The sequence below is a fragment of the Nonomuraea sp. NPDC049141 genome (assembly GCF_040648415.1).
Classification (GTDB): Bacteria; Actinomycetota; Actinomycetes; order Streptosporangiales; family Streptosporangiaceae; genus Nonomuraea.
Genome location: NZ_JBEZDR010000028.1, coordinates 111283 through 201400, shown reverse-complemented (window position 1 = coordinate 201400; position 90118 = coordinate 111283). Strand labels below are relative to the sequence as shown.

The following is a 90118-nucleotide window of genomic DNA, read 5'->3' as shown; positions in this document are numbered from 1 at the left end:
CGTCTACCAGGAGCTTCTTTACGTTACCGACCGAACACCGGCATCGCGATCACGCTGTGACCAGGGCGCTCGCCGGGGAGCCTGAAATGGGTTCAGTGTCTCGATTTCAGTGGGACCGTTGACTATCTGACCCTCGACTGCGGTTTCCAAATAGACTATGTCGGGCGATCCTCTGAAGCTCGCGATCACGAATGCCCCGGTTAGACCGGCATGCGCGCGCACTTCAAGCGGGATGACTTGAATGGTGATTCGGGGCCGCTGAACCAATTCGCGAAGCTGCTCCAGCTGCTTGCGCATGACTTGCGGGCCGCCGATGGGACGGATCAACACGGCTTCGTCCAGGGTTGCCAAGAACATGGGCGGGTCCGGCTTGGTGAGAACCAGACAGGGTAGATGTCCCTGCCGATCAAAGGCCATAGACGGACGAGAGCGCCATCCGTCTCCAATGCGTCATCACACTTCTCCGCGAACTCCCTTGTCGGCGCACGCTTGGCCGTCTCGATGAGACCGACAAGAGATGTGGAATAGGAGATCCTTCTCGCGAGCTCCTTCTGACTCCATTGCGCCGCTTCCCGGTATTTACGGAGTTCGGAACCCCAGTAAGCAAGAACGCTCGCGTTCGCGTCCAGCTCGCTCGGAGAGGGCCTCACTACTCCTGTCCTACAGGGACTACACGAATCGTTGTGTGTCCTACCAAAGACGCAACTGAATCTGCGGGTTCACCGCTGGAGGCATCCAACTACCGAACGTAGCCACTTCGCTACACATTTGGAAGGGCAATCCGACTGCAAACATAAACCGCGCCGAGAGGAGACGGACAACGATGATCGCTCCCGCTCTGCTGACCCGGACGCCTGCCGTCCACGCCGCCGGCCAGCTCAGTAACGCACTGAAACAGCACGGGATCTTCGCTGACGTTCATGATGGCTACGGCGTCGCTCTGGTGTCGGTCTGGTTTGACCTTCTGGTCTGGACGGACGGCTTCGTCTACCGCTGGTGGACGGGGCAGATCTCGGGGCGGACGGGCCGACGGCTCTACACGGTCTACAACGTGGAAAACCCGGCTACCGTCGCCCGTTGTGTCGCGAGTCGGTACGTCCAACTACATCAAAGCCGCTCGTTGTTGGAGCCGGTCCACGGGGACGCATCGTGATGTCGCTGGAGGAGTGCCTGAGCCCGCATGTGGCCATGACTCAGCGCGATCACACTCGGTTGAAGTGGAGCAAGCCGTACCGGACCTCTGATCGCATAAGGCCGGTGGACTGGACCTGCGCTTGCCGCGCCACGGTCTACGAACTGTGCGAGGGCCGCGGGCAGGCGTTCATCCGGCGAATCGTTCAGTTTGACCGCAAGCAGGAGATCCACGAGACCAGCCGATGGTCTCTCGCCGAAGCTCGGGTGATCTGGGCGGCGTTGCTGTCCGGTAGCGCCTGGTAGACGGCGTGGCGGCGTGGGATCTGGAGGGACGGCGTCGCCACGCCTATCAGGGCGTCGAGAAGCACGAGTTGTCAGGCCGTAACACGCGGCGGATCAGGCAGGAACGGCTGTGGGCGGCTCGACGCGAGACCTCCGGCGATAGACCGCCAAGGCGCCCATGCACAGGACGGCCAGCAGGAGCGTGGTCGGCAGGCCGGTGAAGGGCCCGGCCAGAGCCGCCTCTCCGGCCAGTGGGCTGGCCTTCGGCTGGCTCAGCAGGAGCACGGCCATGTCCGGCGGGCGCTGGCCCGGCCCGGCCACCACGAAGACCTGGCTGGCCAGCCAGAGCGACGTTGCGTGGAAGGCCATGGCCGCCCAGAGACCGCGCCCGGTCAGCGTGAGCAGCGCCGCCAGCACCGACCAGAGCACCAGGTTGGTCGCGAGCACCCAGTGGAAGGTGTGCAGCGGCGCGATCAGCATCAGGGGGCCGAAGAAATGGAAGAGCGCGAACGCCGCGGACGACAGGGCGATGCCCGCGGGCACGCCCCACCGCGCCCCGGCGCTCTGCAGGATCCAGCCCCGGTAGAGGATCTCCTCGATGGCGATCATCATGATCCTGGACAGGTAGGACACGGGCAGCAGGTAGATCAGGGCGGAGTCCCACAGCGAGCCGACGACGCGCAGGTTGCCCGTGGCGTACTGCAACACAAGCCAGCCCGCGATGAAGGCCGCGCCCAGGCCGAAGCCGATCAGGTGCTGCCGCCAGGCGTCCCTGCCCCAGGTGAGGCCGAGCGAGGCGAACGGCCGCTTCTCGTAGAAGCGCGTCCAGAGCCACAACAGCACGAAGATCGGTGCGTGCTGGATCACGGTCGTCAGCAGCAGCAGGATCGCGAGGAGCGGGCCCGACTGCCTGCCGGGGAAGAGCATGCCGAGAGGCAGCAAGAGCGCCATTCCGATGACGACCCCCGCGGCGTAGATCAATTGCGCCAGCAGGACCGCCACCAGCGGATGGGTGCTGCGTGTCGCGGCATTGACGAAATCGTGGTTCATATGCCTGAACGTAGAGATCGGCGTAGCCGGGCGAATCCTGCGCGAGACCGATCCCGGCCTGTCCTTCCATATGTCGCAGGTCATGTTCGGCCGCTCAGCCCGAGGGCTCCGCCGTCCCCGCTGTTAGCGTGGAAGCGTGGCTGATCGTTGGACACATGGCACCGATGAGCGCGCCCCCTACATTCTCAGCGCCCTTTTCTACTGTTCGGATCTGATGCTGCTCTGGGCCCTGCTCATGGCGGCGGGCGCGGGCCGTGTGCCGTGGGCGTACTGCGTACCGCCCGTGGTGATGCTGGCCGGCTGGCGGCTCCTGCGATGGAATCGCGCGGCGAGGCCTGGCCGCAAGGCGCTGAGCCTGCTTTTCGTACTGGCCTCACTGGGCGGGATGGCCGTCGGAGGCGCGATCACCACCATCCCGTTGGTGGTGGTGACCATCGTGCACGTCGTCTGCGTGTTCGGGCTCGGCGGCGGCACCGGCTTCAGTGTGGCCGCGACGCTCCTTTCCCTGATCGGCAATCTGATGGCGGGGCGCGGTTCCTCGGCGCTGGGCGAGGCGACCGTGATGGCCGTGTTCACCGTGTGGGCGCTGATCACCGCCCGCGTCCTGCTGGGCGCCAGGCAGCGCGCCGGCGACAACGAGCGGCTGCTGGCCGAGCTGACCGGCGCCCACGCGGAGCTGCGCCGCTACGCCGCCAGGGTGCGCGAGCTCACGGTGGCCGAGGAGCGGGCCCGGATGTCGCGCGAGATGCACGACTCCGTCGGCCACTACCTCACGGTGATCAACCTTGGTCTGGAGAACGCCCAGCGCTACCGCGAGGCCCGCCCCGGCGAGGCGTGGGCCGAGGTGCGCCAGGCCCAGCAGCTCACGGTCGAGGCCCTGGCCGACACCAGGCGCTGGGTGCGGGCGCTCAAGCCGCTGGCGCTGGAGGGCAAGGCGGGCGCCGCGGCCCTGGCCGAGCTGGCCAGGTCGTTCGAGGGCACCGGGCTGGACGTCGTGTTCCGTGCGGAGGGTACGGAACCGGCCTTGGCGGAACAGGCCGAGCTGGTGATGTACCGGGCGCTGCAGGAGGGGCTGACGAACGCGGTGCGCCATTCGGGAGCGCGGCACGTGGAGGTCGTGCTCGGCACCGCGGACGACCGCGTCGAACTGGCCGTCACCGACGACGGGCACGGCGCGACGGACGAGGAGCTCGGCGCCGGGCACGGCCTGACCGGGCTGCGCCAGCGGGTCGGCGCCCTCGGCGGCTCGCTCCACGCCGGAAGCCTCACGGGCGGCGGGTTCGCGTTACGGGTCAGCCTGCCCGCCGGAGTGGGGGTGGGTGTGTGACCGTACAGGTGCTGATCGTCGGAGTGGGGGTGGGTGTGTGACCGTACGGGTGCTGATCGTGGACGATCAGGTGCTGATGCGCCAGGGCCTGCGCAAGCTCCTGGAGCTGGAGGAAGGCATCGAGGTCGTCGGCGAGGCCGCGGACGGGCTGGCCGCGCTCGACCTGATCCCCTCGGCCCGGCCCGATGTGGCGCTGGTCGACGCCCGGATGCCGAGAATGGACGGGATCGAGCTGATCGGCCGGCTCGACATCCCCGCGATCATCCTGACCACGTTCGACGACGACGACTACATCTTCGGCGGCCTGCGTGCCGGCGCCCGCGGCTACCTGCTCAAGGACACCCCGCCCGACGAGCTGGTGGCGGCCATCCGCAAGGCGGCCAGGGGCGAGACCGTGCTGGGCGGGGTCGCCGCCGAGCGGGTGGTCGCCGAGCTGCGCAGCGCCCCCGCCCCGCCGCACCTCGCCGACCAGCTCTCCGAACGCGAACACGAGGTGGCCGTCCTGGTCGGCGATGGCGCGACCAACCGGGAGATCGCCAGGCGGCTGTTCATCACCGAGGGCACGGTGAAGAACCACATCTCCAGCATCCTGCGCAAGCTGCGGCTACGCGACCGCACCCAGCTGGCCATTCACATCGCCAGGTCAAGCTAAGCCGTGGCGTACGGCGTACAGGGCGGCCTGGGTGCGGTCCTGGACGCCGAGCTTCATCAGCACGTTGGACACGTGGGTCTTGACCGTCTTCTCGGCGACGGACAGGCTCCTGGCGATCTCCCGGTTGGACTGGCCGGCCGCGATCAGTGCCAGCACCTCGCGCTCCCGTTCCGTCAGCGACACCGGACCCATCGATGTCGTCGGCGAGCCGTTCGCGCCGGTCAGCATCGCCTCCGCCGCCTCGGGGGCGAGCAGCACCTGCCCCCCGTGTACGGCCCGCACCGCCTGCACGAGCGCGTTCGGATCGACGTCCTTGTACAGGAACCCGGCGGCGCCCGCCCGCATCGCCGGAGCCACGTCGGACCGGTCGCTCACCGAGGTCAGCACGATCACCCTGGGCAGCGCCCCCGAGAGCCGGGCCAGCGCGCCGAGCCCATCCAGCACCGGCATCTTCAGATCGAGCAGCAGCACGTCGGGGACGAGCTCGCCGGCCAGCGCGACGGCCTCGGCCCCGTCGGCCGCCTCGCCGACGACCGTGATGTCCTCCTGGAGGTCGAGGAAGGTCCGCAGGCCCTGCCGCACCACTGGATGATCGTCGGCGATCAGCACCCGGATCAAACGCCTACCTCCACTCGGACCGTCGTGCCCTCGTCGCGGGGCGAGGCCACGGTCATGACGCCGCCGACGGACTCCGCCCGGTCCCTCATCGACACCAGGCCCAGGCCGCGCGACTCGGCCTGTTCGAAGCCCTTGCCGTCGTCTCGTATGGTCAGCACCAGCTTGCCGCCCTCGTCGCCCAGGCGTACCTCTACGAGGCCGGCGTCGGAGTGCCTGAGGGCGTTGTGCAGCGCCTCCTGCGCGACCCGTAGCACCGCCACCTCGATCGCCGAGTCGAGCGGCGGCAGCTCGTCGCCCTCGAACGTGACGCGCGCGGGGTGGAGCCGGTCGAGCAGGCGCACGTGCTTGCGCAGCGTCTCCGCCAGGCCGTGCCGGTCGAGTTCGGCCGGGCGCAGCTCGACGATCACCGCCCGGAGCTCGGCCAGGGCCTCGCCCGCCAGACGCTGCACGCGTTCGAGCTCGGCGGCGGCCTCGTCCGGGGCGCTGCGCAGCAGGACGGCGGCGGACTGCGCGGTCAGCCGGAGCGAGAACAGCTTCTGGGTGACGGCGTCGTGCAGCTCGCGGGCCATCCGGTTGCGCTCTTCGAGCATGGCCAGCTCGCGGCCCCGCTCGTACAGCCGCGCGTTGGTCAGCGCGATCGCGGCGTGCGCGGCGAACAGCGTGAGCAGGTCCTGGTCCGCCGGGGTGAAGCCGTCGGGGGCGCGCTTGTTGGCCAGGAAGATGATGCCGAGCACTTCGTCGCCGTCGCGGATCGGGACGCCGAGGAAGTCCTTCATCACCGGATGCGCCTTGGGCCACCACTCGAACCTGGGGTCCTCGCGCAGGTCGGGCAGCCGCACCGGAGCCCCGTCGCGGAGCATCGCGCCGAGCATGCCATGCTGCCTGGGCAGCGGGCCGATCGCGTCCCACTGCTTGTCGGTGAGCCCCTCGGCGACGAACTCGGCGAACGAGCCGTCCTCGTCGGGCACGCCGAGCGCGGCATAGCGGGCGTCGAGCAGCCGCTGAGCCGAGCGGACGATGACCTGCAGCACCTCGCGCACCGAGAGGTGCCGGGTGACCGCGAGCACGGCGGTGCTCACCGCCTGCATGATCTCGTCTCTGTCGGAGGCTCTGTCGGAGGCCACGGGATCCACTCTATGGGCCTGGGCCTCCACGCCCACGCCCCATTGGTCCTAGGTCCATCTGCCCAGGACGAGGCGAGCCCTCAGCCCGATGTCCGGCCGCCACCGCACTCCTAACGTCGAGACATGACGAACACCGCACTGATCACCGGCGCCTCCCGCGGCCTGGGTCTGGCTCTGGCGACGACACTCGCCGCCGCCGGGTGGGAGCTCCTGCTCACCGCCCGTGGCGCGGCGGACCTGGAGCGGGTCGCGGCCGAGCTGGGCGCCACCGCCATCCCCGGCGACGTGACCGACCCGGCGCACGTCGAGCGGCTCGCGCGGGCCGTACCCGAGCTGGATCTGCTGGTCAACAACGCGAGCGGGCTGGGCGTGACTCCGCTGCCGCCGCTGGCGGTGTACCCGCGGGAGGAGTTCGGGGCGCTGCTGGAGACCAACGTGATCGCTCCCCTGGCCCTCATCCAGGCGACGCTGCCCGCGCTGCGCGCCACGCGCGGCGCCATCGTGAACATCACCTCCGACGCCGCCACCGGCGCCTACGAGGGCTGGGGCGCCTACGGCGCCACCAAGGCCGCCCTGGAGCAGCTCTCCAACGTGCTGGCGGCCGAAGAGCCCGATCTGGCCGTCTGGTGGACCGATCCCGGCGAGATGAACACCCGCATGCTGGCCGACGCCGTCGGCGCCGAGGAGGCGGCCGGCGCCACGGATCCCGCCAAGGTGGCCGCGGCGCTGTACGACCTGGTCAGGTCCCGCCCGGCGAGCGGCCGGGTGAGCCTGCAATGACCGCCGCGCTCGACTTCGCGCTGCCGGACACGCTGTCGGCGCACGAGCCGCCCGAGGCGCGCGGGCTGACCCGCGACTCGGTGCGCCTGCTGGTCTCGCGCGGCTCGCTCCCGCCGGAGCACCACCGGTTCACCGACCTGCCGGGATTGCTCGACCCCGGTGACCTGATCGTGGTCAACAATTCGGCGACCTTGCCCGCCGCCATCAGGCTCGACCGGCTCGCCGTGCACTTCTCCACCGCGCGCGAGGACGGCACCTGGCTGGTCGAGCTGCGCCGCCGTACCTCCAAGGCCTCCGAGCCGTACGGCGGCGGCGAGCCGGGCGAGTGGCTGCCGCTGCCGGGACGGGCGACGCTGCGGCTCATCGAACGCGAGACACCGCGCCTGTGGCGGGCCGTGCTCGACCGTGACGTTGAGGCGTACCTGCGCGATCACGGGGTGCCGATCCGCTACTCCTACGTGTCCCGAGACTGGCCGCTCGACTCCTACCAGACCGTCTTCGCCACCGTGCCGGGCAGCGCCGAGATGCCGAGCGCGGCCCGGCCGTTCACCGCCGAACTTGTCACGGCTCTGGTGGCGCGCGGCGTCGGGATCGCGCCGATCACCCTGCACACCGGCGTCGCCTCGCCGGAGAAGGACGAGCCGCCCTACGCCGAGCGCTACGAGGTGCCCGCGGCCACGGCGCGCTTGGTCAACCTGACCGCGGCGAACGGCGGGCGGGTGGTGGCGGCCGGGACCACCGTGGTGCGCGCGCTGGAGACGGCCGTCGGCGGCGACGGGCAGGTGGCCGCCTCGGCGGGCTGGACCCGGCACATCGTGACGCCCGCCATCGGGGTGAAAGCCGTGAACGGGCTGATCACCGGGCTGCACGAGCCCAGGTCGAGCCACCTGATGATGCTCAGCGCGATCGCCGAACGGGAGCCGCTCACCCTCGCCTATGAGGCGGCGCTGCGGGAGGGATACCTGTGGCACGAGTTCGGTGACACCCACCTGCTGCTGAGCCGATAGTGGCCCCTCGTGCTCATGCGGCGGAACGTGCGCAGTAGCCTGGCTCAATGTGGACCAGCGCACCCTCCTGATTACCTTGACCGGCCCAGACCGGCCGGGCGTCACTTCTCGGCTTTTCTCGGTTCTCTCGGGCTTCCCGGTGACCGTGGCCGACATCGAGCAGGTCGTCATCCGCGGCCGGCTCACCCTGGGCGTGCTCGTCGCGTACGCGGGCGGTCCGTCGACCGGCACGGGCAGCACCCTCGGCGCCATGTGGACCGCCGTCGAGCGGGTGGCTGAGGACCTCGGCCTGGAGCTGGAGCTCTCCACCGGCTCGCAGACCAAGGAGCAGCGCCGGCGTGGCCGCCTGTCGGTCAGCGTGCTGGGCGCGACGCTCCAGCCCGCCGCGATCGCCGGGATCGCCGGGCGCATCGCCGCCGCCGGCGCGAACATCGACCGCATCGAACGCCTCGCCCAGTGGCCGGTCACCTGCATCGAGCTGTCGGTCTCCGGCGCCGACCCGAGCGCGCTCCGCGTCGAGCTGGCCGCCGAGGCCGCCGCCCTGCACGTCGACGTGGCCGTGCAGCGCACCGGCCTGTCCCGGCGGGCCAAGCGGCTGGTCGTCATGGACGTCGACTCCACGCTCATCCAGGGCGAGGTCATCGAGCTGCTGGCCGGGCACGCGGGCTGTCTCGAAGAGGTCGCCCGGGTCACCGAGGAGGCCATGCGCGGCGAGCTCGACTTCGCCGAATCACTGCGCCGCCGGGTCGCACTGCTGGAGGGGTTGCCGGCGGAGGTGTTCGAGCAGGTACGCCAGCAGGTCGTGCTCACCCCCGGCGCCCGTACGCTGGTCCGCACGCTCAAGAGGCTCGACTACCGCTTCGCCATCGTCAGCGGCGGCTTCACCCAGATCACCGACTCCCTGGTCGACGACCTCGGCATCGACTACTCGGCGGCGAACGTCCTGGAGGTCGTCGACGGCAAGCTCACCGGCCGGGTCGTCGGCGAGATCGTCGACCGGCCGGGCAAGGCCCGCGCGCTGGAGCGCTTCGCCCGCGAGGCGGGGCTGCCGATCAGCCAGACGGTGGCCATCGGCGACGGGGCCAACGACCTCGACATGATCGCGGCGGCCGGGCTCGGCATCGCGTTCAACGCCAAGCCGGTCGTCCGGGAGGCGGCGGACACGGCGGTCAACACGCCTTACCTCGACTCGATCCTCTACCTGCTCGGGATCTCCAGGGACGAGGTGGAGGCGGCGGACGCCGAGGACGGCGTACTCAGCCGGTGACCTCGCCCTTGGGGTCCCAGCGCGTGACCAGCTCGGCCTGGCCCGGCCACAGGTCCACCCAGTCGGATTCGGTACGGATGACCGCGAACGAGCCCGGCCGGAACCCGTAGTCGCCCCCGGCCAGCGAGATCGCCAGCTCGTGCACGCCCGGGTTGTGACCGCACAGCACCACCGTCCCGAGCTCCGGATCGGTCAGCTTGACCAGCGCGAGCAGCTCCTCGGGGTAGGCCTGGTAGACGTCACGCTCGTAGCTGACGGCCACCTCGGGGAAGGCCAGCTCGGCGGTGCGCCGCGTACGCAGGGACGGGGAGCACAGCACCAGGTCGGGAGCCAGCCCGAGGGCCCGCACCTCGTCCCCGGCCCGCTTCGCGTCGCGCTCGCCCCTGTGCGTCAGCGGGCGCTCGCTGTCCTCCAGCCCGGGAATCTGCGCGGCCTTGGCGTGGCGGAGCACGATCAACGTACGCACGTGCTTCATCATCCTCTCGTCGCCCACACGCCCAGCGCGACGATCACGGCGAGGATGGCCAGCATCGCCAGCAGGATGTAGGCCAGCGTCTTGCCGCCGCTGGGCGGCTTGTCGTTCATCCGCCCAGTTTCCCACCGGGGTGCCGCGGGTGCCGCACCTGACCCTCCGTTTCTCGCACGTGAAACGCCCGCTCCCCCAGACCTCGGAGGAGCGGGCGTCCGGACGGGGTCGCTACGAAGCCACCGGCTCGTGCTCCCTGTTGTTGTCGTTGCTGGTCGATTCGCTGGAGACCGAACGGCGCTTGGAGACGAGGATCGCGCCGACCACCACGCCCACCGCCACGACCGTGATCCCGATGCGCAGCGCCGGGTTGCCCGCGTACAGGACCACCGCCGGCGCCACCAGGAGCGCCACCAGGTTCATCACCTTGATCAGCGGGTTGATGGCCGGACCTGCCGTGTCCTTGAACGGGTCGCCGACCGTGTCACCGATGATCGTGGCTTCGTGGGCCGCCGACCCCTTGCCACCGTGGTGTCCGTCCTCGACCAGTTTCTTGGCGTTGTCCCAGGCACCGCCCGAGTTGGACAGGAAGACCGCCATGAGCGTGCCGCACGCGATGGCCCCGGCCAGGAACGCGCCCAGCGGCGCGTAACCGAAGGCGAAGCCGACCGCGATGGGCGTCATGACCGCCAGCAGGCCGGGCGTGGCCAGCTCGCGCAGCGAGTCACGGGTGCAGATGTCGACGACGCGGCCGTACTCGGGCTTCTCCGTGCCGTCCATGATGCCCGGGTGGTTGCGGAACTGGTCGCGTACCTCGAAGACCACGCGCATCGCGGCCCGTCCGACCGCGCTGATCGCCAGGCCGGAGAAGAGGAACACGACCGCCGCGCCGATGACCAGACCGACGAGCACGTTGGGCTGGTCGATACTCAGGCTGAACGTGGAGAACGCGCCGAGCGCCTCCTTGACCGACTGAGTCGCATCGGTGAGCTGCGTCTCCACGGCCGTGCGGAAGGCGCCGAACAGCGCGGTCGCCGCGAGCACCGCCGTGGCGATCGCGATGCCCTTGGTGATGGCCTTCGTCGTGTTGCCGACGGCGTCGAGGCTGGTGAGCACGCGTGCGCCCTCACCCTCGACGTCGCCGGACATCTCGGCGATGCCCTGCGCGTTGTCGGAGACCGGGCCGAAGGTGTCCATCGAGACGATGACCCCGACCGTGGTCAGCAGGCCGGTGCCGGCCAGCGCCACCGCGAACAGCGCGATCGTCACGTTCCCGAAGCCCAGCAGGAACGCGCCGTAGACCGCGCCCGCGATGATCAGCGCCGAGTAGACGGCCGATTCGAGGCCAACGCTGATGCCCGCCAGGATGACGGTCGCGGGGCCGGTGGCCGAGCTCTCGCCGATCTCGCGGACGGGACGCCTGGTCGTCTCGGTGAAGTAGCCGGTCAGCAGCTGGATGGCGCTGGCCAGGACCAGACCGATGATCACCGCGCCGATGGCGATGAGCCTCGGGTTGGCGGTGGACTGCACTGCTGAGCCGGTCAGCTCGGCGAAGGTGTCGGGCAGGTACCAGAACGCCGCCGCCGCGACCAGCACCGCGGAGATCGCGGCCGAGATGAAGAAGCTGCGGTTGATGGCGGCCATACCACTGCGGTCGCCGTCGCGCATCCGGGTGACGAAGATGCCGATGATCGCGGTGAGCACACCGATCATGGGCACGATCAGCGGGAAGATCAGTCCCTGCTCGCCGAAGGCCACCTTGCCCAGGATGAGGCTGGCGACCAGCATGACCGCGTACGACTCGAACAGGTCGGCGGCCATACCCGCGCAGTCGCCGACGTTGTCGCCCACGTTGTCGGCGATCGTCGCCGCGTTACGCGGATCGTCCTCCGGGATGCCCTGTTCGACCTTGCCGACCAGGTCGGCGCCCACGTCGGCGGCCTTGGTGAAGATGCCGCCGCCGACTCGCATGAACATCGCCAGCAGTGCCGCCCCGAAGCCGAAGCCTTCGAGGACACCCGGCGCGTCACCTTGATAGACGAAGACGACAATGGCCGCGCCGAACAGGCCGAGGCCCACGGTGAACATGCCGGCCACGCCGCCTGTACGGAAGGCGATGCGCATGGCGCGCTTCTCGCCCGAATCACGGGCGGCCGCCGCGACGCGTACGTTTCCGCGTACGGCCAGCCACATGCCCATGAAGCCGGTCAGCGCGGAGAATACCGCCCCGACCACGAAGAAGATCGAGCGGCCGATGCGCACATCGGTCTCACCCGGTAGTAGGAGCAGCAGGAAGGGGATCACGACGACGAAGACCGCCAACGTGCGGAACTGCCGCGCGAGATACGCGGCGGCCCCTTCCTGTACGGCACGGGCGATGTCCTGCATGCGCTCCGTGCCCGCGTCGGCGGACAGCACTTCGCGCACCAGGCCGCCGGCGACGGCTAGGGCGATCAGTGCGACCGCGGCGACCACGATCACGATAGTGAGATTGTTACCGCTCAGGGCCAGATTGGACGCTGGCTCTGCGGCCAGCAGTTGCCTAAACATCGTTCTCCTCGGCAAGACCGGTCGTCCTGCCCGGGCGGTGCTGCAAAGATCGGCGGGCTGGTGCGGCACCATCCGGGTTGTGGGTGCCGCTTCCGGATGAGTCCGCAGTTTCGCCGGATCACCTTGGCCGGTGCCGGGAGTCTACGCACGGGCTGCGCGGATATGAAGGCTCTGCCGGTCGCTATTTGGCCACGCGTCCAGTAATCCCCTGCCAGCACGGCGATTTGCCATCTGACAACCGATATTTCCGCCGGTTTACGGCCATGACAAGGTGCCCGAAACGACACGCCCGAAACCTGGGATTCGGTCGCGCCGGAGCTCTGGACTGGCTGTAGCTCTGGACGGGCTGGAGCTCTGGACATGCCGAAGCCGAGCCGTGGGCACCACGACTCGGCCTTGTAGGGAGGCCCTATGGCTGTCGGCTGGCGGAAGCCATGGGTGCCGGGCCTCGTATCGGCGCCCGGCCCCGTATCACCAGAGGACCGTCCCCCTGGACAGGGCCCAGCCACGGTCGGCGGTTGGGGCCCACCGTGCTGTGCCGTAAAGAAAAAATTATGCTTGCGTCGGTACGTGACCGTTGCGCGCGGCGGGCCAGCTCATGCGGATGCGCATCCCCTTGGGACTGGGGAACACTTCCACGTCATCGGCCAGCCCCGCGATCACCGCGATGCCGAACCCTGACATGAACGAGTCGGACAGCATGCCCAGATCGAGAGGTTGCTCCTGCTTGATCTCGTCGCTGGGAGCCTGATCGCTGACCGTTACCTCGAACCGCCCCGAATCGTCTTTCAGCTCGATGCGGATGGGCTCTCCCGGGCAGTGTGCGCGATGCGCCTCAACCGCCCGGGAGCAGGCCTCACCGACGGCGAGCCTGACCTCGTCCAGCAGTGACTCCTCCACGCCTGTGCGCCGGGCGATCGCCGTCGCGACCAGCCGGGCGGTCCGCACATGCGCGGGGAGGGCGCTGAACGTGAGCTCGACGGTAGCCATCACTACTTGTCTTTGCCGTGAGCTTCCTTGGCCTCGTCGACCGAAGCGTAGATCCCGAAGACCTTGGTCAGCCCGGTGATCCGGAAGATCTTGAGGATGCGCTCCTGCGTGCACACCAGCTCGAGCGAACCGTCGTGCGCCCGAACCCGCTTGAGCCCCCCGACCAGGACACCGAGGCCCGTCGAGTCGAGGAAGTCGACCTTCTCCATGTTGACGAGAAGGTGGAAGTTGCCCTTGTTCACCAGGTCTATGAGGAGCTCACGCAATCTCGGCGCCGTGTAGACATCGATCTCACCCTCGACCTCGACGATGGTGAGTCGGTCCTCGTTGTGGTGATCCAACTTCAGATCCACAGATCCTCCAGCGCCTCGCCTGCGAAAGTACCCTTGCGGGCCTGGCAGTCTGGAACGGGGCTCCAGACCGTCTGACCCCGACGCGCGGCATTCAACCACGCGTCTGGCTTGTGTCTATACGAAATCACGATTCCCGGCGACTTTGCCCACGGATGCAGACTGGAAACAGTGACTTCCTCCGCTTCCTCCCCACACCGGCCAGGTCCACTCCTCCGGCACCTGCTCGGAGTTCCCGCACGTCATGAGCGTGTCACCCATGTGGAGCATGTTCCAGCACGTCAGGCTGGTCAAGCGGGATGGCCGAATTGGGCGCCGGAACTCTTGGTTACGCGCTTGGCGAACCGCGGCATCTCGGGATTGTGGCCACACCAGTACGAAGCCGCCGACCTAGCCCATCGTGGCCGAAACGTGATCATTTCTACCGGAACGGCGTCCGGGAAGTCGCTGGCGTACCTCACTCCGGCCGTAGCCTCCTGCCTCGACGGCGGCACCGTCCTCTACCTCACACCCACCAAGGCCCTGGCCGCCGACCAACTCCGCAGCCTCCGCGAACTCCGCATCACACAGCTCCGCGCGGCCTGCTTCGACGGCGACACCCCGTTCGAGGAACGTACCTGGATCCGGCAGCACGCCAACTACGTACTGACAAATCCCGACATGCTGCATCGAAGCATCCTGCCGCGGCATGCCCAGTGGTCATCGTTCTTCCGGCGGTTGCGCATGGTCGTGGTGGACGAGTGCCACGGGTACCGCGGGGTGTTCGGCTCGCACGTGGCGCAGATCCTGCGCCGCCTGCGCCGGATCTGCGCCCGATACAACTCTCAGCCCGTTTTCCTGCTGGCCTCAGCGACCGCCAGCGAACCCGGGGCGTTCGCGATGCGCCTGACGGGGCTTGAGATGGCCGAGGTGACGTCGGACGGGTCTCCGAAGGGTGCGACGACCATCGCGCTCTGGGAGCCGCCCCTGACCGAACTACGGGGCGAGAGAGGCGCTCCAGTGCGCCGCACCGCCACGGCCGAGGCCGCGGACCTCCTCACGGACCTCGTCCTGGCGAACGTCCGCACCCTCGCTTTCGTCCGCTCACGCCGCGGCGCCGAAACGGTCGCCCTCGCTGCCCGCGCCAAACTCGCCGACGTCGCTTTTTCCCTAGGTGGTACGCCTGGGGCGCCCACGGGCGGCTCAGGCACGCAATCGGGTACGAGCGCCCCTACGGCCGGTGCTTTCGGCACGCCACCACTTCCCACAGTCCAGGACCTCCCCACAGCGGCCCCTGACCAGGGAGCCGCAGCACCCACCGACCGCAACGCCCTCTCTCGGCCCGCAGACCACGACGCCCCCTCAGCACCCACCCACCGCGGCACCCCCTCGCAGTCCCCAGACCAGGGTGCCGCCTCGCAGTCCCCAGACCGCGAAGCGCCCACTCTGGACCACGACGGACCCTCTCAGCCGCCGGGCCGCAGCATCACCCCGCCGTTCCTCGACCACGGCGGGGACGTCCCCTCGGCGTCCGCTGATCGCGAGGCGCCCTCGCCGCCCCCAGACCAGGGCGCACTGTCCTGGGCGTTGCCCGATTCCGCCGACTGGGCCGACCTCCCGGACCGAATCGCCGCCTACCGGGCCGGGTACCTCGCCGAAGACCGCAGACTGCTCGAAAAGGCCCTCCGCTCGGGCTCCATCATGGGCCTGGCCACCACGAACGCCCTCGAACTCGGCGTAGACGTCTCCGGCCTGGACGCCGTCCTCATCGCCGGCTGGCCGGGCACCCGAGCCTCTCTCTGGCAACAGGCGGGCCGAGCAGGCCGCGACGGCCAGGAAGCTCTCGCCGTACTCATCGCCAGGGACGACCCCCTAGATACCTACCTCGTACACCACCCCCAAGCCCTTTTCGGCCAGCCCGTAGAGGCGATCGTGCTCGACCCGGACAACCCGTACGTCCTCGGCCCCCATCTCTGCGCCGCCGCCGCGGAGATCCCGCTGACCGACGCCGACCTGCCCGTCTTCGGCCCCACTGCCCCGAACGTCCTCGCCGACCTCGTCACGCAGGGCCTGCTCAGAAAGCGTCCCGCAGGCTGGTTCTGGACCCGGCGCGAACGCGCCACCGACCTGGCCGACATCAGGGGCGGCGGAGGCGCGCCCATCCAGGTGGTGGAGTCCGCGACCGGCCGCCTCCTGGGCAGCGTGGACGAGCCGTCCGCCCACACCACCGTGCACACCGGCGCCGTCTACCTGCACCAGGGCGAGACGTACCTCGTAGAGCTCCTCGACCTGGAAGCCGGGGTCGCCCTCGTAGGCAGTTCGCAGCCCGACTACACGACGTTCGCGCGCGACATCACGGACATCTCCGTCCTCGCCTCCCTGCGTTCGCACGACCTCGGCCCCGGCAGCCTCCACTTCGGCGAGGTGGAGGTGACCCGTCAGGTGGTCTCGTACCTCAAGCGCCGCCTCCAGTCCGGCGAGATGCTCGGCGACGAGCCTCTGGACCTCCCGCCGCGTACCCTCCGCACCCGCGCGGTCTGGTGGACCCTCCCCGCCTCAGAGGTGGCCGCCCTGGCCGAGGAGGGCTTCGACCTGGGCGGTGCCGCCCACGCCGCCGAACACGCCGCCATCGGCCTCCTCCCCCTCTTCGCCACCTGCGACCGCTGGGACATCGGCGGCGTCTCCACGGAACTTCACGCGGACACGGGCCTGCTGACGGTGTTCGTGTACGACGGTCATGAGGGAGGCGCCGGCTTCGCCGAACGCGGCTACGCCCGTGCGACCGACTGGCTCACGGCCACCCGCGAGGCCATCGCCTCCTGCGAGTGCGAACGCGGCTGCCCATCCTGCATCCAGTCCCCGAAATGCGGGAACGGCAACGAGCCGCTGGACAAACGCGGCGCCATCCACCTTCTGGACACCCTGCTCCGCTCCACTCCCACCTCGGTCTAGCCGAACACTCAACCACCCGAAGCCTGGATGTATCCAAGCGAAACCACCCTCGGCCGATTCCTCCGGCATACAGGGCGGAGTCGATGAGATCGCAGGCCGGGGACCGGGGCCGGGAACCCGGACTGCAGACCGGGACCGGGACCCGGACCGAGGACCCGGACCGAGATCGGAGACCGGAAGACGGGTCGGGTTGGCCGTGAGTTAGCTGTCGCCGCCGCGATGGCGGTGACCGGCGAACGCGCTCTCATCCTCGTCAGCCGCCCAAAAGTCACCCGCCCCGGGCTGCGGGCGCTCCCAGAAGCCGCTGTCCTCCATGGCTCTGGGCGACGGCGGCAGGTAGTCGTCCCAGCGCTGTTCGATGCGTACGTCGGGCGGGGTGACGGCGGCGGCCGACTCAGGCACCACGATCACGGCCGAACTGGGCAATGCGATCCGAATAGGCTCCTGGCGGACCTCCCGACCGTCCAGATCAGCCCGCATCCGACCGCCCTGGTCAACGCCCTCTCGGTCAGCTCCCGTCCGGCCACCCTGATCGACAGGCGCCCCGACCTCCTGCTCGATAGACACCCAGTCATCCTGATCGGCACCCATGTCCGCGTCGCTGAGGTGCAGCGGGAGAGCAGCACGCACCTCCGCTCGAGCCAACCCCTGCCCCGGCCCCTGAGCCCGACCGACACTCGGCCCCTGTTCAGAACGCCAGGCTGCGGCGGATGGCGTGGCGGGTAGATCCGAGGCCGCCGCCAGATTGAAGCGATCGGACGCAGCAGCCACACCGAACTGCCCAGACACTCCCAGACCAGGCCGATCGTGCGCCCCCATACCGGACCGATCAGGAACCCCCGCACCCAACCGATCAGACGTCGCCAGACCGGATTGATCCGACACGCCCACACCCGATCGATCGGGACCCCCCGCACCGAGCTGGTCAGACACTCCCAAACCGAGCCGGTCGGACGCCGCTGAGCCAGGGTGTTCCAAAGCCTGCATGCGAGACCGTACGGGCGCCTGCGCGCCTGACCGTTCCGGCGTACGCGGGGCCCCCGAAGCCTGAGGCTGAGGGCGCCCACCAAGCCGCTCTGACGCGCGAGAAAGCTCCGCCCTCCGGACGACGCCAGACCGCTCCGGCGCACCGGACTGTTCGGGCATTTGCGTACGAGAATGCTCACTGGCCGAACGGACCTTGGCAACGGCCAGGACCACCGCCGGACGCCGGGGCACCGAGGTAGTGGCGGACGGAACGCTGACCGTACTGAGCTGCGGCGAAATGCCCGGACTGGGCGAAGCGGCAGCCGCGTGCGACGTCGACCCCCCAGCTGTTGCAGCAGCTCCAGCGAGAGACCGGCGACGCGCCCACGCGCCTCCATGCGCGGCCAACAGCAGCAAGACGAGCCCACCTGCGACGTACAGGCCGTACTGGCCGATACTTCCGGTCGGCGACTCCGATGACTGAGCCTTCACCTTGGAGTCGACAGGAGCGGATTCCGCATCGCCTTTGGTGTCGTCGGGAGTGAGTCCGTCGGTCTTGCCCGAGTCTCCGGTCGTGTCAGCGGTCGGAATCGGGAGGTTGCCCTTGGGGTCGGTGTCGGGCATGGCGGGGAGCTTGTCGGTGCTCTTCGTCGTGGTCGTCTTGCGCGTGGGCACGGCCGTGGGCTGCGTGTGCTTCTTGCCGGGCAGCGTCGGCAGGGTGTCGACGCCCTTCTTGGTGGTCGGCGTTTCCTGTTTCGTAGCGGTCTTCTTGGGCTTGGCGGCTGGGGGAGCGGGAACGGTCACGTACGCGGCGCCGGAATTGCCCGACCCGATCGACCCCCCGTCACCGTCGCCCCTGAACGCCTTCACGGTGAAGCCCACCCGCTGCCCAGCCGCCTTGGACGGTACGGCGAGCACGGCCTTGCATGATGATCCGGAACAGGCGCTGTCGGCGGGCAGCCTGCCCACGATGCCGGACTGGCTGGTCGCGACCTCGTACGACTGGAGATCGGGCTCCGAACCCTTGCTCCATGTCACCACGATCTTCTCGGTGCCCTCCAGGGCCGCGGCGACGTTGTCCGGCGCAGCGGCGGGCCGCCTCAGCTTGAAGGTGCTCGTCGCGTAAGTGGTGCCGGTGATCTCGCCCTTGAGAATAACGTTGAAGGTCCCGTTGGGGACGCTGCCGGCGTCGAACGTACCGGAAAGCGTCTGGTTGGCCCCTCCGCCGGCGACCTTCTGCTTGGCGGTCGAGGGCCCCTCCACGTACACGCCCATGTTGAGCTGCATCACACCGGTACGCGCTGAGATCGGCACGGATCCGCTCGTGACCACCTGACCGTCGGACGGAGACGTGATCTCCCCAGGGCTCGCGCCTTGCCGCATCACCACGGCCGCCTGAGCGGACCCACCGAGCACGATGGATCCCGCCACGACCGCCGTCGCGACTATCGCTCTGCCAACCACCGTCACGGCGCTTCCCTCCATAGAGAGCCTCGCGCCGCCTGACCACCCTGGGGCGTTCACGCGACGACCGGAAGTGCAGTCCGCTCGGCCGACATAGATCATCGACCGCCCCTGAATCCGCACCCTAATGGCTCAGATCCGGGCTATCCCAGACTCCGGTCCCAGACGGCATGGACTCACGGGTAAGCGGCACCTTATGTGAGCTATCTAACTCTTGGACACTCTGTCTAAGAAGTCGTAATTCGATTGCGACCTAGCCCCGACAGCCCCAGAAGCCACATTGTTCTGCGAAGCGAAAATCGCCTCTGCTTTCACGAACATTGCGCTAAATACCGGCCCCGCCCGGCCCCAACCCCCAGCGCGAACAAGGCCCGACCCTCTCAAAAGGGCAGACTCCGCACGGTGACCCCGCAGCACGGTAGCCGGGAGGTGGGAGGCGGGAGGGGCATGGAGCCAGGACCCGGGCTATAGGACAGGACGATGCAGCCACAAACGGGTCGCCGTCACACTCTCAGTTCCACACGTTCAGCCTCGGCGGCAACGTCGTCAGACCGGCTGATCGATCTACGCTTCCCCTCATGACTGCTACACCCCAGCGTGGTGGTTCTTTCTACGACTCGCCTACGACCTCTCAGAGGTATCTCGACCATCGTCACAGCGGGGTGACGAGCCCCAATCACGTCATGGAGGAGCCCGCGCTACTGGACGTGATGGGCAAGGTCACCGGCTTGCGGGTTTTGGATCTCGGTTGCGGGGACGCGGCCATCGGGCGGACTCTGCTGAACGCTGGCTGTAGTAGCTACCTGGGTCTGGACGGCTCTGCGGTCATGGTCGAGGCAGCCAGCGAAACCCTTCAGGGCACCTGTGGGCGTGCTGAGCAGGTGGATATGGAGGACTTCGCCGCCCCGCCGTCCTCGTTCGACCTGATCGTTTCTCGTCTCGCACTGCACTACGTCGAGGACTTTGCGGCGGTGTTGATGGCGTGCCATGCATGTCTTTCTCCTGGTGGGCGGATTGTTTTTTCGGTTGTTCATCCCGTTCTCAGCTCCTATGACGCCGGGACAGGAGAGCCGCGCACGAACTGGATCGTCGATGACTACTTCCTCAAGGGGCCACGGCAGCGCAGCTGGTTGGGCGGCAGCGTCACCTGGTTTCATCGAACGGTTGAGGACTACGTAGATGCGCTGGTGAACGCCGGGTTTGCGCTGTCAGCTCTACGTGAGTGCGCTCCTCGGGAAGAGCGGTTCGACGGCGACTTGGCCGAGATGGCGCGTCGCCGCCGCGTTCCGCTCTTCCTGTTACTCGGTGGCACGCGGATCTGACCAGTCCAGGAGAACCGCCGGATAGGGTCTTTCACCTGCGGTCTTGTGTACTCGCCCGAATCACCGTGGTGGTCTGCCGCGCCGAGCGGGGCCGGATGTCCACGCCCTGGCTGAGCAACGTCCAGGTCACCCACTTGCCCGCCCTCGTTCACCAGGTCCATCGGTCTTGGGTTGCTTGTGCGCGCCCTTCCGTGTCCACCTCACAGGCTGGCGCGTTCTGCCAGCAATCAGGTCCGCGTCACTACTCGTACTCGACCCTGTGCATGCTTATGCGGTTCGCGTTCCTGCTCCGGTCGTGCTCCCCTGCTCGGCGTCCCTGCTCCGGTCCATGGGTGCCGGTCCATGGGTGCCGCGCTTGGTCTGTGTATTCGCTTGGGCCGGCGCGGGCTCTGCCGGTCAGGGTTCGTGTCCCTATGGCGGGCAGGGTGATGGTCAGCGAGGTTCGGACGTCTGCGATTTCACCTGTGAGTGTGCATTGGAGGAGTTGAACGGCGTTTTTCGCGGCTATGATCTTCGCCCTGTCGCAGGCGGCTTGAGGATCGACGATCGCGAGCCTGGCTGCGGCAAGAGCGCTCAGGTCGGCTGCGTCCTGTACATGATGACGTGCTACGCGTACGGAACCCACCGTGACGAAGGCCATGGCAACCGTCATGAGCAGGCCCATGAGCGCGACGCCCCACAATGACGCGGAGCCACGGTCTGCTTGCTTGGCGAACGTTGACTCTCGATGCTTCTTCGCGCATGTGTGCCAGTACGTCATGATTCCGTGTCAGCGGTCGCGGAGGCGGCTACTCGTACGGCGGGCAGAGACGCTCCCCATGCTGGTCGTACCTCCACCGAGACCTCTACTTTTGTGCTCTCTGGATTGCGGCTGATGTCCACCCGTGCGTTGGGCCGGGTGGCGGATTGAACGAGTTCGCGAACTTGGTCCAGCGGCTCGCCTCTGGCGGCGGCCCTCGCTGCGGCGCGCGCCGCGTCTACGCACGCCAACTGAACCCCGACTGCTTGGATCGCCCACAGCGCGGCGGCCAAGACGACCATGAGTGCGGGTAGGACCATGGCGGTCTCAGCTGTCACAGAGCCGCGCGATGCCGGGCGCTTCCTGTCCGATGACGGGCGTTTCACGTGCGATGTTGGCCGCTTCAGACGTGGGGTTGAACGTTTCACGCGTTTGGGGGTCGCAGCTTGGGGCGGGGTCATCCAGCTGCGTTGAGTGCCTGGTCGATGAGCTTCGAGAGCATCACTTGCACCTTTGGGCTGCTGACCACCTTGAACAGCACCGCTGCGAAGGCGCATGCGGCGATCGTGCCCACTGCGTATTCGGCTGTGGACATGCCGCGATCGCTGAGCGGTCCCGAACAGCGGATCCACCTGTCGGCGAGCCAGTTGTGGAGGTGGGCGGCTGGGTTGGCCGCTTTGGCGAGCTGTCGGTCTTCTGGGGGTGTGGCGGCAGCGTTCGGGGGAGTTGCCGCATCGTGCATGGTGCCTCCAGGTGATCGGGGCCGGGCGTTGTCCGGCGTGGGTCCAACGGTGCCTGAAGGCTGGATGCGGCGGACGGCCCGAACGGGGTTCTGGGGATAAGTGGAGGCGTCGGAGCGGCCTGTTGATAGGTGGTAGGGCACCTGTGGATGAGCGATAGGGCAAGGCATACTGCCTGCGCCTGGGTCGGCTCGGAAGTCCACGCTGATTCGAGGCCAGGCCGACCGGCTCGAAGGCGTGGCGCCCGTGTCGGCCAGACGCATCAGGTAGTCGAGATCGTTGGTGTCGCCCGCGTGCCCGACGACGATCTTCGTCAGGTCCACGCCCTCCTTGGCGAAGAAGTCGAGCGCTATCAGCCTGCTCTGCGGACGGGTGCTGCTGAGCACAGGCAGGTTTCAGTTCGAGGGCGCAGGCCGACTGCAGAGCTCAGACGGGTTCGGGAACTCAGGCCCGCCCCGGAGCCCAGGCAGGCAGGTTCCTGGGCACGGGCGGGTCCTCAAGCGCAGCCCGATCCTGGAGCAGAGCAGTCCGGGGTGGGCAGGTCCTGGGCAGGTCCTGGGGAGGAAGGCCAGTCCCGGGACTGGCCCCTGGATGCAAGCTGGCCCCGAAGCACGGGCTGGTCTCTGGGTAGGTGCTACGGGAAGGTGATGGCGGTTGCGAGGCCGGCGACGATGGGGATGATGCCGAGCAGGACGAAGGCCGGTAGGAAGCACAGGCCGAGAGGTGCTACTGCCTTGACGCCCACGCTCCTGGCTGCGGCCACGGAGGTGGCTCGGGTGGATTCGCGAGCGTCGTTGGCCAGGCGGGTCAGGACGTCTGCCACTGGGGCGCCGGTCTGAGCGGCTCTGCTCATTGCTCGTGACAGTTGTGCCGTAGCCGGTTCTCTGGCGAGAAAGGCCCAGGTGGGGTCTGGGTCGGCGCCCAGCCGGAGTTGGCGGCTAACCCATGACAGGCGCTGGCCGAGTGGGCCGGCCAGTGTTTCTGCTGCTATCTCGGTGGCCGCGCTGACCGGCTGCCCGGCGAGTAGGCAAGCTGCCATCAGGTCGGCGGCGAACGGCAGGTCTGTGGTGATCTGTTTGGTGTCTTGGCGGGCTTCTGGGTCGTCTCGTCTGTGTAGGGCCACACCGACGATCGGGGCGATGAGCAGGGCCGCTATCAGTCCGGCTACTCCGCCGATGAGTAGAGCGGTGATGAGGGCGGCGCTGAGGGCTCCGACGATCGTGCGGCGGGTGATCGGTTGGGGTGAAGTTGCGGGGTGATCGAGCCAGGTTGGCGGGGAGAGAGTGTCGGTATCCGGGCGTATGGGGGACGTGTCGGCATTTGGCCCTGCGGAAGAGGGTGCGCGTGTGGGTCGCTGGGGTCCGGGGCGGTTTTGGGCGGCCGCTCCTGGCGGTAGCAGGCGGGTCAGGCGTTCGGCCGGGGTTGTCGGTGAGATCCACAGCCAGGTTGCTGCGCAGGCACAGGCTGCGGAGAGCAGTTCGAGCATCGTCGGGGATCCGTTCCGGTCAGTTGCGCGGCGCGATCGCTTGAGGAAGGAGATAGCAGCCAAGGAGCCGGTCGCTGCCGTTGAAGTGGACGGGCTGAAACGGGCGCCGCTGAGTGGCCGTAGTAGCCAAGGCTGAGGTGGCCAAGGCTGAGGTGGCCAAGGCTGAGGTGGCCAAGGCGGAGGTCTGGGCGGGTTGGGGCGGAGGTCTGGGCGGGTTGTGGTTACGAGTTTTCAGCGTGGGTCGCCATCTGGTGGGTCCACCACAGGCCGCAGGCGTCGAGAGCGATACCGGCCGTGAGGCAGGCGAGGCCGGGGAGGTTGCCGAAGAGGAAGTCGAGTGGGTGCATTCCCAGTGCGCTTCCCATGAGGAGGCCTAGGGCGGGGAGTGCGGCCAGCATTCTCGCGGTGGTGCGAGGGCCGGCCAGTTGTGCCGTGACGTCCTGGCGGTGGGCTTGGGCTGAACGTAGCGTGCTGCCGACGCGTTCTACGAGGGCAGCTAGTCCTGCGCCTACGGTGACGCTGACGCTCCAGCAGGCCGCCAGGCTGCGTAGTCCCTCGCCGCCCTGCTGTGGGGCCACGGAGACGAGAGCCGTGGACACGTCGCCGCCATCCCTTGCCGCCGCCATCACCGGGCGTAGGGCTTCCGGGTCTGGGAAGTCCACTGCGTTGATCGCTCTGGTGAGAGCTTCGCCTGGAGTACGGCCTGCGGTCAGTTCGGCTGAGAGGGCTTGGCAGAGCTCGATCGATGCTCGGCGCCAGGCGTCGGCGCGACGGGCTGGGCTGGGGCGGGTGATCAGGTGTTTTATGGATCGCTGCTGGAATGGCTCGCGGATGGAGGTCATCCTGTCGAGGCGGGCTGTGGCAGTGCTTGGGCCGGTCCACAGCCATATGGCGGCTGCTGTGGACAATGCGGCCATGAGGGCTGCGATCACAGGATTTACGCTCCCTTCGCTCGTCGTGGTCCGGTCGGGTGAGCTTGGTCGGTGGCAGTGCAGGGCCGGTGGCAGTGCAGGGCCGGTGACGGTGCAGGGTCGGCTCGGCGCGGTTCGGTGGCTCGGTGACGATACGTGGTCGGGTGAATGTCGCCGGGGCGAGGTACGGATCGAGTGATGCTTGCCGGGGAGGTGCGGGTCAGTGGAGGTACGGGTTGGGTGTACGCAGCGCCGATGCTCGCTACGGCTGGGTGGAGGTACCGGTCGGGAATCTTCGGTCATGGTCCGGGGCGTACGACACGTCGCCGAACGTACGAGGCGGGGGACGTACGAGAGGAACTCTCAGTAATGGTCTGGGCGTAGGACGACGTCATCGGGTGCGGTATGGATCGGCGAGCTCACTGGGCACGTGACGCGTGACTTGGATTCGGTCGTGGGCTGCATCGCTCGCTTGCCGTTCGGCCTGGTCGCGATGCCTCTTTACGGCTGCGGTGCAGCGTGGAGGCGACGTCCGTAGGTCTTTGCCACGCGCCGCGAATTCGGGCGGCTGCGACAGGCTCGTCACGTCGTGAGGTTGGTCATGGACGAGTCCGCTCTGTCAGGGCGTCGTGTCCTGGGCCGGTGCGCGGGTGGCCTTTTGTGTCGAAGGTCAGGGCGGTTACGGATTCGACGAAGCCTGTCGAAGATCTCGACAGGAGGCAGATTTCCGCTACGCGGCGGCGTCCGTCGGAGCGGTTGCGGGTCAGGTGGATGACCACGTCCAACGCGGCGGCGAGTTGGCTGTGAACGGCTTCTCTGCTCAAGCCTGCCGCGCATCCCAGCGCCTCCAGCCGAGGCGGTACGTCGGCGGCCGCGTTGGCGTGCAACGTGCCGCAGCCGCCCTCGTGGCCGGTGTTCAGGGCGGCCAGCAAATCCACTACTTCGGCGCCCCTGACCTCTCCGACCACTACTCGGTCGGGGCGCATGCGGAGGGCCTGGCGTACCAGGTCTCGTAGGCCGACGCCGCCGGCGCCTTCGAGGTTTGGTGGACGGGACTCCAGGCGTACGACGTGGGGGTGGAGCGGGCGGAGTTCGGCTGAGTCTTCTACGAGAAGCAGGCGTTCACCTGGGTCGGCCAGCGACAGCAGGGCTGACAGGAGAGTTGTCTTGCCTGTGCCGGTGCCGCCGGTCACCAGGAATGCCAGCCTGGCTGTCACGATGGCCGTCAGTAGTGGTACTGCCGACGGTGGGATCGTGCCTGCCGTCACCAGGTCGGGCAAGGTGTACGTCCGTCTTGGTGGCAGACGGAGCGACACGCAGGTGCCGCCTGAGGCGATCGGCGGGAGCACGGCGTGGAGGCGTACTCCTCCGGCCAGTCTTGCGTCCACATACGGCGAGGCGTCGTCCAGGCGCCTGCCGGCGGCGGCTGCCAGACGTTGGGCCAGCCTGCGGACGGCGCTGTCGTCGGTGAACGTCACCGAGGTCCTGCGCAGGCCGTGGCCGTCGTCGACCCATACCTCGCGAGAGCCGTTGACCAGGACGTCCGTGACGTCGGGCTCTGCCAGGAGGGGCTCCAGTGGGCCTGCTCCTATGAGGTCGGCGCAGAGGGAACGGGCTACGGCGAGGATCTCGGCGTCGCCGTATACGGATTTTTCGGCTCGTAGGGCTACTGCTACCTGGGCGGCGCTTGGTTCGACGCCGGTTCGGGCCAGCCGTACGCGCACTGCCTCGATCAGCTCGGGTGAGACGCCCGGGTTCATGTGCTCATTTCCCTGTGCTCTGTGCTCTGTGTTGGTTCTGGCCTGTGCTCGCTGCTGGGCCGACATGCGCTGATCCCTGTGCGGACTGGGTGACAGCGCGTCCGCTGTGGATGGTGCTTTCCGGCACGAGGCTGCCCGCCCTGCCCGGGAGCCTCACGGGCACGGCAACGGGCACAGACGCGGGCGAGCGTTAGGGCGTGTGGGTGGGAGCTACGGCTGTCTGGTCACGGTGGGAGTAGGTCGCGTAGGAGGGACGTGCAGAGGGCGCCGAGGACGGTGCGGGGGCCGAGCTTGGGGAGTTCGCCGCGGTTCAAGGTGGTGGGGAGGCGGGGCTGGTCGGGTAGGTGGCCGGCGGAGGGGATGCCGAGGGAGCTCGCCACCACGTCGTCGTCGAGGACGCCGGGGCGGATGACCGCGCGGATGTCTGAGGTGTGCCGGTTGACCTCCGTGAGGACCTGGGCGGCGGCCAGGACGCCGCGTACGTCGGCCGTGGCCACGAGCAGGGTGCCGCTCGCCCTTACCAGTGCCTCGATGGCGGCGGGGTCGAGGTGGCGCGGGAGATCGACGACCACCACGTCGAAGCCGCGGTGTCCGGCTTCCAGCACCGAGCGCATGGCCTGGGCGGGGATCGCCCGTACCTCGCCGCGGTGGAAGGACAGGACCGTCAGGTCGCCGAACGCAGGCAGCGCGGCCTGCAGGGCCGCCGAGCCGACCCGGCCCTCGCGGGCCACCAGGTCTCCCCAGCGCGCGCCGGTGGCCTCCTCCTGTCCCAGCAACGCGTCGATGCCGCCGCCCAGCGGGTCGGCGTCGATCAGCAGCGTGCGCAGGCGGTCGCCGGAGGCCCGCAAGGCCAGGCAGGCCGACAGGACGCTCGCGCCGGCCCCGCCCCGGCCGCCGATGACGCAGAGCACGACACCGGAGCGGGGATCCGGCTCCATGGCGTCGGCGAACTCCTCCACAAGGCGCCGCTCGCCGCCGGGCAGGTCGATGACGGCCTGAGCGCCTACGGCCACACATCGGCGCCAGCTGTCGGGGTCTTCCGGGTCGCGGGTGACCAGGAGCACGCCGTCTCGGGCGGGTGGTGCGGTGGCGGCCATCGCGTCGGCCAGGTCGCCGCCTATCACCACCAGGGGTGCGAGGTTCCAGAAAGGGCGCGCGTGGGCGGGGGCGTGGGCCACGTCGAGCTGGGCTCCGGCTGCGGCGGCAACGCGGACGAGGTCGTCGAGTAGGTCACGGTCTTCGGTGATGACCAGTGGACGGTGCATGAGGGTCTCCCTGATCTGGTGGTCGGGAGGTACACCATGCGTCGGGAGGGTGGGGTGGCGGGGCGCCGAACGTGGTTCTGTGGACGACGGGGCTGGAGGAGAGAGGTCCTGTGGACGACGGGAGGGGAGGAGGGGGATTCGTCCCTGTGGACGAAGGCCCTGGGGCCGAGGGGGCCAGGGGCCGAAGGGGCCAGGGGCCGAAGGGGCCAGGGGCCGAAGGGGCCAGGGGCCGAAGGGGCCAGGGGCCGAAGGGGCCAGGGGAACCCAAGTCGCATAGAAAAGGGGCGACCCCCGCCGGGGGGGAGAGCGGGGGTCGCCTGATCGGTCCGGCTCCGGGGGGGTAGAGCCGGTCCCGTTTCAGAAGAAAGCTTTCATCACTTGACCAGAGCATGGCAAGAGACTGGCAATGCAAACCCGTGCACAGTCGCCCCAGTTTCAAGAGATACCCCCGTATGCTGCCCGATCAACTTGAGTTTCGTCGAGGAGCAATCTCGCATTTTCGCCAAGTTTTTTCGCCCCCTCATAACGATCACATAAAGCAGCTCACTCAGAGTGATCGTCACAGGTTGATAACCACAGCAAAACCCCCGGTCGCGCGAAATCTCCGCCCCCGCAGGCCCTCGTCCGGGTAAAGGTCTTGCTCCCAGGGGTTCCCATCAGGGCGGATCCGTCGTACAAAGGTGACACGGACCACTTGTCCGGGTGCGTCAACCAGGCACCCACGCGCGACCAGCCGCGGGAGGCGCGTCGTGACGGGCTTGTCCCGCTCCGACGAATAGAGGTGCACGCTTGGTAACCCGGTGTGACGTATCGGCCGACGGCGTCTCATGACTGAGACGCCGTCAGCTATGTCAGCCGGAGTTATGTCAGCCCCGTTGCAGCGCCTCGCAGATCGCGGTCGTCTCGCGTACGCCAAGAGTCACCGCGGCGGCACAGTGTCGTACCCAGGCCGCCACCCCGTCGGGTGATCCGCTCAGGTAGGCCCGCAGGCCATCGGCATAGGGCAGCTCCAGATGCCCCACTTCGACGGCCACCAGCGACTTCGGATCCAGCCCGTACTCGACCAGTGTGAGCCGTTCGGCCGAGCGCGCGACGACGCCATCGGCCGTACCGAACGGACGCAGCACGGCCAGCTCCGCGTGGACGACGGCGGCCAGCACGAGCGCGGGCGCCTTCGTGGGGGCTTCGAGCAGCCCGAACAGGCTCTCCAGACGCGCGGCCAGCTCCTCGTCCGGGGTACGCGGCCGGCCGAGTGAGTCCGTGAGACCCGCCGCGGCGACCGTGTGCAGGCGGGCGAGCACCTGACGGGGGGCCTTGCGCCAGGTGGAGCCCAACCGGCCCAGCTCGGCTGACGCGCGCAGGGCGCCCTGGACGACGGGATCCTCTACCGAGCCCTGTCGCAGCTCGTCCAAGGGCACGTCGACGCCCTCGATGGCCGCCGACGCCCGCGCTCCGCGCAGTGACGACTCGGCCGACACGGTCGGGCTCGCGCGACGCAGGACGCGATGGCGATACAGCCCGTCTACGGCCTGCCTGGCCTCCTCCACCGCCTCGGGAACGCCGGGAAGTGCCGCGATGACAGCCAGTGGATCACTCACGGCATTCAACACTAGCGGGGGACCCAATAAACCCACCCATTGGCCCGTTCCATATTGGTTCGGTGCCAAGATGACAACAGTTCAATAGCACGTGTAAGACCACTTGATAACCGGATCGGCCGCGCGTCGCCACATGTACAGACCTGTCTAGACCTCTTGTGTGCGGAGCAGGTGAGCTGGTGGAGTGGGACACGACCCGTCAGATCTGGCCATAGAAGGAGTACGAGGTGGCCCCGGAAACCCCTGGCAACGAGCCCCAGGCGCTGTCGAACCTGCTGCAGGAGAACCGCCGGTTCGCACCGCCGGCCAACCTGGCGGCGGCGGCGAATGTGACCTCCGCCGCGTACACCGAGGCGGCGGCCGACCGGCTCGCGTTCTGGGAGAGTGCGGCTGACCGGCTGACCTGGGCCAAGCGGTGGGAGACCACGCTTGAGTGGAACGCGCCGTTCGCCAAGTGGTTCGTCGGCGGCGAGCTGAACGTCGCCTACAACTGCGTCGACCGCCACGTCGAAGAGGGCCGCGGCGACAAGGTCGCCTACCACTGGGAGGGCGAGCCCGAGGGCGATACGCGTACCCTCACCTACAACGACCTGAAGTCCGAGGTCAGCAAGGCCGCCAACGCCCTGCTGGAGCTGGGCGTGCGCAAGGGCGACCGCGTCGCCGTCTATATGCCGATGATCCCCGAGTTGCCGATCGCGATGCTGGCCTGCGCCAGGATCGGCGCGGTCCACTCGGTGGTGTTCGGCGGGTTCTCGGCGACCGCGCTGAAGAGCCGCATCGACGACGCCGACGCCAAGCTGGTCATCACGGCCGACGGCGGCTACCGCCGCGGCGCCCCCTCGGCGCTCAAGCCGACCGTGGACGAGGCCGTCGCCGAGTGCCCGCAGGTCGAGCACGTCCTGGTCGTCCGCCGCACCGGCCAGGACGTGGCGACGAGCGACAAGGACGTGTGGTGGCACGACGTGGTCGAGCGGCAGAGCGACCAGCACACCGCCGAGCCGCACGACGCCGAGGACCCGCTGTACATCCTGTACACCAGCGGCACCACCGGCCGGCCGAAGGGCATCCTGCACACCACCGGCGGATACCTGACCCAGACGGCCTGGACGCACCACGCGGTCTTCGACCTCAAGCCGGAGACCGACATCTACTGGTGCACGGCCGACATCGGCTGGGTGACCGGACACTCCTACATCGTGTACGGCCCGCTCGCCAACGGCGCGACGAGCGTCATCTATGAGGGGACTCCCGACACCCCGCACCGGGGCCGGTTCTGGGAGATCGTGCAGAAGTACAAGATCACGATCCTCTACACCGCCCCCACGGCGATCCGGACGTTCATGAAGTGGGGCGACGACATCCCCGCCAAGTACGACATGTCCAGCCTGCGCATCCTCGGCTCGGTCGGCGAGCCCATCAACCCCGAGGCGTACGTCTGGTACCGCGAGCACATCGGCCACGAACGCTGCCCGGTCGTCGACACCTGGTGGCAGACCGAGACCGGCGCCATCATGATCAGCCCGCTGCCGGGCGTCACCAGCGGCAAGCCGGGCGCCGCGATGCGCCCGCTGCCGGGCATCAACGCGGACGTGGTCGACGACCAGGGCAACAGCGTGCCCGACGGGGGCGGCGGCTTCCTGGTGATCCGTGAGCCGTGGCCGTCGATGCTCCGCACGATCTGGGGCGACGACCAGCGCTACATCGACACGTACTGGAGCCGGTTCGAGGGCATGTACTTCCCCGGCGACGGCGCCAAGAAGGACTCGGACGGCGACCTGTGGCTGCTCGGCCGCGTCGACGACGTCATGCTCGTCTCGGGCCACAACATCTCCACGACAGAGGTGGAGAGCGCGCTGGTGAGCCACCCGAAGGTCGCCGAGGCGGCCGTCGTGGGCGCGACCGACCCGGTGACCGGGCAGGCCATCGTGTCGTTCGTGATCCTGCGCGGCACCGCGGAGGAGGGCGCCGACATCGCCTCCGAGCTGCGCAACCACGTGGCCAAGGCGCTCGGTCCCATCGCCAAGCCGCGGCAGATCCTGGTGGTGCCCGAGCTGCCCAAGACCCGCTCGGGGAAGATCATGCGGCGCCTGCTCCGCGACGTCGCGGAGAACCGCAGCGTGGGCGACGTCACCACACTGGCCGACAGCACCGTGATGGACCTCATCTCGGAGAAGCTCCCGTCCGCCAAGAGCGAAGACTGATCCTTTACGGCACGGCCAACCTGGCGCCACCCGCCGCACGTGGCGGGTGGCCTCCAGGGGAACGGCCGCTGACCCCGCACGGGGCCGGCCGCCGTGACGTGCGCTTTCTGGGCCGGTTACCGGGTTTTCTGGGCCGGTTACCGGGTTAGGGTGAAAGTGGTGTGCCGGGAAGTCGGGTCGGCGTCACGGGGAAGCGATCCCCGCGACACCCGCCAGAGGAGACCCCGTGCGCAGAACCATCGAGATGTGGCCCTTCCCACCCACCGTCCGCTACGCACGCACCGTGGCCGAGGCGCTGCGCGCCGAGACGATCGGCGGCATCGTCATGCTGACCGCCACCGTCGCCGCGCTGGTCTGGGCGAACGTCGCGCACGGCGGCTACGCCGCGCTCCAGCACGCCGCGCTCGGCCCCATGGAGCTCTATGAGTGGGCGCAGCACGGCCTGCTGACGGTCTTCTTCTTCGTGGCCGGGCTGGAGGTCAAGGAGGAGTTCGTCCACGGGGAACTGGCCAACCTGCGCAAGGCCGCGCTGCCCATCGTCGCCTCTCTGTCCGGCATGGCCGTGCCCGCCCTCGTGTACCTCGCGGTGAGCTGGGGGGCGCCGGGCGCGGCGCGCGGCTGGGCGATTCCCACCGCCACCGACATCGCCTTCGCGCTCGCCGTGCTGGCCGTGACCGCCAGCTCGATGCCCCCGGCCCTGCGGGCGTTCCTGCTGACCAGCGCGGTCGTCGACGATCTCGGCGCCATCACCGTCATCGCCGCCTTCTACACCGACCACCTGAACCTGCTCATGCTGGCGGCCGGCGCCGCCCTGATCGCCGTCTACGGGATCCTGCAGCGCTCGGGCGCCGGGAGGCTGTGGATGTACCTGCCGCTGGCCGTGGGCGCCTGGTACGCCGTGGAGGCCAGCGGTGTCCACGCGACCGTGGCGGGAGTGGCGCTCGGTCTGCTCACCCGCGTCACGACGCGAGAGCACGAGACCAGCTCCCCCGCGGAGGCCGCCGATCACTACCTGCGGCCCATCTCCGCGGGCTTCGCGGTGCCGGTCTTCGCGTTCCTGTCGGCGGGGGTGAAACTCGACGGGTCCAGCCTCGGCGGTATCTTCTCCGATCGGGTAGTTCTGGGAGTGGTAGCGGGGCTCGTGATCGGGAAGTTCCTGGGTGTGTTCGGCGGTGCCTGGCTGTCCGTACGGCTGGGCCTGACGAAACTATCCAAAGAGCTCCAATGGCGGGACATGGCGGCGGTGTCGCTGCTGGCCGGGATCGGGTTCACGGTGTCGCTACTGATCGGCGACCTGGCTTTCGGCGCCGACCGGGAGCGGGCCGACGCCGTGACGACCGGGATCCTCGCGGCCAGCCTCACCGCCTCCGTCCTGGCGGCGGTGCTGCTCCACGTACGGGTGCGCAAGCGCCGCATCGCGCTGGATGATGTTTGACAGGGCCACCAGGCCTCGATAGGAGACGTTCATGCCGCAGACTCCCGAGGAAGAATCCCTGGGCTCACTGGTCGCCCAGGCGAGCGATCACATCTCGACCCTGGTCCGCTCGGAGATCGAGCTGGCCAAGGCCGAGCTCAGGTTCGACGCCAAGCGGGTCGGCACGGCCGGCGGCCTGTTCGCCGCCGCCGCCTTCATGGCGCACCTGTGCCTGATTCTCGCCTCGTTCACGATCGCGTTCGTGCTCGCCCAGTGGCTGCCCAACTGGGCGGCCTTCCTCATCGTGACCGTCTTCTACCTGGTGGTCGCCGCGCTGCTGGTGTTCATCGGCACGCGTAGGCTGAAAGGGCTCGCCGGAATGAAGCGTACGACCAGGTCGATCAAGGGCCTCAAGGAGATCGCCACTCCGGAGAAGGAGATAGAGCCGGTGACCAGTGATGGCGCCTGACGAGTCGGTCGTCCAGATCGAGGGCCCGTGGAAGCACCGCGCGGTGCACGCCGGCGGCACCCGCTTCCACGTCGTGGAGGCCGGTGAGGGGCCGCTGGTCCTGCTGCTGCACGGGTTCCCGCAGTTCTGGTGGACCTGGCGCAACCAGCTGCGGACGCTGCCCGCCGCCGGGTTCCGCGCGGCCGCGGTGGACCTGCGCGGCTACGGCGGCAGCGACAAGCCGCCGCGCGGCTACGACCTGCCCACACTGGCCGGTGACGCGAGCGGCCTGATCCGCGCGCTCGGCGAGAGCGGGGCCATCGTGGTCGGCCACGACTGGGGCGGCCTGCTCGCCTGGACGATGGCGGTGCTCGACCCGAAGTGCGTGCGCCGGCTGGTCACCGTGTCCGCGCCGCACCCGCTGCGCATGCGCAGGTCGCTGCTGACCGACCCGTTCGGCCAGTTGCGGGCGACCCGCCCGTCGATCGGCTACCAGCTCCCGCTGCTGCCCGAGCGCCGGCTCACCCGTAACGACGGCTCGCTGGTCGGCAAGATGCTCGACGCGTGGTCGGGCCCGGGCTGGCCGGACGCGCAGACCGCGCGCGTCTACCGCGAGGCGTTCCGCATCCCGACCGTCGCCCACTGCGCGCTGGAGTATCACCGCTGGTTCGGCCGCTCCCAGTTCCGTCCCGACGGCCTGCGTTTCGCCAGGACCATGAAGGCCGAGATCGAGGCCCCCACCCTGCAACTGCACGGCGCGCTCGACCGCCGGGTGCTGCCGCGCACCGCCCAGGGATCGGGCGGCTACGTGACCGCTCCCTACCGATGGCGACTGATCGAGGGCGCCGGCCACTTCCCCCACGAGGAGACCCCCGACGTGTTCGATGCCGAGCTGATCGGCTGGCTGTCCGACCCGGAGCCTGACCGATGAGAGACCGCGACCCCGAGGGCAAGCCGCGCAACGCCCGGCCACGCGACGCCTACGGCCGGCCGCTGCCCTACGGCTCGACCGGCGTGGATCGAGTGCCCGACGACTACGCGCCCTCCACACCGCAGGCCCTGGCCGACGGGCGCCGGTTCCTGAGCGAGGGCCTGCCGTTCAACGCGCACGAGGTGTTCGAGGGCCGCTGGAAGTGCGCGCCCGATGACGAGCGCGAGCTGTGGCAGGGGCTGGCGCAGATCTGCGTCGGGCTGACGCATCTCCAACGCGGCAACGGGCGCGGGGCACTGACCCTCTTCGGCCGGGGCGCCGCCCGCGTGCAGTCGTACGGCGAGCCCTATGACTCGGTGGGCCGGGCGGCGTCGGGCCTGAGCCCCGACAGCGACCCGGGGCAGGCCATCGCGCTGATCCTGAGCGAGCTGCCCGGCTAGTCGCACTCCTGCGTGCCGGCCGGCGTGGTGTCGGTCCTGCCCTGGTCGGCGTCGGGCCTGACCTCGTTGGCCGTCAGCACGTAGCCGGTGTCCTCCTGGCTGACCGCGGCGGCGAAGACGACGCCGAACACCTGGCCGCTCACGGTCAGGAGCGGGCCGCCGGAGTTGCCGGGCAGCACCTTGCCGCGGATCGCGTAGACCTTCCGGGTGACGTTCCTGCTGTGGTAGATGTCGGGGCCCTCGGCGTCGAGCTGGCTGCGGATGCGGGCCGGCTCCGCCGTGAAGCCCTGGCCCTTGGGGAAACCGGCGACGATGGCGTTGTCGCCCTTCTCCGCGGTGCCGTCGAAGGAGAGCTGCGGCAGGTCCAGCCCGGGGACGTACAGGATGGCGATGTCCCGCTGCGGGTTGTAGCGGACGACCGTGGCCGGGTGGCGCTTGTTGTCGTAGGCGAGGACGTTCAGGTCACGTGTCACGCCGGCGACCACGTGCGCGTTGGTCATGATCCGGTCCTTGGCGTAGACGAACCCGGTGCCCTCGATGAGCTTGTTGCAGCTCTCGGCGTTGCCCTGCACCTTGACGATGGCCCGCTGCGCCCGGCCGAGCTTGGCGCCCTGCAGGATGCTGCGCGCCGGCGGCGGCACGTCGACGAGCTGGCCCGCGCCGATGGCGTCGAACACCGGCGGGAACTCCGACCGGTCGACGAACTTCTTGAACGGCTGCTGCCAGTTGCGCGCGGTCTGCGGGATCGAGTCGTCGACCGTGGTGAGCAGCATGGAGTTCTTCACCTGGTCGACGAGCGGGGTGAACGCCGTCGACACGATCAGCGACCCGATCAGCCAGGCGATCACCAGCACCGACAGCGCGCTGGCGAACGTGCCGCCGACCGCGTCGGCGACCTTGGCCGGCTCCCAGGTGACATGGCTGCGCACCACGGCGCCGATCGTCGAGGAGGCGAACTGGCCGATGGTCGCGGCCAGGAAGACGATCACGATCGCGAGCAACGCCTGCGGCGTGTCACCGCTGACGACGGCCTTGGCGATGGGAGGCGCGATGAAGACCCCGAGCACGGCCCCGCCGACGAAGCCGACGAAGCTCATGACACCGATGATGAAGCCCTGCCGGTAACCCGAGATGCCGAAGGCGATCACGAGGCCGATCAATATGAGGTCAAGCAGATCACCGCGCACGTTTCAAAGGTAACCAGCGATCCGGTCAAGTGTGCACGTCTTCCCAAGGACGTCGTCACCGGCTGGTTACCGTTGGCGCCATGCCGCCGACCGACGAATCAGTGCGCGGCCTCATCGAAGCGGCTCTTGACGACGACGATCCCGACGGGGCGGTGCGCTGGCATGTGATCTCCGTACTACGGCAGCGTGACGATCTGGAGTCCTTCATCGAGGCGCGGCGGCTCTGCGCGGCGGACGACGTCACCCAGCGCCTGCTCGGAGTGGACATCATGGGCATGCTGAAGGCGTTCGCGGACCGGACGCTGCCCGTCCTGCGCTACCTGGCGGCCAGCGAGGACGACGTCATGGTGCTCTACTCCGTGCTCATCGCCTTCGGCCACCTGGCCGACCCCCGGTCGCTGCCGTCCGTGCTGGACCTGGCCGTGCACGACGACCCACGCGTCAGGTACGGGGCCGCGTACGCGCTCCAGCACGTGCTGGGCGACCCGCCGGACCGCGCCGGGCTGAACGCGCTGCGGGCACTGGCCGCCGACAGCGACCCCGACGTGGCCGGCTGGGCCGCGCTCGGCGTCGCGCTGACCACGGGCGACTCGGACCGCCTGGGCCCGGTGGTCTGAAGCTCTGTTCAGCCCCGTGACGCCAGGTCCAGGACGTCGGGCGGCATCTCCTCCACCTGCTCGGGGTCCCACGGCCGCTCCAGGCCGCCTTCGCGCAGCACCGCGTCGAGCACCATCGCGGTGAACCCCCACACCAGCATGCCGCGCACCCGAAAGGCCGGCCCGGCGAAGCCGCGCGGATGCCGCAGCGTGAACCGGTTGCCCGGATCGACCAGCTCGGCGATCGGCACCCGCTCCACGGACTCGACCTCGGCGGGCGAGGCCGCGTGCACCGCCGACGGTGTATGCCACCAGCCCACGACCGGTGTGACCCGGTTGTCGCTGCGCCAGACGAAGAGCTCGGGCATCGTGCCGAGCACGGTCACACCGCCCGGGTCGAGGCCGGTCTCCTCCTCCGCCTCACGCAGCGCCGCCCCGACGGGCCCGCCGTCCTCCGGATCCACGCCGCCGCCCGGGAACGCCGGCTGGCCCGCGTGCCTGCGCCCGCGCGAGCTGCGCTGAATGAGCAGCACGTCGGGGCCGAGCGGCCCCTCGCCAAACAGCAGCAGGACCGCCGCGGGCCGGCCACCCTCGGCGGGCGGCCGCAGCCCGGAGGGGACCGAAGTCCGTACGGCCCGCGCCGCGAGCCGGTCGAGCCAGTCAGGCACCTGATTCACGCAAACTCCAACACGCCGGGGGTTCGGGGGCTTCCCCGCTTACGAGAAGGGACCTGATCTGACGAGCTTCTGGGCTTTGGCGGTGTCCGTGGGGCCGGTGCCGTACGAGGGGCAGAGGGCGGCCAGGGGACAGACGCCGCAGGCCGGCGTACGAGCGTGGCAGATGCGGCGGCCGTGCCAGATCACCCGGTGCGAGAAGATCGTCCACTCGCGCTTGGGGATCAGCTCCCCCACCACGTGCTCGATCTTGACCGGGTCGGTCTCGTCGGTCCAGCCGAAGCGGCGGACCAGCCGCTGGAAGTGCGTGTCGACGGTGAGCCCCGGCACGTCGAAGGCGTTGCCGAGCACCACGTTGGCCGTCTTGCGGCCCACGCCGGGCAGCTTGACCAGGTCCTTCAGCTTGCCGGGCACCACCCCGCCGTGGTGTTCGCACACGGCCTGGGCCATGCCGATGATGCTGTTGGTCTTGGCGCGGAAGAACCCCGTCGAGCGGATGATCTCTTCCATTTCGGCTCGGTCGGCGGCCGCATAGTCATCCACTGTCGGGTACTTGGCGAAGAGGATCGGAGTAACCATGTTGACCCTCTTGTCCGTACACTGCGCCGAGAGGATCGTCGCGACCAGCAGTTCGAGCGGGGTACCGAAGTCGAGCTCGCAATGGGCGTCGGGGTAGGTTTCCGCCAGGATGCGATTCATCCGGCGTGCGCGACGCACGAGGGCGAGCCTGGACTCAGTGGGCATTCCCATAGCCTACGTGTGCCGCCTGGAGTGGGGTGCGTCACAATGGCAGCAGAGGAGGCAGAGTGAACACCGAAGATGTGCTGGGCAAGGCCCCCCTGTTCGCCGCGCTTGACCGTGAGAGCGCCGCGGCGCTGCGGACGAGCATCACCGAAGTCCAGCTGTCCAAAGGGCAGACGCTCTTCCACGAGAACGAGACAGGCGACCGGCTCTACGTCGTGCTCGAAGGCAAGATCAAGCTGTCGCGCACCTCGCCCGACGGCCGCGAGAACCTACTCAGCGTGCTGGGCCCGAGCGAGATGTTCGGCGAGTTGTCGCTGTTCGACCCGCGCCCCCGCACGGCCTCCGCGACCGCGCTGACCGACGTGCGCCTGGCCGGGCTGGGCCACGACGACCTGCGGCCCTGGCTCACCGGCCGTCCCGAGGTGGCGCTCCACCTGCTGCGGGCGCTGGCCCAGCGGCTGCGCCGCACCAACGACGTGCTGGCCGACCTGGTCTTCACCGATGTGCCCGGCCGGGTGGCCAAGCAGCTGCTCGACCTGGCCGAGCGGTTCGGCACCAAGACCGACGACGGGCTGCGCGTCCACCACGACCTCACCCAGGAGGAGCTGGCCCAGCTCGTCGGCGCCTCACGCGAGACGGTCAACAAGGCGCTCGCCGACTTCGCGCAGCGCGGCTGGCTGCGCATCGAGGCCAAGGCCGTGGTCATCCTCGACATGGACCGCCTCTACAACCGCTCCAGGTAGTCGAGCTGGGCCCGCACCGACATCTCGGCCGCGGGCCACAGCGACGTGTCGACGTCGCTGTAGACGATCTCCACGATCTGGCGGGGCGTCTTGGCGCCCTGGCGCAGCGCCGCCCTGATCTGGTCGAGGCGCTGCCGCCGGTGCGCGAGATAGCCGTCGAGCACGCCTATCGGGTCGGCCAGCACCGGGCCGTGGCCCGGCAGCAGCGCCGCCACGCCGAGCTCCTCGGCCATGGCCCTGAGCCGGTCGAGGCTGCGCAGGTAGTCGGCCAGGTCGCCGTCGTGGGCGATCACCGTGGTGCCGCGGCCGAGCACCGTGTCGCCGGTCAGCATGGCCTTGTCCTGGGGCAGCCAGAAGCAGAGCGAGTCGAACGAGTGCCCCGGCGTGCCGTACACGCGCACCTCGACGTCGCCGGCGCGCACCACGTCGCCGTCGCCGAGCCCCTCGTCACCGAGCCGGTGCCTGGGGTCGCGCGCCCGCACGGGCGCGCCGACCAGCTCGGCGAAGCGCCTGGCGCCGCCGCTGTGGTCGTGGTGGCCGTGGGTGAGCAGGATCTCGCTCACCCGGCGCCCGGCCAGGTGGTCGGCGACCCGGCGCAGGTGCCGCTCGTCGTCGGGGCCCGGGTCTATGACGATGGTGTCCTGGTCGCCGATGATCCAGGTGTTCGTGCCGTCGAGGGTCATCGGTGACGGGTTGGGGGCGAGCAGGTTCTCGGCGTGGGTCGTACGGGATCCGTCGGGTGAGCCGGCCGGGATGTGCAGGCCGCTCATGCCGTCACCAACTGGAACTCACCGTCGACCTCCACGACCCTGGGCAGGATCGTGACGATCTCGCGCCGCGCGGCCAGGACGGCCGCCACCGAGTCGCAGGCGGCCAGCTCGTTCAGGGTGCGGTAGGTGGGCGGCATCAGGAAGATCTTTCCCTCGTGCGCCAGCTCGACGGCGTCGGCCGGGCGTTTCCAGGCGACCTGGTCGGCCTCGCCGCCGACGTCGCGGGTGCGCTGCCCCTCGGGGAGCACGGCGGCGAAGAAGCGGGTGTCGAAGCGCCGGGTCTCGATCTCCGGCGTGATCCAGTGCGCCCAGGGCTTGAGCAGGTCCGAGCGGAGCACCAGGCCGCGCTTGGCGAGGAAGTCGGCGAAGGCCAGGCTCCGGTCGATCAGCGCGAGCCGGTCGGCCTCCCAGTCGTCTCCCGTGGTGTCGTCGACGACCGAATCGGGCCCCGACCCCGCGAGCAGCACCCCCGACTCCTCGAAGGTCTCCCGTACGGCCGCGCAGACCAGGCCGCGCGCGACCGCCTCGTCCGCGCCGAAAACCTCGCCCCAGTCCGCCGGAGACGGCCCGGCCCAGGCGACGGCGTGGTCGGTGTCACGGGGATCGACCGAGCCGCCCGGGAAGACGTAGGCGCCCGCCGCGAAGGCCATCGTGGCCTTGCGCCGGAGCAGATAGACCTCTGGCCCCTCGCGCAGGATCACCACCGTGGCGGCGTCCCGCGCGGGGACCGGCTGGACACGTCCGGCGAGGATGTCCCTGGCTCGCTCGGCGAGCTCGTCCGGGAGTCGAAGACCAGTCACATGACCTCCTTCTAGAACATCACTCGGGTCATGGTGACATATCCGGACTCTAGGCGACCTCGGCGATCAGCTCCACCTCGACCGGAGCGTCGAGCGGCAGCGCGGCGACGCCCACGGCGCTGCGGGCGTGCTTGCCCGCCTCGCCCAGCACCTCCGCGAGCAGCTCGCTCGCGCCGTTGGCGACCTGGGGCTGCTGTGTGAAGGCGGGGTCACTGGCCACGAACGCCACGACCTTGACGATCCGCACGACCTTGCCCAGGTCGCCGATCTCGGCCTTCAGCGCGGCCAGCGCGTTGAGCGCGCAGATCCTGGCCAGCTCGCGGGCGTCGTCGAGGCCGACCTCGGCGCCGACCTTGCCGGTCTGGGCCATCTTGCCGTCGACCAAGGGCACCTGGCCCGAGGTGTAGACGAGGTCACCGGTCCGTACGGCCGGCACATAGGCGGCCAGCGGCGCGACCACTTCGGGCAGCGTCAGCCCCAGCTCGGCGATCTTCTCTTCGGGCGTCACTGCTTCTCCCTCTTGAAGTAGGCGACGAGCTGCTCGGGCGTCGCACCCTGCAGGATCTGGACCAGCTCCCAGCCGTCGGCTCCGAAGTTGTCCAGGATCATCTTGGTGTTGTGGATCAGCACCGGAGCCGTCAGGTACTCCCATTTCTTCATGAGGGCCAGCGTAGGTGCTGGAGCCAGCAACCTGTGGCGCACCGCTGAACGCGGCACGCCATAGGCGCTGTAACCAGCAGCCTGTGATGCACCGCTGAGCGCGATGTGAGCAATCTCAAAGGGTGGTCGTCGGCATCTGGTAAATAACCGTTCGGTAGCCTCGAAACGTGGACTCTCGGGACACCGATTGGGACGGCGTGCGACTGCACGTGGTCACCGGCAAGGGCGGCACAGGCAAGACCACGGTCGCCGCGGCCCTCGCCCTGGCACTGGCCTCGGGCGGGCGCAAGGTGCTGCTCGTCGAGGTGGAGGGCAGGCAGGGCATCGCGCAGATCTTCGACCTGCCACCGCTGCCGTACGAGGAGCGCCGGATCGCCGTGGCCCCGTCGGGCGGCGACGTCTACGCGCTGGCCATAGACCCCGAGGAGGCCATGCTCGAATACATGGAGATGTTCTACGGCATGCGCAGGGCGGGGCGGGCGCTGACCAAGATGGGCATCGTCGACTTCGCGACCACGGTCGCACCCGGCTTCCGCGACGTCCTGGTGACCGGCAAGACCACCGAGGCCGTGCGCCGTCGCGGCAAGAACGGCAAGCGGGTCTACGACGCCGTCGTGCTCGACGCGCCGCCGACCGGCCGCATCTCGCGCTTCCTGAACGTCACCCAGGAGGTCGCCGGACTGGCCAGAGTCGGTCCGATCAAGAATCACTCCGATCTGGTGAGCAAGGTCGTGAAATCTCCGGAAACAGCGGTGCACTTCATCACCCTGCTGGAGGAGATGCCGGTTCAGGAGACGCTGGACGGCATCGCCGAACTGCGTTCGGCGGGGCTGCCGCCCGGTGGGATCTTCATCAACATGGTGCGTGAATCACTTCTCCCGCAGGCCGCACTTGACAGTGCTGTCAAGGGCCGATTCGACGTGGCCGAGCTCACACTCGGGCTCAAGGCGGCCGGTCTCGCCGACGGCGCCTCCTCGACGGCGGAGGCTCTGGCGGAAGAGGTCGCCGAGCATGCCCGCCGTACCGACCTGGAACGCGCCGAGCGCGCCTCGCTGGCGCAGGAGACACTGCCGTCCTACGAGTTGCCGCTGCTGGCCGACGGCGTCGACCTGGCCGGCCTGTACGAGCTGGCCGAGGCCATCCGCACCCAGGGAGCAGCGTGAAGAAGCCCGCCGTACTCGACGTCGACGCCATCCTCGACGACCCGGGCACCCGGATCATCGTCTGCTGCGGCGCCGGCGGCGTGGGCAAGACCACCACGGCCGCCGCGCTTGGGCTGCGGGCCGCCGAGCGCGGCAGGTGCGCGGTCGTGCTGACCGTCGACCCCGCGCGGCGGCTGGCGCAGTCGATGGGGCTCTCCGAGCTCGACAACACGCCACGGCTGATCAGCTCGCCCGAGGGCGGCGGTCAGTTGTTCGCGATGATGCTGGACATGAAGCGTACGTTCGACGAGATCATCGAGGCGCACGCCGACCCCGAGCGGGCCCGCCAGATCCTGTCGAACCCCTTCTACCAGTCGCTGTCCTCCAGCTTCGCCGGCACCCAGGAGTACATGGCGATGGAGAAGCTGGGCCAGCTGCGCCGCTCGGACGAGTGGGACCTGATCATCGTCGACACACCGCCCTCGCGGTCCGCGCTCGACTTCCTCGACGCTCCCGAGCGGCTCGGCCGCTTCCTCGACGGGCGGTTCATCCGGCTGCTGACCGCGCCCGCCAAGGCGGGAGGGCGCAGCGCGTTCCGGCTGCTCAACGCCGGGTTCGGGCTCATGGCGGGCGCGATGACCAAGCTGCTGGGCGCGCAGGTCATCAAGGACCTGCAGACGTTCGTGTCGGCGCTCGACGCCGTCTTCGGCGGGTTCAGGCAGCGCGCGGAGATGACCTACCGGCTGCTCCAGGCGCCCGGTACGGCCTTCGTGGTGGTGGCCACGCCCGAGCGCGACGCGATGCGTGAGGCGTCCTACTTCGTCGAGCGCCTCGCTGAGGAGCGCATGCCCCTGGCCGGACTGGTGGTCAACCGGGTGCACGAACCCACCGCTGCGGCGCTCTCAGCCGCGCGTAGCGCCGCCGCGGCGGAAGACCTGGAGTCGCGGGGCGAACATGAGCTGACCGCCGCCGTACTGCGGCTGCACACCGGCAGGATGCAGCTCGCCGCCCGCGAGCACCGGGAGCGGGACCATTTCAGCTCGGCCCACCCCACAGTGCCGGTCGTCCAGGTAAGTGCGATGTCGGAGGATGTCCACGATCTAGCGGGTCTACACCGGATCGGGGAACTCCTCGCGAGCACATGAGAGTACGGCCGGTGCCGGCACCGGCCGTACTCCCGAGGCTTGGGTCAGCCTGCGATCAACTCGTTAGTCCGTTCGTACTCTTCCTTGGCGGACTCGAGCAGCTCTCGCCACGAATCCACGTCAGGACGCCGCCGAAGCAGAGCCCGCCGTTCCCGTTCCGTCATACCGCCCCACACGCCAAACTCGATGCGGTTGTCCAGCGCATCGGCGAGGCATTCGGTACGGACCGGGCATCCTCGGCAGATCAGCTTTGCCCTGTTCTGTGCGGCGCCCTGGACGAACAGCGCGTCCGGGTCCGCTCCTCGACAGGCGGCACGGGAGGTCCAATCCGTGATCCACATTTCGACCCCACTCCCCTTAGGTGGTCAGTCGTCATTTGGGGCCGACGGGCGCGGGCGCCGAGCCTCCGTATTCAGTTGCCGCAGAGGAGAACGTACGCAACTAGACGTTCGGGCCGACAGACCCCAGAGGACCAATTTCTCGCTGCAGTCTTGACCGGGAATGACTAGTCACCCCCGTCAGTCAAGGCGAAATGGTGCCGAGTTACCGATAAGGTCACCCATTCGACGTACTCTTGGACTTGTGCAAGCTCAGGGCAAAGATCGTTCCTCGCCGTTCCTGAACATCACGCGGTTGATCGCCGCCGGTGCGGCCGCGGGCGTTCTCACGGCTGCCATAGCCCTTCCGGCCGTCGGCGGGGCGGGGATGTCCGCCAAATCCGCGATGACGGGGATCAACCTAAAACCCGAGGACCTGGACGAACCCCCGCTGCCCGAGCGCACGGTCCTGCAGGACGCCGACGGCAAGCAGATAGCCCAGTTCTACTACGAGAACCGCCAGTCCGTGAGCTTGGACCAGGTCGCCCCCATCATGCGCACCGCGCTGATCTCGATCGAGGACTTCCGTTTCTATCAGCACGGCCCGATCGACGTGGAGGGAACGGCCCGAGCTCTGGTCAAGAACCTCACCACGGGCGGCGTGACCCAGGGCGGCTCGTCGATCACGCAGCAGTACGTCAAGCAGGTGCTGCTCAACTCGGCCGAGACCAAAGAGGAACAGGCCGCGGCCATCGAGGCCACCGTCGGGCGCAAGCTCAACGAACTGCGCTATGCCATGGCGATCGAGAAGAAGTACACCAAGGATCAGATCCTTGAAAAGTATCTGAACATCGCATACTTCGGCGCCGGCGCGCACGGCATCCAGGCCGCTTCCAAGCGCTTCTTCGGCAAGCCGGCCTCCGCGCTCAATCTCGTCGAGGCGGCCACGCTCGCGGGCGCGGTCCAGAACCCCAACCGGACCGACCCGAACGTCAGCAAAGCGTCCAGGGAACTGCTGAAGGCCCGGCGCAACGTCGTCCTCGACCGAATGGCCGAACTCGGCAAGATCACACCGCAGGAGGCCGCCGAGGCCAAGGCCAAGAAGCTGGTCTTCAAGGACACCAAGGTCTCCGGCGGCTGCGAGGAGAGCAAGTACCCGTACTTCTGCCTCTACGTTCAGAACGAGATCCTCAACAACGAGGATTTCGGTAAGACCCCCAAGGAACGCCTCAAACTGCTCCAGCGTGGCGGTCTCACCATCAAGACCACCATCGACAAGAAGATGCAGAAAGCCTCCGAGAAGGCCATCAAGGAGTACGTCAGCACCAAGGACAAGCCCGTGGCCTCGCAGGCGATGGTCGTGCCGGGCACCGGCGAGATCAAGGCGATGGCGGCCTCGCGCAAGTTCGGCGGCAGCAAGAAGAAGAATGAAATGAGCTACAACGTCGTCGCCGACGCCAAGCACGGCGGTGGCGGCGGCTTCCAGCAGGGCTCGACGGCGAAGGCCTACACGCTCGCCACAGCGCTCGAGGAGGGCCTGAAGTACGGCGACGGCTACCCGGCGCCCGCCGGCTTCACCGCGTCCGGCTACGGCGCGTTCAAGGACTGCGACGGCAAGCGGGTGGGCGACCCCACGCACGAGGTACGCAACTCCAGCGAGGGCGGCGGCGGCTTCAAGACGCTGCAGACCGGCACCTGGGGCTCGGTCAACACGTTCTTCATGCGGCTTGAGGAGCGCGTCACGCTCTGCAAGGTCGTCAAGCTGGCCAAGCGGATCGGGCTCAAGCGGGCCGATGGCACGAAGCTCCGCGAGTTCGAGACCTTCACGCTCGGCATCAACGAGGTCGACCCGGTCACGGTGGCCAGCACCTACGCGGTCTTCGCCTCACGCGGCCAGTACTGCAAGCCGCTGGCGATCACCGAGATCAAGGACCGCTACGGCAAGGCCACGCAGTACAAACCCAAGTGCTCCAAGGTCATGGAGGAGGAGGTCGCCGACGCCGTCAGCGGCATCCTGTCGGGCGTGTTCACCAAGGGCACGATGCGGGAGGTCGGCGGCATCGGCCGGGACGCGGCGGGCAAGACGGGCACCACCGACGGCTACACGGCCGCCTGGTTCGCCGGTTACACCCCGAACCTCGCCTCCGCCGTCAGCCTCGGCGACCCGCGCGGCGCCTTCACGCACAACCTGATCGGCGTCACCATCGGCGGCCGCTACTACAGCTACGTGTACGGCGCGTCGATCTCGGGCCGCATCTGGAAGCAGGCGATGCTCGGGGCGCTCAAGGGCGTCGAGCCCACCAAGTTCACGCCGGTGGATCAGGAGCGGTTCGGCGGCTGCGGCGACAACTGCGCGCCCAAGCCCAAGAAGGAGAAGAAGGACGATCAGGGCGGCCCGCCGGACGACTTCTTCGACCAGTTCAACCGCGACGACAACGGCGACGACAACCGGGGGCGGGGCCGGGGACGCGGCGGCGAATCGCCCATCACTCCGGCGAACGTCGCTCCGTTGAACTGACCTGAGCTCGCTTGGAGCCCTGGGTGCCCGCTTTGGGGCGGGCACCCTCTTGGCTAGGCGGACAGTCGCGCGCGTACGGCGGCGGCGACCCGTCCCCCCTCCGCGCGACCGGCGACTTTCGGGTTGACGGCCTTCATGACCTGACCCATCGCCTGCGGCCCGGCGGCACCGGTCTCGGCGACGGCCTCGTCGACGAGGCGGCCGAGCTCCTCGTCGGAGAGCTGCGCCGGCAGGTATTCCTCCAGCACCGCCTGCTCGTCCAGCTCCGCCTGGGCCTGCGCCGCGCGACCGGCGTTGCCGAACGCCTCCGCCGCCTCCCGGCGCTTCTTGGCCTCCTTGGTCAGCACCTTGATGATCTCGTCGTCGGAGAGCTCCCTGGCCGCCTTGCCGGCGACCTCCTCGACGTTGACCGCGGCCAGTGCCATCCGAATCGTCCGGAGACGTAGCTCGTCCCGGCTCTTCATGGAGGCCGTGAGGTCGGCCTTCAGCTTGTCCTTCAATGCGCTCATGCGGTCCATCTTGCCGCGTGTACGGACGGCTACGCGCTCGCGCGCCCCATCACACAGCCCAGCACCCGGCCCTTTCGCGGCCTTTGTACGGCCTGCTGGCGCCCTTCTTACCGCCTTCTCGCAGACTCGGGACGGCCCGGGCCGGATGTCGGGCATCATGAATGGGTGAGGAAAGCCGCCGCTGTACCACTGTCCATGCTCGGTCTCGGCCTGGCCGGGTTGGGTTACGCCTCCGTCGTCGAACGCAACTGGTTCCGGCTGCGCCGCTTCGACGTGCCCGTACTCGAGCGCGGGCAGCGACCCGTACGCATCCTCCACCTGTCCGACCTGCACCTGACGCCGGGCCGCAAGAAGCTGATCAACTGGGTCCGCTCGCTCGGCTCGCTGGAGCCCGACCTGGTCGTCAACACGGGCGACTCGATCGCCCACCCGGAGGCCGTGCCCGCGCTCCTGCACGCCCTGGAGCCTCTGCTGGCCCGTCCCGGGATGTTCGTGTACGGCTCGAACGACCTCTACGCCCCCAAGCCCAAAAACCCGGCCCGCTACCTCTGGCGCACCTCCAAGAAGGACCGTCGCCAGCACGTCCCGTCCCTCCCCTGGGAGGAGCTCGGCGCCGGCATGACCGCCGAGGGCTGGCTCGACATGAACAACACCACGGCCCGCGTCAAGATCGGCGACCTCGACGTGGCGGTGGCGGGCATCCACGACTCCCACATCGACCGCGACCGCTACGACCTGGTCGCCGGCCCCGCCCCGGCCGACGCGGACCTCCGCCTCGGCGTCATGCACTCCCCCGAGCCCCGCAACATGACCCGCTTCGCCGCCGACGGCTACCAGCTCCTCCTGGCCGGCCACACGCACGGCGGCCAGCTCTGCATCCCCTTCTACGGCGCCCTGGTCACCAACTGCGGCATCGACCGGGCCCGCGTCAAGGGCCTCAACCGCCACGACGACGCCTGGCTGCACGTCTCGGCCGGCCTCGGCACCTCGCCGTACGCCCCGGTCCGCTTCGCCTGCTTCCCGGAGGCCTCGTTGCTGACCCTGCTTCCGCGCCGGTAAAGGCGGTCACAAGCACCCGCGAAGTCAGCTAGACTTTCTCAAGCACGCTGCAGAGGGCGTGCAGCGGGGTGTAGCGCAGCTTGGCAGCGCGCTTCGTTCGGGACGAAGAGGCCGTGGGTTCAAATCCCGCCACCCCGACAGGGTTCCCGAGGTAAGGGCCTGGTTCTCAAGATCGAGAGCCGGGCCCTTGTTCATTTGACCGCCACACTCGTTCGAATGACAGGATCACAGTGTCCGCCTCGATGGCAGCCGCAAACGAGCGTGACAGTGAGAGGTCCACCCTGCGCCGTTAAGTGCGAGAGGGCATACGAGCACGCCGACCAGGCCGGGCGCGATGAGCTGTGCGGCCTGTTCGAAGACTTAGCGCAGCTCGGCGAACCAGCGGCGGGCCTCCGGCCAGCAGTCGGTCACGTCGAAGCTGCCCAGCCGGGCTGTGCGCCTGATGTCGTCGGCGGAGACCACCGCCCAGGCGAACCAGTCGCCCACGACATCGTCGCGGCGCAGCCGTACCCGGTTGACACGGCTGCTCACCCCCGGCGGGTCGACCTCGACGATGGCCCGGCCGCCCGGACGTACCAGCTCTCTGACTCTGCGCAGCAGGACGCCGGGATGGCCGCCGATCCCGATGTTGCCGTCAGCGAGCAGGGCCGTCTCCCAGCGGCCGCTTCCGGGCAGTTCGTCGAAGACGCTGCGGCGCAGCGCGAAGCCGCCCGCTCGGCGGGTCAGGTGTACGGCGTGCGGGGTGATGTCGATGCCGAGGGCCGGGATGCCGCGGCGGTTGAGCGCGACGGTGAGCCGGCCTGGGCCCGAGCCGATGTCCAGGGTGGGCCCGGCGCATCGCCGCAGCATGGTCTCGTCGCCATCGATGGGCTCGAACCAGCGAGTGGTCTCCAGGAGAGTGCGGGTGCCGTCGACGTACTCGAGCTCGGCGGAGGCTCCGGCCAGCGCGTCGGCGTAGATCTCGCCCATCATCGCAGTGCGACCGCCGCCAGCTCGTGGAGCGCCAGGGCGAAGCGTGAGGCCGGGGCGTCGGAGGCGACCTGGGCGGCGTCGGCCGCGGTGTCCACGTCGGTCAATTCGGGCAGGTGCCGTACGCTCAGCCCCGCCCCGCTGAGGCGTTCGAGTTGCGCCCGTCCGGTGTGGGGCTGCGACATGGGCACGCCGAGCAGCAGATCGGGATCGGGACGACGCAGCCCCAGCAGCCAGAAGCCGCCGTCCGCGGCGGGTCCGAAGACGGCATCGTCTTCGCTCAGTCCCTGTATGGCCGCGTGCAGCAGCTCGGGGGTCACTTGGGGGGTGTCCATACCGATCAGCACCATCGGCTCCGGCCAGAGCCGGTAGGCGTCGGCGAACGCCGCGGCGAGGCGCTCGTCCAGACCGGACCCGCGCTGGGGGATCACCTCGAAGCCTGCGGGCAGCCAGCCGCCGGGCAGGCCGTCCAGGACCAGCACCCGCTGGGTGGCGGGTGTCACCGCGACGGTACGCAGGGTGTCCTCGAGCGCGGCCTCGGCCAGGCGAGCCGCCTGGGCCGGGCTGTAGGGCGGTGTCAGGCGGGTCTTCACCCGGCCCGGCACCGGCTCCTTGGCAATGATCACGATCTGCGTCATGCCCTGAAGATAAGGGCTGTGACCTGCGTCATCTCTTACAAGGTCGTTACGGCACGGACTTCTTACGGAGTGCGAACGATACGGGCCACGTGTTCGGCTCGCGGGTGGCGGGCCGGGTCGCCCTACACGCTGATGGCGACCTTGCCCCGGGCGTGATGGCCCAGCATGTACGGTGCTCGCCGCGCGCGATGTCATCCTCCGTCACATGTGGGCGCCCCGCACAGTGGAGGCCCGGACCACACCCGGACCCGCCGTGCCGCGGTACGCCAACGCGGTGATCGGCATCTTCCGCGAAGGCGGCTTCTCCGTCGCGCTGGCACACCACGCCCTGCACATCCTCGGCAGCCGGATGCTGGGTTCTCGCAAGATCTTTTCGATGATTCCCCGATCTCGACCGGCTCAGGAACGGCTGATCGGCTCCGGCCTGTCTCCGGCCGGCGTGGGCCTGGCTGCGGAGCGTGCCGCCACTTCGCGCGAGCGGATTCTCAGCTCCGCGCCCGCCGTCCCGCTGCCGGCGGTAGTGATGCAGACTTTCGCGCGGCGTTCATGACGCGCCGCATGTCGGCGACCGCCCGCATGGTGCCGCGGACGGTGCCGGTGACCTTGGAACGGCCGCTGCGCGGCAAGTAGTCCACCTCGACCTCGGCGATCCGCCAACCGGCATGCGCGGCGCGCAACACCATCTCCAAGGGGTAGCCGAACCGGCGATCGGTCAGGCCGAGCGCGATCAGCTCCGCTCGTGAGCAGGCGCGCATCGGCCCCAGGTCGTGCAAGGGCGCACCGGTGCGGCGGCGCAGCTTCCTGGCCAGTACGGCGTTGCCGAGGCGGGCGTGGGCCGGCCATGCCGCGCCGGCCCGCGGAATCCTCCTCCCGAGCACCAGGTCGGCCTCACCCGCCAGCACGGAGGCGACCACCTCGGGCAACTGCTGAGGATCGAGCGAGGCGTCCGCGTCCATGAAGCAGACGATGTCCGCCGTCGCGGCCAGCACTCCCGCGTGGCAGGCGGCGCCGAACCCGCGGCGGGGCTCGCTGACCACGCGCGCGCCGAACTCCGCCGCCACCTTGGCCGAGCCGTCAGTGGAGCCGTTGTCGGCCACGATCGCCGTGTAGCCGGGCGGCATCCGGTCAAGGATCCACGGCAGCGCGGCCTCTTCGTTCAGACAGGGCAGCACGACGTCGACGGTCATGACATCCCCAGCGGAGCGGTGGCGAACTCTTTCATTCCATCCGCGAACGTGACCCCGGCACGGAATCCGAGCTCGACTCTGGCCCGGTCGGGCGCGGCGACGATATGCCGGACATCGCCCAGCCGGTACTCGCCTGTGACGACCGGTTCGGGTCCGCCGTGCTCGGCCGCCAGGGCGGCGGCCATCTCTCCGACGGTGTGCGGGGTGCCGCTGGCGATGTTGTAGGCGGTCAAGCTACCTGGCACCGGTGTGGCCGCGGCCAGGTTCGCCTGGGCGACATCGCGCACGTGCACGAAGTCGCGCATCTGCCTGCCGTCCTCGAACACCCTCGGCACGCGGCCCGCCTCCAACGCCGACTTGAAGATCGCCGCCACTCCCGCATAGGGGGTGTCGCGCGGCATCCGCGGACCGTAGACGTTGTGATACCTGAGCGCCACCGCCGTTCCCGCCGTCTCCCGCGCCCAGTTCGCCGCCAGGTGCTCCTGAGCGAGTTTGGTCGTGGCGTAGGCGTTGCGCGGGTCGAGCGGAGCGTCTTCTCCGATGACCGCGCGGTGCAGCGTGGCGCGGCACTCCGGGCAGGTCGGCTCGAAGAGGCCACGCCGGAGGTCCTCGGCGGAGCGCGGGCCTGGGCGTACCCGGCCGTGCTCGGGACAGTCGTAGGCGCCCTCCCCGTAAACCACCATCGACGAGGCCAGGACCAGCCGCTCAATGCCGTGTCTGGCCATCGCCGCCAGCAGGACCGCGGTGCCGTACACGTTGACCGCCGCGTAGTCGGGCAGATCAGCTACATCCACGCCCAGACCCACCTTGGCAGCCTGGTGCACCACCAGGCCCACGCCCGGCAGAGCCCGGTCCAGGACTGCCTCGTCCCGCACGTCGGGACCGTCCTTCAGATCGAGTCGCACCACCCCGTGCCCGGCCGCTTCGAAGGCCTCGACGACATGACTACCGATGAATCCGGACGAGCCGGTGACCATGACCTTCACCTGGCTGACGTTAACTGTGGAGACCGCGCGTTGTCAGAGCCGCCGCGGCCGCGTTCGCAAGCCGTAAGAACTGCGGTGTACCGCAAGGGTCCGGAGGCTCATCGCGCCGCTCCCACCTCTTGCGCCGCTCCCCTCTCGACGACCGTGCGGGAGCGGCGGGCCCGGCGTACGGCCCAGCCCGCGAGCACGGTCAGGGCCGCCAGTGTGTAGGCGAGCGTCGCAGGGCCGAACAGGTAGCCGACCGCTCCCGCCAAGGCCACGCCCAGCCACTCCCACCGGCCGTCCATGGCGACCAGCGCGACCACCAGCAGGGCGTACCAGGAGTACTCGGGCGTGAACAGCAGCAGGACGGACCCGCTGACCAGCAACGCGCCGCCCCAGGGCCGCTCGGGATCTCCGTAGCGCAGGACGTACAGCACCACCAGCGCCAGCAGCAGGATCGCGGCGAACGGAGCCCACGAATCCGGCATCACCAGCCGCAACACCGCGTACCGCCCCCTCGCTGAGGGCGCCTCGTAGCCTTCCTCCTGGACGTACCCGAACAGGTAGCCCGCCACGGAGCCCCGCGAGATGAGCACATAGGGCAGGTAGGTCAGCACGATCACCAGGACGGCGGGCACGACGACGGCGGCGATGCGCCGCCAGGCCACCCCGCCCTTGAGCACCCCCGACAGCGCGCCGGGCAACGCGGTCGCGGGGATCAGCTTGGCCGCGATGGCCGCGCCGAGCAGGGCTCCCCGGCCGCGGACCACGCAGAAGGCGAGCACCACGAGCAGCACGCCCAGCATGTCGATGTGCGCGTTGTTCACCGCCTCGGCGGGCACGGCCGGGCACCACGCCCAACAGGCGGCCCGGCCCGCGCCCGCCCATCGCCACAACGCCAGCAGCACCGCGATCGCCATCAGCGCGCCGCCGGCCTGCAATCCCTTGTGCCGCGAACCCTCCGGCGTCAGCCAGTGCACCAGCAGGAAGTACCCCTCCGCCAGCGGCGGGTAGATCGTGTGCACCAAGGGTCGGTTGATCCGGGTGCACACCCCTTGCGAGACCCGGGCGCGATCGGGCGCGTCACAGTCATCCGGGAACAGCCAGCCGTCACGCAACGGGCTCAGCGCCGGATCGGCGGGAGGATGGTCATAGGGCGAGATGCCCGCCGCCTGAACCCGGCCGTCCCACGCGTACCGGTAGGAATCAGTGCTGGTGCTCGGCGGTGCGACCAGGCCGGTGGCGGTCACGATGACGCCGCCCGCGACGACCAGCACCGCGCGCTGCCGCGCCGGCATCGACCTGGCCAGCCACAGCGCCACCACGTACAGCCCCCACGCGACCAGGTACCACGGCAGCAGGTCAGGACGCCCGAACGCCATCCTGACCAGGACGGCGACGAGCGCCAGGAGTGTCGCGCCGACGTACATCGTGTGCCTGCTCACGCTCCGCAGCTTCGCATCGGCCACCCCTCATGAGGCTGCCGCAGCGCGGTTCGTCCGTACTCCGTAAGAAATCGCCGCGGCAACGCCCCGGGAGAGTCACCTGCGAAGCGGACTCGTCCTGGCGAGCGCGGCGGCGAAGGCGGAGCGCGGACTGAGAGCCGCCACCGCGAACACGTCGGCCGCGGTGTCCACGTCGGTCAGGCACGGCATCGAGGCGACGCTCAAGCCGGCCTGGGTGAGCCTGCGCAGCAGGACCTCACCCGTGGTCGGCTCCGACATCGGGACGCCGAGCAGCAACGCCGGGTCGGGGACATGCAGGCCGAGCAGCCAGAACCCGCCGTCCGCCGCCGGGCCGAACACCGCCTCGTGGTCGCCGAGAAGGGACAGGGCGGTGGTCAGCAGGCCCGGGGTGACCTGCGGCGTGTCCATGCCGATGAGCACGATGGGTGCGGGCAGGAGCCGGTGGGCGTCGTCGAAGGCCGCCGCGAGCCGCTGGTCCAGCCCGCGGCCGCGCTGCGGCAGCACCGTGAAGCTCTCGGGGAGCCAGGCTCCCGGGGTCCCGTCGAGGGCGAGCACGTGGCGGGCGTCCGGCACGCGGGCGACCGTCCGCAGCGTGTCCTCCAACGCGGCGGCGGCGAGTGCCGCGGCTTCGCGCGGGGTGAAGGGCGGGATCAGCCGGGTCTTGACCTTCCCGGGCACCGGCTCCTTGGCGATCACTACGACCTGGGCATGGATCGGATGCTCGCCGTACCGCCCGCTCATGTCCTACCCTCGCGGCCGGCCAGGACCCGGCGCATGTCTCCGACGGCCCGCAGCGTGCCGCGCACCGTACCGGTCACCTTCGACCGGCCCGCCCGGGGCAGATAGTCCACGTCGGTTTCGCCTATCCGCCAGCCTGCGGACGCCGCGCGCAGGACCATCTCCAGGGGATAGCCGCAGCGCCGGTCGGTCAGCCGCAGTGCCAGCAGGTCGGCGCGCCGACATGCCCGCATCGGCCCGAGATCGTGCAGGAGGGCGCCGGTCCGGCGGCGCAGCCTCCTGGCCAGTACGGCGTTGCCGAGCCGGGCATGCATCGGCCACGACGCGCCGGGACGCAGGACGCGCCGTCCGAGGACCAGCTCCGCCTCGCCGTTCAGGACGGGCCCGGCCACCAACGGCAGCTGTCCGGGATCCAGGGACGCGTCGGCGTCCATGAAGCAGATCACGTCCGTGGTCGCGGCCATCAGTCCGGCATGACAGGCGGCGCCGAACCCACGCCGGAGCTCGGTCACCACCGTCGCGCCGAGCGCGGCGGCGACCCGTGCGGATCCGTCGGCCGAGCCGTTGTCGACCACGATCGGATGGAAGCCGTCCGGCATACGCCCGAGCACCCACGGCAGGGCCGCCTCCTCATCCAGGCAGGGCAGCACCACATCGAGCTTCATATGTCGACGCTAGAGCCGCAGGCCGTACCCGATCCTCACGGGAGGGTCACGTGCCTTCAGAGAAATCGCCAGTTCCCAGCGGCGCCACGGCGAACTCCCGCATCCCTTCGGCGAAGCCGATCTCCGCGCGGAAGCCGAGCTCGCGGGTGGCGCGGCCGGCGGCGGCGACGATGTGCCGCACGTCGCCCAGGCGATACTCGCCCGTCGTGACCGGCTCGGGACCACCGTGCGCGGCCGCGAGCGCGGTGGCCATCTCCCCGATCGTGTGCGGCTCGCCGCTGGCCACGTTGCAGACCGTCAGCACTCCGGGTGGAGTGCTGGAGCCGAGGGCCGCGAGGTTGGCGTGGGCGACGTCCCGGACGTGCACGAAGTCACGTCGCTGGCGGCCGTCCTCGAACACCCGAGGTGCCCTGCCTGCCTCCAGAGCCGACCGGAAGATCGCCGCGACCCCCGAATAGGGCGTGTCCCTGGGCATCCTCGGACCGTAGACGTTGTGGTAGCGCAGCGCGATCGGCGTACCGCCGGTCTCCCGCGCCCAGTTGGCGGCCAGGTGCTCCTGAGCGAGCTTGGTGGTCGCGTAGACGTTGCGGGGATCTGGGGGCGCATCCTCGTCGATCGCGGCGGGTGCCAACTCCGCCCCGCAATACGGGCAGCGGGGTTCGAACGCGCCGCGGGCGAGATCCTCCCGGGCACGAGGACCCGGCCGGACCCGGCCGTGCCGGGGGCAGTCGTAGGCGCCCTCGCCGTACACGACCATCGACGAGGCCAGGACCAGGCGGCCCACACCGTGCTCCGCCATGCCGGCGAGCAGCACGGCGGTGCCGTGTACGTTGACCGAGGTGTAGTCAGGCAGATCGGATACACCAGCCCCGATCCCTACCTTCGCGGCCTGGTGGACCACCGCGTCGACGCCCGGCAGCCGACGTGCGAGCACCTCCGCGTCACGAACGTCACCGACCACATGACCGGCCCCCGGCCGGCGGTCGAGGCCGGTGACCTCGTGGCCGGCCACCCGCAGCGCCTCGGCCACATGACTTCCGATGAAGCCGGCCGCGCCGGTGACCAGTATCTTCACCGCACCAACGCTATTGCCCGAACTCCAGCGAGCCCAGAACGCGGGTCGTCAGGCATGGTCACGAGTGACCCTTGACCGTGTCGAGACCGCTTCATGCGGCGGCGTCGACCCGGCCGCCGGGACTTCGCCGTTAACGTGACCGGTGTGGCCGCGGACGTCTTCCCGGCTCTCCGGACGATGCCGGAATCCGTCCGTGAGTAGTCGCGGGTTTCGAGAATGGCTCAGCCCGGCGGCTGTGGCACGGCTTCCGATCTTGCTCGCCGCGGCCGCGGGACTCGTCGCGATGGCCGTGTACGTCGGCATCGCCGTGAGCCGGCTGGGTTATCCGTACGCCCTGGAGTGGCTGGAAGGCAACTCCCTGGTCGAGGTGGAACGGTTGCTCACCGGCCGCCCGTTGTACTCCGCTCCCACGGTCGACTACGTGCCCGACGCCTATCCCCCGCTGTACTTCGCCACCTCCGCGGCCCTCGCGAGCGTGCTGGGGGTCTCCTATCTCCCGCTCCGACTGGTCTCGCTGGTCGCCTCGCTCGGCTGCTTCGTCCTCCTCACCCGGCTGGTCCAGCGCGAGACCGGAGATCTGGCCGCCGGGGTGGCCGCGGCAGGGCTCTACGCCGCGACCTACTTCGCCGTCGACTCCTGGTTGGACTTCGCCCGGGTGGACTCGCTCTTCCTTCTCCTCAGTCTCGCCGGGCTGTACCTGGCCCGGTGGATGCGCCGGCCGGGCGGTGCGGTGGCCGCCGGACTGCTGCTCGCGGCGGCCTTCCTCACCAAGCAGAGCGCGCTCGCCGAGGCGGTGGCGATCACCGCTGCGCTGCTGTGCGGTCCCCGGCGCCGTCTGGGAGGGTGGCTGGCGGTGACGTTCGCGGCGGTGATGGGCCTGACCACGCTCGTATGGGGCCTGAGCAGCCACGGCTGGTACGTGTTCTATGTCTTCGAGCTGCTCGCCCAGCACCGGCTTCACCACGCCGCGTTCACCGAGTTCTGGACCCGGTACCTGTTGCCCGCCCTCGGCTTCGCGCTGGGCGCGGTCCTGCTCGCGGTGCGGCGGACTCCGCTGCTCATCGGCCTGGGCTGCCTCGCCCTGGTCGTGGAAGGTTACGCCGGCCTCGTGCACGCGGGCGGTGCGGTGAACAACATGCTTCCGGTCTATGTCGCCGTGGCGTTTCTCGCGGGTATCGGGATGGGCGGCTCGACGCCGAGCCCGCGCGGGGCCGTGGCCGGTCTGCTGGTCCTGGCGCAGATCGCTGTCCTGGCCGTGAGCACCCTCGATGCCGACCGGGTGGTCCCGGGCCCCGCTGACCGACGTGTGGGTGACCGGCTCCGCACGTGGCTGGGGGAGTTCGACGGGCCGGTGGCGGTTTTCTCCGATCCGGGACTGAACGTGGTGGCCGGGCTCCCGCCCGTGGCCCACCGAGCCGCCGCCGCCGACATCCTGCGCGGCACCGACCGCTCCGCACAGGCGGAGCTCGAACGCAGCATCGCCCGCGCGGTGACCGAACGGCGTTTCGCCGCGATCGTGGTCGGGCGCCCGACCGATCTCCGGGGATTTCCCCCCGATCTGACACGGTACTACCGCCGCTGCCCTGAGAAGCTGCTGGCGGATGTCCCGAAAGGGGTGTTCCGGCCGATCGTCGGGGGATCTCCGCCGCCTTCGGTCTTGTGGCTCCCCTTGGGGCGGGGTTCCTGCGCGGAGATCACGCGACGGCTCGGGTGACCGCCGCGGCCCACGCCGGCCGCCCCAGTTATGCGATCCCAAATAGGGGTATTTCCGGCAGAACACTTGTTTCGGGGTGATTCGGTGTCAGATCGGAAAAACGTCACCGCTTGGCTGCGAGAACATCCTCCGCCTGGCCCGTTCCGGCCGGGGTTCTGGCGCAGTCCGCTGCGTGGCCCGTGGCTGACCTCGGTTTTCGGTCTCGTCCTGCTGTTCGGGATCCCGATCATCGCGATCACCGGACTGGTGTCCTACGCCGCCTATGACCCGCAGTTGCCCATCAACGACACGACCCCCGAAAAGGGATGGCTGGGCTTCTACCTGTTCGACTGGCCAACCCACCCGGCCTGGCTGTACCGGGTCACGCAGGGAGTGCACGTCGTCCTCGGACTGACGTTGACCTCGGTGCTGCTGGCCAAGCTGTGGTCGGTGATCCCGAAGCTGTTCACCTGGCCACCGGCGCGCTCCCCCGCCGAAGCCGTGGAGCGCGCCAGTCTGCTGCTCCTGGTCGGCGGCGCGGTGTTCGAGTTCGTCACCGGCATCCTGAACATCCAGCTCTTCTACGTCTTCCCGTTCTCCTTCTACCCGGCCCACCTGTACGGGGCGTGGATCTTCCTCGCGGCCTTCGTGGTCCACGTCGCCTTCAAGCTGCCGAAGATGGTCCGATCGCTGCGGTCGCGGAGCTTCCTTCGTGAGCTGCGTACCAGGCTGGAAGAGACCCGTCCTGAGCCACCCGATCCCGATGGCCTGGTTCCCCCGTCTCCGGCGGAGCCCACCATGTCCCGGCGGGGCGTGCTCGCCTTCGTGGGCGGCGCCTCACTGATCACGCTCGGTCTGTCCGCCGGCCAGACCCTGGACGGACCGCTGCGCCGCACCGCGCTCCTGGCCCCGCACGGGCGGGACTACGGCCCCGGCCCCAACGACTTCCAGGTGAACAAGTCCGCCACCGCCATGGGCGTCCATCTGGCGGACACCGGCCCGGCATGGAGGCTGGAACTGGCCGGACCACGTCCGGCCGGCCTGAGCCGCGCCGAACTGCTGGCGATGCCGCTGCACACCTACGCGCTGCCCATCGCGTGCGTGGAGGGATGGTCCACAGAGCAGTTGTGGACGGGCGTACGGCTGGCCGATCTGGCGCGGCTGGCGGGGATGACGCCCGGCATGGCGGAGGTGCTCGTCGAATCCCTGCAACGCGGCGGCTCCTTCCGCCGGGCATCGCTGAGCACGGGCCAGGTGGCCGACCCCCGCTCCCTGCTCGCCTTGCGGGTCAACGGCGCCGATCTGTCCCTCGACCACGGCTATCCCGCCAGGATCATCGTCCCGAACGCCCCCGGCGTGCACAACACGAAGTGGGTCCGCAGACTCGGCTTCCATCCGACGGCGAAATGAGGGACGACATGCCTTCCCGGATCCGCAGGAGGATGGCCGGCCGCTATGGGGCCGACCCGTTGCACCTGCTGGCGCTGCTCGCCTGCTTCGCCCTGGCCGGATACGCCGCCGGCCGCGTCGTCGCCGCGGGCATCTGGATCGGCTTCCTGGTGTGGTTCGTCGGCGCCGCGGTCATCCACGACCTCCTGCTGTACCCGCTGTACTCCCTCGCCGACGTCACCGCGCAGCGGCGGCCATGGCATCGCCGCCGGCCACCGTCCGGCACCTCCACCTGGCCACCGTCGATCAACTACCTGCGCGTGCCGGCCGCGCTGTCCGGCCTGCTGCTCCTCATCTGGTTCCCCCTCATCCTCCGGCTGGCCGAGGGCAATTACCACAGGTCAACAGGGCTGGACACGAGCCCATATCTCGGTCGGTGGCTGCTGGTCACCGGCGTGCTCTTCGCCGGATCCGCGCTCGCGTACGCCATCCGGCTGCGCCACCACAAGACCCCGGCCGAGCCGCCACCTCCCCTCCCAGCGCCGCAAGCCCGGCGATCATCGCCATGAGGCTCCCTTGAGCACCAGGCCGATCAGCGACCACGCCCTGCTGGGGGACTGCCGATCCGCGGCCCTGGTCACCTCCGACGGTTCGGTGGACTGGCTCTGCATGCCACGCTTCGACAGTCCGTCGATCTTCGCCCGGCTGCTCGACGAGAACGCCGGATACTGGTCCATCCGGCCCACCCGGCCCGCGGAGATCACCCGCAGGTATCTGGACGACAGCCTGGTGCTGGAGACCACCTTCCGTGGTCCGGACGGAACCGTGGTACTCGTGGACGCCCTCGCACTGGGCCACGGAGAACGCGGCCACTCGATGGGCGCGTCCTCACCCGGCGTTCTCCTGCGCCAGGTGACCTGCGTCGAAGGACGCGTGCCCGTAGAGGTGGTGTACGCGCCGAGGCCCGAGTTCGGGCTCGTCAAGCCACTGATAGAACCGGTCCGCGGCGGCCTGATCGCGCACGGCGGCGCCCACGTCCTCACCATGTCGACACCCATCGACCTGCGAGTGAGCGGTGCGGTCGCCGACACCACCCACACGCTGCGAGCGGGAGAACGCCTAGGGCTGGCCCTGCGGGCCGGTTGGGCATGGGGTCCCGAACAACCGTGTCTGAACCCCCGGCACATCCGCCGCCGCCTCAGGGACACCGTCACCGGCTGGCGCTCCTGGTCCCGGTTGCACGCGCGCTACCAAGGCCCGTGGCAAGATCAAGTCGGCCAGAGCGGCCGGGTGCTGCGAGCGCTGACGTTCGCCCCCACCGGGGCCATCGTCGCCGCGGCCACCACCTCCCTGCCCGAGAGCATCGGCGGAGAACGGAACTGGGACTACCGCTACACCTGGATCCGCGACACCAGCTTCACCCTGCAGGCACTGGCCACGGCGGCGTGCGAGATGGAGGAGACCGCGTTCTTCGCCTTCCTCGCCCGCGCCGCGGCCACCCAACTCGACCACGACGTCGACCTGCAGATCATGTACGGCGTCGGCGGCGAGCGGGACCTGAGCGAACGCTCCCTGACCCACCTGAGCGGCTGGCGGGGCAGCGCCCCGGTACGCGTCGGCAACGACGCCTGGCAGCAGCGACAGATCGACATCTACGGGGAACTGCTCGACGCGGCCCACCAGATCTACCATGACGCGGACCCGCCCGACACGCTCACCCGCTCCTTCCTGATCGGCGTGGCCGACGCGGCCGCCCGGCACTGGCGCGAGCCGGACCAGGGCCTCTGGGAAATACGCGGCCCCAGCCGGCACTTCCTCCACTCGAAGCTCATGTGCTGGGTGGGTCTGGACCGGGCGATCACCCTGGCACCCCTGCTGGGAGCCACCAGCCGCGTCCCCGGCTGGACACGCGAGCGCGAGCGGATCCGCGCCGCGATCCTGACCCACGGATGGAACCAGCAGGTGGGGGCCTTCACCCAGACATTCGCCGCCGCCGATCTGGACGCGTCCGTGCTGATGATGCCCATGGTCGGATTCCTGCCCAGCGACGACCCCCGCGTCCGGGCCACCGTGAACGCCGTGGCCGCGCACCTGACCGACGCCCGCGGTCTGGTACACCGCTACCGCGCGGCGGACGGACTCCCGGGAGAAGAGGGCACGTTTCTGCTGTGCACCTTCTGGCTCGCCCACGCCCTGGCACTCACCGGCGAAAGCGCCCCGGCCAAGCAGGTGTTCCGCACCGCCGCCTCGTACGCCAACGACGTCGGCCTGCTGGCCGAAGAGGTCGACTCCGCCACAGGCGAACCCATCGGGAACTTCCCGCAAGCCTTCAGCCATATCGGCCTGATCAACGCCGCCCGCGCCATCCGCGACACGGACACAGCAGCCGACCTTGTCATAGCCCCTGGGTAACGTGGTCCTCATCCACATCCCACAACTCTCGGAGGAGATCATGTCCTCACGGCTCAACCCCTACCTGGTGTTCAACGGCAACGCCCGTCAGGCGATGGAGTTCTACGCGAACGTGTTCGGCGGCAATCTCGCCCTCAACAGCTTCGCCGAGTTCGGCGTCACGGACTCACCGGATGCCGACCGGATCATGCACGCGATGCTGGAGACGGACGCCGGTTACACGATCATGGCCAGCGACGTCATCGGCGACATGCAATTCCAGCCCATGGCGGGCGCTTCGGTGAGTCTCAGCGGCGACGACGCCGACCTCCTGCGCGGCTACTGGGAAAGACTGTCCGCAGACGGGTCCGTCACGATGCCCATGCAGAAGCAGGCCTGGGGCGACGAGTTCGGCATGTGCGTCGACAGGTTCGGTGTGCCGTGGATGGTCAACATCAGCGAGCCGCAGACGGGCAGGTGACGGTGCGCAGCCTTCGCGTTGCTGGGCGATCAGGTGACCGCCAACCGCCTACCTGCGGGAGTTCGCCAACTTCGAGGTCCGCACCACGACCGGTGGCGGGATGACCTGGAAGGGCCGCTATCTCAAGGGCCGCGAGACCTACGTCGAGCTGTTCAGCGAGGGCGACCTGCCCGGTCAGGACGCCCTCTACGGCTCCGCCGGACTGGGCGTCTCGACCGAGCGCAGCGGCGACCTGGCCAAGGTGACCGCGAACCTGGCCGACCTGGGCATCAGCGACCCGGCCAAGTACCGCCAGACGCGCGACTTCGGCGACGGCGTTCCCGTGCCGTGGTTCGACACCATCCGCACCACCTCCGAGCAGTACGAGCACTTCGACCCGTGGGCGATGGAGTACTTCGCGGAGTACTTCGCCGACCCGCGCAGCCAGACCGAGCCGGAGAGCTACCCCGGTGACGTCAGCCGTGAGCGCTACCTGCCCGACGCCTACGCCGACCATCAGATGCGGGACGTGACCAGCATCCGCATGGGCGTCACCGCGCGCGATCTTGCCAACACGGTCCCCCTGCTCAAGGCGGGCGGATTCGAGGTCACGAAGGTCGGCGGCGGTGTGATCGCGATGGGCGGCGGCACCACGATCCAGCTCGACTCCGTCGAGCGTGCGCAGGCGGGCCTGAAGCAGCTCACGTTCTCGCTCAACCAGGCCGCGGCGACCAAGCATGAGGAGCGCATCGGACGTTCGACGCTGACCGTGGGCCCCGGCGCCCAGGCCGTCTGGAACTTCGACGCCCCGCAGTAACCCTCTCCCCACCAGCTCCTACGCGCCCGGCCCGCGACGTCATCGTCGCCGGCCGGGCGCCGTCGTCCGCATTGACGGCGGTCATTTGACCTGCGGGTGCTGGTTCAGCGGCGGCCGCGGCGGGCGGTGCCGAAGATGGATCTGACGATCTCCCGGCCGAGGGCGGACGCCGCCGACCGCGCCAGGGAGCGGAACTCCTTCGAGTCCAGCATGGAATGCCGAGGTTCGGGTTCCGGCTCGCGCGGGGCTTCGGGAGTGGGCTTGGCGGGCTGTGCGGCCAGTTTCGTGGCCAGGATCTCGTAGGCCGACTCGCGGTCGACCGCCGTGCCGTACTTCTGCTGAAGTGGTGAAGCGGTGATGGCGCCCTGGATCACGTCGGGGCTCGACGGCGCCATGAGCGTCTGGGGGGCACGCAGCCGCGTCCAGGCCACCGGGGTCGGCGAGCCCGTCTCCGACAGGACCGTGACGACGGCCTCGCCGATGCCGAGCTCGGTGAGCAGGCGCTTCAGGTCGTAGGAGGACTCGGGGAAGGTCGACACGGTGGCCTTGAGCGCCTTGGCGTCCTGGGGGGTGAAGGCGCGCAGGGCGTGCTGCACGCGCGCGCCGAGCTGGGCCAGTACGTCGGCCGGCACGTCCTTCGGGGTCTGGGTGACGAAGAACACGCCCAAGCCCTTCGACCGGATCAGCCGCACGGTCTGGGTGATCGACTGCAGGAACGCCTTGGACGCGTCGTTGAACAGCAGATGCGCCTCGTCGAAGAAGAACACGAGCTTCGGCTTGTCGACATCGCCCACTTCGGGAAGCACGTTGAACAGATCGGCGAGGAGCCACATCAGGAAGGTGGAGAAGAGCTGCGGCCGGTCCTGCACGGCGGGCAGCTCGAGAACGGAGATCATCCCACGGCCGTCCTGCGTCACCCGGATGAGGTCGCGCACGTCGAACTCCGGCTCGCCGAAGAACGCCCCCGCCCCCTGCGCCTCGAAGTTGGTCAACGCGCGGAGGATGACCCCCGCCGTCGCCGCCGACAGCCCGCCGATCCCGTTCAGCGCCTCCGGAGTGGTCGTCAGATACCGGATGACCGCGATCAGGTCCTTGAGGTCCAGCAGGGGCATTCCCTGCTTGTCGGCGAAATAGAAGATCAGCCCGAGCGACGACTCCTGCGTCTCGTTGAGCCCGAGGACCTTGGAGAGCAAGGTGGGCCCGAAGGCGGTCATGGTTGCGCGGATCGGGACGCCTGACCCCAGACCGCCCAGGGAGAGGAATTCCACCGGATAGGCCGTGGGTTGCCACGTCTGCCCCACCTCGGCGGCACGCTGGGTGACGCGCTCGGAGGCGGTGCCCGGTGAGGCGAGCCCTGACAGGTCGCCCTTGATGTCGGCGAGGAAGATCGGCACGCCTTGGGCGGCGAGCTGCTCCGCCATGAGCTGGAGGGTCTTGGTCTTCCCGGTTCCGGTGGCGCCGGCCACCAGTCCGTGCCGGTTCAGCATGCTCAGGGGGATGCGGATCCGCTCTACCGGGCCGGCGGTGTCGTTCTCACGCACCAGGGCCCCGAGTTCCAGGGCAGGTCCCTCGAAGTCGTACCCCTTCATCGTCATCACCCCCGCATTGTTACTACCCACGGTGACGCATCGGTCGCAAAGGATGACTAAAGAGGCGGAGGGGACCTTGCGTGGGGTCCATGACGCGTTGCGGCCCGGTGGGCGGCTCGTGTTCGAGACCCGCGATCCGGCGAAACGGGCCTGGCGGGAGTGGAATCGCGCGGCGGCCAGAGGAGTCGTGGCTATGAGCCTTTGGGGTCGAAGAGGCTCCTGCACAGCCGCGCCCTGAAACCCTCGAATCGCAGGCACGGCGATCGGTGTCTGGCGCTCTTCAGGCGATGTTTCGACACGGCCGCTGGACGGGAAGCGGGCTTGGCCGCTGGGGCCACGGCGGCCGGCGACGGGAGTGACGGAGCGGCCGGTGCGGCGCCCAGCGTGGTCGTGGCCGCCATGGCCGCCACACGTTCCTGGACCGGCGGCTGAGAGTCCTGCGCGGTCCGCCCCATCGAGTAGCCGAACCCCCCACCGAGGCTCACGGCTCCGGCGAGCGCGAGCGCCGTCCACGTCGCTCTGCCCCTCCGTCGCGGTGCGGACGGTGTTCTGCGGATGAACGCCGACGGCGGAAGCATGTTCGTCGTCACCGCTTCAAGATTTCCGCTCAGCTCCCGGATCAACCCTCCAACCAGGGGCGAAGGGCCGGCTCCGCGGTGCGGGGCCGGCCCAGAACTCATGCGGAGGAGGTGATCACCCCAGGCCGCTCTTCATCGCGGTGATCAACTCACCGTTGGTGGTGTCACCGCTGAGCTCCCAGAAGAAGGCGCCGCCCAGCCCCTGACCCTTCGAGTAACTCATCTTGCCGCCGATGGTGCCGGGCGTGTCGTAGCTCCACCACTGGCCGCCGCAGTAGCCGTAGGCGGTCCCGGCGACGGTGCCGGTGGCCGGGCAGCGGGTCTTGAGCACCTTGTAGTCCTCGATGCCCTGCTCGTACGTGCCGGGCGCCGCTCCCGTCGCCGTGCCACCGGGGGCGGACTGTGTGACCCCGGTCCAGCCGCGGCCGTAGAACCCGATGCCGAGCAGCAGCTTGCTCGACGGGATGCCCTTGCTCTTGAGCTTCTGGATGGCGTTGTCGGAGTAGAAGCCCGCCGTCGGGATGCCCGAGTAGGAGGTGAGCGGCGAGTGCGGGGCCGTGGGACCCTGCGCCGCCCAGGCGCCGAAGTAGTCGTACGTCATGACGTTGTACCAGTCGACGTACTGCGCGGCACCGCCGTAGTCGGCCGCGTCGATCTTGCCACCGCTGGTGCCGTCGGCGGTGATGGCCGCGGTGACGAGGTTGCCGGAGCCGAAGCGGGAGCGCAGGGCCGACATGACGTTCTTGAACGCGGCGGCGCCACTGGCGTCGCAGGTGAGGCCGCAGGCGTTCGGGTACTCCCAGTCGATGTCGATGCCGTCGAACACGTCCGCCCAGCGCGGGTCCTCGACCAGGTTGTAGCAGGAGTTGGCGAAGGCCGTCGGGTTCTGCGCGGCCTGGGTGAAGCCGCCGGACCAGGTCCAGCCGCCGAAGGAGAAGAGCACCTTCAGGTTCGGGTACTTCTTCTTGAGCTTGCGGAGCTGGTTGAAGCTGCCGCGCAGCGCGCCCGTGTCCCAGGTGTCGGCGACGCCGTCCACGCTCTCGCCCGCCTGGTAGAAGCGGTCGTAGTCGGCGTAGCTGTCGCCGATGGCGCACTGCCCGTTCTGCACGTTGCCGAAGGCGTAGTTGATGTGGGTCAGCTTGGCCGCCGAGCCGCTGGTGTCGATGTTCTTGACGTGGTAGCCGCGCTGGTAGACGCCCCACTGGACGAAGTACCCGAGCACCTTGTTGCCGCCGCCGGTGCATCCGGTGGTGGCGCCGGTGGCCTGGGCGCTGGCCGCGGACTCGCCGACCGAGTTGTACGCCTTGACGGTGTACGTGTGCGACGTACAGGCGCTCAGCGACCCGATGGTGGCCGACGTGCCGGTCACCGTGGCCTTGACCGTGGTCCCCTCGTAGACGCGGTAACCGGTGACGGTGCCGGAAGAGGCGCCCCACGACAGCGTGATCGAGCTGCTGGTCGTGCCGGTGACGTTGGGCGTGCCCGGCTGGCCGGGAGCGCCGGTGCCGCCCGAGGTGGAGGCGGTGACCGCGGCGCTGGCGGCCGAGACGTTCCCGGCCGCGTCGCGGGCGCGGACCGTGTACGTGTAGCTGGTGGCGGCGGCCAGGCCCGTGTCGGTGTAGGTGGTGCCGGTGGCCGTGGTCACCTGCGTCGAGCCTCGGTAGACGTCATAGCCGGTGACGCCGACGTTGTCGGTGGCGGCGTCCCAGGCCAGCGAGAGGCTGCTGGCGGTGGCGCCCGTCGAGCGCAGGTTGGCGGGCACGGACGGCGCGGTGGTGTCGGTGCCGCCGCCGGTGACCGGTTTCCACAGCGCGGGCACGTTGGGCGGCTCCCAGCCGGGCTGGGAGGTGTGGCTCTGGATGCACTCGTAGTCGACGCCGTTGTAGGTGACGCGGGTCCCCGCCGTGTACGCGGTCCATGGGGCCCAGGCGGCGGCGAAGACGACCGAGGTGGCGCCGTACGCGCCGGTGGGGACGGCGACCGTCGCGGTCAGCGGCAGGAGGAGTGCCGCCAGGACCGCGAGGCCCTTGCTCAGGATGGTGTGTCTCATAGGTGTTCCGACCTCCGGCGGGTTGGGGGGTGGATGGGAGGTCCGACGGGAAACTTATAGTAAAGTTTCCTGTCAATTATGAGACGACGCTAGCCTCTGCCTGCGGGGTCGTCAATACGTGATCGCGAAAACGAGAAACTCGCCCCGAGAGTGTCGGGGCGAGTGGGCGTCGCGGCTACTTTCCGTCCGGGACGGCGGGCTTCTCGTCGGTCCAGCCGGCCTTGAACGTCTCCACCTTCGTCTTGCCCGGCAGCGGCTCACCGTCGGCGGTGGGGCCGGTGTACTCGGCCAGCAGCGTCATGGTCTCGGTGTCCACAATGAGCACCGTGCCCTTGGTCATGTTCGACGGCAGGGCCAGTTTCTGCCCGGAGCGGCCCAGCGGATCCTTGGCCCGCCCCAGATCGGTGACGCCCTTGGTCGTCTTGAGTGCCTGGAAGGCGGCGCTTCTGACCTTCGGCGGCACCGGGGTCTCGTACAGCATCTGGCCCAGGTTGATGGCCACGTACGAATCCAGGTTGGACAGCCAATCGTCGATCTTGGAGTTCGGGGAGGTGGTCTTGGCTTCCTCGGCCGCCTCGGCGATCCAGGCCTTCACGTTCGCCACGACGTACTCCCTGAGGGCGGCCGGATCCGACGGCAGGTTCTGGAGCTGCTGGTAGGTCACGGTCTTCTCGCCCAGGCGGAAGCCCTTGGGCTCGCCCTTCGTCGGCTCCACAGATCCCTTGCCGGGTTCCGTGGAAAGGGAGATCTTCATGCCTTCCGTGCGGTAGGTCCACGATTTCGGCGAGCCGTCGGCGCGCCAGGCCGCCTCGTCTTTCTTGGTCGTGGGCCGGGCGCCGAGCGGCCGGTAGCCGAACCAGCCCTTGCCTTCGGGCGTCTTCCAGTGGGTGGAGGCCCTCCGCTCCGTCAGCCAGTAGCCGCTGCCGACCGGCCGTGGATGGGCCAAGGTCAGGACCGACTCGACCCGCCAGTACGCGCCCTCGGGCGGGGTCGCCTGGGCGGGTACGGCGAACACTCCGGCGAAGGCCAAACCGGCTACGGCGGCGATCAGCGATCTCACTTCTGCTCCTTTAGTGGGTTGTCATCTGTCCAGACGCTCTCCTGGATCGCGCTGAACTCCAGGAGACGGCCATCTGCGGTGACGCGCGTCTCGATCGAGAGGGGCATTCCGGTGGCTGGATCGATCACCAGCCGGGTACGGGTGCCCCCCGCGTACTCGGTAAAGGCGTACTCCGCAGACTGGTATTCAAGGGCCTGCCCGGTACGTCCAAGCGTGTCCGTCTCCTGGCCGACGGCCGAGACCCCAGGCATCGACGCGAGCAGACGGTAGGCGGCGGCCCGGGTCTCGCTCGTCACCGGCGCGTACACGATCAGCCGCACGACGTTGTCGACGAACTCCTGATCATCCACACCGGAGAAGAGCGCACGCAGCCCCTCGGGAGTCTCCGGAACCTCGTTCATCCTGGTCAGCGGCTTGCCTGCCAGGACGATACGGAAGTCCCAGTCCTCGCTCGAAAAGGTCCACGGCTCGCCCCGCGCCGCTCGGACGATGCCCGGTGGCCCGCCGTTGTCGATCAGGCCGAAGGGGTTCTTCTTATAGGTCCAGGACGTCGGCGCGCCGGCTGCCCGCCAGGCGGCCGCGGCCTGGGAGCTCGCGGGCACGGCACCGAGGTAGGTCTCGCGATACCAGGTACGGGCCTCCGGGTCCGCCGGGATCCAGGACTCCACCGACTTGGTCTGCCGCAGCAGGTAGTGGTGGCCGGGGTCGTAGAACACGCTGCCGTTGACCAACTTGCTGCCCCACCAGGCGCCGGAGTCGGGCGTCGCGGCCACCGAGGTCGCGGCGGCCAGCAGGATCCGCTTGGCGTTGACCGGAGCGACCGCGCCGTGCGTGGCAGGAGGGCGCGGCGTCAACGTCACGCCGGTCGCGGTCAGCAAGACCACGGCCGCCGCCCCAGCCAGACCGAGCCCGAGTGTGCTCCAGATGGCGGCCCTGCGGCCCCGCCGTACCCGCTCCTGTGCGAACGCGCCGGCCAGTCGTTCGCGCCCGGCCCGCTCGACCTCCGGCGACAGCGGCGGCGCGGGCAGCAGTTCGCGCACCGCCTGGTAATCATCCATCGGAGCCTCCGTTCAAGGGATTGACGCCGCCCAGAGCGGCACGAAGCTTCCTGCGCACCCGCGACAGGCGGGATCCGACGGTGCCGTACGGGATGCCCAGCGCCTGGGCCACCTCCTCGTGGCTCAGCTCGCCCAGGGCGCTCAGCAGCAGCACATCCCGGTCGCCGTCGGACAGCGCCTGCAGTTCCGTCGTGAGCCGCGCCTGCTCGTTCGCGGCGTCGACGCGGCTGACCACGCGTTCCTCGTGGCCGTGCTCCGCGCCCTCACGCGTGGCCGCGCTGCGGCGCAGCGCCGCCAGCTTCCTGGTCTCGGTACGGCGGTGCAACGCGATGAGGTTGCTCGCGATGCCGTACAGCCAGGGACGCACCTCTCCGCGCTCGCGGTCGAACGTGGTGCGCTTCCTGAACGCCGTGAGGAACACCTCCGCGGCGAGGTCGTCGGCGGCCTGCTGGTCGAGCCGCCTGCCCAGGTACGCGTGGATCTCCCGGAAGTAGCGGTCGTAGAGCTCGCCGAACCGCTCGGGTTTTCGGTACGACGCCTTCAGCAGGTCCGCATCGCTGATCGCCCCCGGAGGATCAACGAGGCGGAGGGGAGCCGTCAGGTTGGCAGTCACACCTGTACTCAACCGATGGGGCGATCTGCTTTCACGCCGTCATCCGACATACATGGAATTAACACCCGCCCCGGCAATCTTCATGGTGACCGGCCGGTCGTCATCCTCAAGCGTTCAGAGATCAGACATTCAGAGAAGAGACTCACATGAGACGCGCACTTGGCGCCGCCATTCTCGCCGTGGCGGCCTTCGGCACCACCGCTGCCCTGTCCGCTCCGGCGTTCGCGGCGGACGACCCGTCCCAGCCGCAGCTCATCACCAGCGACCAGCTCACCCCCATCCTCGAATGTGCCGAGCCGGACGTCGAGCACGTTGAGATGTTCAAGGTGGTCAAGGGCGAGAAGGTGTACAGGGGCGAAGAGGGGATCCGCATCTCGGAGCGGATCGACGGCCCCGAGGCGTGCGGCCCGGCAGGGAAGATGAAGTGCGTGGTCAAGCGCAAGGACGGCGACCGCTGGCACGTCAGGTTCCGTGACGAGAAGGGCGTCGTGCACAAGCGCAAGTTCACGGAGAAGGTCGACGCCCAGCGCTTCACGAAGAAGGACAAGCACATCGCCAAGTGGATCGGCTGCTCCGTCGAGCGCTGAGCCCCATGGTGACGAGCGCGGACCCCGCGCTCGTCACCGTCGCTACAGGGCCACGTGGTGGGGTTCGCCCGCGACCAGCTCGACCTCCTCCCGGTACGCGGACGCGCGGTGGACCAAGGTGACCCGCTGGTCCACCGGCGACCGCAGCACCGCCCTGACACCCCCCGAACCCCAGGTCAGCTCCTCGACGACGACCCGCCCCCGGCAGGCGACGCCGCGAATGGTCCCCCTGGGCAGCAGATCCGGTACGGCGGGCAGCAGTTCCACCACCCCCGGCCGGGAGTCCACCAGCAGCTCGATGAACAGCCCGTGCAGGGTGTGCGCGGCATCGGCGTTGTAGATCTCCCGGCCGGGGTTGTGCGCGGTCATGAGCGATCGGAACAGCATGTCCGCGCCCAGGATCTTCATCAGGTTGATCCTGACCAGCTCCGCGTCCTTCAGCCGGGCCGCCACCAGTGCCCGGTGCAGGCTGCCGTGGGCCGACAGGTTCTCGTCGCCGCGTAGTTCCAGGGCGCGGTGCGCGGCGGCGGCCAGCTCCGGCTCGTCGTCGGGGTTGATCTCGTGCAGCGGCCACACCGGGTACAGGTGGCTGACATGCCGGTGGTCCTCGTGCGGGGCCACGTCCCACGCCCACTCCGTGAGCGCGCCCCGATCATCGATCCGGTACGGCGGCACCCGCTCCGCCAGCGGGGATCCGGCCAGGCGCAGGGCGTGCCGGGCCGCCGCGAGGTCCATGGTCGCGTTGACACTCGCGTACGAACCTCCCTCGGGACCGACCTCGGGCGAGAACGACGGCACGACCACGAAGCCGGACCCGGTCAGGAAGCCCTCCCAGAACGCGGCCGCCTCCGCCAGCCAGCCGGGCAGCTCCTCGGGCAGGTCACCGGTGACCTGGTGGTGCTCGTGCAGCGGGTACAGCAGCCAGTCGGCCCCGGCCAGCCACATCGTCCACGGCCAATCCTCGTCGAAGTGGAACAGGTAGCCGCTCTCCCCGTCCGTACGGCTCGGCGCGAGGATGCCGTCGAGGCCGTAGATCTCGCGGGCGTTGACCCGCCAGTGGTCGATCTGGTCGCGGATCAGGGCGGCGTACCCGGTCATGAGCTCGGGCATCGCGCCGATGTTCACCCCGGCGACCTGCAGGTTGAGGTTCGCGTCGGTGGTGAAGTCGCCCGACCATGCCGCCCCCCACGCGCCCAGCCACAGACCGGTGAGCCGGGGCGGGAGCACGCCCGAGGAGCTGAGCAGCAGGTAGCGGCCCGAGTGGAACAGCCGCTCGACCAGCGCCGGGCCGGGCTCGGCGATCAGCTCACCGACCGGCGGGTCCCCGGCCACGTCCAGGTCGAGGGTCACCCGCTCGTAGATGGGCCGATGGACGGCTACATGCCGCGCCAGCAACTCGTCGTACGGGTGACCGGCCAGAGTGGTGAGCGCGGCTTCCAGCCGGTCGGTGCCCCAGCCGGGCTCCTCGTACCGGTCCAGTTTCGTCAGCAGCAGCGTCTCGCCCCGCGTGACCACCACGTCCCCCGTCACGGAGACGTCGTCGGCCAGGACGAGCGTCAGCCCCTCGAACCCGGCGGCCCCGAGCCCGGCCGGATAGGCGCCGCGAACGCTCAGGAAGACCCGCCCGCCCTTCTCGTACGCGGAGGTCTGACAGTGGACGTCGTCCGGCTTGCCCGGCAGGTCGCCGGTGAGATGGAGCCGCAGCTCACCGGTCAGCCGCTGCACCACGACGGAGTCGGCGCGGGAGACGAACGCGTGGTGCGCGCGCTCGCCCGACATGACCGCGATCTCCCCGGTCGTGAAGTCGGTGGCGCGCCGGTAGGGGCCGCCGGACCGGCCTTCGACGACCAGCTCGTACCCCGGATGGAACGCCTGCGTCCAGGCCAGCTCCCGCCCGTCGGCCGCCACCCGCTGGGCCTCGGCGGCCCGCCCGGACAGGATCAGCTCGCGGATCTCCCCCAGCCGGTCGGCGATCGCGGGCGGGCGCAGGTCGCGGGTGCCGTTGGGCAGGACGAACCGGTGATGGTTGAACACCACGCGCTGGGCATGCGGCTCGCCGTAGACCATGATCCCGTACTCGCCGTTACCGGACAGGAACGCGTCCTCCCAGGTCAGAGCGGGCTCGGTGTCGTAAATGCGGTGCTCTGGCATCGGACCTCCGGCAGGGGGTAAGCGCTTTCCAGAGCAGCTTATTCAATGCTCAGATGCATCCGCCTCTGAACCTCAAGGGTGCGGGCCACGGATGGCGCGGGCCGGGACCTCGCCGCCGTACAACTGGCTGACCGTCACGAAGTGGAAGCCGCGCTTGGACAGCCGCTTCAGCACCTGGGGGATCGCCTGCACGGTGGTCGGCCGGATGTCATGGAAGAGAATGATCGATCCGGGCCGCGCCGGGCGGACCGCGGCACGGGTCACATGCGCGCTGTTGCGGTAGAGCCAGTCGAGCGTGTCCACGTCCCACAGCACCAGCGGGTGCGGCGACTGCCTGCGCACTATGCGGTTGACCGCGCCGTACGGCGGGCGGACCAGCGTGGGGGCCACCCCGGTCGCCTTCAGGATCGCCCGGTCGGTCCTCAGCAGGTCCGCCCGCACCACGGCGGGGGGCAGCGTGGTCAGGTCGCGGTGCGACCAGCTGTGGTTCCCGATCTCGTGCCCGGCCCGCATGGCTCTGCGCACCACGCCGGGGTGCATGACCACGTTCTGCCCGACGACGAAGAACGTGGCGTGCGCGTGGTACGCGGCGAGGTACTTCAGCAACCTGTCCGTGAACGGACTCGGGCCGTCATCGAAGGTGAGCGCCACGCACTTGACCCGGCGGCAGTCGACCGACCCGTCCGCCGTGTAGCCGGGCAGCGCCAGCCGCCCGACCGGCCGCATGACCTGGGCCTGCGCCCGCCGGCCGAAGTCCGACAGCAGCGGCTCCACCTCGGCGCGCGGCAACACGGCGTGCACCTGGCCGACGGCCCCCGCCGCCACCTCACCTTCGTCGAAGGTCACGACCAGGTCGCCGCTCCTGGTGAAGGCAAGGTCGTCGAGCGTCCGGGTGTCCGTGAGCCGCGCCTGCGCGTCGATGTCCGCCAGCGCCTTCCCGGTCAGCGCCTCGAACCTGCTCATGGCCGGCGGGTTGATGAGCGAGAGCGCGGGCACCACCTGCCCCTTGGCTCCGTCGTACCAGCGGGACGTCGTCGACTTCCCGTCGCCGGCGCCACCGAGCTGGTAGACGGTGAACCGGACCCCGATCACGTCGCCCGAGGCGGCCAGGAAGCCGAACCCGATGTTCAGCTCGGGTGCCTTCACGTCCGACTCGCCGCAGCCGCTCTCGCGCGCCCACTCAAGGAACCCGGCCCGCCGCTCCTCGACGAGGCGGCGCAGCTCGTCCGTCAGCGGCTGCGCACCCGGCACCTGCGGGTACGTGGTCGACCAGACGCACGACTGCTCTTTGCCGCTGTCGCGAACCACCCGCAACCCGTTGATCCACGTCGGCGCGACCGTCGCGACCGGATCATCCGACCTGACGGACGCCTGCCATACCTTGGTCTCCTGTCCGGTCCCCCCGCATGATGCCGATGTCAACGTGACCATCGCCATCGCAGCCATCAACCGCCTCATGAGCACGACCCCCCGTCGTTTCCACCCCTGACCCGTTCGACTCCTGTTTCCACCTACTTGTTCTCTGTTCGTGGAGCTCGGCGTCCTGGATGGCCTACTTCGACGGTAACCCGGGGGGTCAGCTACGTTTGCCCACCATGAGTGACAATCGCATCCCGCCCCCCTTCATCGGCGACGAGCGCGCCATGCTCGACAACTGGCTCGACTGGCATCGTGGGACCCTGGCCGTCAAGTGCGCCGGCCTGTCGGAGGAACAGCTGCGCCTGCGCTCGGCGTCGCCGTCGGGCATGTCGCTGCTCGGCCTGGTCCGGCACATGGCCCACGTGGAGCGGGCGTGGTTCCGGGGAGTGCTGGACGGTGAGGTCGGCCCGAAGCTGTGGGGCAAGGACACCAACCAGGACGCCGACTTCGAGGACGTCGACACCGCCTCGGTCGACGAGGCGTTCGCCACCTGGCAGGCCGAGATCGAGCACGCCCGCAAGGTGTCGGCCGGGCTGCCGCTCGACGCCGTGGGCAAGCAGCAGCGCCACGGGCAGGACTGCTCCCACCGGTGGATCCTCGTCCACATGATCGAGGAGTACGCCCGCCACAACGGCCACGCCGACCTGCTGCGCGAGCGCATCGACGGCGTGACCGGCGAATAGCGGTTATTTCACACTGTCCGGCGTCTGATAGATCGTCTGGTCGAACTCCGCCCGGCAGCCCTCGCCCGCCAGGTCTTGCACCCACAGGCCGACGAAGGCGCCGGTGAAGCCGAACGCGCGGATCTGGCCGTCCACGAACTCGTCGGCGTGCTCGTCGGACAGGATCGTGGCGTCCAGCTCCGCCGGGATGGTCTGCCAGCCGTGGCCCACGTCGTACGAGAAGCGCAGGACGGGCCCGTCGAACTCGGCCCGCAGCCCCATGCCGGAGACGGCCTCGGCGGTGCCGCGCACGGTCCGCTTGCCCTTGTCGCTGCTGGTGAGCACGAGCCCGTCGGTGGTCAGGGCGAGATAGTGCCAGTTGCGGGAGTTGTAGTAGGCGGTGATCCCGGCGGACTGGTGGACGCTGCCGGGCTCGAAGCGCACGACCGTCTCCAGTGAGGACGTACGGCTGGTGACCCGCCGGGCGACCAGGCTCGGGGTGCGCAGGCCGTACGGTGACTGGCCGCCCTCGATCGTCAGCCGGTCCCCTTCCACGCGCAGCCAGTCGGGCGAGGCGGGCCGCCGCAGCGTGCTCCAGTCGGCGGCGAACAGCTCGTGCGGGCGGGAGTGCGGGTGCGGCGGCAGGTCGGGGGCGGGCACCTCGACGGCGGGGACGCCGCCCGCCACCCTGGGCCAGCCGTCCGTCCACTCCACGCGCTGGATCGCGGTCTCCCGGCCCAGCACGCACGGCCCGCGCCGGGTGTAGGGCCGGGCCGCCAGATGCGCGACGTACCACTCGCCGCCCTGCGTCTCGACCAGGCACCCGTGCCCGGCCTTCTGCAGCTCCAGCGTGGGGTCGTGGCGGGCCGTCAGCATCGGGCCGGCCGGATCCTCCTCGTACGGCCCGGCGAGCTCACGCGACCTGAGAACCGTGATGCCGTGCTCGTAGCCGGTGCCGCCCTCGGCCACCATCAGGTAGTACCAGCCGTCGATCCGGTACAGGTGCGGCCCCTCGGTCAGCTGGCGGTTCGCCAGGATGGTCCGCGCTTCTCCGCCGGCCAGCGGCTGGAGCTCGATGCCCGCGAAGCCGTGGCCAGGGCGGGAGTCGAAGACCATGTTCAGCAGCCAGGAACCGCCGCCGTCGTCGTGGAAGAGCGAGGCGTCGAACCCGCGCCCCGGGAGCCTGACCGGGTCCGACCACGGGCCGTCGATCGAGGGCGCGGTGACAAGGTAGTTGGCGATGTCCTTGTAGCCGTGGGCGTAGTTGTCCATCACCCCGTACACCAGGTGGAACAGCCCGTCGTGATAGGTCAGGTCGGGCGCCCAGACACCGCCGGAGTCGGGCACCCCGGACAGGTCGAGCAGCCGCCGCTCGGTGAGCAGGCCGCCGATGGGCCGCCAATGGACCAGGTCGCGCGAGTGGTGGACGCGCACGCCGGGGTACCACTCGAAGGTCGAGGTGGCCAGGTAGTAGTCGTCGCCGACGCGCAGGATCGACGGGTCGGGGTGGAAGCCGGGCAGGACGGGATTGCGGATCACGAGGCCTCCCATAGAAACCGGTCGCCGTGAACTTACGGCTGCGTGCCGCATACGTTACATAAGAGGTATATGACCTGCACTGTTGAACTTAAGGGGAAGTGCTTCTACCGTAGACAACGGTTTCTATTCAAGGAGGGTCGGGCGATGATCGTCGTAGACTGCGAGCGTTCCGCGAGACGCCACGCTCGGCCACACTGCTCCGCCTGAAGACCATGGAAGGCCAGCCTTGTCGCGAAGAGTGACTCCCGAGGACGGCGAGCGCGCCACCATCCGCGACGTCGCCGCCCGGGCGGGCGTGTCGGCGTCCACGGTCTCCCGGGTGATCGCCGGTGACTACCCGGTCGCCCAGTCCACCCGCGTGCGGGTGATGCGCGCGATGCGCGAGCTCGACTACGTGCTCAACGTGCACGCCAGGGCGCTGTCCGGGGCGAGCACGAAGATGGTGGCGTTCGTGCTCGACGACGTCACCGGACCCTCCTTCGCCTACGTCGCCAAGGGCGTGGAGCAGCAGGCCACCGCCGAGGGGCGGCTGTGCATGGTCTGCACCACGCACGGCGACCCCTCGCGCGAGCTGGCCGTCGTGGAGGCCATGCGCGAGCAGCGCGCCGACGCGGTCATCCTGGTCGGCGGCGGCTCGCTCGACGACACCTACCGCGAGCGCATGACGCACTTCGCGCACGCGCTGGACAAGGCGGGCTCCCGGCTGGTCCTGTGCGGGCGGCCGTCGCTGGGCGACGACGTGCCCACCACCGTCGTCGAGTACGACAACGAGGGCGGCGCCTACGCCATGACCAGCCACCTGCTGTCGCAGGGCCATCGGCGCATCGTCTACCTCGGCGCGGTCAGCTCTGAGGACGCCAGCACCACCAAGGTCGGCAGGGACCGGGGGTTCACCCGCGCGCACGAGGCGTACGGCGTGCCGTACGACCCCGACCTGGTCGTCCCCACCAGCTTCGACCGCGCGGCGGGCTACGAGGCGACCAAGCGCCTGCTGGCCAGGGGGGCCGACTTCACGGCGGTCTTCGCGGCGACCGACATGGTGGCCGTGGGCGTGTTCGCCGCGCTGCGCGAGGCGGGGCTGCGCATTCCCGACGACGTGTCGGTGGCGGGCTACGACGACATCCCGTTCGCCGCCGATCTGGCGCCCGGCCTCACGACGGTGCACATCCCCACCGAGGAGCTGGGCCGCACCGCCGTACGCCTGGCGCTCAACCGGCACGAGCCGCAGCACGTGGTGCTCGGCACGCACATCGTGGTCCGGGGGTCGGTCAAGCCGCCGACGATGCGGTAGGGGTCTATTTACCTACAATCTAGGTAGGGTATGGTGGTTTTCCCCGACCACCATGAAGGATGTCCCATGCGTTCCGCCGCCGCCCTCACCTTGCTCGCCGTCTCAGGGCTCCTAACGGCCTGCGGCGGCGGTCCCGCCGTCCAGGCGCAGGCCGGAGGGGCACCCGTCTACGGGGGCACGCTGACCTACCTGGAGCATCAGCCGCCGACCTGCCTCTACCTGCCCGCCGCCGGGTTCTATCCGAACGGCGGCGTGCTGAACCAGCTCACCGACAAGCTGACCTGGCAGGACCCCAAGACGCTGAAGATCGAGCCGTGGATCGCCACCAAGTGGGAGGTGAACAAGGACGCCACCGAGTACACCTTCCACCTGCGCGACGGCGTGAAGTTCAGCGACGGCACCCCGCTCGACGCGTCGGCCGTCGCCGCCAACTTCGACGTGTACGGCAAGGGCGACACCGAGCTCAAGCTGCCCCCGGCCGAGTTCGTCAACAACTACGACCGCAGCGAGGTCCTCGATCCCCTGACGGTGCGCTTCCACTTCAACAAGCCGTCACCCGGCTTCCTCCAGGGCACCTCGGTCATCGGCGCCGGGCTGGTGTCGAAGAAGACGATCTCGCTGCCGTACGAGCAGCAGTGCCAGCTCAAGAACGTCATCGGATCCGGCCCGTTCACCGTGGCGAACCAGGTCGTGGACAAGGAGATCGACCTGGCCGCCCGCAAGGACTACAACTGGGCGCCGGCGTCGTCGAAGCACCAGGGCCGCGCGTACCTCGACCAGATCAAGATCATCGTGACGCCCGAGGACAACGTGCGGGTGGGCGCGCTCACCTCCGGCCAGGCGGACTACGTCCGCTACGTCCAGGCTTATGACGAAAAAACCGTCAAAGACGCGAATTTCAAGATTTATGCGGAGCCGACCAGAGGCGTGAACAACGGCCTCTACCTGCGGCCCGGCAACAGCATCCTCAGCGACCTCGACGTCCGCAAGGCGCTCCAGGCCGGGACGGACGCCAAGGAGGTGGTCGACACCCTGTTCACCCCGAGCTACCCGGTCGCCACCTCGGTCCTCAGCCACCTCGCCCAGGGGTACGTCGACCTGTCCAAGGAGCTCACCTACGACCCCGCCAAGGCCAACGCGCTGCTCGACAAGGCCGGCTGGGCACGCGGCGCCGACGGCATCCGCGTCAAGGACGGCAAGCGGCTCCAGCTCGGCGTCTTCGTCTCGGGTCCGCAGCCGCTGTCCAAGCAGACCCTCGAACTCGTCGCCCAGCAGTGGACCAAGATCGGCGTGAAGCTGGAGATCCGCCCCGCCGACGCCGGCACCCAGGCCGTCGACATCAAGGACGCGGAGAAGACCGCCATCGCCCACTCGATGGTCGGCCGCGCCGACGAGGACGTGATCAAGAGCCACTTCCACAGCCAGAACCGCGACGTCATCCTGTCCAAGGACGCCAAGCTCGACAAGCTCCTGGAAGAGGAGTCGGCCCTGGCGGACAAGACCGCGCGGGACGCCAAGGTCGGCGAGATCCAGCGCTACGTGGTGGACCAGGGCTACGCGATCCCGCTGTTCGAGGAGCCGCAGGTCTACGGCGCGGCGCCCTACGTGCAGGGTGTCGCCTTCGAGGCGGTGGCCAGGCCCTCGTTCTACTCGGTCTGGCTGTCGAAGCGGTGACCCGATACGTCCTGCGACGCGTCGGGCAGGCGGCGCTGGTGCTGTGGGCCGCCTTCACGGCCGGCTACGTGCTCCTCTGGCTGCTGCCCGGCGACTCGATCCTGATCAAGTTCCAGAACCCGGAGCTCGGCCTGTCACCGCAGCAGATCTCCGAGATCCGCGCGTACTACGGCGGCGGAGACCCGCCGCTCGTCGGCTACCTCCACACGCTGCTCGGCTTCCTGCGTGGCGGCTTCGGCTACTCGATCGACACCGGCACGCCGGTGGTCGAGCGGCTGGCCGAGGCGCTGCCGGAGACGGCCAAGCTGGCCACGGCGGGCTTCGCGCTGGCCGCGCTGATCGCCGTGGTGATCGCCTTCGCCGCCGGCTACAGCCGGACGTCCTGGCTGCGCGGGGCGCTGCTGGCGGTGCCGTCGCTGTTCATCTCGGTGCCCGCCTTCTGGCTGGGGATCCTGCTGATCCAGGTGTTCTCCTTCCGGCTCGGGCTGGTGCCGGTGATCGGCGGCAGCCCGGCGCAGCAGCTCGTGCTGCCGGTGCTGACGCTGGCCGTACCGATCTCGGCGCCGATCGCGCAGGTGCTGGCGCGCGGCATCGATCAGGTCTACACGCAGCCGTTCGTGCCCGTCGTGGCCGCCAAGGGCGCCTCGCGCCGGTGGATCCTGTGGCGGCACGTGGCCCGCAACGCGGTGCTGCCCGCGCTGACCGTCGCCGGGATGACGTTCGGCGAGCTCATCGCCGGGTCGGTCGTCACCGAGACGGTCTTCGGCCGCAACGGCGTCGGACGGCTGACCGAGCAGGCGGTCAACGCGCAGGACACGCCGGTGATGCTGGCCGTCGTGGTGCTGGCGAGCACCGTGTTCGTCCTCGTCAACCTGGCCGTGGACCTGCTGTTCCCGGTGCTCGACCCCCGGCTGAAGGCGGCGGCGTGAAGGTTCTCTCCTGGTTGACGGTCGCCGTCGTCCTGCTCTGGGCCGTCGTGCCCGGCCTGTTCACCGGATACGACCCGCTGGCCGGGGTGCCGGCCGAGAAGCTGCGCCCGCCGAGTCCCGAGCACCTGTTCGGCACCGACGCCGTGGGCCGCGACCTGTTCGCCCGCGTGGTGCACGGCTCCGTCCACTCCCTGTCGGGGGCGTTCGTCGCCGTCGCCGTCGGCCTGCTCGCGGGCACGCTGCTAGGCCTGCTGGCCGGGTCGGCCGGTGGGCTGCTCGACGACGCCGTCATGCGGGTGGCCGACGTGCTGCTGTCCGTGCCCGGCCTGCTCCTGGCACTCACAGTGATCATCCTGCTCGGTCCCGGCACGGTCCACGTGGCGATCGCGGTGGGCATCGGGTCCGTCGCCGCGTTCGCCCGGCTCTCGCGCTCGGAGGTCGTACGGGTGCGCCGGTCCGACTACGTGGAGGCCGCGTTCGGCAGTGGCGGCCGGTTCCCGGCCGTGCTCTGGCGGCACGTCCTGCCCAACTCGCTCGGCCCGGTCATCGCACTCGCCGCCCTGCAGTTCGGGGTGGCGATCCTGGCCATCTCGACGCTCGGCTTCCTCGGCTACGGCGCCGAGCCGCCCACGCCCGAGTGGGGCCTGCTCATCTCGGAGGGCCGCAACTACCTGGCGACCTCCTGGTGGCTGACCACGCTGCCCGGCGTGGTGGTCGTGGCCGTGGTGCTGGCCGCGAGCCGGATCAGCCGGTCGATCGGAAGGGACAGGACATGAGCCTGCTGGAGGTACGCGACCTCGCGGTCTCCTACGACGCCAGGCGGGCGGTCGAGGGGATCTCCCTCACGGTCGAACCCGGCGAGATGGTCGCGGTCGTCGGCGAGTCCGGCTCCGGCAAGACCACCACCGCCCACGCGATCATCGGCCTGCTGCCCCCGAACGCCACCCTCGACGGCGGCCAGATCCTGCTCGGCGGCACCGACCTGGCCACCTGGTCCGACCGCCGGATGGAATCGATCAGGGGCGCCCAGATCGGCCTGATCCCCCAGGACCCATCCAACTCCCTCAACCCGGTCAAGACCGTCGGCGCCCAGATCGGCGAGGTCCTGCGCATCCACAAACGCGGCGACCGCCGGACGATCTCCCGCCGCGTGGTGGACCTGCTCACCCGCGTCGGCCTGCCGGACCCGGAGACGCGCGCCCGCCAATACCCGCACGAGTTGTCCGGCGGGATGCGCCAGCGGGTCCTCATCGCCATCGCGATCGCCCTGGAACCGCGGCTCATCATCGCCGACGAGCCGACGAGCGCCCTGGACGTCACCGTGCAGCGGCGCATCCTGGACCTCATCGACGACCTGCGCGCCGAGTTCGGCACGGCGGTGCTCCTGGTCACCCACGACCTGGGCATCGCCGCGGACCGCTCCGACCGCCTGGTCGTCATGAAGGACGGCCGGATCGAGGAGCAGGGCCCGTCGGCCCAGGTGCTGTCGGCTCCGCAGGCCGCCTACACCGGGCAGTTGCTGCGCGACGCGCCCGCCCTGACGGTGCGCGAGTTCCGGGAGGTGGCGGAGAACGTCGCGGAAGAGCCCGCGATCGTGGTCCGCGACCTGGTCAAGGAGTTCCGCGTCGGGCGACGCCCGTTCCGCGCCGTCGACGGGGTGTCCTTCGACGTACGGCCCGGCACCACGCACGCCCTCGTGGGAGAGTCCGGATCGGGCAAGACGACCACCGCCCGCATGGTCGTCCACTTCGCCGAACCCACCTCCGGCACCGTGACGATCGCCGGGGCGGGGACGGGGCGCGACTTCCGGCGCCACGTGCAGCTCGTCTACCAGAACCCCTACGGCTCGCTCGACCCCCGGCAGTCCGTCGCCGCGATCGTGGCGGAGCCGCTGCGTAACTTCGGGCTCGGGGACCGCGCCGCCCGCCGTACCAGGGTGCGTGATCTGATGGAACGCGTGGCGCTCCCCGAGAGCCTGCTCGAACGCCGGCCACGCGAGCTGTCCGGCGGGCAGCGGCAGCGTGTCGCCATCGCCCGCGCGCTGGCCGTCGACCCGGCGGTGGTGGTGCTCGACGAGGCGGTCTCCGCGCTCGACGTGACCGTCCAGGCGCAGATCCTGGGCCTGCTCGAAGAGCTCCAGCGCGACCTCGGCCTGACCTATCTGTTCATCTCGCACGACCTCGCGGTGGTGCGCCAGATCTCGCACACCGTTTCCGTCATGAACAAGGGACGCACAGTGGAATTCGGAACCACACAACGGGTCTTCACCGACCCACAGCACGACTACACCCGCGAACTCCTCGCCGCGATCCCGGAGCCGGTGCGATGAGGCTGGGATTCTTCAGCCGGCTGCTCGACGACGCCCCCGCGGGCGGGCGCTACCGGCTGGCCGCCGAGCAGATCGGGCACGCGGAGTCCTTCGGGTTCGACACGGCGTGGGTGGCGCAGCACCACTTCGACGGCGCCGAGGGCGGGCTGCCCGCGCCGCTGGTCTTCCTGGCCCACGTCGCGGCGCGCACCAGCCGGATCCGGCTCGGCACCGGCATCATCACGCTGCCGCTCGAACACCCGGTGCGGGTGGCCGAGGACACCGCCGTCCTCGACCTGCTGAGCGGCGCCCGGCTCGAAGTGGGCGTCGGCAGCGGCGGCACGCCGTCGTCGTTCGCCGCGTTCGGGAAGGAGAGCGCGCAGCGCTCGGCCAGCTACGCCGAACATCTCGCGGTACTGGTCGACGCCTGGTCGGGACGCGATCTCGGCGGCGGCAACCGGCTCTACCCTGCGGCGCCGCGACTGCTCGACGCCGTCTGGGAGGCCACGTTCTCGGTGAGCGGCGGCGCCAGGGCGGGCCGGGCGGGCAACGGGCTGATGCTGTCGCGCACCCAGCCACGCCCTGAGGAGCATCCCGAGGCGACGCTGGCGGAGATCCAGCGGCCCATCGTGGACGCCTACTACGAGAATCTGCCCGCGGACGCCGCGCCCCGGATCGTGGCCTCGCGGACCGCGTTCGTGGCCGACAGCCGGGCCGAGGCGCTGCGTTACGCCGAACGCGGGCTGAGCCGCGCCCGGCTCCCCTTCGAGACCTCCCGCGACCGCATCACCGCCTTCGACGTGCACGTGGGAACCCCGCAGGACGTCATCGACAGCCTCAAGGCCGATCCCACGCTCGACCGGGTCACCGACCTGGTCCTCCAGGTGCACTCGGTCGACCCGCCGCACCCGCTGATCCTCCGCTCCATCGAACTGCTGGCCACCGAGGTCGCGCCCGCGCTCGGCTGGACGCCGGCTCCCGCCACCGAAATGAGCACCACATGATCGACGTGATCGACCACCTGGCCGGGATCGAACCTGACTCCCCGCTCGATCACCTGCGTGAGCAGCGACCGGACGCCCGCGAGCACGCCCAGCGCGCCTTCGACGCGCTGCTCACCCCTGACGTGCCCGGCGAGGTCTCGCTGGTCGAGCGGGACGCGGTGGCGGCCTTCGTGACCGGCCTGCACCAGGATCCGCGGACCGCCCGCTTCTACGCCGACCGGCTGGCCGAGCTGGCGCCCGAGCTGCTCGGCGCGGTCCGGCTGGAGATCGAGGCCGCGAGCACGACCGGCCCCTACGGCAGCTACCCCGCCGACGGGCCGCTCGCCGCCGAGAGCGACGAGGGCCTGCGCTACCGAACGCGGGATCCCGAGGCGCTCGGGGTCCGGCTGGCCGCCGCGTTCGAGCACGCGCACCTGCTCGTCTTCCGCCCGCGCGAGGCCGGCCCCAAGGACCTGCGGGCGCTCGCCGACGCGGACTGGAGTGACACGGGCATCGTGACGCTCTCGCAGCTCGTCGCCTTCCTCAGCTTCCAGATCCGGGTGGTCGCGGGCCTGCGGCTGCTCGGCGCCACCCAGAAGGGAACCACCTCATGACCGGCTTCACCACGGACCAACTGGGCTGGGCGCCGTGGCTGACCCCGCTGACCGAACCCGAGCTGACCGACGCGCACCGGGAGGCCCTGGTCGACGCCTCCCGCGCCGCTTCCCCGTACTTCAGGCTGCTCGCCCGCGATCCGGAGATCCTGCACGCGCGGACCAAGACCGACAACGACATCTTCTACAACGCCAAGGGCGGCCTGCCGCGCCCGGAGCGCGAGCTGGCGGCGACCGCCACCTCGCGCCGTAACGGGTGCGTCTTCTGCGCCTCCGTGCACGCGCGGTTCGCGGCGCACTACTCCAAGCGGCCCGACGACGTGCGACGGCTGCTCGACGAGGGCGTGGCGGCGCCGCAGGACGGGCGGTGGCGGGCGATCATCGACGCCTCGGTGGCGCTCGCGGCCACGCCGGTCGAGTTCGGCGCCGAGCACATCGAGGCGCTGCGCGCCGCCGGGCTGGACGATCTGGCGATCAGCGACACGATCCACGCGGCGGCCTTCTTCAACTGGGCGAACCGGCTCATGCTCTCGCTCGGAGAGCCCACCGGCGAGGGGAAGCCGGACCAGTGACCGATCCGAGAGCCCACCGACGACCGGAGGCATACTGGTGATCGATCCGCGAGCCCACCGACGACCGGAGGCAGTCCAGTGACCGATCCCCGCCTCGACCATCTCGTTTACGCCGTGCCCGACCTTCTGGGCGGCGTGGCCGACTTCGCCGAGCGCACAGGGGTCGCCCCGGCGGTCGGCGGCCGCCACCCCGGCGGCACCGCCAACTACCTGGTCGGCTTCGGCGAGAGCTCCTACCTGGAGATCATCGGCCCCGATCCGGAAGCCGCGGCCGGCCTCCAGCGCCCCATCTTCGACCTGGCGACCCTCTCCGAACCGCGGCTCATCACCTGGGCCGTGCGCTCCGCCGACCTCGACAAGTCCGTTCGGCAGGCCCGTGAGCAGGGCTACGACCCCGGCGACATCGAGCCGCTGTCCCGGCGCACCCCCGACGGCACCCTGCTGGAGTGGCGGCTCACCAGGCGAGAGGATCCCGAGCCGGTCCAGCCGGTGCCGTTCCTCATCGACTGGGGCGGCACCACCCGTCCCGCAGGGCTGCCCCGGCTGGGCCTGTCCGCCTTCGGCGCCGTCCACCCGGAGCCCGGCGCGCTCCGCCGCGATCTGGCCGCACTGGGCGTCGAGCTGGACGTCACCGAGGGCCCGGAGATCGCGTTGCGGGCAGTGCTCGACACCCCGCTCGGCCCCGTGACCCTGACCTAGGCTCGCATTCCGTTGGCCTGATCGCGGGCTAGCCGCAACAATGGCTCGATGGCTGACACTACGGAGACCGACTGGGTCTCCAGGTTCGCGGATGAGGTGATCTCCGAGGCGGAGCGTCGCGCCCCGGGCAAACCGATCGTCTGCGCCTCGGGATTGAGCCCGTCCGGGCCGATCCATCTGGGCAATCTGCGGGAGGTCACGACCCCTCACCTCGTCGCCGACGAGATCCGCCGCCGCGGCCACGACTGCGTCCACCTGCTGTCGTGGGACGACTACGACCGCTTCCGCAGGGTGCCGGCGGGCATCGACCCGTCGTGGGCCGAGCACATCGGCAAGCCCCTGACCTCGGTGCCCGCCCCTCCGGGCAGCCCGTACGCGAGCTGGGCCGAGCACTTCAAGGCGCCGATGATCGAGGCGCTGGCCGAGCTCGGCGTCGCCTACACCGGCATCAGCCAGACCGAGCAGTACACCGCCGGCACCTACCGCGAGCAGATCCTGCTCGCCATGCGCGAACGGGAGCGGATCAACGCGGTCCTGGCCCGCTACCGCACCAAGGAGACCAAGGAGGGCAAGGAGGCCAAGGAGGCGGCCGACTACTACCCCTACAAGCCCTACTGCGAGCTGTGCGAGCGGGATCTCACCACGGTCACCGCCTACGACGACGACAGCACCGAGCTGGCCTACACCTGCGAGTGCGGGTTCGGCGAGACCGTGCGCCTGGCCGAGCACGACCGCGGCAAGCTGGTGTGGAAGGTCGACTGGCCGATGCGCTGGGCGTATGAGGGCGTGGTGTTCGAGCCCTCGGGCGTCGACCATCACTCCCCCGGCTCGGCCTGGATCGTCGGTGGGCAGATCGTGGGCGAGGTGTTCGGCGGCGAGCGGCCGATCGGCCCGATGTACGCCTTCGTCGGCATCACCGGCATGGCCAAGATGAGCAGCTCCAAGGGTGACGTGCCGACCCCGGCCGACGCCCTGGAGATCATGGAGGCGCCGGTGCTGCGCTGGCTGTACGCGCGGCGCAAGCCGGCCCAGTCCTTCAAGATCGCCTTCGACCAGGAGATCCAGCGGCTCTACGACGAATGGGACAGCCTCGGCCGCAAGGTCGCCACCGAGACCACCCAGCCCGCCGAACTGGCCGCCTACGAGCGGGCCGTGCGCACGTCCGAGGGTCCGCTGGCCGCCACGCCGCGCCCGGTCCCCTACCGAACCCTCGCCTCCATCGTCGACATCACCACGGGCGACGACGACCAGACGCTGCGCATCCTGCGCGACCTCGACGGCGAGCTCACCTCGCTCGACGAGGCCCGCCCCCGGCTCGACCGCGCCCAGCGCTGGATCGACACCCAGGTCCCCGCCGACCAGCGCACCCGCGTACGCGAGTCACCCGACACCGAGCTACTGGCCACACTCGACGAGGCCGACCGCGACTCACTCCGGCTACTGGTCGACGGCCTCGACGAACACTGGTCACTCGACGGCCTGACCACACTGGTGTACGGCGTACCGAAGGTCCAGGCCGGACTGGCGCCAGACGCCAAGGCGACCCCCGAACTGAAGACGGCCCAAAGAGCCTTCTTCGCCCTCCTCTACCGCCTCCTGGTAGGCAACGACACGGGACCACGCCTCCCCACCCTGCTCCTGGCCGTGGGCGCCGACCGGGTGAGGAAGCTGGTGGGCGTGTGAGTCGGCGCAGGCGAAGCTGACGGACGCCGCCTGGCACCCCTGACCCTGCGAGTGGCCAAGCCCTGAGGACGGCCGGGGTCAAGAGTGCGCACGTCACGGCGCCCAGCCCCGTAAACCTCAGGAGCGTGCCCCTGGACAGAGGCCGGCCCCGCCCAGAAGGGTGGGGCCGGCCCATGCTGGCCGTAACAGAAAAAGGTCACTTGCGGCCAGCACGCGGGGGGCTGGGGCGTTCAGGTGGAAGAACTTCTACAGACGTCTTGCGGATGTGGTCGTAGACCAGGGAGGTGCGGACGTCGGCGATGTTGCGGTGCCGGGAGACGTGGTCGAGCACGAAGTCGCGCAGGTGCCCCGTGTCGCGCACGGCCACCTGGATGATGAAGTCGTCGCCCCCCGACACCACGAAGATCGCCAGCGTCTCCGGCAGCGCGGCCACGTAGTCGCGGAACCCCTCCACCGCCTCGCGGATCTTGGGATGCAGCCGTACGTGGATGAGCGCCTGCACCGGGCGGCCGATGGCGGCCAGGTTGACCTCGGCGTGGAAGCCTTCGATCACGCCGTGGCCGCGCAGTGACCGCACCCGTTCGAGGCAGGTCGAGGGCGCGATGCCGATCCGTTCGGCGAGCTCGCGGTTGGTCTGGCGGCCGTCGCGCTGCAACTCGACGACGATGGCCGTATCAAGTTCGTCCACGCCCACATATTGCCACGAATCTCCGAATTTTCTTCGGAATCAGAGTCGTCGTGTTGTTGGTCCAGCGGGATACGTGCCACCTTTCCCTCATAAGTTCGGAGGAGGAAGGACCTCGGATGACCATGCTCGCCGGCTGGATCGACAGCCTCGACCATCGAAGCGACCTGCCCACCCGGGAGCTCCCGGTGAAATGGGTGATGGTGATGGACCGCGACCTGCCCCGCGGCCTCCAGGCCAACGCCGCCGCCTGCCTCGCCGCGTCCGTCGGCCGTACGGTGCCCGCCATCCTCGGTTCGGGCGGCACCGACGCCACCGGCCACCAGCACGCGGGGCTGCCGTGGATCGGCTGCACAGTGCTGGCCGCGCCCGCCGCGATCGTCAGCCGGCTGCGGGCCGAGGCCGCCGCCGAACCCGAACTGGTCGTCACCGACATGGCGGCCATCGCCCAGCGGACCAACGTCTACGACGAGTACTTGGCCGAACTCGCCCGGACGGAGGAGCCGCCTTACTACGCCGTCAGCCTCCTCGGCCCGCGCGCGACGGTGGAGCGCCTCACCGGACGACTCCCTTTGCTGCGCTGAATGTCCGGACATATACATACATCAGAGAGCAGTGCAAGGGGCTGTCAAGCGGCTTGCATGCGGGAAAGCGCACCTTCAGGGCATGAACAAGCCCTTCGCCGTGAGCGTCACTGTCGTCGTTCCTGCGATGAACGAGGCCGGCAATCTCCCCCACGTCTTCGCGACGCTGCCTACCTGGATCGACGAAGTAGTCCTCGTCGACGGCAACTCGATTGACAACACTGTCGCCGTGGCCCGGCGACTCCGGCCCGACCTGCGCGTCGTCGCGCAGACGGGACGTGGCAAAGGCAACGCCCTCATCGAGGGTTTCACGGCGGCACGCGGCGACATCATTGTCATGATCGACGCCGATGGGTCGACCGACGGCGGAGAGATCTTCTCCTTCGTCAGCGCGCTGGTTCAAGGCGCCGACTTCGCCAAGGGCTCCAGGTACGCCCCCGGCGGTGGCTCCGACGACATCAGCCCGCTCCGGTCGCTCGGCAACAAGGTCCTCACGGGTCTGACGAACCTGCTGTACGGCACCCGCTACACGGACCTGTGCTACGGCTACAACGCGTTCTGGGCCCACCACCTCGATGCGCTGGCGCTGGACTGCGACGGTTTCGAGATCGAGACACTGATGAACGTACGAGCCGCCCAGGCCGGACTCCGCATCCGCGAGGTACCCAGCCACGAGCACTCCCGCATCCACGGCGAGAGCAACCTGCACGCCGTACGCGACGGCTGGCGCGTACTGAAGACGATCCTCCGCGAGCGCACCCGCGGGGCAATGGCCGCGCAGGCCCAGGTGGCGCTCGCCGAGTGAACGGTGACATTCTCGGATCATGCGTTACATAGTCATCGGAGCAGGGGCAGTCGGCGGCACCATCGGAGCACGGTTGTACCAGGGCGGGCACGAAGTCGTGCTGGTCGCGCGCGGCGCCCACTACGAGGCGCTGAAGAACGGCGGCCTGCGTTTCTTCACCCCCGACTCGAGCGAGACCCTGGACGTGCCCGTGGCCGACGGCCCCGTCCCGACGCGTGACGACGACGTGCTGATCGTGGCCACCAAGTCACAGGACACGATCAGCGCGCTCGACCCGTGGCCCAGGCACCTGCCGGTGGTGTGCGCCCAGAACGGCGTCGACAACGAGCGGATGGTCCTGCGGAGGTTCGAGCGCGTTTACGGCATGTGCGTGTGGCTGCCCGCGACGCACATCGAGCCCGGAACGGTGGCCGCCCACGGCCACCCGTACTCCGGCATGCTGCATGTCGGACGTTATCCACAGGGTGTGGATGAAGTCTCGCGGCAGCTCGTCACCGACCTCAACAAGAGCTGGATGGCCGGGCTCGACGCGCCCGACGTCATGCGCTGGAAGTACGGCAAGCTGCTCAGCAACCTGGGCAACGCGGTCGACGCGCTCTGCGGGCGCGACCCCGGCCTCGAGTCGCTGCACGAGCAGACCAGAGCCGAGGGCATGGCCGTCCTGGAAGAGGCGGGCATCGCCTACCCCACGCCGGGCGAGCAGGCGGAGGTCCGCGGCAACAAGGTGGACCCCCGGCCGATCGACGGCTTCGAACGCGGCGGCGGATCCTCATGGCAGAGCCTGGCCAGGTCCACCGGCTCGATCGAGGCCGACTACCTCAACGGCGAGATCGTGCTGCTCGGCCGCGAGTACGGGATCCCGACCCCGGCCAACGAGGTGCTCCAGCGCGAGGCCAACCGCTACGCCCGCGAGAAGCTGCCGCCCCGGTCGATGCCGGTCACCGAACTGACCGCGCTCATCGACGAGCGTTCCGCAGCCGTATCCCGCTGAACTTCATCGTGCTGGCCGTCACCTCGTTCCAGAACGGCCAGAGGTTGTCCAGCACGCGCAGCTGGATCCCGGCCTCCTCGTGCAGGTCCAAGAGATCCGGCACCGGCTCCGCAGGGCCGAGCGGCGTCACCGGCACCTCGGCCACGAGCGCGTGGCCGTCGTCGCCGATGACGCGGAACGGGCCGGCCGGCAGCCGGTAGGCGTACAGGCTGACGTCCATGAGCGCCTTGAGCCAGCCGTACTCGATGGCGTGCACCCGATCGCCGCAGCCCGCGCCGATGATCCGGTCGGCGTCGGCCGCGGTGGTGGCGGCCCCTTTCCAGGCCATCGCCCGCGGGCAGGCCCGCGGGAACCAGTAGTCGGGACAGCGGTCGTGACCGACCGCCCAGACGTACGGCTCACGCATCGCGGAGGTCGGCGCGACGTGCGGCACGAACAGCTCGATCGTCGGGTCTTCGGAGAAGTGCAGCACCTGGCCGGGCTCGGGTCTCATGAACGCCATGATGGCCGCAAACCCCTATGAGAACGGGGATGGCGCGGCATACTCCGTCCGCGTCTGGGCAGTGGGGACTCGCTCTGACAACAGGGAGTGAGCTGAAATGATCTTGCTGGGTCTGGTCCTGGTCCTGCTCGCTGGTGGCGCCATCGCCCTGGTCGCTTCTGAAGAGACCGCCAGGTACATTCTGTTCGGCTATACGTTCGAATTCGATTCCCTCGGCATGTTCATCGCCGGTGCCGTGACCGCGGCGGTTCTGCTGCTGGGCATCGCGATGATCAGCTCCGGCTCCCGCCGGACGGCCACCCGCCGCCGCCAGGCGCGCGTGGCGCGGGCCGAGGCCTCCAGCCGGGTGGCCCGGCTGGAGGAAGAGAAGCGCGAGCTGCAGCGGAAGCTGGAGCACGAGCACGAGACTCAGCCCGAGCCCCAGTCCGAGCCGGCCGACCGCCTCGTGGCCGGCGGCGTCGAGGACCCCAGGCGGCGGTAACGGCAGCGCATCTGAGTGCGGCCGGCGCGAGGGTGCCAGGGGTCCTCGCGTCGGCCGACGCCAGAAATCCCGATAAAAGTGGGTGTACTGTGCGAGGCGATCTCATCATGCCTCCGGAGGTCGCATGCCCCCCACGCGTGGCCGTCCCATCGCCATCAAGCTCCTCGTCCTGCTGATCGTCCCGCTCACGTCACTGGTCGGCCTGTGGGCGTTCGCGGCCACCCTGACCGGCGGCGACGGCCTGCGCCTGCTGGCGATCAACGAACTGGTGACGAACCTGGCCGACCCGTCCGAGCAGATCAACGTCGAGCTCCAGAGCGAGCGGCTGGCCTCCATCGAGTTCCTGGTGACCAGGCGCGGCGCCGATCAGCTCGCCAAGCAGCGCATCCGGACCGACGAGGCCGTCGCGGACTTCCGCGGGCGGGCCGGCGAGCAGGACGTCTCGTCCGGGATGGCCAACCAGCTCAGAGCCCTGTAC

89 protein-coding genes and 1 tRNA gene (1 of these 90 cut by a window edge) are annotated in these 90118 nt (G+C 69.5%); 45 read left to right on the top strand and 45 right to left on the bottom strand.

What is annotated here, in order from left to right:
* Positions 1–18 precede the first annotated feature (18 nt).
* Both AB0B91_RS54435 and AB0B91_RS54430 read right to left on the bottom strand, forming a co-directional pair.
* Positions 19–417, bottom strand: a complete 399-nt coding sequence (locus AB0B91_RS54435) for a DUF5753 domain-containing protein (protein WP_358339403.1) — start codon at positions 415–417, stop codon at positions 19–21.
* Positions 324–650 carry a helix-turn-helix transcriptional regulator gene (locus tag AB0B91_RS54430; protein WP_358339402.1) on the bottom strand — a complete coding sequence of 109 codons (327 nt, stop codon included), beginning with the start codon at positions 648–650 and terminating at the stop codon, positions 324–326. Before AB0B91_RS54430 ends, AB0B91_RS54435 begins: the two co-directional genes overlap by 94 nt.
* Before the next feature lie 173 nt (positions 651–823).
* On the opposite strand from AB0B91_RS54430, the gene AB0B91_RS54425 reads away from it, so the two are divergent.
* Positions 824–1153 (top strand): hypothetical protein, encoded by a 330-nt coding sequence (locus AB0B91_RS54425; protein WP_358339400.1) that lies wholly within the window; start codon positions 824–826, stop codon positions 1151–1153.
* Entirely contained in the window at positions 1150–1437 is a 288-nt protein-coding gene (locus tag AB0B91_RS54420) for a hypothetical protein (RefSeq protein ID WP_358339398.1), read from the top strand. The genes AB0B91_RS54425 and AB0B91_RS54420 overlap by 4 nt, the downstream gene beginning before the upstream one ends.
* Positions 1438–1530: 93 nt before the next feature.
* Here the strand turns inward: AB0B91_RS54420 and AB0B91_RS54415 are convergent, their stop codons facing one another.
* On the bottom strand, positions 1531–2466 hold the full coding sequence (locus AB0B91_RS54415) for a CPBP family intramembrane glutamic endopeptidase (protein ID WP_358339396.1): 936 nt from the start codon (positions 2464–2466) through the stop codon (positions 1531–1533).
* 136 nt (positions 2467–2602) lie between these two features.
* On the opposite strand from AB0B91_RS54415, the gene AB0B91_RS54410 reads away from it, so the two are divergent.
* Together AB0B91_RS54410 and AB0B91_RS54405 are read left to right on the top strand one after the other, a co-directional pair.
* Positions 2603–3793, top strand: coding sequence for a sensor histidine kinase (locus tag AB0B91_RS54410; protein ID WP_358339394.1), 1191 nt, complete (start codon positions 2603–2605; stop codon positions 3791–3793).
* 37 nt (positions 3794–3830) lie between these two features.
* Entirely contained in the window at positions 3831–4445 is a 615-nt protein-coding gene (locus tag AB0B91_RS54405) for a response regulator transcription factor (RefSeq protein WP_358339392.1), read from the top strand.
* Here the strand turns inward: AB0B91_RS54405 and AB0B91_RS54400 are convergent.
* Together AB0B91_RS54400 and AB0B91_RS54395 are read right to left on the bottom strand one after the other, a co-directional pair.
* A complete protein-coding gene (locus AB0B91_RS54400) occupies positions 4437–5063 on the bottom strand; it encodes a response regulator transcription factor (protein ID WP_358339390.1) in 627 nt (208 codons plus the stop codon). The two genes, AB0B91_RS54405 and AB0B91_RS54400, sit on opposite strands and share 9 nt — an antisense overlap.
* Positions 5060–6187, bottom strand: a complete 1128-nt coding sequence (locus tag AB0B91_RS54395) for a GAF domain-containing sensor histidine kinase (protein ID WP_358339388.1) — start codon at positions 6185–6187, stop codon at positions 5060–5062. The genes AB0B91_RS54400 and AB0B91_RS54395 overlap by 4 nt, the downstream gene beginning before the upstream one ends.
* A 123-nt stretch (positions 6188–6310) precedes the next feature.
* On the opposite strand from AB0B91_RS54395, the gene AB0B91_RS54390 reads away from it, so the two are divergent.
* The 3 genes from AB0B91_RS54390 to serB are packed head-to-tail and all read left to right on the top strand — an operon-like array spanning position 6311 to position 9241.
* Entirely contained in the window at positions 6311–6967 is a 657-nt protein-coding gene (locus tag AB0B91_RS54390) for an SDR family NAD(P)-dependent oxidoreductase (protein ID WP_358339386.1), read from the top strand.
* Positions 6964–7974 carry an S-adenosylmethionine:tRNA ribosyltransferase-isomerase gene (locus tag AB0B91_RS54385; protein WP_358339384.1) on the top strand — a complete coding sequence of 337 codons (1011 nt, stop codon included), beginning with the start codon at positions 6964–6966 and terminating at the stop codon, positions 7972–7974. The genes AB0B91_RS54390 and AB0B91_RS54385 overlap by 4 nt, the downstream gene beginning before the upstream one ends.
* Before the next feature lie 49 nt (positions 7975–8023).
* Positions 8024–9241 (top strand): phosphoserine phosphatase SerB, encoded by a 1218-nt coding sequence (gene serB / locus AB0B91_RS54380; protein WP_358339382.1) that lies wholly within the window; start codon positions 8024–8026, stop codon positions 9239–9241.
* On the opposite strand, the gene AB0B91_RS54375 is transcribed toward serB, so the two are convergent.
* The 4 genes from AB0B91_RS54375 to AB0B91_RS54360 form a co-directional block, all read right to left on the bottom strand.
* Positions 9231–9707 carry a histidine phosphatase family protein gene (locus tag AB0B91_RS54375; protein WP_358339380.1) on the bottom strand — a complete coding sequence of 159 codons (477 nt, stop codon included), beginning with the start codon at positions 9705–9707 and terminating at the stop codon, positions 9231–9233. The genes serB and AB0B91_RS54375 overlap by 11 nt on opposite strands.
* A gap of 231 nt (positions 9708–9938) precedes the next feature.
* Positions 9939–12257: a sodium-translocating pyrophosphatase gene (locus AB0B91_RS54370; protein ID WP_358339378.1), complete on the bottom strand. Its 2319-nt coding sequence runs from the start codon at positions 12255–12257 to the stop codon at positions 9939–9941.
* A 552-nt stretch (positions 12258–12809) separates the two neighbouring features.
* Positions 12810–13247, bottom strand: coding sequence for an ATP-binding protein (locus AB0B91_RS54365; RefSeq protein ID WP_219529099.1), 438 nt, complete (start codon positions 13245–13247; stop codon positions 12810–12812).
* A gap of 2 nt (positions 13248–13249) precedes the next feature.
* Positions 13250–13600, bottom strand: a complete 351-nt coding sequence (locus tag AB0B91_RS54360; protein WP_020542579.1) for an STAS domain-containing protein — start codon at positions 13598–13600, stop codon at positions 13250–13252.
* Between the two features lie 408 nt (positions 13601–14008).
* Here AB0B91_RS54360 and AB0B91_RS54355 point away from each other — a divergent pair, with 408 nt between their 5' ends.
* Complete coding sequence (locus AB0B91_RS54355; RefSeq protein ID WP_358339376.1) at positions 14009–16528, top strand: DEAD/DEAH box helicase; 2520 nt, start codon at positions 14009–14011, stop codon at positions 16526–16528.
* Between the two features lie 201 nt (positions 16529–16729).
* Here AB0B91_RS54355 and AB0B91_RS54350 read toward each other — a convergent pair whose 3' ends face one another.
* Complete coding sequence (locus tag AB0B91_RS54350) at positions 16730–19060, bottom strand: hypothetical protein (protein ID WP_358339375.1); 2331 nt, start codon at positions 19058–19060, stop codon at positions 16730–16732.
* A 581-nt stretch (positions 19061–19641) separates the two neighbouring features.
* Here AB0B91_RS54350 and AB0B91_RS54345 point away from each other — a divergent pair.
* A complete protein-coding gene (locus tag AB0B91_RS54345; RefSeq protein WP_358339373.1) occupies positions 19642–20280 on the top strand; it encodes a class I SAM-dependent methyltransferase in 639 nt (212 codons plus the stop codon).
* A gap of 241 nt (positions 20281–20521) precedes the next feature.
* On the opposite strand, the gene AB0B91_RS54340 is transcribed toward AB0B91_RS54345, so the two are convergent.
* The 8 genes from AB0B91_RS54340 to AB0B91_RS54305 all read right to left on the bottom strand — a co-directional run bounded on the left by AB0B91_RS54340 (position 20522) and on the right by AB0B91_RS54305 (position 28779).
* A complete protein-coding gene (locus AB0B91_RS54340) occupies positions 20522–21040 on the bottom strand; it encodes an Rv3654c family TadE-like protein (RefSeq protein WP_358339371.1) in 519 nt (172 codons plus the stop codon).
* Complete coding sequence (locus AB0B91_RS54335; protein WP_358339369.1) at positions 21037–21480, bottom strand: TadE family type IV pilus minor pilin; 444 nt, start codon at positions 21478–21480, stop codon at positions 21037–21039. The genes AB0B91_RS54340 and AB0B91_RS54335 overlap by 4 nt, the downstream gene beginning before the upstream one ends.
* Positions 21477–22082 carry a DUF4244 domain-containing protein gene (locus AB0B91_RS54330; RefSeq protein WP_358339367.1) on the bottom strand — a complete coding sequence of 202 codons (606 nt, stop codon included), beginning with the start codon at positions 22080–22082 and terminating at the stop codon, positions 21477–21479. Before AB0B91_RS54330 ends, AB0B91_RS54335 begins: the two co-directional genes overlap by 4 nt.
* Before the next feature lie 311 nt (positions 22083–22393).
* On the bottom strand, positions 22394–22798 hold the full coding sequence (locus AB0B91_RS54325) for a type II secretion system F family protein (protein WP_358339418.1): 405 nt from the start codon (positions 22796–22798) through the stop codon (positions 22394–22396).
* Positions 22799–23466: 668 nt separating this feature from the next.
* Positions 23467–24087: a type II secretion system F family protein gene (locus AB0B91_RS54320; RefSeq protein ID WP_358339365.1), complete on the bottom strand. Its 621-nt coding sequence runs from the start codon at positions 24085–24087 to the stop codon at positions 23467–23469.
* A gap of 668 nt (positions 24088–24755) precedes the next feature.
* Positions 24756–25916: a TadA family conjugal transfer-associated ATPase gene (locus AB0B91_RS54315; protein ID WP_358339363.1), complete on the bottom strand. Its 1161-nt coding sequence runs from the start codon at positions 25914–25916 to the stop codon at positions 24756–24758.
* Positions 25917–26140: 224 nt separating this feature from the next.
* Positions 26141–27181, bottom strand: coding sequence for a septum site-determining protein Ssd (gene ssd / locus AB0B91_RS54310; RefSeq protein ID WP_358339361.1), 1041 nt, complete (start codon positions 27179–27181; stop codon positions 26141–26143).
* An 866-nt stretch (positions 27182–28047) separates the two neighbouring features.
* A complete protein-coding gene (locus AB0B91_RS54305) occupies positions 28048–28779 on the bottom strand; it encodes an oxidoreductase (protein ID WP_358339360.1) in 732 nt (243 codons plus the stop codon).
* 227 nt (positions 28780–29006) lie between these two features.
* On the opposite strand from AB0B91_RS54305, the gene acs reads away from it, so the two are divergent.
* The 5 genes from acs to AB0B91_RS54280 all read left to right on the top strand — a co-directional run bounded on the left by acs (position 29007) and on the right by AB0B91_RS54280 (position 34213).
* Entirely contained in the window at positions 29007–30980 is a 1974-nt protein-coding gene (gene acs, locus AB0B91_RS54300) for an acetate--CoA ligase (protein WP_358339358.1), read from the top strand.
* A 226-nt stretch (positions 30981–31206) separates the two neighbouring features.
* Positions 31207–32415 carry a Na+/H+ antiporter NhaA gene (gene nhaA / locus AB0B91_RS54295; RefSeq protein WP_358339356.1) on the top strand — a complete coding sequence of 403 codons (1209 nt, stop codon included), beginning with the start codon at positions 31207–31209 and terminating at the stop codon, positions 32413–32415.
* Between the two features lie 31 nt (positions 32416–32446).
* Positions 32447–32863 carry a phage holin family protein gene (locus tag AB0B91_RS54290; protein WP_358339354.1) on the top strand — a complete coding sequence of 139 codons (417 nt, stop codon included), beginning with the start codon at positions 32447–32449 and terminating at the stop codon, positions 32861–32863.
* Entirely contained in the window at positions 32853–33773 is a 921-nt protein-coding gene (locus AB0B91_RS54285) for an alpha/beta hydrolase (RefSeq protein ID WP_358339352.1), read from the top strand. The genes AB0B91_RS54290 and AB0B91_RS54285 overlap by 11 nt, the downstream gene beginning before the upstream one ends.
* A complete protein-coding gene (locus AB0B91_RS54280; RefSeq protein WP_358339349.1) occupies positions 33770–34213 on the top strand; it encodes a DUF309 domain-containing protein in 444 nt (147 codons plus the stop codon). Before AB0B91_RS54285 ends, AB0B91_RS54280 begins: the two co-directional genes overlap by 4 nt.
* Here AB0B91_RS54280 and AB0B91_RS54275 read toward each other — a convergent pair.
* Positions 34210–35400, bottom strand: coding sequence for a MarP family serine protease (locus AB0B91_RS54275; protein WP_358339346.1), 1191 nt, complete (start codon positions 35398–35400; stop codon positions 34210–34212). The genes AB0B91_RS54280 and AB0B91_RS54275 overlap by 4 nt on opposite strands.
* Before the next feature lie 80 nt (positions 35401–35480).
* Between AB0B91_RS54275 and AB0B91_RS54270 the strand changes: the two genes are divergently transcribed.
* Entirely contained in the window at positions 35481–36017 is a 537-nt protein-coding gene (locus tag AB0B91_RS54270) for a HEAT repeat domain-containing protein (protein ID WP_358339343.1), read from the top strand.
* A gap of 8 nt (positions 36018–36025) precedes the next feature.
* Here AB0B91_RS54270 and AB0B91_RS54265 read toward each other — a convergent pair whose 3' ends face one another.
* Together AB0B91_RS54265 and nth are read right to left on the bottom strand one after the other, a co-directional pair.
* On the bottom strand, positions 36026–36673 hold the full coding sequence (locus AB0B91_RS54265; RefSeq protein ID WP_358339341.1) for a CoA pyrophosphatase: 648 nt from the start codon (positions 36671–36673) through the stop codon (positions 36026–36028).
* A 39-nt stretch (positions 36674–36712) separates the two neighbouring features.
* Entirely contained in the window at positions 36713–37414 is a 702-nt protein-coding gene (nth, locus tag AB0B91_RS54260; protein WP_358339338.1) for an endonuclease III, read from the bottom strand.
* Positions 37415–37476: 62 nt separating this feature from the next.
* On the opposite strand from nth, the gene AB0B91_RS54255 reads away from it, so the two are divergent.
* Positions 37477–38157 carry a Crp/Fnr family transcriptional regulator gene (locus AB0B91_RS54255; RefSeq protein ID WP_185069893.1) on the top strand — a complete coding sequence of 227 codons (681 nt, stop codon included), beginning with the start codon at positions 37477–37479 and terminating at the stop codon, positions 38155–38157.
* Here AB0B91_RS54255 and AB0B91_RS54250 read toward each other — a convergent pair.
* Genes AB0B91_RS54250 through AB0B91_RS54235 form a run of 4 tightly spaced genes read right to left on the bottom strand, consistent with a single transcriptional unit; the run spans position 38139 to position 40387 of the window.
* Positions 38139–38927, bottom strand: a complete 789-nt coding sequence (locus tag AB0B91_RS54250; protein ID WP_358339335.1) for an MBL fold metallo-hydrolase — start codon at positions 38925–38927, stop codon at positions 38139–38141. The two genes, AB0B91_RS54255 and AB0B91_RS54250, sit on opposite strands and share 19 nt — an antisense overlap.
* Entirely contained in the window at positions 38924–39727 is an 804-nt protein-coding gene (locus AB0B91_RS54245; protein WP_358339332.1) for an NUDIX hydrolase, read from the bottom strand. The genes AB0B91_RS54250 and AB0B91_RS54245 overlap by 4 nt, the downstream gene beginning before the upstream one ends.
* A gap of 49 nt (positions 39728–39776) precedes the next feature.
* Positions 39777–40235, bottom strand: a complete 459-nt coding sequence (locus AB0B91_RS54240) for a RidA family protein (RefSeq protein ID WP_358339329.1) — start codon at positions 40233–40235, stop codon at positions 39777–39779.
* Positions 40232–40387 carry a hypothetical protein gene (locus AB0B91_RS54235; RefSeq protein ID WP_165959776.1) on the bottom strand — a complete coding sequence of 52 codons (156 nt, stop codon included), beginning with the start codon at positions 40385–40387 and terminating at the stop codon, positions 40232–40234. Before AB0B91_RS54235 ends, AB0B91_RS54240 begins: the two co-directional genes overlap by 4 nt.
* 167 nt (positions 40388–40554) lie before the next feature.
* Here AB0B91_RS54235 and AB0B91_RS54230 point away from each other — a divergent pair, with 167 nt between their 5' ends.
* Together AB0B91_RS54230 and AB0B91_RS54225 are read left to right on the top strand one after the other, a co-directional pair.
* Positions 40555–41550: an ArsA-related P-loop ATPase gene (locus AB0B91_RS54230; RefSeq protein ID WP_358339326.1), complete on the top strand. Its 996-nt coding sequence runs from the start codon at positions 40555–40557 to the stop codon at positions 41548–41550.
* Entirely contained in the window at positions 41547–42674 is a 1128-nt protein-coding gene (locus tag AB0B91_RS54225; RefSeq protein WP_358339323.1) for an ArsA family ATPase, read from the top strand. Before AB0B91_RS54230 ends, AB0B91_RS54225 begins: the two co-directional genes overlap by 4 nt.
* A 44-nt stretch (positions 42675–42718) precedes the next feature.
* On the opposite strand, the gene AB0B91_RS54220 is transcribed toward AB0B91_RS54225, so the two are convergent.
* Positions 42719–43015: a WhiB family transcriptional regulator gene (locus AB0B91_RS54220; protein WP_148036282.1), complete on the bottom strand. Its 297-nt coding sequence runs from the start codon at positions 43013–43015 to the stop codon at positions 42719–42721.
* Positions 43016–43256: 241 nt separating this feature from the next.
* Between AB0B91_RS54220 and AB0B91_RS54215 the strand changes: the two genes are divergently transcribed.
* Positions 43257–45509 carry a transglycosylase domain-containing protein gene (locus tag AB0B91_RS54215; protein WP_358339320.1) on the top strand — a complete coding sequence of 751 codons (2253 nt, stop codon included), beginning with the start codon at positions 43257–43259 and terminating at the stop codon, positions 45507–45509.
* Positions 45510–45562: 53 nt separating this feature from the next.
* Here AB0B91_RS54215 and AB0B91_RS54210 read toward each other — a convergent pair whose 3' ends face one another.
* Positions 45563–46018: a GatB/YqeY domain-containing protein gene (locus AB0B91_RS54210; RefSeq protein ID WP_358339317.1), complete on the bottom strand. Its 456-nt coding sequence runs from the start codon at positions 46016–46018 to the stop codon at positions 45563–45565.
* 195 nt (positions 46019–46213) lie between these two features.
* Here AB0B91_RS54210 and AB0B91_RS54205 point away from each other — a divergent pair, with 195 nt between their 5' ends.
* Complete coding sequence (locus AB0B91_RS54205; protein ID WP_358339416.1) at positions 46214–47077, top strand: metallophosphoesterase; 864 nt, start codon at positions 46214–46216, stop codon at positions 47075–47077.
* Between the two features lie 64 nt (positions 47078–47141).
* Positions 47142–47215: transfer RNA gene (locus tag AB0B91_RS54200), tRNA-Pro, on the top strand.
* A gap of 222 nt (positions 47216–47437) precedes the next feature.
* On the opposite strand, the gene AB0B91_RS54195 is transcribed toward AB0B91_RS54200, so the two are convergent.
* Together AB0B91_RS54195 and AB0B91_RS54190 are read right to left on the bottom strand one after the other, a co-directional pair.
* A complete protein-coding gene (locus tag AB0B91_RS54195) occupies positions 47438–48046 on the bottom strand; it encodes an SAM-dependent methyltransferase (protein ID WP_358339314.1) in 609 nt (202 codons plus the stop codon).
* Positions 48046–48684, bottom strand: a complete 639-nt coding sequence (locus AB0B91_RS54190; RefSeq protein WP_358339311.1) for a TIGR04282 family arsenosugar biosynthesis glycosyltransferase — start codon at positions 48682–48684, stop codon at positions 48046–48048. Before AB0B91_RS54190 ends, AB0B91_RS54195 begins: the two co-directional genes overlap by 1 nt.
* 274 nt (positions 48685–48958) lie before the next feature.
* Here AB0B91_RS54190 and AB0B91_RS54185 point away from each other — a divergent pair, with 274 nt between their 5' ends.
* A complete protein-coding gene (locus tag AB0B91_RS54185) occupies positions 48959–49234 on the top strand; it encodes a hypothetical protein (RefSeq protein WP_358339308.1) in 276 nt (91 codons plus the stop codon).
* Here the strand turns inward: AB0B91_RS54185 and AB0B91_RS54180 are convergent.
* From AB0B91_RS54180 to AB0B91_RS54155, 6 genes are all read right to left on the bottom strand, one after another.
* Positions 49170–49871 (bottom strand): glycosyltransferase family 2 protein, encoded by a 702-nt coding sequence (locus tag AB0B91_RS54180; RefSeq protein WP_358339305.1) that lies wholly within the window; start codon positions 49869–49871, stop codon positions 49170–49172. The genes AB0B91_RS54185 and AB0B91_RS54180 overlap by 65 nt on opposite strands.
* A complete protein-coding gene (locus AB0B91_RS54175; RefSeq protein WP_358339302.1) occupies positions 49868–50857 on the bottom strand; it encodes an NAD-dependent epimerase/dehydratase family protein in 990 nt (329 codons plus the stop codon). The genes AB0B91_RS54180 and AB0B91_RS54175 overlap by 4 nt, the downstream gene beginning before the upstream one ends.
* A 98-nt stretch (positions 50858–50955) precedes the next feature.
* The gene (locus AB0B91_RS54170; RefSeq protein ID WP_358339299.1) at positions 50956–52284 is read right to left on the bottom strand and encodes a glycosyltransferase 87 family protein; all 1329 of its coding nucleotides are present in this window, start codon (positions 52282–52284) and stop codon (positions 50956–50958) included.
* Between the two features lie 96 nt (positions 52285–52380).
* Positions 52381–53046: a TIGR04282 family arsenosugar biosynthesis glycosyltransferase gene (locus AB0B91_RS54165; protein ID WP_358339296.1), complete on the bottom strand. Its 666-nt coding sequence runs from the start codon at positions 53044–53046 to the stop codon at positions 52381–52383.
* Positions 53043–53708, bottom strand: coding sequence for a glycosyltransferase family 2 protein (locus AB0B91_RS54160; RefSeq protein ID WP_358339293.1), 666 nt, complete (start codon positions 53706–53708; stop codon positions 53043–53045). Before AB0B91_RS54160 ends, AB0B91_RS54165 begins: the two co-directional genes overlap by 4 nt.
* 46 nt (positions 53709–53754) lie before the next feature.
* Positions 53755–54783: an NAD-dependent epimerase/dehydratase family protein gene (locus AB0B91_RS54155; RefSeq protein ID WP_358339290.1), complete on the bottom strand. Its 1029-nt coding sequence runs from the start codon at positions 54781–54783 to the stop codon at positions 53755–53757.
* 235 nt (positions 54784–55018) lie between these two features.
* Between AB0B91_RS54155 and AB0B91_RS54150 the strand changes: the two genes are divergently transcribed.
* The 6 genes from AB0B91_RS54150 to AB0B91_RS54125 all read left to right on the top strand — a co-directional run bounded on the left by AB0B91_RS54150 (position 55019) and on the right by AB0B91_RS54125 (position 61533).
* Complete coding sequence (locus tag AB0B91_RS54150; RefSeq protein ID WP_358339287.1) at positions 55019–56497, top strand: glycosyltransferase family 39 protein; 1479 nt, start codon at positions 55019–55021, stop codon at positions 56495–56497.
* 84 nt (positions 56498–56581) lie between these two features.
* Complete coding sequence (locus AB0B91_RS54145) at positions 56582–57886, top strand: molybdopterin-dependent oxidoreductase (protein ID WP_358339284.1); 1305 nt, start codon at positions 56582–56584, stop codon at positions 57884–57886.
* Positions 57887–57894: 8 nt separating this feature from the next.
* Positions 57895–58434, top strand: coding sequence for a hypothetical protein (locus AB0B91_RS54140; protein WP_358339281.1), 540 nt, complete (start codon positions 57895–57897; stop codon positions 58432–58434).
* A gap of 7 nt (positions 58435–58441) precedes the next feature.
* A complete protein-coding gene (locus AB0B91_RS54135; protein ID WP_358339278.1) occupies positions 58442–60277 on the top strand; it encodes a glycoside hydrolase family 15 protein in 1836 nt (611 codons plus the stop codon).
* 40 nt (positions 60278–60317) lie between these two features.
* Complete coding sequence (locus AB0B91_RS54130) at positions 60318–60737, top strand: VOC family protein (protein ID WP_358339276.1); 420 nt, start codon at positions 60318–60320, stop codon at positions 60735–60737.
* Between the two features lie 52 nt (positions 60738–60789).
* Positions 60790–61533: a DUF5829 family protein gene (locus tag AB0B91_RS54125; protein ID WP_358339414.1), complete on the top strand. Its 744-nt coding sequence runs from the start codon at positions 60790–60792 to the stop codon at positions 61531–61533.
* A 104-nt stretch (positions 61534–61637) separates the two neighbouring features.
* Here AB0B91_RS54125 and AB0B91_RS54120 read toward each other — a convergent pair whose 3' ends face one another.
* From AB0B91_RS54120 to AB0B91_RS54100, 5 genes are all read right to left on the bottom strand, one after another.
* Positions 61638–63128 carry a helicase HerA-like domain-containing protein gene (locus tag AB0B91_RS54120; protein WP_358339412.1) on the bottom strand — a complete coding sequence of 497 codons (1491 nt, stop codon included), beginning with the start codon at positions 63126–63128 and terminating at the stop codon, positions 61638–61640.
* 687 nt (positions 63129–63815) lie between these two features.
* Positions 63816–65750, bottom strand: a complete 1935-nt coding sequence (locus tag AB0B91_RS54115; RefSeq protein WP_358339273.1) for a glycosyl hydrolase family 18 protein — start codon at positions 65748–65750, stop codon at positions 63816–63818.
* Positions 65751–65925: 175 nt separating this feature from the next.
* Positions 65926–66810, bottom strand: a complete 885-nt coding sequence (locus AB0B91_RS54110; RefSeq protein ID WP_358339270.1) for a hypothetical protein — start codon at positions 66808–66810, stop codon at positions 65926–65928.
* The gene (locus AB0B91_RS54105) at positions 66807–67868 is read right to left on the bottom strand and encodes a CU044_5270 family protein (protein ID WP_358339268.1); all 1062 of its coding nucleotides are present in this window, start codon (positions 67866–67868) and stop codon (positions 66807–66809) included. Before AB0B91_RS54105 ends, AB0B91_RS54110 begins: the two co-directional genes overlap by 4 nt.
* The gene (locus tag AB0B91_RS54100) at positions 67861–68481 is read right to left on the bottom strand and encodes an RNA polymerase sigma factor (RefSeq protein ID WP_358339266.1); all 621 of its coding nucleotides are present in this window, start codon (positions 68479–68481) and stop codon (positions 67861–67863) included. Before AB0B91_RS54100 ends, AB0B91_RS54105 begins: the two co-directional genes overlap by 8 nt.
* A gap of 146 nt (positions 68482–68627) precedes the next feature.
* On the opposite strand from AB0B91_RS54100, the gene AB0B91_RS54095 reads away from it, so the two are divergent.
* Positions 68628–69068: a hypothetical protein gene (locus AB0B91_RS54095; RefSeq protein ID WP_358339263.1), complete on the top strand. Its 441-nt coding sequence runs from the start codon at positions 68628–68630 to the stop codon at positions 69066–69068.
* A 42-nt stretch (positions 69069–69110) separates the two neighbouring features.
* On the opposite strand, the gene AB0B91_RS54090 is transcribed toward AB0B91_RS54095, so the two are convergent.
* Positions 69111–71219 (bottom strand): glycoside hydrolase N-terminal domain-containing protein, encoded by a 2109-nt coding sequence (locus tag AB0B91_RS54090; protein WP_358339261.1) that lies wholly within the window; start codon positions 71217–71219, stop codon positions 69111–69113.
* 72 nt (positions 71220–71291) lie between these two features.
* Positions 71292–72665, bottom strand: a complete 1374-nt coding sequence (locus tag AB0B91_RS54085) for a polysaccharide deacetylase family protein (RefSeq protein ID WP_358339258.1) — start codon at positions 72663–72665, stop codon at positions 71292–71294.
* Positions 72666–72814: 149 nt separating this feature from the next.
* Between AB0B91_RS54085 and AB0B91_RS54080 the strand changes: the two genes are divergently transcribed.
* A complete protein-coding gene (locus AB0B91_RS54080; RefSeq protein WP_358339255.1) occupies positions 72815–73321 on the top strand; it encodes a DinB family protein in 507 nt (168 codons plus the stop codon).
* 3 nt (positions 73322–73324) lie between these two features.
* Here AB0B91_RS54080 and AB0B91_RS54075 read toward each other — a convergent pair whose 3' ends face one another.
* Positions 73325–74839, bottom strand: coding sequence for a glycoside hydrolase family 43 protein (locus tag AB0B91_RS54075; protein ID WP_358339252.1), 1515 nt, complete (start codon positions 74837–74839; stop codon positions 73325–73327).
* Positions 74840–75065: 226 nt separating this feature from the next.
* On the opposite strand from AB0B91_RS54075, the gene AB0B91_RS54070 reads away from it, so the two are divergent.
* The 10 genes from AB0B91_RS54070 to lysS all read left to right on the top strand — a co-directional run bounded on the left by AB0B91_RS54070 (position 75066) and on the right by lysS (position 85592).
* The gene (locus AB0B91_RS54070; protein WP_358339249.1) at positions 75066–76130 is read left to right on the top strand and encodes a LacI family DNA-binding transcriptional regulator; all 1065 of its coding nucleotides are present in this window, start codon (positions 75066–75068) and stop codon (positions 76128–76130) included.
* A gap of 66 nt (positions 76131–76196) precedes the next feature.
* A complete protein-coding gene (locus tag AB0B91_RS54065; RefSeq protein WP_358339246.1) occupies positions 76197–77804 on the top strand; it encodes a TIGR04028 family ABC transporter substrate-binding protein in 1608 nt (535 codons plus the stop codon).
* Positions 77801–78733 carry an ABC transporter permease gene (locus tag AB0B91_RS54060; RefSeq protein ID WP_358339243.1) on the top strand — a complete coding sequence of 311 codons (933 nt, stop codon included), beginning with the start codon at positions 77801–77803 and terminating at the stop codon, positions 78731–78733. The genes AB0B91_RS54065 and AB0B91_RS54060 overlap by 4 nt, the downstream gene beginning before the upstream one ends.
* Positions 78730–79509: an ABC transporter permease gene (locus AB0B91_RS54055; protein ID WP_358339240.1), complete on the top strand. Its 780-nt coding sequence runs from the start codon at positions 78730–78732 to the stop codon at positions 79507–79509. Before AB0B91_RS54060 ends, AB0B91_RS54055 begins: the two co-directional genes overlap by 4 nt.
* Positions 79506–81062, top strand: coding sequence for an ABC transporter ATP-binding protein (locus AB0B91_RS54050; RefSeq protein WP_358339237.1), 1557 nt, complete (start codon positions 79506–79508; stop codon positions 81060–81062). Before AB0B91_RS54055 ends, AB0B91_RS54050 begins: the two co-directional genes overlap by 4 nt.
* Positions 81059–82045: a putative FMN-dependent luciferase-like monooxygenase gene (locus AB0B91_RS54045; protein ID WP_358339234.1), complete on the top strand. Its 987-nt coding sequence runs from the start codon at positions 81059–81061 to the stop codon at positions 82043–82045. Before AB0B91_RS54050 ends, AB0B91_RS54045 begins: the two co-directional genes overlap by 4 nt.
* Positions 82042–82638 (top strand): CMD domain protein, encoded by a 597-nt coding sequence (locus AB0B91_RS54040; protein WP_358339231.1) that lies wholly within the window; start codon positions 82042–82044, stop codon positions 82636–82638. The genes AB0B91_RS54045 and AB0B91_RS54040 overlap by 4 nt, the downstream gene beginning before the upstream one ends.
* A complete protein-coding gene (locus AB0B91_RS54035) occupies positions 82635–83210 on the top strand; it encodes an alkylhydroperoxidase domain protein (RefSeq protein ID WP_358339228.1) in 576 nt (191 codons plus the stop codon). The genes AB0B91_RS54040 and AB0B91_RS54035 overlap by 4 nt, the downstream gene beginning before the upstream one ends.
* A 78-nt stretch (positions 83211–83288) precedes the next feature.
* The gene (locus AB0B91_RS54030; protein ID WP_358339225.1) at positions 83289–83909 is read left to right on the top strand and encodes a VOC family protein; all 621 of its coding nucleotides are present in this window, start codon (positions 83289–83291) and stop codon (positions 83907–83909) included.
* A 48-nt stretch (positions 83910–83957) separates the two neighbouring features.
* Positions 83958–85592 (top strand): lysine--tRNA ligase, encoded by a 1635-nt coding sequence (lysS, locus tag AB0B91_RS54025; RefSeq protein ID WP_358339223.1) that lies wholly within the window; start codon positions 83958–83960, stop codon positions 85590–85592.
* A 196-nt stretch (positions 85593–85788) separates the two neighbouring features.
* Here lysS and AB0B91_RS54020 read toward each other — a convergent pair whose 3' ends face one another.
* The gene (locus tag AB0B91_RS54020) at positions 85789–86280 is read right to left on the bottom strand and encodes an Lrp/AsnC family transcriptional regulator (RefSeq protein ID WP_308127296.1); all 492 of its coding nucleotides are present in this window, start codon (positions 86278–86280) and stop codon (positions 85789–85791) included.
* A 116-nt stretch (positions 86281–86396) separates the two neighbouring features.
* On the opposite strand from AB0B91_RS54020, the gene AB0B91_RS54015 reads away from it, so the two are divergent.
* From AB0B91_RS54015 to AB0B91_RS54005, 3 genes are all read left to right on the top strand, one after another.
* Positions 86397–86861 carry a DUF2000 domain-containing protein gene (locus AB0B91_RS54015; RefSeq protein WP_358339220.1) on the top strand — a complete coding sequence of 155 codons (465 nt, stop codon included), beginning with the start codon at positions 86397–86399 and terminating at the stop codon, positions 86859–86861.
* An 82-nt stretch (positions 86862–86943) separates the two neighbouring features.
* Positions 86944–87666 (top strand): glycosyltransferase family 2 protein, encoded by a 723-nt coding sequence (locus tag AB0B91_RS54010; protein WP_358339217.1) that lies wholly within the window; start codon positions 86944–86946, stop codon positions 87664–87666.
* Between the two features lie 19 nt (positions 87667–87685).
* The gene (locus tag AB0B91_RS54005; RefSeq protein ID WP_358339214.1) at positions 87686–88657 is read left to right on the top strand and encodes a 2-dehydropantoate 2-reductase N-terminal domain-containing protein; all 972 of its coding nucleotides are present in this window, start codon (positions 87686–87688) and stop codon (positions 88655–88657) included.
* Here the strand turns inward: AB0B91_RS54005 and AB0B91_RS54000 are convergent.
* Positions 88623–89150: a DUF6886 family protein gene (locus AB0B91_RS54000; RefSeq protein WP_358339211.1), complete on the bottom strand. Its 528-nt coding sequence runs from the start codon at positions 89148–89150 to the stop codon at positions 88623–88625. The genes AB0B91_RS54005 and AB0B91_RS54000 overlap by 35 nt on opposite strands.
* A 106-nt stretch (positions 89151–89256) precedes the next feature.
* Between AB0B91_RS54000 and AB0B91_RS53995 the strand changes: the two genes are divergently transcribed.
* Entirely contained in the window at positions 89257–89640 is a 384-nt protein-coding gene (locus AB0B91_RS53995; RefSeq protein WP_358339208.1) for a hypothetical protein, read from the top strand.
* A 124-nt stretch (positions 89641–89764) separates the two neighbouring features.
* Positions 89765–90118: the 5' portion of a nitrate- and nitrite sensing domain-containing protein gene (locus AB0B91_RS53990; protein ID WP_358339205.1), read on the top strand. 1539 nt of this gene lie beyond the right edge of the window; only the first 354 of its 1893 coding nucleotides appear in the window; it begins with the start codon at positions 89765–89767; the stop codon falls past the right edge of the window.

What these genes read in the sequence shown, in the direction of transcription:
- AB0B91_RS54190 (WP_358339311.1), bottom strand. Translation starts at nt 48,684, where the DNA reads ATGACGCAGATCGTGATCATTGCCAAGGAGCCGGTGCCGGGCCGGGTG.
- AB0B91_RS54350 (WP_358339375.1), bottom strand. Translation starts at nt 19,060, where the DNA reads ATGATCTATGTCGGCCGAGCGGACTGCACTTCCGGTCGTCGCGTGAAC.
- AB0B91_RS54205 (WP_358339416.1), top strand. Translation starts at nt 46,214, where the DNA reads ATGCTCGGTCTCGGCCTGGCCGGGTTGGGTTACGCCTCCGTCGTCGAA.
- AB0B91_RS54210 (WP_358339317.1), bottom strand. Translation starts at nt 46,018, where the DNA reads ATGAGCGCATTGAAGGACAAGCTGAAGGCCGACCTCACGGCCTCCATG.
- AB0B91_RS54165 (WP_358339296.1), bottom strand. Translation starts at nt 53,046, where the DNA reads ATGAGCGGGCGGTACGGCGAGCATCCGATCCATGCCCAGGTCGTAGTG.
- AB0B91_RS54160 (WP_358339293.1), bottom strand. Translation starts at nt 53,708, where the DNA reads ATGAAGCTCGATGTGGTGCTGCCCTGCCTGGATGAGGAGGCGGCCCTG.
- AB0B91_RS54010 (WP_358339217.1), top strand. Translation starts at nt 86,944, where the DNA reads ATGAACAAGCCCTTCGCCGTGAGCGTCACTGTCGTCGTTCCTGCGATG.
- AB0B91_RS54085 (WP_358339258.1), bottom strand. Translation starts at nt 72,665, where the DNA reads ATGGCTGCGATGGCGATGGTCACGTTGACATCGGCATCATGCGGGGGG.
- AB0B91_RS54115 (WP_358339273.1), bottom strand. Translation starts at nt 65,750, where the DNA reads ATGAGACACACCATCCTGAGCAAGGGCCTCGCGGTCCTGGCGGCACTC.
- AB0B91_RS54345 (WP_358339373.1), top strand. Translation starts at nt 19,642, where the DNA reads ATGGAGGAGCCCGCGCTACTGGACGTGATGGGCAAGGTCACCGGCTTG.
- AB0B91_RS54315 (WP_358339363.1), bottom strand. Translation starts at nt 25,916, where the DNA reads ATGAACCCGGGCGTCTCACCCGAGCTGATCGAGGCAGTGCGCGTACGG.
- AB0B91_RS54290 (WP_358339354.1), top strand. Translation starts at nt 32,447, where the DNA reads ATGCCGCAGACTCCCGAGGAAGAATCCCTGGGCTCACTGGTCGCCCAG.
- AB0B91_RS54080 (WP_358339255.1), top strand. Translation starts at nt 72,815, where the DNA reads ATGAGTGACAATCGCATCCCGCCCCCCTTCATCGGCGACGAGCGCGCC.
- AB0B91_RS54195 (WP_358339314.1), bottom strand. Translation starts at nt 48,046, where the DNA reads ATGGGCGAGATCTACGCCGACGCGCTGGCCGGAGCCTCCGCCGAGCTC.
- AB0B91_RS54095 (WP_358339263.1), top strand. Translation starts at nt 68,628, where the DNA reads ATGAGACGCGCACTTGGCGCCGCCATTCTCGCCGTGGCGGCCTTCGGC.
- AB0B91_RS54390 (WP_358339386.1), top strand. Translation starts at nt 6,311, where the DNA reads ATGACGAACACCGCACTGATCACCGGCGCCTCCCGCGGCCTGGGTCTG.
- AB0B91_RS54365 (WP_219529099.1), bottom strand. Translation starts at nt 13,247, where the DNA reads ATGGCTACCGTCGAGCTCACGTTCAGCGCCCTCCCCGCGCATGTGCGG.
- ssd (WP_358339361.1), bottom strand. Translation starts at nt 27,181, where the DNA reads ATGCACCGTCCACTGGTCATCACCGAAGACCGTGACCTACTCGACGAC.
- AB0B91_RS54385 (WP_358339384.1), top strand. Translation starts at nt 6,964, where the DNA reads ATGACCGCCGCGCTCGACTTCGCGCTGCCGGACACGCTGTCGGCGCAC.
- AB0B91_RS54425 (WP_358339400.1), top strand. Translation starts at nt 824, where the DNA reads ATGATCGCTCCCGCTCTGCTGACCCGGACGCCTGCCGTCCACGCCGCC.
- AB0B91_RS54320 (WP_358339365.1), bottom strand. Translation starts at nt 24,087, where the DNA reads ATGACCTCCATCCGCGAGCCATTCCAGCAGCGATCCATAAAACACCTG.
- AB0B91_RS54370 (WP_358339378.1), bottom strand. Translation starts at nt 12,257, where the DNA reads ATGTTTAGGCAACTGCTGGCCGCAGAGCCAGCGTCCAATCTGGCCCTG.
- AB0B91_RS54015 (WP_358339220.1), top strand. Translation starts at nt 86,397, where the DNA reads ATGACCATGCTCGCCGGCTGGATCGACAGCCTCGACCATCGAAGCGAC.
- AB0B91_RS54340 (WP_358339371.1), bottom strand. Translation starts at nt 21,040, where the DNA reads ATGACGTACTGGCACACATGCGCGAAGAAGCATCGAGAGTCAACGTTC.
- AB0B91_RS54120 (WP_358339412.1), bottom strand. Translation starts at nt 63,128, where the DNA reads ATGACGATGAAGGGGTACGACTTCGAGGGACCTGCCCTGGAACTCGGG.
- AB0B91_RS54180 (WP_358339305.1), bottom strand. Translation starts at nt 49,871, where the DNA reads ATGACCGTCGACGTCGTGCTGCCCTGTCTGAACGAAGAGGCCGCGCTG.
- AB0B91_RS54435 (WP_358339403.1), bottom strand. Translation starts at nt 417, where the DNA reads ATGGCCTTTGATCGGCAGGGACATCTACCCTGTCTGGTTCTCACCAAG.
- AB0B91_RS54005 (WP_358339214.1), top strand. Translation starts at nt 87,686, where the DNA reads ATGCGTTACATAGTCATCGGAGCAGGGGCAGTCGGCGGCACCATCGGA.
- nth (WP_358339338.1), bottom strand. Translation starts at nt 37,414, where the DNA reads ATGCCCACTGAGTCCAGGCTCGCCCTCGTGCGTCGCGCACGCCGGATG.
- lysS (WP_358339223.1), top strand. Translation starts at nt 83,958, where the DNA reads ATGGCTGACACTACGGAGACCGACTGGGTCTCCAGGTTCGCGGATGAG.
- AB0B91_RS54250 (WP_358339335.1), bottom strand. Translation starts at nt 38,927, where the DNA reads ATGAGCGGCCTGCACATCCCGGCCGGCTCACCCGACGGATCCCGTACG.
- AB0B91_RS54270 (WP_358339343.1), top strand. Translation starts at nt 35,481, where the DNA reads ATGCCGCCGACCGACGAATCAGTGCGCGGCCTCATCGAAGCGGCTCTT.
- AB0B91_RS54335 (WP_358339369.1), bottom strand. Translation starts at nt 21,480, where the DNA reads ATGACCCCGCCCCAAGCTGCGACCCCCAAACGCGTGAAACGTTCAACC.
- AB0B91_RS54065 (WP_358339246.1), top strand. Translation starts at nt 76,197, where the DNA reads ATGCGTTCCGCCGCCGCCCTCACCTTGCTCGCCGTCTCAGGGCTCCTA.
- AB0B91_RS54140 (WP_358339281.1), top strand. Translation starts at nt 57,895, where the DNA reads ATGCCTTCCCGGATCCGCAGGAGGATGGCCGGCCGCTATGGGGCCGAC.
- AB0B91_RS54235 (WP_165959776.1), bottom strand. Translation starts at nt 40,387, where the DNA reads ATGAAGAAATGGGAGTACCTGACGGCTCCGGTGCTGATCCACAACACC.
- AB0B91_RS53995 (WP_358339208.1), top strand. Translation starts at nt 89,257, where the DNA reads ATGATCTTGCTGGGTCTGGTCCTGGTCCTGCTCGCTGGTGGCGCCATC.
- AB0B91_RS54280 (WP_358339349.1), top strand. Translation starts at nt 33,770, where the DNA reads ATGAGAGACCGCGACCCCGAGGGCAAGCCGCGCAACGCCCGGCCACGC.
- AB0B91_RS54050 (WP_358339237.1), top strand. Translation starts at nt 79,506, where the DNA reads ATGAGCCTGCTGGAGGTACGCGACCTCGCGGTCTCCTACGACGCCAGG.
- AB0B91_RS54045 (WP_358339234.1), top strand. Translation starts at nt 81,059, where the DNA reads ATGAGGCTGGGATTCTTCAGCCGGCTGCTCGACGACGCCCCCGCGGGC.
- AB0B91_RS54130 (WP_358339276.1), top strand. Translation starts at nt 60,318, where the DNA reads ATGTCCTCACGGCTCAACCCCTACCTGGTGTTCAACGGCAACGCCCGT.
- AB0B91_RS54415 (WP_358339396.1), bottom strand. Translation starts at nt 2,466, where the DNA reads ATGAACCACGATTTCGTCAATGCCGCGACACGCAGCACCCATCCGCTG.
- AB0B91_RS54285 (WP_358339352.1), top strand. Translation starts at nt 32,853, where the DNA reads ATGGCGCCTGACGAGTCGGTCGTCCAGATCGAGGGCCCGTGGAAGCAC.
- AB0B91_RS54325 (WP_358339418.1), bottom strand. Translation starts at nt 22,798, where the DNA reads ATGGCAGCTTGCCTACTCGCCGGGCAGCCGGTCAGCGCGGCCACCGAG.
- AB0B91_RS54105 (WP_358339268.1), bottom strand. Translation starts at nt 67,868, where the DNA reads ATGGATGATTACCAGGCGGTGCGCGAACTGCTGCCCGCGCCGCCGCTG.
- AB0B91_RS54035 (WP_358339228.1), top strand. Translation starts at nt 82,635, where the DNA reads ATGACCGGCTTCACCACGGACCAACTGGGCTGGGCGCCGTGGCTGACC.
- AB0B91_RS54040 (WP_358339231.1), top strand. Translation starts at nt 82,042, where the DNA reads ATGATCGACGTGATCGACCACCTGGCCGGGATCGAACCTGACTCCCCG.
- AB0B91_RS54000 (WP_358339211.1), bottom strand. Translation starts at nt 89,150, where the DNA reads ATGAGACCCGAGCCCGGCCAGGTGCTGCACTTCTCCGAAGACCCGACG.
- AB0B91_RS54090 (WP_358339261.1), bottom strand. Translation starts at nt 71,219, where the DNA reads ATGCCAGAGCACCGCATTTACGACACCGAGCCCGCTCTGACCTGGGAG.
- AB0B91_RS54220 (WP_148036282.1), bottom strand. Translation starts at nt 43,015, where the DNA reads ATGTGGATCACGGATTGGACCTCCCGTGCCGCCTGTCGAGGAGCGGAC.